Source organism: Bacillus sp. 3a (assembly GCF_017161885.1).
Classification (GTDB): Bacteria; Bacillota; Bacilli; order Bacillales; family Bacillaceae; genus Bacillus; species Bacillus safensis.
In genome coordinates, this window is the sequence record NZ_CP067376.1 from 344,014 (window position 1) to 459,356 (window position 115,343).

The 115,343-nt window shown below is 43.4% G+C and carries 93 protein-coding genes, 16 tRNA genes, 12 rRNA genes, 1 other RNA gene, 2 pseudogenes and 2 other annotated features (2 of these 126 only partly in view); of the genes and pseudogenes, 7 read left to right on the forward strand and 117 right to left on the reverse strand.

All coding sequences use genetic code 11. The annotated features are described in order from the left end of the window. From cysE to metG, 73 genes and pseudogenes are all read right to left on the reverse strand, one after another. A protein-coding gene (gene cysE, locus JJ692_RS01570) for a serine O-acetyltransferase (protein ID WP_024425585.1) crosses the window boundary here: on the reverse strand, positions 1–163 show its 5' end (the start). It extends 491 nt beyond the left edge of the window; the window shows 163 of its 654 coding nt (coding positions 1–163); its start codon is at positions 161–163; its stop codon lies off the left edge, out of view. Positions 164–245: 82 nt separating this feature from the next. After that, positions 246–476: a binding site (T-box leader), on the reverse strand. After that, positions 476–1,927 (reverse strand): glutamate--tRNA ligase, encoded by a 1,452-nt coding sequence (gene gltX / locus JJ692_RS01575; protein WP_034621521.1) that lies wholly within the window; start codon positions 1,925–1,927, stop codon positions 476–478. (Overlaps the previous feature by 1 nt.) A 94-nt stretch (positions 1,928–2,021) precedes the next feature. Further along, positions 2,022–2,498: a 2-C-methyl-D-erythritol 2,4-cyclodiphosphate synthase gene (gene ispF, locus JJ692_RS01580; protein ID WP_103132747.1), complete on the reverse strand. Its 477-nt coding sequence runs from the start codon at positions 2,496–2,498 to the stop codon at positions 2,022–2,024. A 3-nt stretch (positions 2,499–2,501) separates the two neighbouring features. Then, entirely contained in the window at positions 2,502–3,191 is a 690-nt protein-coding gene (gene ispD, locus JJ692_RS01585) for a 2-C-methyl-D-erythritol 4-phosphate cytidylyltransferase (RefSeq protein ID WP_206534147.1), read from the reverse strand. 13 nt (positions 3,192–3,204) lie between these two features. Beyond that, positions 3,205–4,305: a PIN/TRAM domain-containing protein gene (locus JJ692_RS01590; protein WP_206534148.1), complete on the reverse strand. Its 1,101-nt coding sequence runs from the start codon at positions 4,303–4,305 to the stop codon at positions 3,205–3,207. A 153-nt stretch (positions 4,306–4,458) separates the two neighbouring features. Then, the gene (gene disA / locus JJ692_RS01595; RefSeq protein ID WP_024425581.1) at positions 4,459–5,538 is read right to left on the reverse strand and encodes a DNA integrity scanning diadenylate cyclase DisA; all 1,080 of its coding nucleotides are present in this window, start codon (positions 5,536–5,538) and stop codon (positions 4,459–4,461) included. 2 nt (positions 5,539–5,540) lie between these two features. Beyond that, positions 5,541–6,920 (reverse strand): DNA repair protein RadA, encoded by a 1,380-nt coding sequence (gene radA, locus JJ692_RS01600; protein ID WP_025092231.1) that lies wholly within the window; start codon positions 6,918–6,920, stop codon positions 5,541–5,543. A gap of 93 nt (positions 6,921–7,013) precedes the next feature. Then, positions 7,014–9,449: an ATP-dependent protease ATP-binding subunit ClpC gene (gene clpC / locus JJ692_RS01605; RefSeq protein WP_007496263.1), complete on the reverse strand. Its 2,436-nt coding sequence runs from the start codon at positions 9,447–9,449 to the stop codon at positions 7,014–7,016. Further along, on the reverse strand, positions 9,446–10,537 hold the full coding sequence (gene mcsB, locus JJ692_RS01610; RefSeq protein ID WP_024425579.1) for a protein-arginine kinase McsB: 1,092 nt from the start codon (positions 10,535–10,537) through the stop codon (positions 9,446–9,448). Before mcsB ends, clpC begins: the two co-directional genes overlap by 4 nt. A gap of 4 nt (positions 10,538–10,541) precedes the next feature. After that, entirely contained in the window at positions 10,542–11,099 is a 558-nt protein-coding gene (gene mcsA, locus JJ692_RS01615; RefSeq protein WP_024425862.1) for a protein-arginine kinase activator protein McsA, read from the reverse strand. 14 nt (positions 11,100–11,113) lie between these two features. Beyond that, positions 11,114–11,578, reverse strand: a complete 465-nt coding sequence (locus JJ692_RS01620; RefSeq protein ID WP_003217184.1) for a CtsR family transcriptional regulator — start codon at positions 11,576–11,578, stop codon at positions 11,114–11,116. A 177-nt stretch (positions 11,579–11,755) separates the two neighbouring features. Further along, a 5S ribosomal RNA gene (gene rrf, locus JJ692_RS01625) occupies positions 11,756–11,871 on the reverse strand. A 61-nt stretch (positions 11,872–11,932) separates the two neighbouring features. After that, positions 11,933–14,863: ribosomal RNA gene (locus JJ692_RS01630) — 23S ribosomal RNA — on the reverse strand. 182 nt (positions 14,864–15,045) lie between these two features. Continuing rightward, positions 15,046–16,594: ribosomal RNA gene (locus JJ692_RS01635) — 16S ribosomal RNA — on the reverse strand. Positions 16,595–16,764: 170 nt separating this feature from the next. Then, positions 16,765–16,840, reverse strand: a tRNA-Ala gene (locus JJ692_RS01640). An 8-nt stretch (positions 16,841–16,848) separates the two neighbouring features. Then, positions 16,849–16,925: transfer RNA gene (locus tag JJ692_RS01645), tRNA-Pro, on the reverse strand. Positions 16,926–16,932: 7 nt separating this feature from the next. Continuing rightward, positions 16,933–17,009: transfer RNA gene (locus JJ692_RS01650), tRNA-Arg, on the reverse strand. A gap of 10 nt (positions 17,010–17,019) precedes the next feature. Further along, positions 17,020–17,105: transfer RNA gene (locus JJ692_RS01655), tRNA-Leu, on the reverse strand. A 12-nt stretch (positions 17,106–17,117) separates the two neighbouring features. Then, positions 17,118–17,189, reverse strand: a tRNA-Gly gene (locus tag JJ692_RS01660). A 30-nt stretch (positions 17,190–17,219) separates the two neighbouring features. Then, positions 17,220–17,302, reverse strand: a tRNA-Leu gene (locus JJ692_RS01665). A gap of 8 nt (positions 17,303–17,310) precedes the next feature. After that, positions 17,311–17,386 (reverse strand) — tRNA-Lys (locus JJ692_RS01670). A gap of 37 nt (positions 17,387–17,423) precedes the next feature. Further along, a tRNA-Thr gene (locus JJ692_RS01675) sits at positions 17,424–17,499 on the reverse strand. A gap of 33 nt (positions 17,500–17,532) precedes the next feature. After that, positions 17,533–17,608, reverse strand: a tRNA-Val gene (locus JJ692_RS01680). Positions 17,609–18,127: 519 nt separating this feature from the next. Beyond that, positions 18,128–18,243 (reverse strand): 5S ribosomal RNA (gene rrf / locus JJ692_RS01685). Between the two features lie 61 nt (positions 18,244–18,304). Further along, positions 18,305–21,235 (reverse strand): 23S ribosomal RNA (locus JJ692_RS01690). A gap of 182 nt (positions 21,236–21,417) precedes the next feature. Beyond that, a 16S ribosomal RNA gene (locus JJ692_RS01695) occupies positions 21,418–22,966 on the reverse strand. The 16S, 23S and 5S rRNA genes sit together here with 9 tRNA genes alongside, the layout of an rRNA operon. A gap of 342 nt (positions 22,967–23,308) precedes the next feature. Then, a complete protein-coding gene (lysS, locus tag JJ692_RS01700; RefSeq protein ID WP_024427180.1) occupies positions 23,309–24,808 on the reverse strand; it encodes a lysine--tRNA ligase in 1,500 nt (499 codons plus the stop codon). A 90-nt stretch (positions 24,809–24,898) separates the two neighbouring features. Then, positions 24,899–25,900 carry a tRNA dihydrouridine synthase DusB gene (gene dusB / locus JJ692_RS01705; RefSeq protein WP_024425662.1) on the reverse strand — a complete coding sequence of 334 codons (1,002 nt, stop codon included), beginning with the start codon at positions 25,898–25,900 and terminating at the stop codon, positions 24,899–24,901. Then, a complete protein-coding gene (locus tag JJ692_RS01710; protein WP_133744982.1) occupies positions 25,893–26,126 on the reverse strand; it encodes a helix-turn-helix domain-containing protein in 234 nt (77 codons plus the stop codon). Before JJ692_RS01710 ends, dusB begins: the two co-directional genes overlap by 8 nt. After that, positions 26,078–26,581: a 2-amino-4-hydroxy-6-hydroxymethyldihydropteridine diphosphokinase gene (gene folK, locus JJ692_RS01715; protein ID WP_024425660.1), complete on the reverse strand. Its 504-nt coding sequence runs from the start codon at positions 26,579–26,581 to the stop codon at positions 26,078–26,080. Before folK ends, JJ692_RS01710 begins: the two co-directional genes overlap by 49 nt. Beyond that, on the reverse strand, positions 26,578–26,940 hold the full coding sequence (gene folB / locus JJ692_RS01720) for a dihydroneopterin aldolase (protein ID WP_080780838.1): 363 nt from the start codon (positions 26,938–26,940) through the stop codon (positions 26,578–26,580). Before folB ends, folK begins: the two co-directional genes overlap by 4 nt. Then, positions 26,933–27,790 carry a dihydropteroate synthase gene (gene folP, locus JJ692_RS01725; protein WP_206534149.1) on the reverse strand — a complete coding sequence of 286 codons (858 nt, stop codon included), beginning with the start codon at positions 27,788–27,790 and terminating at the stop codon, positions 26,933–26,935. The genes folB and folP overlap by 8 nt, the downstream gene beginning before the upstream one ends. A gap of 9 nt (positions 27,791–27,799) precedes the next feature. Then, positions 27,800–28,648 carry an aminodeoxychorismate lyase gene (gene pabC / locus JJ692_RS01730; RefSeq protein WP_024425657.1) on the reverse strand — a complete coding sequence of 283 codons (849 nt, stop codon included), beginning with the start codon at positions 28,646–28,648 and terminating at the stop codon, positions 27,800–27,802. Next, positions 28,645–29,238: an aminodeoxychorismate/anthranilate synthase component II gene (gene pabA, locus JJ692_RS01735; protein ID WP_024425656.1), complete on the reverse strand. Its 594-nt coding sequence runs from the start codon at positions 29,236–29,238 to the stop codon at positions 28,645–28,647. The genes pabC and pabA overlap by 4 nt, the downstream gene beginning before the upstream one ends. Before the next feature lie 13 nt (positions 29,239–29,251). After that, entirely contained in the window at positions 29,252–30,670 is a 1,419-nt protein-coding gene (locus JJ692_RS01740; protein ID WP_133744984.1) for an anthranilate synthase component I family protein, read from the reverse strand. Between the two features lie 124 nt (positions 30,671–30,794). Next, positions 30,795–31,718, reverse strand: a complete 924-nt coding sequence (gene cysK, locus JJ692_RS01745) for a cysteine synthase A (RefSeq protein ID WP_024425655.1) — start codon at positions 31,716–31,718, stop codon at positions 30,795–30,797. Positions 31,719–31,795: 77 nt separating this feature from the next. After that, complete coding sequence (locus JJ692_RS01750) at positions 31,796–32,704, reverse strand: peptidyl-prolyl cis-trans isomerase (RefSeq protein WP_024425654.1); 909 nt, start codon at positions 32,702–32,704, stop codon at positions 31,796–31,798. A gap of 45 nt (positions 32,705–32,749) precedes the next feature. Beyond that, entirely contained in the window at positions 32,750–33,625 is an 876-nt protein-coding gene (hslO, locus tag JJ692_RS01755; RefSeq protein WP_133744985.1) for an Hsp33 family molecular chaperone HslO, read from the reverse strand. A gap of 14 nt (positions 33,626–33,639) precedes the next feature. After that, positions 33,640–34,416: a type III pantothenate kinase gene (locus JJ692_RS01760; protein ID WP_024427185.1), complete on the reverse strand. Its 777-nt coding sequence runs from the start codon at positions 34,414–34,416 to the stop codon at positions 33,640–33,642. 161 nt (positions 34,417–34,577) lie between these two features. Continuing rightward, positions 34,578–36,479, reverse strand: a complete 1,902-nt coding sequence (gene ftsH, locus JJ692_RS01765) for an ATP-dependent zinc metalloprotease FtsH (RefSeq protein ID WP_024427186.1) — start codon at positions 36,477–36,479, stop codon at positions 34,578–34,580. Positions 36,480–36,574: 95 nt separating this feature from the next. Then, positions 36,575–37,114, reverse strand: a complete 540-nt coding sequence (hpt, locus tag JJ692_RS01770; RefSeq protein WP_008357399.1) for a hypoxanthine phosphoribosyltransferase — start codon at positions 37,112–37,114, stop codon at positions 36,575–36,577. Further along, a pseudogene (tilS, locus tag JJ692_RS01775) lies at positions 37,111–38,533 on the reverse strand (tRNA lysidine(34) synthetase TilS). The gene hpt and the pseudogene tilS overlap by 4 nt, the downstream one beginning before the upstream one ends. A 96-nt stretch (positions 38,534–38,629) precedes the next feature. After that, positions 38,630–39,637, reverse strand: coding sequence for a protein kinase domain-containing protein (locus JJ692_RS01780; protein WP_206534150.1), 1,008 nt, complete (start codon positions 39,635–39,637; stop codon positions 38,630–38,632). Next, positions 39,621–40,358 carry a vWA domain-containing protein gene (locus tag JJ692_RS01785; RefSeq protein ID WP_024425649.1) on the reverse strand — a complete coding sequence of 246 codons (738 nt, stop codon included), beginning with the start codon at positions 40,356–40,358 and terminating at the stop codon, positions 39,621–39,623. Before JJ692_RS01785 ends, JJ692_RS01780 begins: the two co-directional genes overlap by 17 nt. 76 nt (positions 40,359–40,434) lie before the next feature. After that, complete coding sequence (gene spoIIE / locus JJ692_RS01790) at positions 40,435–42,918, reverse strand: stage II sporulation protein E (RefSeq protein ID WP_024425648.1); 2,484 nt, start codon at positions 42,916–42,918, stop codon at positions 40,435–40,437. Between the two features lie 203 nt (positions 42,919–43,121). Further along, positions 43,122–43,193, reverse strand: a tRNA-Glu gene (locus JJ692_RS01795). 25 nt (positions 43,194–43,218) lie between these two features. Next, positions 43,219–43,292, reverse strand: a tRNA-Met gene (locus JJ692_RS01800). 177 nt (positions 43,293–43,469) lie between these two features. Next, the gene (locus JJ692_RS01805; protein ID WP_008357409.1) at positions 43,470–43,865 is read right to left on the reverse strand and encodes a S1 domain-containing RNA-binding protein; all 396 of its coding nucleotides are present in this window, start codon (positions 43,863–43,865) and stop codon (positions 43,470–43,472) included. A gap of 82 nt (positions 43,866–43,947) precedes the next feature. Beyond that, entirely contained in the window at positions 43,948–44,322 is a 375-nt protein-coding gene (locus JJ692_RS01810) for an FtsB family cell division protein (RefSeq protein WP_024427190.1), read from the reverse strand. Between the two features lie 18 nt (positions 44,323–44,340). Then, positions 44,341–44,979: a spore cortex biosynthesis protein YabQ gene (gene yabQ, locus JJ692_RS01815; protein WP_034624421.1), complete on the reverse strand. Its 639-nt coding sequence runs from the start codon at positions 44,977–44,979 to the stop codon at positions 44,341–44,343. Further along, positions 44,976–45,284: a sporulation protein YabP gene (gene yabP / locus JJ692_RS01820; RefSeq protein ID WP_024425646.1), complete on the reverse strand. Its 309-nt coding sequence runs from the start codon at positions 45,282–45,284 to the stop codon at positions 44,976–44,978. Before yabP ends, yabQ begins: the two co-directional genes overlap by 4 nt. 73 nt (positions 45,285–45,357) lie before the next feature. After that, positions 45,358–45,618, reverse strand: a complete 261-nt coding sequence (locus JJ692_RS01825) for an RNA-binding S4 domain-containing protein (RefSeq protein ID WP_008341839.1) — start codon at positions 45,616–45,618, stop codon at positions 45,358–45,360. Beyond that, complete coding sequence (gene yabN / locus JJ692_RS01830; protein ID WP_206534151.1) at positions 45,615–47,099, reverse strand: bifunctional methyltransferase/pyrophosphohydrolase YabN; 1,485 nt, start codon at positions 47,097–47,099, stop codon at positions 45,615–45,617. The genes JJ692_RS01825 and yabN overlap by 4 nt, the downstream gene beginning before the upstream one ends. Then, a complete protein-coding gene (locus JJ692_RS01835; RefSeq protein WP_206534152.1) occupies positions 47,089–48,693 on the reverse strand; it encodes a putative polysaccharide biosynthesis protein in 1,605 nt (534 codons plus the stop codon). The genes yabN and JJ692_RS01835 overlap by 11 nt, the downstream gene beginning before the upstream one ends. Before the next feature lie 190 nt (positions 48,694–48,883). Then, positions 48,884–49,420 carry a stage V sporulation protein T gene (spoVT, locus tag JJ692_RS01840; RefSeq protein WP_003217990.1) on the reverse strand — a complete coding sequence of 179 codons (537 nt, stop codon included), beginning with the start codon at positions 49,418–49,420 and terminating at the stop codon, positions 48,884–48,886. 139 nt (positions 49,421–49,559) lie between these two features. Then, a complete protein-coding gene (mfd, locus tag JJ692_RS01845) occupies positions 49,560–53,093 on the reverse strand; it encodes a transcription-repair coupling factor (protein ID WP_135033210.1) in 3,534 nt (1,177 codons plus the stop codon). A 68-nt stretch (positions 53,094–53,161) separates the two neighbouring features. After that, positions 53,162–53,392, reverse strand: coding sequence for an anti-sigma-F factor Fin (gene fin, locus JJ692_RS01850; protein ID WP_003217967.1), 231 nt, complete (start codon positions 53,390–53,392; stop codon positions 53,162–53,164). Between the two features lie 55 nt (positions 53,393–53,447). Further along, the gene (gene pth, locus JJ692_RS01855) at positions 53,448–54,014 is read right to left on the reverse strand and encodes an aminoacyl-tRNA hydrolase (protein WP_024425643.1); all 567 of its coding nucleotides are present in this window, start codon (positions 54,012–54,014) and stop codon (positions 53,448–53,450) included. Between the two features lie 140 nt (positions 54,015–54,154). Next, a complete protein-coding gene (locus JJ692_RS01860; protein WP_024425642.1) occupies positions 54,155–54,781 on the reverse strand; it encodes a 50S ribosomal protein L25/general stress protein Ctc in 627 nt (208 codons plus the stop codon). Positions 54,782–54,919: 138 nt separating this feature from the next. Continuing rightward, positions 54,920–55,873 carry a ribose-phosphate diphosphokinase gene (locus tag JJ692_RS01865; RefSeq protein ID WP_024425641.1) on the reverse strand — a complete coding sequence of 318 codons (954 nt, stop codon included), beginning with the start codon at positions 55,871–55,873 and terminating at the stop codon, positions 54,920–54,922. Between the two features lie 27 nt (positions 55,874–55,900). Beyond that, on the reverse strand, positions 55,901–57,271 hold the full coding sequence (gene glmU / locus JJ692_RS01870) for a bifunctional UDP-N-acetylglucosamine diphosphorylase/glucosamine-1-phosphate N-acetyltransferase GlmU (RefSeq protein ID WP_024425640.1): 1,371 nt from the start codon (positions 57,269–57,271) through the stop codon (positions 55,901–55,903). Positions 57,272–57,469: 198 nt separating this feature from the next. Then, positions 57,470–57,766, reverse strand: a complete 297-nt coding sequence (spoVG, locus tag JJ692_RS01875) for a septation regulator SpoVG (RefSeq protein WP_008357439.1) — start codon at positions 57,764–57,766, stop codon at positions 57,470–57,472. Between the two features lie 224 nt (positions 57,767–57,990). Next, the gene (ridA, locus tag JJ692_RS01880) at positions 57,991–58,368 is read right to left on the reverse strand and encodes a 2-iminobutanoate/2-iminopropanoate deaminase (protein WP_024425639.1); all 378 of its coding nucleotides are present in this window, start codon (positions 58,366–58,368) and stop codon (positions 57,991–57,993) included. Between the two features lie 38 nt (positions 58,369–58,406). Then, positions 58,407–59,240: a pur operon repressor gene (gene purR, locus JJ692_RS01885; protein ID WP_024425638.1), complete on the reverse strand. Its 834-nt coding sequence runs from the start codon at positions 59,238–59,240 to the stop codon at positions 58,407–58,409. 55 nt (positions 59,241–59,295) lie between these two features. Further along, positions 59,296–60,165 carry a 4-(cytidine 5'-diphospho)-2-C-methyl-D-erythritol kinase gene (gene ispE / locus JJ692_RS01890; protein WP_019743558.1) on the reverse strand — a complete coding sequence of 290 codons (870 nt, stop codon included), beginning with the start codon at positions 60,163–60,165 and terminating at the stop codon, positions 59,296–59,298. A 146-nt stretch (positions 60,166–60,311) separates the two neighbouring features. Further along, positions 60,312–60,497 (reverse strand): small, acid-soluble spore protein, alpha/beta type, encoded by a 186-nt coding sequence (locus JJ692_RS01895; protein WP_017366434.1) that lies wholly within the window; start codon positions 60,495–60,497, stop codon positions 60,312–60,314. 163 nt (positions 60,498–60,660) lie between these two features. Continuing rightward, on the reverse strand, positions 60,661–60,918 hold the full coding sequence (gene veg, locus JJ692_RS01900) for a biofilm formation stimulator Veg (protein WP_024425637.1): 258 nt from the start codon (positions 60,916–60,918) through the stop codon (positions 60,661–60,663). A gap of 213 nt (positions 60,919–61,131) precedes the next feature. Beyond that, the gene (yabG, locus tag JJ692_RS01905) at positions 61,132–62,016 is read right to left on the reverse strand and encodes a sporulation peptidase YabG (RefSeq protein ID WP_024427198.1); all 885 of its coding nucleotides are present in this window, start codon (positions 62,014–62,016) and stop codon (positions 61,132–61,134) included. Positions 62,017–62,130: 114 nt separating this feature from the next. Beyond that, a complete protein-coding gene (gene rsmA / locus JJ692_RS01910) occupies positions 62,131–63,009 on the reverse strand; it encodes a 16S rRNA (adenine(1518)-N(6)/adenine(1519)-N(6))-dimethyltransferase RsmA (RefSeq protein ID WP_034284149.1) in 879 nt (292 codons plus the stop codon). Next, on the reverse strand, positions 63,002–63,562 hold the full coding sequence (gene rnmV, locus JJ692_RS01915; protein ID WP_017359323.1) for a ribonuclease M5: 561 nt from the start codon (positions 63,560–63,562) through the stop codon (positions 63,002–63,004). Before rnmV ends, rsmA begins: the two co-directional genes overlap by 8 nt. A gap of 161 nt (positions 63,563–63,723) precedes the next feature. Beyond that, positions 63,724–64,926, reverse strand: coding sequence for a G5 and 3D domain-containing protein (locus JJ692_RS01920; RefSeq protein ID WP_044334281.1), 1,203 nt, complete (start codon positions 64,924–64,926; stop codon positions 63,724–63,726). Positions 64,927–65,170: 244 nt separating this feature from the next. Next, the gene (locus JJ692_RS01925) at positions 65,171–65,938 is read right to left on the reverse strand and encodes a TatD family hydrolase (RefSeq protein ID WP_024425634.1); all 768 of its coding nucleotides are present in this window, start codon (positions 65,936–65,938) and stop codon (positions 65,171–65,173) included. Positions 65,939–66,019: 81 nt separating this feature from the next. Continuing rightward, positions 66,020–68,020: a methionine--tRNA ligase gene (gene metG / locus JJ692_RS01930; RefSeq protein WP_024427203.1), complete on the reverse strand. Its 2,001-nt coding sequence runs from the start codon at positions 68,018–68,020 to the stop codon at positions 66,020–66,022. A gap of 520 nt (positions 68,021–68,540) precedes the next feature. On the opposite strand from metG, the gene JJ692_RS01935 reads away from it, so the two are divergent. Then, positions 68,541–68,831: a transition state genes transcriptional regulator AbrB gene (locus JJ692_RS01935; RefSeq protein ID WP_087975202.1), complete on the forward strand. Its 291-nt coding sequence runs from the start codon at positions 68,541–68,543 to the stop codon at positions 68,829–68,831. A 45-nt stretch (positions 68,832–68,876) separates the two neighbouring features. Here JJ692_RS01935 and rsmI read toward each other — a convergent pair whose 3' ends face one another. The 25 genes from rsmI to tadA all read right to left on the reverse strand — a co-directional run bounded on the left by rsmI (position 68,877) and on the right by tadA (position 87,875). Continuing rightward, the gene (gene rsmI / locus JJ692_RS01940; RefSeq protein WP_024425632.1) at positions 68,877–69,758 is read right to left on the reverse strand and encodes a 16S rRNA (cytidine(1402)-2'-O)-methyltransferase; all 882 of its coding nucleotides are present in this window, start codon (positions 69,756–69,758) and stop codon (positions 68,877–68,879) included. Continuing rightward, a complete protein-coding gene (locus JJ692_RS01945) occupies positions 69,733–70,032 on the reverse strand; it encodes a GIY-YIG nuclease family protein (protein ID WP_024425631.1) in 300 nt (99 codons plus the stop codon). The genes rsmI and JJ692_RS01945 overlap by 26 nt, the downstream gene beginning before the upstream one ends. Next, the gene (locus tag JJ692_RS01950; protein WP_024427205.1) at positions 70,019–70,762 is read right to left on the reverse strand and encodes a tRNA1(Val) (adenine(37)-N6)-methyltransferase; all 744 of its coding nucleotides are present in this window, start codon (positions 70,760–70,762) and stop codon (positions 70,019–70,021) included. Before JJ692_RS01950 ends, JJ692_RS01945 begins: the two co-directional genes overlap by 14 nt. 55 nt (positions 70,763–70,817) lie before the next feature. Next, positions 70,818–71,171, reverse strand: coding sequence for a DNA replication initiation control protein YabA (gene yabA, locus JJ692_RS01955; RefSeq protein ID WP_024425629.1), 354 nt, complete (start codon positions 71,169–71,171; stop codon positions 70,818–70,820). A gap of 14 nt (positions 71,172–71,185) precedes the next feature. Next, positions 71,186–72,013, reverse strand: a complete 828-nt coding sequence (gene ricT, locus JJ692_RS01960; RefSeq protein WP_024425628.1) for a competence/sporulation regulator complex protein RicT — start codon at positions 72,011–72,013, stop codon at positions 71,186–71,188. Positions 72,014–72,015: 2 nt separating this feature from the next. Next, positions 72,016–73,005, reverse strand: coding sequence for a DNA polymerase III subunit delta' (gene holB, locus JJ692_RS01965; protein WP_024425627.1), 990 nt, complete (start codon positions 73,003–73,005; stop codon positions 72,016–72,018). 11 nt (positions 73,006–73,016) lie between these two features. Then, positions 73,017–73,457 (reverse strand): YaaR family protein, encoded by a 441-nt coding sequence (locus tag JJ692_RS01970; protein ID WP_024425626.1) that lies wholly within the window; start codon positions 73,455–73,457, stop codon positions 73,017–73,019. 12 nt (positions 73,458–73,469) lie between these two features. Then, positions 73,470–73,799, reverse strand: a complete 330-nt coding sequence (locus tag JJ692_RS01975; RefSeq protein WP_024425625.1) for a cyclic-di-AMP receptor — start codon at positions 73,797–73,799, stop codon at positions 73,470–73,472. A gap of 79 nt (positions 73,800–73,878) precedes the next feature. After that, entirely contained in the window at positions 73,879–74,517 is a 639-nt protein-coding gene (gene tmk, locus JJ692_RS01980; protein WP_024427207.1) for a dTMP kinase, read from the reverse strand. Beyond that, complete coding sequence (locus JJ692_RS01985) at positions 74,514–75,923, reverse strand: aminotransferase class I/II-fold pyridoxal phosphate-dependent enzyme (protein ID WP_206534153.1); 1,410 nt, start codon at positions 75,921–75,923, stop codon at positions 74,514–74,516. Before JJ692_RS01985 ends, tmk begins: the two co-directional genes overlap by 4 nt. A gap of 77 nt (positions 75,924–76,000) precedes the next feature. After that, positions 76,001–77,065, reverse strand: coding sequence for a toxic anion resistance protein (locus JJ692_RS01990; protein ID WP_206534154.1), 1,065 nt, complete (start codon positions 77,063–77,065; stop codon positions 76,001–76,003). An 18-nt stretch (positions 77,066–77,083) separates the two neighbouring features. Further along, positions 77,084–77,698, reverse strand: a complete 615-nt coding sequence (locus JJ692_RS01995; RefSeq protein ID WP_024425621.1) for a 5-bromo-4-chloroindolyl phosphate hydrolysis family protein — start codon at positions 77,696–77,698, stop codon at positions 77,084–77,086. 128 nt (positions 77,699–77,826) lie between these two features. After that, positions 77,827–78,018 (reverse strand): sigma factor G inhibitor Gin, encoded by a 192-nt coding sequence (locus tag JJ692_RS02000; RefSeq protein WP_024425620.1) that lies wholly within the window; start codon positions 78,016–78,018, stop codon positions 77,827–77,829. 171 nt (positions 78,019–78,189) lie between these two features. Continuing rightward, positions 78,190–78,305: ribosomal RNA gene (rrf, locus tag JJ692_RS02005) — 5S ribosomal RNA — on the reverse strand. A gap of 61 nt (positions 78,306–78,366) precedes the next feature. After that, a 23S ribosomal RNA gene (locus JJ692_RS02010) occupies positions 78,367–81,297 on the reverse strand. Between the two features lie 98 nt (positions 81,298–81,395). Continuing rightward, positions 81,396–81,471, reverse strand: a tRNA-Ala gene (locus tag JJ692_RS02015). Positions 81,472–81,485: 14 nt separating this feature from the next. Further along, positions 81,486–81,562: transfer RNA gene (locus JJ692_RS02020), tRNA-Ile, on the reverse strand. Positions 81,563–81,657: 95 nt separating this feature from the next. Next, a 16S ribosomal RNA gene (locus JJ692_RS02025) occupies positions 81,658–83,206 on the reverse strand. 273 nt (positions 83,207–83,479) lie between these two features. Then, complete coding sequence (locus JJ692_RS02030) at positions 83,480–83,743, reverse strand: pro-sigmaK processing inhibitor BofA family protein (protein WP_024425765.1); 264 nt, start codon at positions 83,741–83,743, stop codon at positions 83,480–83,482. Positions 83,744–83,809: 66 nt separating this feature from the next. Beyond that, positions 83,810–84,034: a YaaL family protein gene (locus tag JJ692_RS02035; RefSeq protein WP_024425764.1), complete on the reverse strand. Its 225-nt coding sequence runs from the start codon at positions 84,032–84,034 to the stop codon at positions 83,810–83,812. 18 nt (positions 84,035–84,052) lie between these two features. Beyond that, positions 84,053–84,649 (reverse strand): recombination protein RecR, encoded by a 597-nt coding sequence (gene recR / locus JJ692_RS02040; protein ID WP_003218094.1) that lies wholly within the window; start codon positions 84,647–84,649, stop codon positions 84,053–84,055. Positions 84,650–84,664: 15 nt separating this feature from the next. Then, complete coding sequence (locus JJ692_RS02045) at positions 84,665–84,988, reverse strand: YbaB/EbfC family nucleoid-associated protein (RefSeq protein ID WP_008342011.1); 324 nt, start codon at positions 84,986–84,988, stop codon at positions 84,665–84,667. A gap of 26 nt (positions 84,989–85,014) precedes the next feature. Then, on the reverse strand, positions 85,015–86,727 hold the full coding sequence (gene dnaX, locus JJ692_RS02050; RefSeq protein WP_024425763.1) for a DNA polymerase III subunit gamma/tau: 1,713 nt from the start codon (positions 86,725–86,727) through the stop codon (positions 85,015–85,017). A 330-nt stretch (positions 86,728–87,057) separates the two neighbouring features. After that, positions 87,058–87,322: signal recognition particle sRNA large type (gene ffs / locus JJ692_RS02055), an RNA gene on the reverse strand. Positions 87,323–87,398: 76 nt separating this feature from the next. Further along, positions 87,399–87,875: a tRNA adenosine(34) deaminase TadA gene (tadA, locus tag JJ692_RS02060; RefSeq protein ID WP_024425762.1), complete on the reverse strand. Its 477-nt coding sequence runs from the start codon at positions 87,873–87,875 to the stop codon at positions 87,399–87,401. 79 nt (positions 87,876–87,954) lie between these two features. Between tadA and JJ692_RS02065 the strand changes: the two genes are divergently transcribed. From JJ692_RS02065 to JJ692_RS02080, 4 genes are all read left to right on the forward strand, one after another. Further along, on the forward strand, positions 87,955–88,509 hold the full coding sequence (locus JJ692_RS02065) for a cysteine hydrolase family protein (RefSeq protein ID WP_024425761.1): 555 nt from the start codon (positions 87,955–87,957) through the stop codon (positions 88,507–88,509). 99 nt (positions 88,510–88,608) lie between these two features. Continuing rightward, on the forward strand, positions 88,609–89,856 hold the full coding sequence (locus tag JJ692_RS02070) for a glycoside hydrolase family 18 protein (RefSeq protein ID WP_238550053.1): 1,248 nt from the start codon (positions 88,609–88,611) through the stop codon (positions 89,854–89,856). An 85-nt stretch (positions 89,857–89,941) separates the two neighbouring features. Beyond that, positions 89,942–90,565 (forward strand): deoxynucleoside kinase, encoded by a 624-nt coding sequence (locus JJ692_RS02075; RefSeq protein ID WP_039175853.1) that lies wholly within the window; start codon positions 89,942–89,944, stop codon positions 90,563–90,565. After that, on the forward strand, positions 90,562–91,221 hold the full coding sequence (locus JJ692_RS02080; protein ID WP_003218104.1) for a deoxynucleoside kinase: 660 nt from the start codon (positions 90,562–90,564) through the stop codon (positions 91,219–91,221). Before JJ692_RS02075 ends, JJ692_RS02080 begins: the two co-directional genes overlap by 4 nt. 89 nt (positions 91,222–91,310) lie before the next feature. On the opposite strand, the gene JJ692_RS02085 is transcribed toward JJ692_RS02080, so the two are convergent. From JJ692_RS02085 to pdxS, 5 genes and pseudogenes are all read right to left on the reverse strand, one after another. Further along, a tRNA-Ser gene (locus tag JJ692_RS02085) sits at positions 91,311–91,403 on the reverse strand. Positions 91,404–91,729: 326 nt separating this feature from the next. Then, positions 91,730–92,065, reverse strand: a pseudogene (locus tag JJ692_RS19230) (methyl-accepting chemotaxis protein); the annotation flags it as partial. 596 nt (positions 92,066–92,661) lie between these two features. Continuing rightward, positions 92,662–93,936, reverse strand: a complete 1,275-nt coding sequence (gene serS / locus JJ692_RS02095) for a serine--tRNA ligase (protein ID WP_024426746.1) — start codon at positions 93,934–93,936, stop codon at positions 92,662–92,664. 49 nt (positions 93,937–93,985) lie between these two features. After that, positions 93,986–94,202 (reverse strand) — a binding site (T-box leader). Positions 94,203–94,255: 53 nt separating this feature from the next. After that, positions 94,256–94,846: a pyridoxal 5'-phosphate synthase glutaminase subunit PdxT gene (gene pdxT / locus JJ692_RS02100; protein WP_024426747.1), complete on the reverse strand. Its 591-nt coding sequence runs from the start codon at positions 94,844–94,846 to the stop codon at positions 94,256–94,258. 20 nt (positions 94,847–94,866) lie between these two features. Beyond that, positions 94,867–95,751 carry a pyridoxal 5'-phosphate synthase lyase subunit PdxS gene (gene pdxS / locus JJ692_RS02105; RefSeq protein ID WP_039175840.1) on the reverse strand — a complete coding sequence of 295 codons (885 nt, stop codon included), beginning with the start codon at positions 95,749–95,751 and terminating at the stop codon, positions 94,867–94,869. A 246-nt stretch (positions 95,752–95,997) separates the two neighbouring features. Between pdxS and pdxR the strand changes: the two genes are divergently transcribed. Next, complete coding sequence (gene pdxR, locus JJ692_RS02110) at positions 95,998–97,476, forward strand: MocR-like pyridoxine biosynthesis transcription factor PdxR (protein ID WP_103132794.1); 1,479 nt, start codon at positions 95,998–96,000, stop codon at positions 97,474–97,476. A gap of 43 nt (positions 97,477–97,519) precedes the next feature. Here pdxR and JJ692_RS02115 read toward each other — a convergent pair whose 3' ends face one another. Both JJ692_RS02115 and guaB read right to left on the reverse strand, forming a co-directional pair. Further along, positions 97,520–98,845 (reverse strand): D-alanyl-D-alanine carboxypeptidase family protein, encoded by a 1,326-nt coding sequence (locus JJ692_RS02115; RefSeq protein ID WP_025092698.1) that lies wholly within the window; start codon positions 98,843–98,845, stop codon positions 97,520–97,522. Between the two features lie 160 nt (positions 98,846–99,005). Continuing rightward, positions 99,006–100,472, reverse strand: a complete 1,467-nt coding sequence (gene guaB / locus JJ692_RS02120; RefSeq protein ID WP_024426749.1) for an IMP dehydrogenase — start codon at positions 100,470–100,472, stop codon at positions 99,006–99,008. 121 nt (positions 100,473–100,593) lie between these two features. On the opposite strand from guaB, the gene JJ692_RS02125 reads away from it, so the two are divergent. Beyond that, a complete protein-coding gene (locus tag JJ692_RS02125; protein ID WP_103132793.1) occupies positions 100,594–101,562 on the forward strand; it encodes a YaaC family protein in 969 nt (322 codons plus the stop codon). An 11-nt stretch (positions 101,563–101,573) separates the two neighbouring features. On the opposite strand, the gene rrf (JJ692_RS02130) is transcribed toward JJ692_RS02125, so the two are convergent. From rrf (JJ692_RS02130) to dnaA, 12 genes are all read right to left on the reverse strand, one after another. Beyond that, a 5S ribosomal RNA gene (gene rrf, locus JJ692_RS02130) occupies positions 101,574–101,689 on the reverse strand. Positions 101,690–101,750: 61 nt separating this feature from the next. Continuing rightward, positions 101,751–104,679, reverse strand: a 23S ribosomal RNA gene (locus JJ692_RS02135). 98 nt (positions 104,680–104,777) lie between these two features. Next, positions 104,778–104,853, reverse strand: a tRNA-Ala gene (locus JJ692_RS02140). A gap of 14 nt (positions 104,854–104,867) precedes the next feature. Further along, positions 104,868–104,944: transfer RNA gene (locus JJ692_RS02145), tRNA-Ile, on the reverse strand. 95 nt (positions 104,945–105,039) lie between these two features. Then, positions 105,040–106,587 (reverse strand): 16S ribosomal RNA (locus JJ692_RS02150). A gap of 359 nt (positions 106,588–106,946) precedes the next feature. Continuing rightward, on the reverse strand, positions 106,947–109,451 hold the full coding sequence (gene gyrA, locus JJ692_RS02155) for a DNA gyrase subunit A (RefSeq protein WP_024424078.1): 2,505 nt from the start codon (positions 109,449–109,451) through the stop codon (positions 106,947–106,949). 232 nt (positions 109,452–109,683) lie between these two features. Beyond that, positions 109,684–111,600: a DNA topoisomerase (ATP-hydrolyzing) subunit B gene (gyrB, locus tag JJ692_RS02160; protein ID WP_024424077.1), complete on the reverse strand. Its 1,917-nt coding sequence runs from the start codon at positions 111,598–111,600 to the stop codon at positions 109,684–109,686. Positions 111,601–111,657: 57 nt separating this feature from the next. Continuing rightward, positions 111,658–111,903, reverse strand: a complete 246-nt coding sequence (gene remB / locus JJ692_RS02165; RefSeq protein ID WP_024424076.1) for an extracellular matrix regulator RemB — start codon at positions 111,901–111,903, stop codon at positions 111,658–111,660. A gap of 17 nt (positions 111,904–111,920) precedes the next feature. Then, positions 111,921–113,033 (reverse strand): DNA replication/repair protein RecF, encoded by a 1,113-nt coding sequence (gene recF / locus JJ692_RS02170; RefSeq protein ID WP_044333186.1) that lies wholly within the window; start codon positions 113,031–113,033, stop codon positions 111,921–111,923. A 16-nt stretch (positions 113,034–113,049) separates the two neighbouring features. Then, the gene (yaaA, locus tag JJ692_RS02175; RefSeq protein WP_008360916.1) at positions 113,050–113,265 is read right to left on the reverse strand and encodes a S4 domain-containing protein YaaA; all 216 of its coding nucleotides are present in this window, start codon (positions 113,263–113,265) and stop codon (positions 113,050–113,052) included. A gap of 150 nt (positions 113,266–113,415) precedes the next feature. Beyond that, positions 113,416–114,552, reverse strand: coding sequence for a DNA polymerase III subunit beta (dnaN, locus tag JJ692_RS02180; protein ID WP_024424074.1), 1,137 nt, complete (start codon positions 114,550–114,552; stop codon positions 113,416–113,418). A gap of 196 nt (positions 114,553–114,748) precedes the next feature. After that, on the reverse strand, positions 114,749–115,343 hold the end of the coding sequence (dnaA, locus tag JJ692_RS02185) for a chromosomal replication initiator protein DnaA (RefSeq protein WP_024424073.1). 746 nt of this gene lie beyond the right edge of the window; 595 of the gene's 1,341 nt are visible here — the last part of the coding sequence; its start codon lies beyond the right edge, outside the window; it ends in the stop codon at positions 114,749–114,751.

Consider the following 115,343-nt stretch of genomic DNA (forward strand, 5'->3'; position numbering starts at 1 on the left):
GCGCAATAAAATACAGCTTCCGCTTATAAAATGCGTGCGCAATACGGTGAGCCCAAATCGCATGAAGCCCTGAATAGGTTAGCACTACTTCAATATAGCTTCTAGCAGCAGGATCTTGATCAAACACAGTATCAATATCTTCTTTCAGCATTTTGAAAAACACATGCTCCCCCCGTTCTTCCCCATGAATCTCTCTTAGGACTTGCTCTCTTTTTTTGGACAAATAAAAAACGCCTCTGCCAAATGACAGAGACGTTTTGAAAACGCGGTTCCACTCTGTTTAGAAAGCTACTTATCTTTCAGCCTTCTCAACTTAATCCCATAACGGAGGGTACCGCCCTTGCATACTAACGTACGTGTTCCTCAAGGGTCTTGAGGGTGCATTTCCAATGTCTGCCCATAAGTCTCTTTCAGCCGGTGGAGACTCTTTCTGTGATGGACGAGTACATTGTACTTCTCCCTCGCAACGATTTCCTTATATTTGTTTAATGCGGTTTAATACCGTTTCTTTACCTAGTAATTCAATACTTTGCGGAAGTTCTGGGCCATGCGTTTGTCCTGTGACAGCCACACGAATCGGCATGAATAGTTTCTTGCCTTTATGCCCTGTTTCTTTTTGTACCGCTTTAATGGCAGCCTTGATTTCATCAGGTGTGAAAGACTCAAGCTGTTCAAGCTGACCTGCAAAAGATGCCATCACTTCTGGTACTTGCTCCTCTGCTAGAACTTCCTTTGCCTCTTGATTATACTCAATTTGCTCCTTAAAGAACAACTCTGTTAACTCAACAATTTCCGCTCCGTAGCTTAATTGTTCGTGATACAGAGAAATAAGCTTGCGTACCCACGTGTTTTCTTCTTCAGTCAGCTGCTCACTTACCTTGCCTGCTTTTTGAAGATGCGGAAGTGTTAGTGCCACAACCTGATCAAGATCAAGTGCTTTCACGTATTGGTTGTTCACCCATTTTAGTTTATGCATATCGAATAGAGCTGGTGACTTAGAAAGTCGGTTTACATCGAAAATGTCGATGAATTGCTCTTTTGTAAACAGTTCTTCTTCGCCTACTGGAGACCATCCAAGTAATGCAATGAAGTTAAACAGGGCTTCAGGTAAATAGCCTAAATTCTTATATTGCTCGATGAATTGAATAATTGATTCATCACGTTTACTTAATTTCTTGCGGTTCTCGTTCACAATCAACGTCATATGTCCGAATAGCGGAACCTCCCAGCCAAATGCATGAAAAATCATGATTTGTTTAGGGGTATTTGAAATATGATCTTCTCCGCGAAGAACGTGAGTCATTTTCATCAAATGATCATCCACGGCTACGGCAAAGTTATAAGTTGGCGTGCCATCTTTTTTCACAATAACAAAGTCACCAATGCCGTCTGTTTCAAATGAAATTTCACCTTTGACCATGTCGTCAAATTTGATGATTTCTCCTTTTGGCACTCGGAAGCGGATGCTTGGCTCTCTTCCTTCAGCAATCAGTTTGTCCTCTTCTTCTTTTGATAAATGACTGCATTTACCAGAATATCGAGGCATTTCACTGCGGGCGATTTGTGCTTCACGCTCTGCCTCTAGCTCTTCAGCCGTACAATAGCACTTATACGCCAAGTCCTTCTCTAACAGTTCGTCATAATATTTTTTGTAAATATCATTACGCTCTGATTGTCTGTAAGGACCGTAACCGCCATCTTTATCAATGCTCTCATCCCAATCAATACCGAGCCATTGCAGGTGGCGAAGCTGGCTTTCCTCCCCGCCTTCTACATTACGCTTTTGGTCCGTATCCTCGATTCGAATAATAAATTTGCCGCCTTGGCTGCGTGCGAACAAATAGTTGAAAAGAGCCGTTCTAGCATTCCCAATATGTAAATGACCAGTTGGACTCGGTGCATAACGAACACGCACTTCATTTCCCATGAGTTTAACTTCCTTTCATCTGCATCATGTTGTCTGACACCAATTTTTTATAAACGTATTTTATCATCAAAACCTATTCTCATCAAAATGGATTTTACTTTTTCTGAAGAAGCACTGTTGCCTGAGAGGCAATTCCTTCTCCTCTTCCTGTAAATCCGAGTTTCTCTGTCGTTGTTGCTTTGACATTCACCTGTGTGACATCTGCCTCAAGCGCTTCTGCAATTTTCTCACACATTGGTTGTATGTAAGGTGCCATTTTTGGCTTTTGCGCCATGATGGTGCAGTCAATATTCACAAGAGTGTAGCCCTTTTCTTTCACAAGTGCCCACACATGCTGCAATAATTTAAAAGAATCTGCATCCTTAAACTCAGGATCTGTGTCTGGGAAATGTCTGCCGATATCTCCTTCAGCAATCGCACCCAGGCATGCATCTGCCACTGTGTGAAGCAGTACGTCAGCATCTGAATGCCCTAGCAGTCCCTTTTCATAAGGGATGGCGACCCCACCGATAATTAGAGGTCTTCCCTCTGTTAATTGATGTACATCAAAACCTTGTCCTATTCTCAACATGATCTAGTACCCTCTTTCCGCATCCATAATTGCCTTGGCAACCAATAAATCATCCGGTGTTGTCAGCTTAATATTGGTATAGTCTCCTTGGACAATATACACATTCTCACCTTGTAATTGTTCAACAAGACTGGCGTCGTCTGTTCCAAGGAAGCCTGTCCGCTCCGCATATTCATGCGCCTCTTTTAAAATAGAATGACGAAAAGCTTGTGGGGTCTGGACTGCCCACAAGCTCTGACGTTCAATGGTTTGTTCCACTTTGCCTTCTTGAACGCGTTTGATTGTGTCTTTCACTGGTACCGCTACAACCGCGGAGCCTTTTTCAATCGCCGCTTTAACGAGCAAGTCAATCTGTGTATGCTTAATAAAAGGCCTTGCCCCATCATGAACAAGCACGATGTCCGCATCTTTCACAGCCTTTAATCCTTCGTATACACTTTGCTGACGTTCTTCACCGCCAGTGACAAGTGAAACAGGCGTTTGAAAAGCGTGTACCCTGAGTAGCCTTTCAAAGTCTTGACGCTCCTCTTCATTGATCGCTAGGATCATTCGTTTGCATTGCGCATGAGCGTCAAACACCTTTAGTGTATGAATGATGACCGGCATTCTTTTCAGCTCAATAAAAAGCTTATTGCGGCCGGCCTTCATTCGTTTCCCCTGCCCCGCAGCCGGAATAACTACTTCATAATACATGTTCGTTCTCCCTTTAGAGCGCCTTCTCCAGAAGTTTTGGCTTCGCAAAAATCATTCTTCCAGCAGCAGTCTGCAGCACACTTGTGACGAGCACATCAATGTCTTTTCCAATGTAATTGCGTCCTTCCTCGACCACAATCATCGTCCCGTCATCTAAGTAAGCAACACCTTGGTTATGCTCTTTCCCATCTTTGATGACCTGTACCTTCATTTCTTCCCCAGGCAGTACAACCGGTTTAACGGCATTGGCTAGATCATTGATGTTTAACACTGCTACTTTTTGAAGTTCGCATACTTTATTTAAATTAAAATCATTGGTCACAACTACACCTGAAGTTAATTTCGCCAGCTTCACAAGCTTGCTATCAACCTCTTGAATGTCTTCGAAGTCACCTTCGTAAATTTCAACTTTGATATCCAATTCTTTTTGAATACGATTTAAAATATCAAGACCTCTTCGGCCTCTATTTCTCTTTAATACATCTGAAGAGTCTGCAATATGCTGTAATTCCTCGAGTACAAATTGAGGAATGACCATGACACCTTCTAAGAATCCAGTTTGGCAAATATCTGCGATTCTTCCATCAATGATAACACTTGTGTCTAAAATTTTCAGCTTTTTATCTTCTATTTCAGGTTCATCATCAGCTGCTCCTTTTTTCTTTGTGACCTTTGCAGATCGGGAGAACAGCCCTATCATTTCATCCTTCTTCTTAAAGCCTACCTGAAACCCAAGGTATCCTAAAAAGAAAGCCAGGAAAATCGGAATAATGGTACCAAAAATATGATATGGGATATTGTTTAGCGGGATCACGTTTACAATAAGATATGCTAGAATAAGTCCAAATACTAATCCGAAACTTCCAGATATAAGATCAGGAAGAGGCGCCTTCAATAGAGAATCCTCGACCCATTTCACCCAATTTACCACATAACCTGTGCACCATTTACCAATGATGAAGAACACAACGGCTCCTATTAGTGCTGAAGAGTAAGCATTTGTTATGAAAGGTATGTCCTTTACATTTAAAAGCAGAAATAACTCTGGAATGATAAAAATCCCCACAACTGCACCCAAAATGATAAAAAACGCCTGAACGATTCTTTTTAACATACCTTCACCTCCTTTATTTTTCATCTGTCAATCCACCTTCATCTGACATTGATATATGTTTAAGTTTCCTATCATGAGCAACAGAAAACAAAACCATCATTAATATACCCATATTCATCCATTTTTAACCGTAATAGAGAAAAATTTCTCTTCTTAAAGCTGACGGTCAATGTAATGTTTTTCTTGTAACCTTTTTAATCCTTTTTTTATCTTTTTCGCTCTTACTTCTCCAATTCCTTCTACTTCATCCAATTCTTGTACATCCGCTTCCATAATTCGATCTAGCACACCGAATGCTTCAACCACATTTTCGACGATTGGCATTGGCAGTCTAGGGATTTTATGGAGCAATCTGTATCCTCTTGTGTACACATATTCGTCAATATTTGTAGAAGCTGGATATCCAAGTAACTTGTACAGAATGGAATCATCTAAAAGCTCAAAGCTCGACATATCTTGAAGTTGTTTAAGCAGTACATACGGATCTTTGATCTTTTCTTTCACGTAATCTTTAATAAATAAAGCCGCTTCCTGCTCCATGTCTGTAATCAGTTCATTGACCTGCAGACGAATCAAGTGTCCCTCTGTTCCAAGCTCTTTGATATACATATTGATTTCATTTTTGATTCTGAGTACCATTTCGTAGCGGTGCAGCACGGATAATACATCCCCAAAGGTCACAAGTTCTTCGAATTCTAGGGCGCTTAATGCAGAAATGGCGTGATCTAAAATCGTTTTATATTTCTCAAGTGTTTGAATGGCTTGATTCGCCTTTGTTAAAATAAAGCCAATATCTTTCAGCGTATAACGACGATTCCCTTGGTATAAGGTAATGACGTTCCTCCGTTCAGAAATAGCAATGATTAAGCAGCCTGTCTGCTTTGCTACACGTTCAGCCGTCCGGTGCCTCATGCCAGTTTCCGATGAATGGATGGTTGCATCTGGCATCAGCTGTGTATTCGCATACAAGATTTTTTGACCAGAATCGCTAAGAATAATGGCCCCATCCATCTTCGCCAATTCATATAAATGTGCTGGGGAGAAGGCTGAATTAATGTGAAATCCTCCATCTACTACACTCTTTACTTTGTCATTATAACCAACAACAATGAGCCCGCCAGTATTGGCTCTCAGGACGTTTTCAATTCCTGCCCGCAGAGGTGTTCCTGGTGCCACAAACTGTACAATATCTAAGAGATCGAGTTCTCTCGCTCCTTTTTTCTCTTTTTCCATTTCTATGATCCCCCTAGTGAAATTCGAAGTGCCTCCGCTACATTTTCTACACCAACTAACTCAATCCCTCTCGGCTTTTTCCATCCGTCTATATTTGCCTGAGGAATAAACATTCGCTTAAATCCTAGTTTTGCAGCTTCCTGCACTCGCTGTTCAATTCTTGATACTCTTCTGACTTCTCCCGTCAGACCGACCTCTCCTATAAAGCAATCCGCTTGATGCGGCGCTGCATCTTTAAAGCTTGATGCAATACTCACGGCAATAGCTAAGTCAATCGCCGGTTCGTCAAGCTTCACACCACCTGCGACCTTTAAATACGCATCTTGGTTTTGCAGCAGCAGCCCCACGCGTTTTTCTAAAACTGCCATGAGCAGCGATACTCGATTATGATCAAGGCCAGTGGCCATTCTTCGCGGATTCCCAAAGCTTGTCGGGGAAATTAATGCCTGTATCTCGACAAGTACGGGTCTTGTTCCTTCCATTGAGGCAACAACACACGAACCAGATACACCTGCCGACCGCTCTTCTAAAAAGATTTCTGATGGGTTTAATACTTCCGTGAGCCCTTCTTCTCTCATTTCAAAAATTCCCAATTCATTCGTTGAACCAAATCGGTTTTTGACCGCCCGTAAAATACGAAACGTATGATGACGCTCGCCTTCAAAATAAAGAACTGTGTCCACCATATGCTCTAAAAGGCGTGGACCTGCGATCGAGCCTTCTTTGGTCACGTGACCAACGATAAAAATAGGAATACCATTTGTTTTGGCAATCTTCATCAGCTGCGCTGTACATTCCCTAACTTGAGATACAGAGCCGGGAGCTGACGTAATATCGCTTTGATAAACGGTTTGAATCGAATCCACCACAACAAAAGCAGGTTTCATCTCCTGTATAGCAGACGTTATATACTCCATATCGGTTTCAGCCAAAACATGTAAAGAGGCGCTTTCAATGCCAAGGCGGTCCGCTCTTAGCTTCGTTTGTTTAATGGACTCCTCACCAGATATGTATAACACATTCTGATTTTTGTCTGAGAGCTGTGCTGATACTTGTAATAACAATGTGGACTTCCCAATCCCAGGATCTCCGCCGATGAGAACAAGAGAACCTTTGACAATTCCACTTCCTAATACTCGGTTAAATTCTTCTAAATTTGTTTTAATTCGGGGTTCTTCGGATGTTTCAATTGCAGATATAGGTGAAGGTTTTTGAATGGTTTGAACAGAATGATTAAAAGCACTTCGACGGTTTGCCGGCTCTTTGCGAACGACCTCTTCTGTCATACTGTTCCACGTGCCGCAGCCTGGACATTTCCCCATCCATTTGGCTGACTCATAACCGCACGATTGGCATATAAATTTTGATTTTGTCTTAGCCATAGATTGAAGAATACAACTCCTTATACTGGTCAGAAAATAAGTAAAGGGAGGCATACACCTTACTGGTATGCCTCACACTTTTTTCTTACTATATTAGTTCGTAGCAGCCGTCGCTTTTACGACAATTTCTCCATCTTCCACATCTAATACGATATGTTGACCTTTTTCAATATTCCCCTTCAGAAGCTCCTCAGAAAGTCGATCTTCTACATGCTTTTGAATCGCTCTTCTTAACGGACGCGCACCGTACTCAAGATCTACTCCTTCGTCGGCAATTTTCGCTTTTGCTGCTTCCGTCAATTCAATTGATAGGTCTTGTTCTTTTAATCGTTTTGTCAATTGATCAGACATGAGAGACACGATCTCTTTGAGATGTTTCTTCTCAAGCGAGTGGAAGACAATGATTTCATCAATACGGTTGATAAACTCAGGTCTAAACGCACGTTTCAACTCGCCCATCACTTTGCCTTTCATATCCTTGTAATTTTGACTTTCATCCTGCACGTTAAAGCCAACATATTTATTGCGCTTCAGCTCACTAGCTCCAACGTTTGATGTCATGATCAAAATCGTATTTCTAAAGTCAACGGTACGCCCTTTAGAATCAGTCAGACGACCATCTTCTAACACTTGTAGTAAGATATTAAATACATCTGGATGCGCCTTTTCAATCTCGTCTAAAAGAACGACAGAATAAGGTTTTCTTCTCACTTTTTCAGTCAGCTGTCCACCTTCATCATAGCCCACATAGCCTGGAGGTGACCCAACAAGTCTGGATGTAGAGTGTTTCTCCATGTATTCAGACATATCAATACGGATCATTGCTTCTTCATCACCGAAAATAGACTCAGCGAGTGCTCTTGCAAGCTCCGTTTTACCAACCCCTGTTGGACCCAAGAAGATAAAGGAGCCGATTGGACGCTTCGGATCTTTCAGGCCAGCACGCGCACGTCTCACCGCTTTTGCTACAGCGACAACCGCTTCATCCTGTCCGATCACGCGAGAATGAAGCAATTGTTCCATGTTCAGAAGCTTATCTGTCTCCGTTTGAGCAATTTTCGAAACAGGCACTCCCGTCCAGCTGGAAACGACCATTGCGATATCATCTACAGATACCTCTGAATTCTCTTGTCCCTGCTTTTCTTTCCATGATTTCTTTGTCACTTCTACTTTTTCACGCAAACGCTGCTCTGTATCGCGAAGAGAAGCTGCTTTTTCAAATTCTTGACTTTGAACTGCCGCATCCTTTTCCTTGCGTACTTCATCCAGCTTTTGCTCTAACTCTTTTAGGTTAGGCGGTGTCGTGAACGAACGTAAACGGACTTTCGAACCTGCCTCATCAATTAAATCAATCGCCTTATCTGGAAGGAATCGGTCGGAAATATAACGGTCAGACAGCTTCACCGCCGCCTCAATCGCTTCATCTGTAATAGACACACGGTGATGTGCTTCATACCGGTCTCTAAGCCCTCTTAAGATTTGAATACTTTCATCAACAGACGGCTGATCTACTTGAATTGGCTGGAAACGTCGTTCAAGCGCAGCGTCCTTTTCAATGTATTTACGGTACTCATCTAACGTTGTCGCTCCAATACATTGAAGCTCACCACGTGCTAAGGATGGCTTCAAGATATTAGACGCATCAATCGCGCCCTCTGCTCCACCAGCACCAATGAGTGTATGAAGCTCGTCGATAAAGAGAATGATATTTCCTGCCTGGCGAATTTCGTCCATCACTTTTTTCAAACGATCCTCGAATTCACCACGATATTTCGTCCCAGCTACAACAGTTCCCATATCCAGTGTCATCACTCGTTTATCGCGCAGGATTTCAGGCACTTCGTTATGAATAATTTGCTGTGCAAGACCTTCTGCGATGGCTGTTTTACCAACACCAGGCTCACCAATCAGCACAGGGTTATTTTTTGTTCTTCTACTTAGAACCTCAATGACACGTTGGATTTCTTTGCTTCGGCCAATGACAGGGTCCAAGCTGTCCTCTTTTGCGATAGCTGTCAAATCTCTCGCCAAGCTATCTAGTGTTGGTGTATTTGCATTGCTATTAGAGCCGGCCGCAGATGCACCTGTTTCATTGCTTCCAAGCAGCTGCAGGACTTGCTGACGTGCTTTATTTAAGCTCACTCCGAGGTTATTTAAGACACGGGCAGCGACACCCTCTCCCTCACGAATAAGACCTAATAGAATATGTTCTGTCCCTACATAGGAATGACCTAGCTTTCTTGCTTCATCCATTGAAAGCTCAGTGACCTTCTTCGCCCTAGGCGTATAATGAGGAATAGCTTGAGACACCTCTTGCCCTCTTCCAATCAAGCTTTCGACTTCTTTTTGGATTTTATCTGAAACAAGGCCCAGTGCTTCTAACGCTTTGGCAGCGATGCCCTCACCTTCACGTACAAGGCCAAGTAAAATGTGCTCAGTACCTATGTTCTTATGGCCTAGGCGAATGGCTTCTTCTTGTGCAAGTGCTAATACCTTTTGAGCTCTTTCAGTGAATCTTCCAAACATCATATCGTTTCATCCTCCTGTCCATTCCTATGCATTTCTAAGCGCAGCCTTTCTCTAATAATCGCTGCTCGTTTTATATCTCGTTCATTTGGCTCCAAGGCTCCTCCTGAATATTGTTGAAGGAAGCCGGGCTGAGTCAAAATCATGAGTTCATTCAGTATATTACTTGAAAGCCCCTTAATGATACCTAAATCAATTCCAAGCCGCACATCTGACAAACACTTTGCTGTTTCCTTTGATTCAATCATACGACAATTGGCCAAAATCCCTAAGGAACGGTACACTCTGTCCTCAAGTTCAATTTTAGATGTTTGATATAAAGCTTTTCGTGCAGATCGCTCTTGTTCAATGAGCTGAGCGGTCACACTATTCAAGTCATCTACAATGTCTTCTTCTGATTGACCAAGTGTCATTTGATTTGATATTTGAAAGATGTTTCCTATTGCTTCGCTGCCCTCACCATAAATTCCTCTGACCACAAGACCTAATTGATTAATGGCCGGAATAATCCGATTCATTTGTCTTGTGAGCGCTAATGCTGGTAAATGCATCATGACCGAAGCCCTAATACCTGTACCTACATTGGTCGGACAGCTTGTTAAGTATCCTCGCTTTTCAGAAAACGCATAATCCACTTGCTCTTCAATCCAGTCATCTACCTGATTAGCCGCTTTTAATGCATTGGCTAGCTGAAAACCTGGGAATAAGCATTGGATTCGAATATGGTCTTCTTCATTCAGCATCACACTGATTTCTTCATTTTCAGAAAGCAAACAGCCGCCAAATCTTGATTCAGCTAAATTGGGGCTAATCAAATGCTTTTCAACAAGTACCCTCTTTGCTAAAGGCTGCGTTTCATTCATTCGAATCAGAACAAAGTTTCCAATGTCCTTCACTTCCTGGCTAGCAAACTTTTGTTCGAATTGCTGGAGAACAGCTTCAGCTTCAGCTTGAGAAAACTGAGTTGGGAAACGAACATGCTCTAGATTGCGAGCTAGCCGGATACGACTGCTTAGAACAATGTCACTTTCTGGTCCTTTTTGTTTCATCCACTGACTTAGAGCGTCTTGAATAAAATGCTGGAGCGACATGTCGTTAATCTCCCTCCCTCTGCTGAGATTGCTCATGCTCTAATGCACGAATTTGATCTCGAACTTCCGCTGCCTTTTCAAACTCTTCCTGTTCAATCAGCTGCTTCAGCTCTTGCTGCATTAACTCAAGTTTCCGGCGGACATGCAGGCTGCCGGCAATTCGTTTAGGGACTTTTCCATTATGGACTGTATTTCCACTATGGACTTTCCGTAAAACAGGGTTCAGATACTGATCAAATGTACGATAGCATTCTGCACAGCCAAATCGGCCTGTTTTTCTGAACTGCTGAAAGGTTAAGCCACACTTAGGACATTGATCCACTTCTTTCGCTTCTTGAAAAATAGACGAGCCCTTGTTAGCACTTGTGGTGAAGCTAGGATCAATATTCAATAAGCCTGATAATAAGTTGTGAATCGAGAAACCTTGGTTTCCACTCATAGCATATGAATCACTGTTTTCTTTTGCACATTGTTCACATATGTGCATTTCTTGTTTTTCTCCATTTATAACTTTCGTAAAGTGAAAAGTGGCTGGTCTCTCATTACATTCTTGACAAATCAATCTTTTCACCCGCTTTACTTTAATTTCAAAGCATTTAACATCGCTTTCATCATCCGAGCCCGCAGTTCATCTCGTTCAGGTAAATCAATATGCAATACAGAACGGTCCATGACACTTATCATCATCTTAGCTTCTCTTTCAGATAAAATGTTATTTTCAACAAGACGCATGATGATATGATCAGATGCAGCCTGTGATAAACGATGATATATTTGGGAAATAATATTGTTCAATAAGTCGACTTCATCATTCATTTTGACTTTAATGATGCGGATATAGCCACCGCCGCCACGCTTACTTTCAACGATATAGCCTCTCTCGCTCGTAAAGCGTGTATTGATAACATAGTTAATTTGTGAAGGTACGCATTGAAACTTATCTGCAATTTCATTGCGTTTAATTTCTAATATTTCTCGACCGTTCTGATCCAAGACTTCCTTCAAATACTGCTCGATGATATCAGAAATATTTTGTGCCACTCCGCCTCCTCCTCCATTGACTTTGACTATATTTGACTTTAATCTTACTATAAATTTTTTCGATCGATTTTTCAAGATAATCGCTCAACTAACAATATTATTTCCACATTTATATGGTGTCAAACCTCCCAAAAACACAAAAAAGACCAGTTCCGACTGGAACTGATCCTTATAGAAGCTTGGCGGCGTCCTACTCTCACAGGGGGAAACCCCCAACTACCATCGGCGCTGAAGAGCTTAACTTCCGTGTTCGGTATGGGAACGGGTGTGACCTCTTCGCTATCGCCACCAAACCTGATGGAGAGAATGTTCTCTCAAAACTAGATAACAATGTTCATGCTTCACAATAGAATATAGGTTAAGTCCTCGATCTATTAGTATCTGTCAGCTCCACGTGTCACCACGCTTCCACCTCAGACCTATCAACCTGATCATCTTTCAGGGATCTTACTTCCTTGCGGAATGGGAAATCTCATCTTGAGGGGGGCTTCATGCTTAGATGCTTTCAGCACTTATCCCGTCCGCACATAGCTACCCAGCGATGCCCTTGGCAGAACAACTGGTACACCAGCGGTGCGTCCATCCCGGTCCTCTCGTACTAAGGACAGCTCCTCTCAAATTTCCTGCGCCCGCGACGGATAGGGACCGAACTGTCTCACGACGTTCTGAACCCAGCTCGCGTACCGCTTTAATGGGCGAACAGCCCAACCCTTGGGACCGACTACAGCCCCAGGATGCGATGAGCCGACATCGAGGTGCCAAACCTCCCCGTCGATGTGGACTCTTGGGGGAGATAAGCCTGTTATCCCCGGGGTAGCTTTTATCCGTTGAGCGATGGCCCTTCCATGCGGAACCACCGGATCACTAAGCCCGACTTTCGTCCCTGCTCGACTTGTAGGTCTCGCAGTCAAGCTCCCTTGTGCCTTTACACTCTGCGAATGATTTCCAACCATTCTGAGGGAACCTTTGGGCGCCTCCGTTACATTTTAGGAGGCGACCGCCCCAGTCAAACTGCCCACCTGACACTGTCTCCCTGCCCGATAAGGGCAGCGGGTTAGAAGGTCAATACAGCCAGGGTAGTATCCCACCGATGCCTCCACCGAAGCTAGCGCTCCGGTTTCCAAGGCTCCTACCTATCCTGTACAAGCTGTACCAACATTCAATATCAGGCTGCAGTAAAGCTCCACGGGGTCTTTCCGTCCTGTCGCGGGTAACCTGCATCTTCACAGGTACTATAATTTCACCGAGTCTCTCGTTGAGACAGTGCCCAGATCGTTGCGCCTTTCGTGCGGGTCGGAACTTACCCGACAAGGAATTTCGCTACCTTAGGACCGTTATAGTTACGGCCGCCGTTTACTGGGGCTTCAATTCGCACCTTCGCTTACGCTAAGCGCTCCTCTTAACCTTCCAGCACCGGGCAGGCGTCAGCCCCTATACTTCGCCTTACGGCTTCGCAGAGACCTGTGTTTTTGCTAAACAGTCGCCTGGGCCTATTCACTGCGGCTTCTCGGGGCTTTAACACCCTAAGAAGCACCCCTTCTCCCGAAGTTACGGGGTCATTTTGCCGAGTTCCTTAACGAGAGTTCTCTCGATCACCTTAGGATTCTCTCCTCGCCTACCTGTGTCGGTTTGCGGTACGGGCACCTCTCACCTCGCTAGAGGCTTTTCTTGGCAGTGTGGAATCAGGAACTTCGCTACTAAATTTCGCTCGCCATCACAGCTCAGCCTTTACGGGAAACGGATTTGCCTATTTCCCAGCCTAACTGCTTGGACGCGGATATCCAATACCGCGCTTACCCTATCCTCCTGCGTCCCCCCATTGCTCAAATGGTGAGGAGGTGGTACAGGAATATCAACCTGTTGTCCATCGCCTACGCCTTTCGGCCTCGGCTTAGGTCCCGACTAACCCTGAGCGGACGAGCCTTCCTCAGGAAACCTTAGGCATTCGGTGGACGGGATTCTCACCCGTCTTTCGCTACTCATACCGGCATTCTCACTTCTAAGCGCTCCACCAGTCCTTCCGGTCTGGCTTCACAGCCCTTAGAACGCTCTCCTACCACTGTTCGTAAGAACAGTCCGCAGCTTCGGTGATACGTTTAGCCCCGGTACATTTTCGGCGCAGAGTCACTCGACCAGTGAGCTATTACGCACTCTTTAAATGGTGGCTGCTTCTAAGCCAACATCCTGGTTGTCTAAGCAACTCCACATCCTTTTCCACTTAACGTATACTTTGGGACCTTAGCTGGCGGTCTGGGCTGTTTCCCTTTCGACTACGGATCTTATCACTCGCAGTCTGACTCCCAAGGATAAGTCATCGGCATTCGGAGTTTGACTGAATTCGGTAACCCGGTAGGGGCCCCTAGTCCAATCAGTGCTCTACCTCCGAGACTCTTACCTTGAGGCTAGCCCTAAAGCTATTTCGGAGAGAACCAGCTATCTCCAGGTTCGATTGGCATTTCACCCCTACCCACACCTCATCCCCGCACTTTTCAACGTGCGTGGGTTCGGGCCTCCATTCAGTGTTACCTGAACTTCACCCTGGACATGGGTAGATCACCTGGTTTCGGGTCTACGACCACGTACTCATGCGCCCTATTCAGACTCGCTTTCGCTGCGGCTCCGCATCTTCTGCTTAACCTTGCACGGGATCGTAACTCGCCGGTTCATTCTACAAAAGGCACGCCATCACCCGTTAACGGGCTCTGACTACTTGTAGGCACACGGTTTCAGGATCTATTTCACTCCCCTTCCGGGGTGCTTTTCACCTTTCCCTCACGGTACTGGTTCACTATCGGTCACTAGGGAGTATTTAGCCTTGGGAGATGGTCCTCCCGGATTCCGACGGAATTTCACGTGTTCCGCCGTACTCAGGATCCACTCTGGAGAGAACAATATTTCAGTTACAGGGCTGTTACCTTCTTTGGCGGGCCTTTCCAGACCTCTTCGCTTATATCATTCCTTTGTAACTCCGTATAGAGTGTCCTACAACCCCAAGAGGCAAGCCTCTTGGTTTGGGCTGTTCCCGTTTCGCTCGCCGCTACTCAGGGAATCGCATTTGCTTTCTCTTCCTCCGGGTACTTAGATGTTTCAGTTCCCCGGGTATGCCTTCTCATACTCTATGTATTCAAGTATGGATACTACTCCATTACGAGCAGTGGGTTTCCCCATTCGGAAATCTCCGGATCAAAGCTTGCTTACAGCTCCCCGAAGCATATCGGTGTTCGTCCCGTCCTTCATCGGCTCCTAGTGCCAAGGCATCCACCGTGCGCCCTTTCTAACTTAACCATTTCTTACTTTAGAAAGAATCACTATGTGTGATGAACTTTGCATTGCATTCAATGTGAATGTATTACTTATTGTTATCTAGTTTTCAAAGAACAATCCTGTCTCGCTAGAGACATGTTTTGAAGGAATGATCCTTCAAAACTAAACAAGACGAAAACGCACGCTGCTCCATATATCCTTAGAAAGGAGGTGATCCAGCCGCACCTTCCGATACGGCTACCTTGTTACGACTTCACCCCAATCATCTGCCCCACCTTCGGCGGCTGGCTCCATAAAGGTTACCTCACCGACTTCGGGTGTTGCAAACTCTCGTGGTGTGACGGGCGGTGTGTACAAGGCCCGGGAACGTATTCACCGCGGCATGCTGATCCGCGATTACTAGCGATTCCAGCTTCACGCAGTCGAGTTGCAGACTGCGATCCGAACTGAGAACAGATTTATGGGATTGGCTAAACCTTGCGGTCTTGCAGCCCTTTGTTCTGTCCATTGTAGCACGTGTGTAGCCCAGGTCATAAGGGGCATGATGATTTGACGTCATCCCCACCTTCCTCCGGTTTGTCACCGGCAGTCACCTTAGAGTGCCCAACTGAATGCTGGCAACTAAGATCAAGGGTTGCGCTCGTTGCGGGACTTAACCCAACATCTCACGACACGAGCTGACGACAACCATGCACCACCTGTCACTCTGTCCCCGAAGGGAAAGCCCTATCTCTAGGGTTGTCAGAGGATGTCAAGACCTGGTAAGGTTCTTCGCGTTGCTTCGAATTAAACCACATGCTCCACCGCTTGTGCGGGCCCCCGTCAATTCCTTTGAGTTTCAGTCTTGCGACCGTACTCCCCAGGCGGAGTGCTTAATGCGTTAGCTGCAGCACTAAGGGGCGGAAACCCCCTAACACTTAGCACTCATCGTTTACGGCGTGGACTACCAGGGTATCTAATCCTGTTCGCTCCCCACGCTTTCGCTCCTCAGCGTCAGTTACAGACCAGAGAGTCGCCTTCGCCACTGGTGTTCCTCCACATCTCTACGCATTTCACCGCTACACGTGGAATTCCACTCTCCTCTTCTGCACTCAAGTTTCCCAGTTTCCAATGACCCTCCCCGGTTGAGCCGGGGGCTTTCACATCAGACTTAAGAAACCGCCTGCGAGCCCTTTACGCCCAATAATTCCGGACAACGCTTGCCACCTACGTATTACCGCGGCTGCTGGCACGTAGTTAGCCGTGGCTTTCTGGTTAGGTACCGTCAAGGTGCGAGCAGTTACTCTCGCACTTGTTCTTCCCTAACAACAGAGCTTTACGATCCGAAAACCTTCATCACTCACGCGGCGTTGCTCCGTCAGACTTTCGTCCATTGCGGAAGATTCCCTACTGCTGCCTCCCGTAGGAGTCTGGGCCGTGTCTCAGTCCCAGTGTGGCCGATCACCCTCTCAGGTCGGCTACGCATCGTCGCCTTGGTGAGCCATTACCCCACCAACTAGCTAATGCGCCGCGGGTCCATCTGTAAGTGACAGCCGAAACCGTCTTTCATCCTTGAACCATGCGGTTCAAGGAACTATCCGGTATTAGCTCCGGTTTCCCGGAGTTATCCCAGTCTTACAGGCAGGTTACCCACGTGTTACTCACCCGTCCGCCGCTAACATCCGGGAGCAAGCTCCCTTCTGTCCGCTCGACTTGCATGTATTAGGCACGCCGCCAGCGTTCGTCCTGAGCCAGGATCAAACTCTCCGAGGTATGCAGGATGCATATCACACATGCGTTGCTACACGATGTAGCGAACTTAGCATGTGATCATTTCCTGCCTCGCCAGTTTGACTGACTACCTATGAAGTTTCATAGGATTTTTTTATAAAAACTCGAATTAACAGGTACGTTTTGTCTTGTTTAGTTTTCAAAGATCATATTGGTGGAGCCTAGCGGGATCGAACCGCTGACCTCCTGCGTGCAAGGCAGGCGCTCTCCCAGCTGAGCTAAGGCCCCATAAAAGATGGTCGGGAAGACAGGATTCGAACCTGCGACCCCTTGGTCCCAAACCAAGTGCTCTACCAAGCTGAGCTACTTCCCGATCTTAATGGCGCGCCCGAGAGGAGTCGAACCCCTAACCTTTTGATCCGTAGTCAAACGCTCTATCCAATTGAGCTACGGGCGCTTATTTATAATGCCGAGGGCCGGACTTGAACCGGCACGGTAGTCACCTACCGCAGGATTTTAAGTCCTGTGTGTCTGCCAATTCCACCACCCCGGCGTGGATGGTATAAGCGGAAGACGGGATTCGAACCCGCGACCCCCACCTTGGCAAGGTGGTGTTCTACCACTGAACTACTTCCGCATTACAGGATTTCTTTATTTTATTTGGCAATGCGGGTGAAGGGACTTGAACCCCCACGTCATAAAGACACTAGATCCTAAGTCTAGCGCGTCTGCCAATTCCGCCACACCCGCATGAAACATGGTGAGCCATGAAGGACTCGAACCTTCGACCCTCTGATTAAAAGTCAGATGCTCTACCAACTGAGCTAATGGCTCGCTTTAAAAGCGACTTGTCTATCTTACCATATGAAAGTGGTGCCGGCAAGAGGACTTGAACCCCCAACCTACTGATTACAAGTCAGTTGCTCTACCAGTTGAGCTACACCGGCTTTATCTATCCTAACATTATGTAAGAATAAATATGGTGGAGGATGACGGGCTCGAACCGCCGACCCTCTGCTTGTAAGGCAGATGCTCTCCCAGCTGAGCTAATCCTCCACTATGTAGGAATCTCTCGATCCGACAAAGATTATTATATACAGGTTTTAATCATTTGTAAAGGCTATATTAAAAAAATTTTATTTCAATTTTCATTGCGTATTTCTTTTAACAAATGATCGTCATTTCACCTATTCAAACAGCTGCTGTTCCACGTTCAGCAGCTGAACTTCTCTCTTCTATATTCTCTTTTAAAACGTTCGATTCCTTCAGAAATATTAGCAGTCCCTCATTTTTATACTTTAATGATATATGTAATCTCTTTAGCCGTAAGCATTTATAAAAATCATATAGGCTTACACATCTTTAATTTCCCTATATAAGCTGATACTCTATCTCTCTATTGTTTTTTATAGATATGTTTTATGCGATAGGCTCATTTTCTCTTTATATCCAAGTATTTTACACGCTGCTTGTGGACATAAAATGAAGCCACGATCTTTTATCAAACAAGTGAATGTATGTACCCTCAACTTGCACAAAAAAGACCAGTTCCGACTGGAACTGATCCTTATAGAAGCTTGGCGGCGTCCTACTCTCACAGGGGGAAACCCCCAACTACCATCGGCGCTGAAGAGCTTAACTTCCGTGTTCGGTATGGGAACGGGTGTGACCTCTTCGCTATCGCCACCAAACCTGATGGAGAGAATGTTCTCTCAAAACTAGATAACAATGTTCATGCTTCACAATAGAATATAGGTTAAGTCCTCGATCTATTAGTATCTGTCAGCTCCACGTGTCACCACGCTTCCACCTCAGACCTATCAACCTGATCATCTTTCAGGGATCTTACTTCCTTGCGGAATGGGAAATCTCATCTTGAGGGGGGCTTCATGCTTAGATGCTTTCAGCACTTATCCCGTCCGCACATAGCTACCCAGCGATGCCCTTGGCAGAACAACTGGTACACCAGCGGTGCGTCCATCCCGGTCCTCTCGTACTAAGGACAGCTCCTCTCAAATTTCCTGCGCCCGCGACGGATAGGGACCGAACTGTCTCACGACGTTCTGAACCCAGCTCGCGTACCGCTTTAATGGGCGAACAGCCCAACCCTTGGGACCGACTACAGCCCCAGGATGCGATGAGCCGACATCGAGGTGCCAAACCTCCCCGTCGATGTGGACTCTTGGGGGAGATAAGCCTGTTATCCCCGGGGTAGCTTTTATCCGTTGAGCGATGGCCCTTCCATGCGGAACCACCGGATCACTAAGCCCGACTTTCGTCCCTGCTCGACTTGTAGGTCTCGCAGTCAAGCTCCCTTGTGCCTTTACACTCTGCGAATGATTTCCAACCATTCTGAGGGAACCTTTGGGCGCCTCCGTTACATTTTAGGAGGCGACCGCCCCAGTCAAACTGCCCACCTGACACTGTCTCCCTGCCCGATAAGGGCAGCGGGTTAGAAGGTCAATACAGCCAGGGTAGTATCCCACCGATGCCTCCACCGAAGCTAGCGCTCCGGTTTCCAAGGCTCCTACCTATCCTGTACAAGCTGTACCAACATTCAATATCAGGCTGCAGTAAAGCTCCACGGGGTCTTTCCGTCCTGTCGCGGGTAACCTGCATCTTCACAGGTACTATAATTTCACCGAGTCTCTCGTTGAGACAGTGCCCAGATCGTTGCGCCTTTCGTGCGGGTCGGAACTTACCCGACAAGGAATTTCGCTACCTTAGGACCGTTATAGTTACGGCCGCCGTTTACTGGGGCTTCAATTCGCACCTTCGCTTACGCTAAGCGCTCCTCTTAACCTTCCAGCACCGGGCAGGCGTCAGCCCCTATACTTCGCCTTACGGCTTCGCAGAGACCTGTGTTTTTGCTAAACAGTCGCCTGGGCCTATTCACTGCGGCTTCTCGGGGCTTTAACACCCTAAGAAGCACCCCTTCTCCCGAAGTTACGGGGTCATTTTGCCGAGTTCCTTAACGAGAGTTCTCTCGATCACCTTAGGATTCTCTCCTCGCCTACCTGTGTCGGTTTGCGGTACGGGCACCTCTCACCTCGCTAGAGGCTTTTCTTGGCAGTGTGGAATCAGGAACTTCGCTACTAAATTTCGCTCGCCATCACAGCTCAGCCTTTACGGGAAACGGATTTGCCTATTTCCCAGCCTAACTGCTTGGACGCGGATATCCAATACCGCGCTTACCCTATCCTCCTGCGTCCCCCCATTGCTCAAATGGTGAGGAGGTGGTACAGGAATATCAACCTGTTGTCCATCGCCTACGCCTTTCGGCCTCGGCTTAGGTCCCGACTAACCCTGAGCGGACGAGCCTTCCTCAGGAAACCTTAGGCATTCGGTGGACGGGATTCTCACCCGTCTTTCGCTACTCATACCGGCATTCTCACTTCTAAGCGCTCCACCAGTCCTTCCGGTCTGGCTTCACAGCCCTTAGAACGCTCTCCTACCACTGTTCGTAAGAACAGTCCGCAGCTTCGGTGATACGTTTAGCCCCGGTACATTTTCGGCGCAGAGTCACTCGACCAGTGAGCTATTACGCACTCTTTAAATGGTGGCTGCTTCTAAGCCAACATCCTGGTTGTCTAAGCAACTCCACATCCTTTTCCACTTAACGTATACTTTGGGACCTTAGCTGGCGGTCTGGGCTGTTTCCCTTTCGACTACGGATCTTATCACTCGCAGTCTGACTCCCAAGGATAAGTCATCGGCATTCGGAGTTTGACTGAATTCGGTAACCCGGTAGGGGCCCCTAGTCCAATCAGTGCTCTACCTCCGAGACTCTTACCTTGAGGCTAGCCCTAAAGCTATTTCGGAGAGAACCAGCTATCTCCAGGTTCGATTGGCATTTCACCCCTACCCACACCTCATCCCCGCACTTTTCAACGTGCGTGGGTTCGGGCCTCCATTCAGTGTTACCTGAACTTCACCCTGGACATGGGTAGATCACCTGGTTTCGGGTCTACGACCACGTACTCATGCGCCCTATTCAGACTCGCTTTCGCTGCGGCTCCGCATCTTCTGCTTAACCTTGCACGGGATCGTAACTCGCCGGTTCATTCTACAAAAGGCACGCCATCACCCGTTAACGGGCTCTGACTACTTGTAGGCACACGGTTTCAGGATCTATTTCACTCCCCTTCCGGGGTGCTTTTCACCTTTCCCTCACGGTACTGGTTCACTATCGGTCACTAGGGAGTATTTAGCCTTGGGAGATGGTCCTCCCGGATTCCGACGGAATTTCACGTGTTCCGCCGTACTCAGGATCCACTCTGGAGAGAACAATATTTCAGTTACAGGGCTGTTACCTTCTTTGGCGGGCCTTTCCAGACCTCTTCGCTTATATCATTCCTTTGTAACTCCGTATAGAGTGTCCTACAACCCCAAGAGGCAAGCCTCTTGGTTTGGGCTGTTCCCGTTTCGCTCGCCGCTACTCAGGGAATCGCATTTGCTTTCTCTTCCTCCGGGTACTTAGATGTTTCAGTTCCCCGGGTATGCCTTCTCATACTCTATGTATTCAAGTATGGATACTACTCCATTACGAGCAGTGGGTTTCCCCATTCGGAAATCTCCGGATCAAAGCTTGCTTACAGCTCCCCGAAGCATATCGGTGTTCGTCCCGTCCTTCATCGGCTCCTAGTGCCAAGGCATCCACCGTGCGCCCTTTCTAACTTAACCATTTCTTACTTTAGAAAGAATCACTATGTGTGATGAACTTTGCATTGCATTCAATGTGAATGTATTACTTATTGTTATCTAGTTTTCAAAGAACAATCCTGTCTCGCTAGAGACATGTTTTGAAGGAATGATCCTTCAAAACTAAACAAGACGAAAACGCACGCTGCTCCATATATCCTTAGAAAGGAGGTGATCCAGCCGCACCTTCCGATACGGCTACCTTGTTACGACTTCACCCCAATCATCTGCCCCACCTTCGGCGGCTGGCTCCATAAAGGTTACCTCACCGACTTCGGGTGTTGCAAACTCTCGTGGTGTGACGGGCGGTGTGTACAAGGCCCGGGAACGTATTCACCGCGGCATGCTGATCCGCGATTACTAGCGATTCCAGCTTCACGCAGTCGAGTTGCAGACTGCGATCCGAACTGAGAACAGATTTATGGGATTGGCTAAACCTTGCGGTCTTGCAGCCCTTTGTTCTGTCCATTGTAGCACGTGTGTAGCCCAGGTCATAAGGGGCATGATGATTTGACGTCATCCCCACCTTCCTCCGGTTTGTCACCGGCAGTCACCTTAGAGTGCCCAACTGAATGCTGGCAACTAAGATCAAGGGTTGCGCTCGTTGCGGGACTTAACCCAACATCTCACGACACGAGCTGACGACAACCATGCACCACCTGTCACTCTGTCCCCGAAGGGAAAGCCCTATCTCTAGGGTTGTCAGAGGATGTCAAGACCTGGTAAGGTTCTTCGCGTTGCTTCGAATTAAACCACATGCTCCACCGCTTGTGCGGGCCCCCGTCAATTCCTTTGAGTTTCAGTCTTGCGACCGTACTCCCCAGGCGGAGTGCTTAATGCGTTAGCTGCAGCACTAAGGGGCGGAAACCCCCTAACACTTAGCACTCATCGTTTACGGCGTGGACTACCAGGGTATCTAATCCTGTTCGCTCCCCACGCTTTCGCTCCTCAGCGTCAGTTACAGACCAGAGAGTCGCCTTCGCCACTGGTGTTCCTCCACATCTCTACGCATTTCACCGCTACACGTGGAATTCCACTCTCCTCTTCTGCACTCAAGTTTCCCAGTTTCCAATGACCCTCCCCGGTTGAGCCGGGGGCTTTCACATCAGACTTAAGAAACCGCCTGCGAGCCCTTTACGCCCAATAATTCCGGACAACGCTTGCCACCTACGTATTACCGCGGCTGCTGGCACGTAGTTAGCCGTGGCTTTCTGGTTAGGTACCGTCAAGGTGCGAGCAGTTACTCTCGCACTTGTTCTTCCCTAACAACAGAGCTTTACGATCCGAAAACCTTCATCACTCACGCGGCGTTGCTCCGTCAGACTTTCGTCCATTGCGGAAGATTCCCTACTGCTGCCTCCCGTAGGAGTCTGGGCCGTGTCTCAGTCCCAGTGTGGCCGATCACCCTCTCAGGTCGGCTACGCATCGTCGCCTTGGTGAGCCATTACCCCACCAACTAGCTAATGCGCCGCGGGTCCATCTGTAAGTGACAGCCGAAACCGTCTTTCATCCTTGAACCATGCGGTTCAAGGAACTATCCGGTATTAGCTCCGGTTTCCCGGAGTTATCCCAGTCTTACAGGCAGGTTACCCACGTGTTACTCACCCGTCCGCCGCTAACATCCGGGAGCAAGCTCCCTTCTGTCCGCTCGACTTGCATGTATTAGGCACGCCGCCAGCGTTCGTCCTGAGCCAGGATCAAACTCTCCGAAAAAGTACAAAACCGAAGTTTTGCTTTTCGCCAGTTTGACTGACTACCTATGAAGTTTCATAGGATTTTTTTATAAAAACTCGAATTAACAGGTACGTTTTGTCTTGTTTAGTTTTCAAAGATCATGTTCGTTATCGCTCGTAAGCGACTTTAATATCTTACCATTTTGCATCGGTTAAAGTCAAGAACTTTTTTCAATTTCTTTTTTTAACCTCGTTGCTGTTTTGCGGCAACGAATAATAATATACCACCTGGAATCTTTCCTTGCAATAGTTTTTTTAATAAAAGTTTCATTTTATGAAAAATAAAAAGCGCCATAGATAAAATGGCGCTTTGATTGATGTATTAGCGGTTTCTCATTTGCGGGAAAAGCAGTACATCTCTGATTGATGGAGAATTTGTTAAAAGCATGATTAATCGGTCGATCCCGATTCCTAAACCACCTGTTGGAGGCATGCCGTATTCTAATGCTTCAACAAAATCGTCATCCATTAGATGTGCTTCGTCATTTCCTTCTTCACGTTCTTTTAATTGAGCTTCAAAGCGTTCTCTTTGATCAATTGGATCGTTTAGCTCTGTGAATGCATTTGCATGCTCACGGCGCACGATAAACAGCTCAAAGCGATCTGTGAAGCGAGGATCTTCAGGATTTTTCTTAGCTAATGGAGAAATCTCCACTGGGTGTCCGTAAATGAATGTAGGCTGAACCAATGTTTCTTCTACTTTTTGCTCGAAGAACTCATTGATAATATGACCTACTGTCATATTTTTCGTGATTTCAACACCATGATCAGCAGCATGCTGTTTTGCTTCTTCTATAGACATCTCCTGCCAGAAGTCTACACCTGTTGCTTCTTTGACCGCTTCAACCATATGCAGTCTCTTCCATTCAGGTTTGAGATCAATTTCATCTTCTCCATATTGAATGGTTGTTGTTCCCAGCACCTCTTGGGCAATGTGGGCAATCAAGTTTTCAGTGAGATTCATGATGTCTTTGTAGTCTGCGTATGCTTCATACAGTTCGATCATAGTGAATTCTGGGTTATGACGAGTCGATACACCTTCATTACGGAATACGCGGCCAATCTCGTATACTTTCTCTAGACCACCGACAATTAGGCGTTTTAAGTGCAGCTCGATCGCAATACGCATATAAAGCGGCATATCAAGTGCATTGTGATGAGTAATGAAAGGACGCGCTGATGCACCACCAGGAATGCTGTGCATTGTTGGTGTTTCAACTTCTAAGTATCCTTTAGAATCTAAGTATCTTCTCATGGATTGAATGATTTTGCTTCGCATAATGAATGTCTGCTTACTTTCTGGATTTACAATGAGGTCAAGGTAGCGCTGACGATAGCGTTGTTCAACATCTTTTAATCCATGATATTTATCAGGAAGCGGGCGAAGTGCTTTTGTCAGAACCTCAAAGCTAGTCGCTTTAATAGAAAGTTCTCCTACATTTGTTTTAAAAACAGTTCCTGTTACACCGATGATATCGCCTAGGTCTGAGCTTTTAAATAATTCGTAAGCTTCTTCCCCTACACTATCTTTACGAACGTAGATTTGAATTTGTCCTTCTAAGTCTTGAATATGCGCAAAGCCAGCTTTACCTTTTCCGCGCTTTGTCATCATACGTCCAGCGATTGTTACTTGAGCCGCTTTTCCTTCTAAGTCTTCTTTAGAAAACTCGTCATATTCAGCGATAATTTGCGCAGATTGATGAGAACGGTCATATCGTTCACCGAATGGATCGATACCCTCTTCTCTCATTTTATTCATTTTGTCACGTCTGACCTGGAATTGGTCATTTAATTCTTCGTTATTAAGCCCTTCATTACTCATTTATATCACTCCAATAATGTATTTTGCAGAGAAAAGCAGAAAAACTGCCAGTACATGCACTAGCAGTGAGCTACAAAAAGAAAGATAATCTTATCCTACTTTTATACTTTGAAGCTCTTTTGCCTCGGCTTCGATCGTAAAGTCATCAAGAACTTGTACAAGCTCCGCTCTCGTTTCACTTTGATTGATTTGATTTCTTACGTCCGCATTGCCTCGGACACCTTTTAAGTACCATGCTGCGTGCTTTCTCATTTCTCTAACAGCCACATGCTCGCCTTTTAGATCGATGAGTCTGTCTAAGTGAAGCTTGCACACTGACATTTTCTCACGCACGTTTGGCTCTTCTTTCAGTTCACCCGTTTCTAAATAATGAACCGTTCGATAAATCATCCACGGGTTTCCTAGTGCAGCTCTTCCGATCATGACAGCGTCCACGCCTGTTTCATCAAGCATACGTTTTGCATCTTGAGGGGTTTTGACATCGCCATTGCCGATGACAGGAATTGAAACAGATTGTTTCACCTCTTTAATAATATCCCAATTCGCTGTTCCTTCGTACATTTGCACGCGTGTCCGTCCGTGAAGCGCAACCGCTTGTCCACCTGCTCGTTCAACAGCACGGGCATTGTCGATAGCAAATATATGGTCTTCGTCCCAGCCCATTCTCATTTTCACAGTAACTGGTTTGTCTACAGCTTCTACGACAGCAGAGACCATTTCATAAATCTTGTTTGGATCAAGGAGCCATTTCGCTCCTGCATCACATTTCGTAATCTTTGGTACAGGACAGCCCATGTTAATATCAATAATATCAGCTGTGGTATTCTGGTCTACGAACTTTGCCGCTTCGACGAGTGTGTCTTTTTCCCCTCCAAATATCTGAAGGCTCAAAGGCTTTTCCCGTTCATCAATGTATAGCATACCCATTGTTCTCGCGTTGTTGATCAGGATCGCTTTGTCACTGACCATTTCAGCGCAGACTAAGCCCGCTCCAAACTCTTTCACCGTCAGTCTGAAGGCAGAGTTGCACACACCCGCCATTGGTGCGAGCACTACTTTGTTTTTAATCTCGATATCTCCGATTTTAAACATTTTTCCCCCTCCTTTCTTCCTCAAGAATTGGCGAAAGTTCTTCCACCGTTATATTTAAAGCATCTGCTATTTGACCAACCAATTGGTTTTTTGGTAATCGATTGCCTCGCTCAATTTCTCCTAAGACAGAGACAGAGATGCCCAGTCTTTTCGCGAACCCTTCCTGAGTATACCCTTTTAGCTTTCGGTATGCACGAATTCTTCTACCCCACATGTCTTTTTCCATATGCTTACACCTTCTTGGTCTGTTACGGCATTTATTTGTACTTCGCCGATTTCTGGGCAAATCTCACTCATCGGGACAAGAACGAATAAACGTTCGTACATTCTAGGATGCGGTACTACAAGTTGTTCTGTTTCAATATTTTCACGATTATAAAGTAAAATGTCAAGGTCAGCCGTTCGTGGTCCCCATCTCACTTCTCTTGTTCTGCCTAACTCCTGCTCGATTTTCTGAGTAAGAGATAGTAGTTCCTCCGGACGAAGTGAAGTGGTAATTTTCACGGCCATGTTTAAAAAGTCATCTTGGTTTTCATATCCTACAGGTGCTGTTTCATATATCGATGAGATTAATTCCACTTGAACCTCTGGATGTTCATGCAGTTTTTTGACGGCTTCTTTTAAATAGGTTTCTTTTTTACCTATGTTTGAGCCTAATGCGATGTATGCTGTATTGTTCATGTGCGCGATCTCGTCATTTCAATTGCAACGGACTGATAGTGTCCTGGAATTGGCGGATCTGGTTTGATCACCTTCACTGTACATTCCTGAACTGTCGGAAAGTCCTTTAACACTTGGTTTGCAATTCTTTCTGTCAGTGTTTCAACGAGATTGACCGGCTTACCTTCTACAATGCTTTTGCAGATTTGGTAAAGCTCTGCATAGTTAATGGTCTCATTGAGGTCATCAGTTTGTCCGGCTTTACTTAAATCAAGTGAAGCTGTTAAGTCCACGCGGAATCGCTGCCCTAATTTATTTTCTTCTGCAAATACACCATGGTACCCGTAAAATTCCATTCCATTTACATATACTTTATCGATGATAAGCGCCTCCCTTATTCAGCATGGCATCCATCATTTTTGCCATTCTTGTTATTTCTTTTACATCATGTACACGGACCATCGCACTGCCCTTTTGAATCCCAAGGCAAACTGTCGCACCTGTTCCTTCAGTACGTTCTTCAGGGGGCAGGTCTAAGACAGCACCAATGAATCGTTTTCGTGATGTAGCTAGCAGCAGTGGATACCCAAGGTGACAAAAATGTTCAAGTTCATTCATGACCTTCAGGTTGTCCTCTTTATTTTTCGCAAATCCTACCCCTGGGTCTAATATGATCATGTCATCACGGACACCCGCTTGCTGGGCAATTTGGACACTTTCTTTCAAATCGGCGATCATATCTGAAATCAGATGTGTGTAGTTTCGTTCTGGCCGATTGTGCATTAAAATGATTGGGACATCGTGCTTCGCTGCCACATGTGCCATTTGGGGATCTGCCTTCGCTCCCCATACATCATTAATGATGGAGGCTCCAGCTTTCACCGCTTCATCTGCGACACGGGCTTTATACGTATCAATAGAGATAGGTACATCTAATTCTTTTGTGATCTTCTCAATGACAGGAATGACCCTCGAAAGCTCCTCTTCTTCCGAGACAAGTGCCGCTCCCGGGCGAGTCGATTCTCCGCCAATATCAATAATATGCGCCCCGTCTTCTATCAGCTGCGCTGCATGAGCCAGCGCTTTATCTACTTGATTAAACTTTCCTCCATCTGAAAAAGAGTCAGGAGTGACATTTAAAATGCCCATGACCAATGTCTTTTCTTCATAACTAAGGGTGTGATGCTTGGCCTGTATGATTTTAGGCTGTTTTATCAATTGTTGTGTCATTGTGTCCACCTACTCTTTATGGTCTTGACGTTCTTTTGTGTATTGCATTCTTAACTTTGTTGAGATGGTCCGGCTGTTTTTGGGCAAGTGGATGTCTCCTATACTCCCGAAAGGTACAACTCCCTGAACAGAATTAGTCATCCATACCTCATCAGCTGAGAGCAAATGTGAGACTGGGTATCGTCCTTCCTTTAGCGAGACCCCCATCGCGTGGAGCGTTTCTATACAATATCGACGAGTGACCCCATTTAAAATGCCTGTATCAAGTGACGGTGTATAGACCACATCATCTTTCCGCCAAAACACATTTGAGGTAATACCTTCTGCCACATCATCTTCTTTCGTTAAAAAGATGCCTTCTAACGCCGGGTCGTTCCCCACTTCTCTTTTCGCGAGCAGGTTGTTCATATAGTGATGAGACTTGAGACGCCTTGGCCCTTCTGGTGTATTTCTTCTTGTTTGAAGAATGACTCCCTTTTTCTCATCTAAAATAGATTCTGGACGGAATGGAGAGATCATGACAAAAACGACAGGCTCTTCATAAGGATCTGCAGAAAACCCATTGCCTCTGCCCGCAGAAACATTCAAGCGAATTCTCGCATGGCCGCCGGCTATTTGGTTTTTATTCAGTAAAGTATGAATGATGTCGAGTACAAATGGTTTCTCTATTGTGGATTCGATGCAAAGGTCACGTAATGATTGATTGAGCCTTTCAAGATGCCAATCTAACAGGAAGACTTGTCCTGCCAGGCTGGTAAATGTTTCGAATACACCGATGCCATATAGAAAACCATGATCAAAAGGAGAAAGAGTCGCGTCTTTCTCCTCTATATACTGACCGTTCAGATAAATGATCATGCGTTTACTTCATGCCCCTTTTTACGATAGGTTTCAATGAAATTTTTCAGCATTTCTTTTCCGAAGGATGTCATAATCGATTCAGGATGGAATTGCACACTTTCAATCGGCAGTTCTTTATGGCGAATCGCCATGAGCTCGCCTTCTTTTGTGCTGGCTGTTGCGTCAAAGCACTCTGGCAATGTCTCGTTTTTGACAATTAACGAATGATATCTCGTTGCAACGAGCGGATTTTGAAGTCCTGTGAAGACACCTTTTCCGTCATGTTTAATCTCTGACGTTTTACCGTGCATTAAGCGCTCTGCTCGAACGACATCCCCGCCAAAGACTTGTGCGATGGATTGGTGACCTAGACACACACCGAAGATCGGAATACTTCCTGCAAAGTGCTTGATCGCCTCCATACTAATCCCCGCTTCATCAGGACTGCATGGCCCTGGAGAAATCATGAGGAAATCCGGCTTGAGCTCTTCAATTTCTTGAATGGTTACTTGATCATTCCGTTTCACGATCAATTCTTCTCCAAGCTCACCTAAATACTGGACCAGGTTGTACGTAAATGAATCATAATTATCAATCATTAAAATCATACTCTGCTCACCTCTAACTCAAAATAGTCTCTTCTTTGCTCAGCTGTAATGCTTTTTTCACTGCATAGGCTTTTTTAATTGATTCTTTGTATTCGTGTTTTGGAACAGAATCAATGACGATCCCCGCACCTGACTGCATAAAGGCCTTTCCTTCTGTACAATACGCAGTACGAATGACGATATTAAAGTGCATATCGTGATTGAATCCAAACCAGCCTATAGATCCAGTATAAAGCCCACGTCTTGTTGGCTCAAGTTCTTCTATGATTTCCATCGTCCTTACTTTTGGAGCACCTGTAATCGTTCCACCTGGGAATACAGCTCTCATGACATCTACCGCGTCACATTCATCACGCAGCTCTCCTTGTACATTGGATACAATATGCATCACGTGCGAATATTTCTCAATCGCCATAAATTCGTTCACTTTTACGGATCCATAAGTGGATACGCGTCCAAGGTCATTCCGCTCAAGATCAACGAGCATCACATGCTCTGCGCGTTCTTTTTCATTTTCAATGAGCTCTTTTGCCAGCGCTTGATCCTCAGCGTCGTCTTTGCCTCGTGATCTTGTTCCGGCAATTGGTCTTGTTTCTAGCTGAGTTCCTTTTTTCTTAATAAGCAACTCTGGAGATCCACAAACAATTTGGAAGTCAGGCGTATGCAAGTAAGACATGTAAGGAGATGGATTTACCTGACGTAACGTTTTGTATAAATCATACGGATGAGTGTGAAGCTGTTCATCTTGTCTGATGGATAAGTTCACTTGGAACACATCACCGTTTGCGATATACTGCTTAATTTTCTCTACTGCTTCCCCAAAGGTTTCTTCAGTGAATGGTGCTGCTGGTACAAATTCTGTGGAAGGTTCACTGACAGGTGATTGTGCTGATTCTTCTGAAGAGCTTGTCCATTTTTGCTTCCATTCTTCAAGCCTTTGGTTCGCTTCACTCCCTGATTCCGCTTCCTCTATGTGCGTAATCAGCCACAGCGCGTGCTCTTTATGATCAAAAACTGCAACATCGTTAAATACGAGGAAATAAAGGTCTGGTGTTTGAAGATCATCAATTGACAGCATCTTAAAATGTTCGATGTATCTAGCATAATCGTAGCTTAAAAACCCAATGGCTCCGCCTTGAAAGTCGGGATATTCGTCGTTCGTTTCAGTTCGAAGGGTTTGAAACCAATCCGTAAATGCTCTGAATGGATCACCTTCTTTGAACAGCACCTCATCTTGATAATGGATAGTCGTCATTCCATCTTTCCCCTTCGCTTTTGCGATCGGGTGAATACCAGCGATGCTATAAGAACCGCCGCGCGCACTTTCAAGAAGCACATGATGTGTTTCACGAGCAGTTAATTGTTCGTATCTTTTCAAAAATGCATCTTTCGTAAAAGGAATTTTGATGCCCATCGGCCTGCGTTGTGTCATGTTATCATCCTTTTTCATTTTCATTAACCTTATTGTAATGCAATCCATTTTATTTAGAAAATAGTATTTGCTTTCCATCTTCAGAATTCATAAAAAAACCCCAGCAAATGCTGGGGTGATTGGTTTAATCGAATTGATAAAGAGGTGTACTGAGGTAACGCTCACCATTACTTGGGATGATGGCCAGAACCTTTTTCCCTTTACCAAGCTTCTTCGCTGTTTGAAGCGCTGCGTAAATAGCTGCTCCAGAAGAAATACCGCCAAGGATTCCTTCTTCTTTCGCTGCTTTTCTTGCAAGCTCAAATGCATCTTCGTTTTTCACTTGGATGATGCCGTCATATATTTCTGTGTTCAAGATTGAAGGAACAAAACCTGCTCCAATTCCTTGAATTTTATGCGGACCCGGCTTACCGCCTGACAATACAGGAGAATCTGTCGGCTCTACTGCATAAAGCTGGATGGATGGGATGGCTTCTTTTAGGACTTCACCAGCTCCTGTAATCGTACCGCCCGTACCAACACCTGCAATAAATGCATCAAGCTCGCCGTCAAACTGTTCAAGGATTTCTTTCCCAGTTGTACGACGGTGAATCTCTGCATTGGCTTCGTTGCTAAATTGCTGAGGCATGAAGTAACCATGCTCTTCTGCTAATTCTTCCGCTTTTTTGATGGCACCTTTCATTCCTTCTGCACCTGGTGTTAAGACAAGTTCCGCACCATAAGCGCGTAAAAGGTTGCGACGCTCCTGACTCATTGTGTCCGGCATAACCAAAATCGCATTGATTCCTTTAGCAGCCGCTACCATTGCAAGGCCGATTCCTGTATTTCCGCTTGTTGGTTCAATAAGCGTATCGCCGGCTTTTAATGTACCTTTTGCTTCAGCATCTTCGATCATCGCTAAAGCAATACGATCTTTGACACTGCTGCCCGGGTTCATATATTCAAGTTTCAAGTAGACATCCGCACTGTCTTCATCTACTAAACGGTTTAATTTAACGACTGGTGTATTTCCTATTAGTTCAAAAACTGAATTTGCAATACGAGCCATCACTAACACCTCTATCTCCGAGTAATTTTATTGTATTAATATTAAATTATCAATTTCAAAAAATTTTGTCAATGCTTTTAGTCCTGCTCTCCATCGTAAAACCATGTGACTTTTGCTTCTTTCCACAGGGTTTTGACATTCGCCTTTTCACCTAGATCTTCCATGGCGATCTGCCTTTTAATCTGGTCTTTGACTTCGTCATAGGAGAAAGAGCGGCCATTTAATTTTTCTTTTAACTGAATAATGGCATACCCGTTTTTGGTCTGAATCGGCTCTTTCGTCCATTCATCTGGCTGAAGCTTTTGAGCTTCTTGTATGTATAGGGCTGGGATACTTTCCTGCTCTTCTGTCACAAATCCAAGATCTCCGCCGTATGGTGAGGTGTAACGGTCGATTGAACGTTCAGCTGCCACGGCTTCGAAGCTAGACCCACCTTTTAAATCTTTTAATACATTTTCAGCCTCGCTCTTTGTCTTCACGACGATATGGCGAATGCGGTATGAATCATCATATTGATATAAGTCCTTGTTTTTTTCATAAAACGATTTCGCTTCTTTTTCAGAAACGACGGCATCTCTTGTTAAAAGCTGCTCTAATAAAATTTGATAACGAATCTGTTCTTTCCATTCCTTCTCACTTGTATGTCCATCTTCATAGAAATTATTAGACACCGCTTTGAGCATGAGCAATTCACGATTGATCTCTTTTGAAGACACTTCCAGCTTGTTTTGCTTGGCAAGCTGATTGACCACTTTCTGATTGATCATTTGCTCAAGAGTCGCCTTTCCGTAGCGGTCTTCCATTTTCTTTAGCCATTCTTGACGCGTCACCTTCTCTTTTCCAATCGACGCAATTTCTTCACCACTCTTCCCGTTAGAAGAAGCCTGTGACATTTGTGACTTTGTTAATACATATGCAATGACAACGGCATTAATCATGAGCAACACGAGAATAAATGTCCATACCACTCTTGCTTTTAGTCTCATCTTTCGTCTCCTTTCCATTCTAAAAAGAAAACCCGCTGCTTAGAGCTAGCGGGTTAATTCTTCACGTAGCTCTTCTAGCTCTTCTTTTGTAAAGACATACGTTTCGTTACAAAAATGGCATTGAGCTTCTGCTTGTCCGTCTTGTTCAATCATATCATCAATTTCGGCTTTCCCTAGGCTGATAATGCCATTTGCAAACCGTTCTTTTGAGCAGTTACAAGAAAATTCGACAGGTACAGTTTCTAAAATTTGAGGCTTTTCACCAAGTACTTCTTCTAATATTTCTTCTGGTGTCATCCCTTTTTCAATGAGTTTAGAGATTGGTTCAATGGTTGACAGGCGCTTTTCTAGTCTTTCAATGACAGCATCTTCTGTACCAGGCAGCAATTGAATGATGAAACCGCCTGCTGCGAGAATCGAATTATCTGGGTTGACAAGGACGCCTACGCCTACAGAGGAAGGCACTTGCTCAGAAGAAACAAGATAATAAGTGAAGTCATCTCCAATTTCACCTGAGACAATTTCTGTTTGTCCTGTAAAGTGGTCCTTCAGCCCGATATCTTTGACAACACTTAATGTTCCATATGTTCCGACTGCACGTCTAACATCCAGCTTGCCATGTTCATTTAAGTCAAAGTGAACTTGTGGGTTTGAGACATATCCTCGTACCTGGCCTTTTGCATTTCCATCAGCAATAATGGCGCCGATTGGGCCACCGCCTTCTATTTTGACAGTTAGCTTATTCTCACCTTTCAGCATAGCACCCATCATGACTGTTGCTGTCATCGTTCTGCCGATGGCTGCTGATGCAGTCGGCCACGTATGATGTCTTCTTTGTGCTTCGTTGATTGTATCTGTTGTGTTTGCAGCATATGCGCGGACTTTTCCGTCATATGCTAACGCTTTAACTAAATAATCCATTTGATTTAAACCTCCTATAATACACCGACACGATTACGTTCATAAATGAGCTGCAGTCCTTTTAATGTGAGGAACGGATCGACAATATCAATACAGTCTGATTCATTTCCAATCAATGTAGACAAACCGCCTGTTGCAATGACTTTCGGTGTTTGTTTGGCTTGCTGCTTCATCCGTTTCACTATTCCCTCGACTTGGCCAACATATCCATAAAGGATGCCGGATTGCATCGCACTGATGGTGTTTTTTCCAACAATGTGATCAGGACGGACAATTTCAATTCTCGGCAGCTTCGCCGCTCTTGTATATAAAGCCTCAGTTGAGATGGTTATACCCGGTGCAATCGCTCCACCCATGTATTGTTTTTGTTCATTGATATAACAGTAGGTTGTTGCTGTTCCAAAGTCTACCACAATTAGAGGCGCCCCATATAGATGAATTGCTGCTACTGCATTGACAATTCGATCTGCCCCGACTTCCTTTGGATTGTCACACATAATGTTTAATCCAGTCTTCATTCCAGGCCCTACAATTTGGGGTGTTATGTGAAAATACTTTTCGCACATTCTTTCAAGTGCGAACATCATTGGCGGGACAACAGAGGAGATGATAATTCCTTCTATTTGGTCAAACATCAGCCCCACATAATCGAATAAAGCCCTGATGGACATACCAAATTCATCTTCTGTTTTATGACGGCTTGTTTCAATTCGCCAATGGTAGTTTAGATCGCCATTATGATAAACACCTAAAACGGTATTTGTGTTTCCTACATCTATCACGAGTAACAACTTCATCACCACTTTGAATAGTTTCTCAAAAAGAGCATTTTTCGACTTTCTATCATACCATACACGAATTGAGTTCCATTTGTAAACAATTCGAAACCGATCCATTCATGAATCGAAATAAAAAAGCTGCCGGTGATCCCGACAGCTTTCACAGAAGGAGATTAGATCTCCTCATCTTCTTTTTTCTTGATGTTTACTTTCACATCATCGTTTTTCTCTTCGTCATCTGCGTATACACGCTCTGGAAGCTTTCCAGTTTCGTAAAGAGATTTAATTTGCTCAGCATCTAATGTTTCAACTTCTAGAAGGGCTTGTGCGATGATTTCTAGCTTATCTTTATTCTCAGTGAGAATTTGTTTCGCACGTTCGTAGCTCTCCTTAATGAAACGCTGAACTTCTTGGTCAATTTCGTAAGCGATCGCTTCACTGTAATTCGGCTCATTGTTGAAATCACGTCCAAGGAAGACTTGACCTCCTTGTGATTGACCGAATTGAAGCGGACCAAGTTTATCAGACATACCGAACTCTGTGACCATTCTTCTTGCAATGCCTGTTGCACGCTGGAAGTCGTTGTGAGCGCCTGTACTTACTTCACCAAACGTAATTTCCTCTGCAACACGACCGCCGAGCAAGCCGACAATCTTATCAAGAAGCTCTGGCTTCGTTTGGAAATAACGGTCTTCTCTTGGAAGCATGACCGCATATCCGCCTGCCTGACCACGAGGAACGATCGTTACTTTATGCACCATGTCCGCTTCGTCTAGGATAAGACCAATGACGGTATGACCTGCTTCATGGTAAGCCACAATATTACGTTCTTTCTTCGAAATGACACGGCTTTTCTTCGCCGGCCCAGCGATGACACGGTCAGTCGCTTCGTCAATATCACGCATATCGATTTTCTTTTTGTTATGACGGGCAGCAACAAGTGCTGCTTCGTTTAGTAAGTTCTCAAGATCTGCTCCAGAGAACCCTGGTGTTCTGCTTGCAATGGCTTTTAAGTTAACTGACTCGTCAAGCGGTTTGTTTTTCGCATGAACTTTCAGTACTTCTTCACGGCCAATAACATCTGGGCGGTCAACCGTAATTTGACGGTCAAAACGTCCCGGACGCAGCAATGCAGGGTCTAGAATATCTGCACGGTTTGTCGCAGCAATGATAATAATACCTTCGTTGGCACTAAAACCATCCATTTCAACAAGAAGCTGGTTAAGCGTTTGTTCACGCTCGTCATGACCACCGCCAAGACCGGCTCCACGCTGACGACCCACTGCATCAATCTCATCAATAAAGATTAAGCAAGGTGCATTCTTTTTCGCATTTTCGAATAAATCACGTACACGTGATGCACCGACACCGACGAACATCTCGACGAAGTCAGAACCACTGATGCTGAAGAAAGGAACGCCTGCTTCTCCTGCAGATGCTCTCGCAAGCAATGTTTTACCTGTACCTGGAGGTCCTACTAGTAAAACCCCTTTAGGGATTCTTGCGCCAAGCTCCGCAAATTTACGTGGGTCCTTCAGGAATTCAACCACTTCTACAAGCTCTTGCTTTTCTTCATCTGCACCGGCAACATCTTTAAATTTCACACGTTTCTTCTCTTCTGTGTAAAGCTTTGCCTTACTCTTACCAAAGTTCATGACTCGGCTTCCGCCGCCCTGAGCTTGGTTCAATAAGAAGAAGAACAAGATAAAGATGATGATAAACGGAATGATGGTTGTCAGAACTTGCAGCCATCCATTTGTTTCAGGTGCTGGTTCTACTTTTACATCTGTATTCTTCAGTGCACTGTAAATTTGGTCAACACCTTGACCATCTGGAACATGGGTAATGAAGTATTGATCTTTCTTCGCGCCATCTAATTGACCACGAATTTCATAAACCCCTCTTACAGGCTGAATGGAGATACTCTCCACTTTTCCCGCACTTAGATTTTGCGAAAATTTGCTGTAAGACATGTTCTCAGGCTTTTGATTTGGGGATCCTAACCAACTGACGACCCCTATCACAAGTAATAAAATAAGTATATAAAAAATCGTATTACGAAAAACCCGATTCATTCCTTACCTCCTCCCACAGTAAGCACAACTATGTTCAATAGTATCATAGAAAATCATTCCAACACAACCAATAACCTCATGTATACGTATGCTGATCAGCCTTCGTAAACAGATGGTTTTAACACTCCGATATACGGGAGGTTTCGGTAACGTTCAGCGAAATCCAATCCATAGCCGACAACAAATGCATCTGGCACTTCAAAACCAACATAATCTGCTTTGATGTCTGCTTTGCGGCCGCTTGGTTTATCAAGCAATGTCACAATTTTAATGGAATTTGCTTTACGGTATCGGAAAAGCTCTACCAGATAGCTCAAAGTTAACCCACTGTCGATGATATCTTCCATAATCAAAATATCTCTTCCTTCAACAGAAGTATCTAAATCCTTAATGATCTTTACTTCTCCAGAAGATACGGTAGACTTTCCGTAGCTAGATACATCCATAAAATCAAGTTCTAAATATGTATCAATGTGTTTGATCAGGTCTGCCATGAATGGAAGAGCCCCTTTCAAAACACCAATAGCCAGGGGAAATTTACCATCATAATCACTGGTTAATGTTGCACCCAGTTCCTTCACTTTTTGCTGGATCTCTTCTTCTGAGATCAAAATCTTTTCAATATCTTGTTTCATGCTTTTGCTTGCCCCCTACAAATTTTCGTGCTGTCTATATTGTAATACAATGAGATCGCTGTTTGTCATATCAATTTCTTCAAAAACGGATTTTTTCAGACCTGGGATCCAGATGATTTGATGATCCGAGTCAGTGACGATCGGCCAGCTGTCTCTTTCTGCAAGAGGCACTTTTTTATCAATAAATATATCCTTCACCTTTTTTGACCCATTCATCCCTTTAAGTTTGATTCGATCACCATTTTTTCGTGAGCGAATGATCAAAGGGAGACGAACATGATCTTTTTGAAGCAAGAAAAAATGGTTTCCGTTCCGTGCATCCTTCGGAACATGATTTGATACGGCGATAGACTGTCCATTTGGGAGAAAAAGCTCTTCTCCGAGCTCAGCCTTTAAGTGAAGAGCATAAGACTGGTCTAATACATGCGATCGCTCAAAGGTAAACATACAGTGATCATAAGACTTGACAGCTTGTAAACCTTTTGGCAAATCTAATGATCCAGACGGTTGATCGGTATGAGATAACCAGTCTAAAGTCCCTAGAATATGCTGGTTTGAAAACGCTGATTGAGTGTTTTCATAAAGATAGTTTAATATTAGTTGAATGCCTCTTCTTTGTAAAGGCAAAGGCAGGTCAAGCAAAGGCTTCGTTTTAATCTCAATTTGCTTAGGCGATTGACTCGTTATCACTTGGTTCATTTGTTCCTTTGTTAAAGCCTGCAAGTATTGCTCATCCTCAGTCAGCATGTCACTTACAAACTGAAAGCTTTCATGTACATGAGGTGCCTCTTCTTTTAACACGGGAAGAATGTGTCTTCTTACCCGGTTTCTCAAGTAGTCATCTGTATGATTGCTTTGATCAATGACATAGGGTACATGTTCTTTTTCACAAGCTTTTAGCACGTCGTCCTTAGAGTATCCAATGAGCGGACGAATCAGCCACCCATTTTGAAAAGGACGTTTTGCTTGGATACCTGCGAGTCCTATACCAACAGTCCCTCTCGCAAGTCTCATCAACATTGTTTCTACTTGGTCGTCTCCATGATGTGCAAGCGCTATAAATTGAGCGTTGTATTGCTCCATCAATTGACGAAAGAAAGCATATCTACACTCCCTTGCAGCTGCCTGTTTGTTTAAGCGGTTTTCTTTTGCATATTGGGTGACCTGTATGCGGGACGATTCAAAAGGGATCTCGTGCTCCTGACAGTAAGCCTCAACAAATGCCAAATCAGCAAAGGACTCTTCTCCTCTGAACATGTGATCTACATGGGCTGCAATCAGCTGATAGGAACCTTTGCGGCGCTTGTTAAGTTCATGCAGTAAGAGCATGGAATCCGGTCCGCCGGAAACCCCGACAATGACTGTCGTATTTTCAAGGTAAACATCATGTTTTTCCAAAAAAGATTCAATTCTATTCACAACTTCCTCCTCACAAAGAGCAGGTAATTTAAAGATATACATATCCTATCACTTTCAGTAGCTCCAAGCAAAGAAGAAGCCTGCTTTTTTACAGCTCTACAACAGGAACAAAACCACATATGCACAGTAAAGAGCGAGTACACTGCACACGATAAGAATGGTTTCAAAAAGCCCGCCTGATTTTTTACGTGCTGACGTTCTTTTTGCTGCTGCAGCACGCGATCGTGTAGTCACTTGTTGATTTTGATTAACAGCGGGTTTTGGCGCGGGTTTTGGTTGCTGCTTCTTTTGACGCGTTTTTCTTGATGCAATCAGCTGTCCTTCTTTCAGCATCGCACTTTTCATGTCTGCTGCTGATTGATATTTACCTTGTAGAGCAGCCTTTAACACCCTTTCATATCGCTTTAATAAAGGATGTCCTTCAATGGCTCGATAAAGCTGTTTATCTGGTTCTGCTCCTTTTTTGAATTCTTTCTTATACGCACAGTTGACCATCACCATGGTCAGGGCAAATAAATCATAGGTTGGTTCAGCTTTTCGTGTACCGAATCCCCAATAGCCTCGATCAAAAAACTCGGTATACTCTTTAATTGCCCTGCCCGCTTTCGTCGTTCCTCCCACATCAATGCACCGGATTGTGGCAGGGGGACCAGAAACAATGAGATTATCCGGCTTCAAGTCACCAAAAATCCATCCTTCCTGATGTAAATGAGCCAGGCTAGATAAAAGCTGAATCATCAAAACAACGATCCACTCATCACCCTTTTGTTTCACAAATTCAAGCAATAATGGACCTCTGACATATTCCATCACATAAAAAGAGCGTTTTTGAGGCATACCGGGATAAATTGCATCATCCATATCATAAAAAGAAGGCCCCATGGTTTTCACAGGAGCCTTTGAAAAGGATTTTAATACATTGACTTCAGACGCAATGAGCATACTGTCATCACTCACTTTAAGGGCCGCTTGCCCATGTGGCGATTCGGTCAGATAGACAACACCGTTCGCCCCTTTTCCAAGCTCTTTTACAATACGGTAATGATGGTGGTGCCATTTCCCTTGAATCACCGTGCCTAACGGGATGTTAGAAGCCGAATTCATCATTATGCTCTTCCTTTGCTTCAAGCAGCCCTTTGCGTGAACGAACTGATTTGAAATGCTGAAGTGCTTCCCGAAGCGCTGGTCCCGTTGGGGTGATGCCTCCAGTGGTCAGTTTTGGGAAAATAGATGATAATGAATCGAATCGAGGCGTCCAATTCAACACAATTTCAGCATCTGAGTTTTTCCCGGGAAATACACACATCCCAAACTGATTTTCTCCAATTCTTGAATTTAAACTGATGGAAAGGTCGATAAGTGCCTCTTTGACGGTTGGCAGCTTCGGTTTCATACTTGCACTTGTATCAACAAGCACGAGTACTTGAAGGTGAACCGTTTCTCCTAACTCATCGACAACCTCCATTACTTCCCCGCGCTTATCAGGTGGAAGCTCTTCAATTTCAGTGTCTTTGCCGAGTATTTGCTGCAATTCTTTATTCACAACACCTTGCAGGGTTTGTGTCATTGCTTTTTTCGTGACCATTTGTACTGTTTGAGATAACTGCTGGACGTAGACAACTTGATGGATGCCTCCGCCTGCGAGAGCAATCCCCTCTACTTCCTTCATTGCTTCATGATCGTGTCTGTTTTCTTCCATAATGCCAATGACATTGACTGTAATCCCTTGTTCCTTTGCCAATGAGGCAATCGCAAGCGGATCCTCCCCGTGATTTGAGCAGCCATCTGTAATCAATAAGATTTGGTTGACGTGACCTTTTCGCATCTTCATTCCTCCTGGGATTGTAACTGAATGCTTATATCCCCATCATCGCCAGAAGAAATTCATATTATACGATATTTTAAGAAATCTCTTGTTTCTCAAGATAGAATGTACCGGTCGGAATGGAAGCCCATTTTGGTGTGTTGTGGTCGAGCCTGATGACAACAACTGTCATATCGTCGTCAATTTGGCCTGCTCTTGTTCGAATAACCTCTTCCATTAATAAATCAGCAATTTCTTGGGGATCTTCTGTTTTAAAGCTTTTCATTTTCCGTTTCACCCACAGATCATGATTTTCAATATGCTTTGGCCCCTCAAAAATACCGTCACTCATCATAATCAATAGGTCTCCTGCTTTCATCTGTTCGCTCACAACCTCGACTTCGAATTCATCAATAATACCGATTGGCAAGTTGCTTGCTTGTACCTTCATCACCTGATCACCCCGTTTAATAAAGCTGGGTGTTGAACCAATCTTGAGGAACTTACAGCTCGCATCCTGTAAATCAATGATCGATAAATCCAATGTTGAATAGATCTCGTCCGTCGTTCGTAAAGATAAAATACTATTAATGGTTTTAATCGCCACTTTTTCATTGATACCTGACGCCAATATTTTTTCTAACAGCTTAATCGTTTCATTGCTTTCAAAATGAGCACGTGCTCCGTTGCCCATTCCATCACTAATAGCTGCGGCATACTTGCCTGCTCCAAGCTCCATCATGCTGTAGCTGTCTCCAGATACCAGTCCTCCGCCTTTTGCTGCATGTGCCACGCCTGTAGCCACTCGGTATGATTTAGCAGAGCCAAATACAACGTGGCAATAGCCTGTTGGATGCTCTGCACACTGTTCTGCTTTGACTAAAATCTGTTCTTCTAAAATATCCGAAAGCATTGGCGCAATGATTTTTTCACATTCCCCATGCCCTTGGCAATATGGGATTCTCATTTCAATATCCACATTTCCCTGCTCCAAGCTATAGATTTCTACTTGCTGAATTTCAATGCCAAAGTGCTGAAGTGCTTCTATCATCTGCTCTTCCTGAATAAAATGCTGCTCTCTTTCTCGTTTTATTTCCCGGGAAAAATCCTCCATCACTTGTGAGACCCCCATCAGCTGTTCAGCCACAAGACGCCTGCTGTCTTGGACTTTTTTCTTCAGTGTCTGGTTGGCTTTATAGTATGCGATCTCCTCTTCGATCAATTCCTCAACATGTTTTGATTTTGAGCAGTGCTGACTAAATTTCTTTTTCAATTTTCGGTTATGCTCATACGTTTTTTCATCAGATTCATGCATAACTTGTTTCATTAGTTCATAGGTTGTATCAAAGTTCTGCACCCAGCATTTATTTTTCTTATAGCACGTTTGACAGGATCGTTCTGTGATCGTACTTAAAAAAAGATCTACATCCTCTTCCTGCTTCTTCTCTTCAGGAATGGATTCGTAAAATGTCGCAAAACTCTCAGACAGCGCATGAAATACATGAGAGAATTGATCTACCTTTTTTGCTGTCACGTCTCGTACCTTCCGAGCATATTGCTGCTGCTCTTGTACATGCTCTACCGTACCAGGAATGTATTTCGCTACCTTGGAAGTAACTGATTGCGGCGTGAGTAAAAAGAGCGCAACCGCTATAAGTGACTCATACAGTGTGGTCATGAGACCTGCTGACCCTTCCCCGTACAGTGAAATGAGTAAGGAACCCACAATTAAGCCGATGGCTGCCCCTGCTTTCTTCCCTTCTTTCAGCAATCCGCCTAATAAGCCTGAAAAGGCAAGAAGACTCATCTGATAAAGGTTTCCGATGTTAGCGAGACCAAGAATTAATCCTGTCACAACACCGACCGTACAACCAATACTGGCTCCGCCAATAAAGGCAAATGTCAGCACTACATAACGTGACAAAATATGCTCTGCCTGCATTCCTTGAAATGTGATCCCAGCAAGACCAGTTAAAACTGAGGCAATTAAAATCATAAAACAAATAATTTCTTCGACCTTTAAAGAGTGTTTAATTTTCCTGACTGTAAAAATCGGCAGGCTTTGAAGAAAAATCAGAGTCAAAATGAAGGCAAGTCCTGCTTCGACACCCGCCATGACGTAATCATAACTTTGCACAGCACCTTGCTCTAGGTAAACAAACGCTCCCCGGGTGATCAGCATTGAGAGAACAATGACAACCGGTAATGTTTTCACTGGGTCTTTGATGATGAAAGAAACCACCTTTGACATAAGGAGAAACATGAGCAGCGACGCAAACACAAACAATGCATTTTGAGGTGATATCGTCATCGCCCCAGCGAGTAATGCTAGACAAGCAAGCATCGCCTTATCTCTTTTAATAAGCAGCATGGAGCCAAAGAAAGGCAGAGCAAACGGCATAATTTCAGATAATATAAAGGCTCGTCCTAATAAAAAGCCTAGAACAACATAAATAAACCCTTTATAGAAAAAAAGAGAATGCGTGTGATGAAGAAACAGGTTTTTCATCTTTTTTAGCCCCGCACTGATTCTTTCAAACCCCGCTCCTGTTAAATCAGTTCTTCTTTCTAGTTTTTCCATCTTCTCATCCCCCACCTGATATTCGTTGCTTGTCATTATAGCGAAGGTGAAAAAGAAATTTTGTCAAAAGAAGTTGTCGTTTCCATAAAACGTTCGACGCTTTATTCGTCAAAGAGGCATACTTTCATGAAAGTCGATGTCTTTCATCAGAATTTTACGAAGGCACAAAAAAACAGCTTTCTTATAGAAAGCTGTTTCAAATATGACCCGTACGGGATTCGAACCCGTGTTACCGCCGTGAAAGGGCGGTGTCTTAACCGCTTGACCAACGGGCCTTGCTTTATGTTCTAGTTAAAAGGATAGCGGCGGAGGGGATCGAACCCCCGACCTCACGGGTATGAACCGTACGCTCTAGCCAGCTGAGCTACACCGCCATAATGAAAATGCGCTAAGAAGCACAAGAACTATAATACAAAGGATTCGCTTGTCCGTCAATAGAAAGTTTTAAATTAAATGACGAAATCTCCAAAAATGTCGGATGGATCATGAAAAAAAGCACCTGCTGAACAGCAGATGCTTTGTTGTGAAAATATATAGAAAGCAGCAACAAGTTAACCTCTTCTTGCTCCGCGCCCCCCACGTTTTGATTCCGTGTTACGTTTTAAAGATGTTAAGCGATCTTCGCTATCTTTTAAGAATTTGTTCATTTTTTGTTCAAACGATTCCTTCGGACGGAAATCATTTCTGCTTGGTCTTGATTGTTGTTGAGGACGATCTTTTGCTTTTTTAATGGACAAGCCGATTTTACCGTCTTTTTCAACGTTAATCACTTTCACTTCAACTTGTTCACCGACTTTTAAATGCTCATTAATATCTTTTACATAGTTATCGGCTACCTCACTGATATGAACGAGACCAGTTGAACCGCCTGGCAACTCCACAAAAGCTCCAAAATTTGTAATGCCCGTAACTTTCCCTTGTAACTTGCTGCCAACTTCAATCGACATAAAAAAAGTGCTCCTCCTTAGACTTATAAAAAAATCTCATTTGTTCAATTATACATAAACTGAATTTTAAGTGTCAACAAGGCTAATCGCTCTTATTGCCCACATCAAAGATTTTTTCGCCTTTTTTGGACATATAATAGTCCCGTCGTGCCAGTTCGAGTACGTATTCCTTGCTTTTCAGCTTCTTAATTTCATCAGAAATATCTTCCTGCTTTGTTTTTAATTGCTTCAACTCTTTTTCGAGCGCAACCTTCTTCTCTTCTTTTTCCTTTAGTGAAGACGATTGCGACCAGAGGGCACTTGTCACCAAGACAGCAAACATGAGCACGATTACACCAAACACGGTAAGCCTTCTAAGGAGTCCGCGACGTTTGCGTTTTAAGCGCTGCGCTTGCTGTTCCATTTGTTTTTGATAATCATTTTGAATTTGTGCGATATTTCGTTTTCTCTTGTTCAAGATTGAAGGCCTCCTCTCTTACTTTGTCCAGAATTGTTTCCATTTCGTTTTGATGGTACCAGATAATTTCTTGGCCCCTTGTAAAATTCCTGCTCCTTTTGAGAAAAACAATCTCATTGATGTTCGCCATTTTTCGGGAATCCGATGAATAATGGTCACATTGAGTAACCAGATGAGCGGATAACAAACAATCGACAGCACCTTCCACACGAGCCGAAACGTAAAACGAACTAGACGTAAGAGCGAGTGGAGCAAGAACAGAAAAGCACTTATGACCAATGTGATCATCCAGCGTATCGGCTGGAAGACAACCGACATGACCAGCCTTTTTAGGAAGAGAACGGTTTGATATACACACATCATGATAAACTTGAGAATCTTGAGATACAAATGTTTCATCAATGCCTGATACATCGAGAAACCTAGAGCAACGGCTAGAAAAATATAAAGCCTGAATTCTCCCTCATTTGTCAGCAGCAGGACGTAAAAGAATAAGAGACCCTGTACCATCCAAAAAAGGAGATCGTGGATAACCAAAAGCCATTTTGCTGTTTTTTCCCGGTTCACAAACAGCTTGTACGTATCAAGCGATGCGCCCAGCCAGATGCCCATCGCCGCCATGGAAAGCATCGTATAAAACTGGACTGTCAGCGTCATTTAAACAGCTTGCTAAAAAATCCTTTAGCTTTCTCCCCGTGCTGCTCATCAACATAGATTAAATCAAAGACACGCCCTTTGATCGACACAACGCCCTTTTCGACGTCTAGGTTTTTCATTTGCAGATTTTCTCCGCGGATGGCGAGAATCCCCATGACCGTCTCCAGCAGAAATTCCTCACTATCAAAGCTTTCCACTTGTTTGACACCAGTAATATCTAAATGCTTTCTGTTTCGCATTGTGACATTGTGCTCCGCGTCTGATGACAGCTTCGTACCTTGAGGTTGATTATAATATTGATTCATCTATACATCCCCCATATCTCATACTTGCATGTTACTGCATTGTATGTGATAAGAGGGTCTTTTAGAACAAGCCCTATTCTGCTGTTTTTTCTTCTTTTAGCACAGTATACATGCCAGCCGCTTCTTCTTTTTTCGTCGTGTCCTTTAACTCGTTGACTTGAACAGTCACTAGTTTTTGACCAAAACGGATTTGCAGCTCATCTCCTTCTTTCACGTCAGAGCTTGCTTTCGCCTGTGTTCCGTTAATAGATATCCTGCCTTGATCAGCTACTTCTTTTGCCAATGTTCTTCTTTTAATTAAACGGGACACTTTTAAAAATTTATCTAGTCTCATGTGTGTTCACCTCTTTCTATGCGTTTCGCATCGTTCCATAGATCGTCCATTTCCTCTAGCGTTAAGTCATCTAATGAACGGCCCATGTCCTTTGCTTTTTGTTCGATATGCTGAAAGCGCCGTATGAATTTTGTGTTGGCAGAAGCGAGTGCCGTTTCAGGCTCTAGGTGATAGAACCTGCCAATATTGACGAGAACAAACAAAAGATCTCCAAATTCATCTTTCATCTGCTTCGTTGCACCTTCGTCCGTCTTCTCTGCCACTTCAACGAGAAATTCCTGCTTTTCTTCTTCGTATTTGTTCCAAATATCTTGAACATCTGTCCAATCAAAGCCTACTTTGGCAGCTTTCTTTTGGAGCTTATATGCCTTTGTTAGTGCCGGAAGTGTCGCCGGAATCGATTGCAAAATAGAACCGGTCCGCTCTGGCTTCTCCTGCTGTTTGATTTTTTCCCAGTTGGCCACCACATCTGCTGCTTCAGAAACATTCGTGTCACCAAACACATGGGGGTGGCGCCGAATCATTTTTTCTGTGACATGCTGAATGACGTCATCAATTGAGAAATAACCGTCATCTTCGCCAATTTGAGCGTGAAGTAACACCTGCAGCAGCACATCGCCAAGCTCTTCCACCATATGATCTGGGTCATCTTCATCTATCGCTTCAAGCAGTTCATAGCATTCTTCAATTAAATATGGTTTGAGTGATTCATTGGTTTGTTTTTGATCCCATGGACAGCCACCCGGACCTCTTAATGTACGTATGACGTCACGGAAGGTGTCAAATTGTTGATAAAGCAGCTGTTCATCTTGAATTGGAGGAACATAAACACTCGTTAAGTTATTTATCGACACATCTCGATCAAGTTCAAATAAAGGAACGGCAGTAATCTGTTCCTGACTGCTTCCAGCTGCAGTCACAATATAAACTTCATAATCGTCGGGGAGCTTTTCCATCAGCGTGAGTTTCACATTCGAAGCTGTCATCTGATCATATACCTGACAAATCAGGACGTGCTGGGTTAATTTCAGATCATCCGCTCTCATATCCCCTGCATCAACGAATTGTAATCCCTCGATGGGGTCAATTTGCAAGGAGTTGAATGTCGCATCTAGAAAGCTTTGTCCACCAGCGACAGACACCTCAATCCCGCGCTCTTTCTGCCCGGCGACGAGCAGCTGTACGGTCTTTTCTGCCACAAATGGATGACCAGGTACAGCATACACAATGTCTTTTTCCGCTGCCTCTGCAAATAATATTTCGGTAATTTCCTGATACACCTGATCAAACTGATCATGCTTTTCATAAATTTCATCAAAAAAGGTGAGAGATGGGACCTCCTGCATTAACTCTGCGGTAAGCGGATGATCCTGCGTTCTCATAAATACTTCTTTCGCCTGCTTCAGCTGCTTATATACACCGAGCGTCAGCTGATCCATGTCGCCTGCCCCGAGACCGACGACGGTAATCTTACCTGCCATTTTGATTCCCTCTCATCTGTTTAAAATATAAAATCTTTTCTCCTAATGGAATGAGTCTCCATTCCTCGTCCGTAAATACTTCTAGCTTAAGAATACTATATAAAAAGGCGAAACCACCAATAAAAACTGATGTCAGGCTCTCTAAAACGGAAAACGGACGTTTTTCAAAGGGAATCACCCATGAAAACAGAGCCTGATATCCTATTAAGACCACAGCCATGAAGGCGGCTGATAAAAGAATTTTCACCGGGAACAGCTCTCTCAACAAAATCCATCCTTTATGCTTCAAATAAACGGCATTGAGCACGGCTGCTGTGAGAAAACCACATACAGTTGACCACGCGGCACCGTGGATGCCAAATAACGGTACAAGCTCAATTGTTAGAATCCATTTCACCAGCACGCTGAGAACCACCACAACAGCAGGATATACAGTATGCCCGAGCCCTTGCAGTAAAGCCGCCTGCGTAATGGCAATCGACGTAAAGACGATCGATATACAGAATATTTGCAAGGCATCGGTGCCTAAGTCATTACGAAAAAGCATTGTATTGACTGGTGCTAAAATACAAATCAGTCCAACCGCTGACCCTATCCCTAATACTGACGTGGTCTTAACCGATGAGCGAACTTTTTGCCGTATCGTTTCATGCTCTCCATTCCTCATGGCTGCCGATAAAAATGGTACAAGAGAGGTTCCGATGCTGATGGCAAACACCGTTCCGAGCTGTAAGAAAGGCTGGCCTCGGTCATATACACCTTTCGCCGCCTTTGCCGCCGCTTCACTGAGACCCTCGCTGCGCAGCAACGCATACAGATGAAAAGCATCAATCATTTGCATCCATAAAATGAGCAAACCGCTGACACAAATCGTCAATGTATACAGCACCAAACTCTTCATAACATCTTTTTTTCGAAGTGTCGCCTGTTTGCCTGACATACTTGTAGCAGACTGCTTTCGATAGGTCAGCCAAAGGAAAAGAAGCAAAATGAGCGAGGCCGCACTTCCTGCGATAGAAGAGAACACCGCACCCGCCCCTGTTTCATAAAGCGAATAGCCGTGCCTCACGAAATAGAAGGATAAAACAAGCAGGACACCTACCCTGATGAGCTGCTCAACCAATTGAGAAACAGCTGTTGGAAGCATCAGACCGTCACTCTGAAAAACTCCCCTCAGCATCACAGTGAGCGGCAGAAATAGAAACACAAAAGCACTCATCTGGATGAGCAGAATTAATTGACTATCTGCCATAAGACTCGCAATTGTGCCTGCTCCTATGTAAAGACAAAGAAATAAGACCAGGCTCAGTAAAGTGATATAGACCAAGGATACCCTTGTAATGATCCGTCGATTCTCTTCCCCATGATCACTCAAAAGCTTGGACACCATGACAGGAAAACCTGTTGTACCAAGCATGATGGCAATGCCAAGGAAAGGATATACCTGCTGATAAATATAAAACCCTGTGTCCCCTACGATGTTTTGAAACGGAACACGGTAAACGGCACTTAATATCTTTGATAACAAGCCTGCGATGGTCAAAATCACCGCACCCTGGAAAAGCCAATGCGGCTGATTCACAGCATTTTTCATGGATGACTCCTTTAAAATAAATCTACAGTTAAACGCACTCATTATAACATACGTGAATGAAAAGACGTTTCTTTCTAAGGAGTAGACGGCACATGTCTCGTTTTGTTTCATCCCATATAAAAAACCGACAAAATCAAATGATTTCATCGGCATTCTTTCGTTTTATCAAAATGATATAGAGTTATTAGACCTAATGTTCCATTTGACGGGCTAAGAAGCCAGCTGCCGTTTCTGCCGCTTTATGCTCCACTTCTCCCATTGAACGCTCTTTAGAAAATAAGACGACGGCGCCAATTGGATCTCCGTTTGCAACAATAGGTGCAATGGTATAAGCAGATACGTCATCATCAATACCATCGACAAGTTGAATTTCTTTTTTGCTTTCTTCTAACACAGAATTACGCTGATCCATTGTTCGTTCAAGTAAATCACTGATCGATTTGTTTAAATACTCTTTTTTCGAACTGCCGGATACAGCAATATACGTATCTCGATCACAGATCAGGATGGAATGACCCAGACTGTCGAATAATGCATCAGCATATTCCTTCGCAAAGTCTCCTAGCTCACTAATCGGCGAATACTTCTTCAAAATCACTTCTCCATCGCGGTCGACGAAAATCTCAAGCGGATCTCCTTCCCGGATGCGCAATGTTCTGCGAATCTCCTTCGGAATAACCACTCTACCTAGATCATCGATGCGGCGTACAATTCCAGTTGCTTTCATTCACTGCTGCCTCTCTTTCGTTTGATGATGTGTTGGGTGAATGGAACAAAAGCGTCCACTTTATGCAACATTCACCACTTGACCCTGAGTTTAGTATCCGTCACATCAAACGTAATATACACGAGAGACAAACAAAATTTTATGAAGATGGAATGGTTTCTTTTTTCACATCTTGAAGGCCTCGAAGCATGTTAAGAACAACCTCAAGCCATTCCTCCGTCTTCTTGCCTTTCGTTTGGACAGAAATAATCAGCTTGCTGCCTTCCATTCCTAACCCGATTTCACGTCCATATTTACTGCCGAGCTCAAATAATTTTTGACCGTCGATTTCACTGCTTGCTTTCTCATCAAGAGTCATTCTAACAATGCCTTTCTCCATCTTGATCAGCTCGACACGTTCCTGGACAGCGTACACCTTCATTGTCGCAATCGTAAACAAGTCAGCCACTTCTTGCGGATATTCACCAAATCGGTCGATCATTTCATCCTGAAGCTCTTTTCTCTCTTCAATCGATCCAATTGCTCTGAACTGTTTATACATTTCAATCTTTTGCTTGCCGTCCGAAATATAAGTGTCTGGGATGTAAGCATCAATTTGCAGATCAATTTCTGGCTCGAATTTATCTTGAGCCGTTGTATCGCCTCTTCTTTCCTCAATGGCTTCTTTCAGCATTTGAGAATAGAGGTCGAATCCAACTGAATCAATGAAGCCATGCTGCTGAGCACCAAGTAAGTTTCCTGCTCCTCGAATTGTTAAATCACGCATCGCAATTTTAAACCCAGATCCGAGCTCTGTGAATTCTTTAATAGCTTGAAGTCTTTTCTCCGCAACTTCAGAAAGAACTTTATCTTTTCGATACGTGAAATAAGCATAAGCAACACGGTTCGAACGCCCGACTCGTCCTCTTAGCTGGTACAGCTGAGAAAGCCCCATTTTATCGGCATCGTGGACGATGAGCGTGTTTACATTTGGAATATCGACTCCCGTTTCAATGATGGTGGTACTAACCAATACATCTGATTCACCTTCAAGAAAATTAATCATCACTGATTCCAGCTCGTTCTCACTCATTTTCCCGTGCGCATAACTGACTTTTGCGTCTGGGACTAGCATGGAGATTTCATCTGCTTTTCGTTCAATATCCTCAACACGGTTGTAAAGGAAGTACACTTGACCGCCGCGTGCTAATTCTCGCTCAATCGCTTCTCTGACTAAAGCACCATTGTACTCGACCACATAGGTTTGAACAGGGAATCGGTTTTCAGGCGGTGTTTCAATAACCGATAAATCCCGCACGCCAAGCATGGACATATGAAGCGTACGCGGAATTGGCGTAGCCGTTAATGTCAGTACGTCGATATTGGCTTTCATCTGTTTAATTTTCTCTTTATGCGTCACACCAAAACGCTGTTCCTCATCTATGATTAACAGTCCTAAATCCTTGTAGACGATGTCTTTTGAAAGAAGACGGTGTGTGCCGATGACCATATCAATCGTTCCGTTTTTCAGCCCTTTTAACGTTTCAGTTGTTTCTTTTCTTGTACGGAAACGGCTCAGCTGCGCAATTTTGACAGGGTAGTCTTGGAATCGGTCCATGATTGTGTCAAAATGCTGCTGTGCTAAGATGGTTGTCGGAACAAGCAGGGCTACCTGCTTCCCGTCAGCAATCGCTTTAAAGGCCGCACGAATAGCCACCTCCGTTTTTCCGTAACCCACATCTCCACAAAGCAGACGGTCCATTGGACGTTCCCGCTCCATATCCTGTTTAATTTCGTGAATCGAACGGATTTGATCATCTGTTTCCTGATAAGGGAACGCAGATTCAAACTGGCGCTGCATCTCATGATCAGGCGAGAAAGCATATCCTTTGCTTGCCTCGCGTTCTGCGTACAGTTTAATCAGATCATCTGCGATGTCCTGTACAGATGTTTCAACTTTTTTCTTCACGCGTTTCCAATCGCTGCCGCCCAGTTTGTACAGCTTTGGTTCTTTACCTTCTGATCCTACATATTTCTGCACCTGATCAATTTGTTCAACCGGTACATAAAGCTTGTCGCTTCCTTGATAATGAATATTTAAATAATCTTTATGAATGCCGCCGATTTCAAGCGTTTCTATTCCTAAATATTTACCGATCCCGTGGTTAATGTGCACCACATAATCGCCGACTTGAAGCTCTGAATAGCTCTTGATTCGCTCTGCATTGGTCAGCTTTTGCTTACGCGCCTGTTTTTTCACACGTTTCTTGAAGAGTTCACCTTCTGTGATTACAGCAATTTTTGATAACGGCAGTTCAAAGCCTGTTTGCAGCTCACCTTGTAAAATATACACCTGTCCGCTCACAAGCTCAGCGTCCGGTTTAGCAAGAGCGGCTTCAATGTCATAATCATGCAGAACAGACGACAGCTTTTCTGTCCGCTCTTCATCAGCACCTAAGAAGACAACCGTGTATTGCTGTTTTTTATAGCGTTCAATTTCACTCGCCAGCACATTCATCTGTCCGTGGAAATTCTGCATTTGCTTACTAGATACATTGACGATATTTTGCGGATTTGTCTGCTGGACATGTCTCAGGAACAAAGAGTAGTACAGAATGGATCTCGATTGATGATTGATCAGTTCTTGGAACGGGAAAGATAGAGATAAATCATGAAGAATATTGCCTTCTTCAAGCAGACTAATTGTCCAATCGGCTTCTTCCTGTTCAAGCTGTTCTTCCATCTCCTGAATTCTGCTGATTTCATCTAAAATAATAATCGTATCCTGCGATGTGTAATCTAGCAAACTAGCAGGCTTTTCATAGAAATAGGACAGGTACTTCGTCATTTCCTGTGTCACGATGCCTTCTAGCAGCTTCTCGCGATCAGCAGATATATTTTGATGAAGCAGTTCTTTTTGCTGATCTGAGTTGAATTTCTTTAAGCTCTTCGCCAGCCCTTGATCAAGCTGTTCAATGGCTCTCACTCGTTCCGGACCTCTCACAATTAACTCTTTTGCAGGACCTATTTTGATTTCTTGAAGGGTTTCTAATGAACGCTGTGTATCTGAATGAAACGTTCGAATTGAGTCTATTTCTGTATCAAACAGTTCAATACGGATTGGATGATCTTCCGTTAACGCATAGATGTCGATAATTCCTCCGCGCACACTAAAATCTCCGGGCGCTGCAACCATCGACGTCCGGTCATAACCAATTTGTACGAGCTGTTTTGAAAACGCCTCCAAATCAATTTCTTCACCGATCTTTAAATGGATCTGACTCTCCTTCCAGAGCTCAACTGGCGGAAGCATCCTGCGAACCGCAGCAGCGGGAGTGACGATAATGGGGTTTTCTCCATTCGCAAGTCGATTCAAGACATCCAAACGCTGTGCTCTCAGCTCAGGACTGGCCACTGCAATTTCTGAAGCGATGAGTTCATTGACAGGATAAAGAAGAACCGAGCGATCTGGCATCACACTTGCTAGATCATCTGTAACCTTCTGCGCCTGATATAAATTGTGAGTCACAATAAACATTGGCCGCTTCAGTTCGTCTGATATCGCGGCTGTAAATAAAGATCTGACGGAGCCTGATAGTCCGGCAAGCAGCTGTTCTTTTAACCCTTCCTTTAGCCCATTAAAAATGGACTGAAAATCATCACTTTGTTTGATAAATGATTGTATGTTTTTCATTTGGCTCCTCCTCCCTGTTTGTTTAAAACAGAAAAACGCTTTGGTCTAATTTCTACACCAAAGCTTTTTTATTGAATAAAAGTATGATACTGATGGTAATCAGGATTTCTTTCGAGCGCCTCTTGGCAATCCTCACAAATGGTTTGTACATGTAAATCACCATTTTCCCTATAAGAAATCATATCGTTTCTTTCCTCATTTGTTAAGTGATGAAATCCAAGTGCTTCACTTTGGACAGCGGATTCATCTAGACTGCCAACCTTTACACCACAGTGGCGGCAGTAATAATGCAAAGCCATACGTGATCCTCCCATGCTGAGATTTTATGATCAGTATGTGCTTCGCTTATCATTCTTATACCTTCTTGTTAAAATCATTCATCACTTCTAAAAATGGCTTTTTTAAAGCCGCTTCACAAGCCTCGACAGACGATTGAATGGCTGATGCGATGTCAGGCTGTTCTTCTTCTGAGAAACGTCCTAGTACGTAATCAACGACCTTCATGCCGTTTTGAGGACGTCCAATGCCGATACGGAATCGGTCAAATTCAGGTGAACCTAAATGCTGAATCAATGATTTGATTCCATTATGCCCGCCTGCACTTCCTTTTGTACGTAGGCGAATCCGGCCAGTTGGCAAATCAAGATCATCATAGATCACTTTCAAATGTTCGAGGGGAATATCGTAATAGTCCATCAGCGGACGCACACATTCTCCTGATAAGTTCATATATGTAAGCGGCTTTACAAGTAGAACCTTTTGCCCCGAAACAAACCCAGTTCCAAATTGTCCATGGAATTTTGATTGATTTAAAGGTATGTCCCATTTTTTCGATAATTCATCTATTGTCATAAACCCGACATTATGTCTTGTTTTTTCATATTCTTTTCCTGGATTGCCTAATCCAACGAATGCAATCATGAAACCAATAACCTCCTTTGTCACACAGCACACGCCTAAAAAATGAGCCAATCAGATTGCCTCATGTAAAAACGTATGAATTCTTTTCATTCTAGCACAAAAGACGCAACCGCGGGAGGGTTACGTCTTTAAATGACCAGTTATTCTCCATCGTCATCCTTTTCTTTAATGGCCTCAGGCTCTTGCGGCTCTTCTTCGCTATCTGGCTCAGGAACCTCTGATTGCTGAGGCGGCAGAATGGAGGCAACGACTTCTTCTGGATCGTTATTGATTTGATAAGATGACTGAACAGGCAGATCAGCAACTGTTAAGACATCATTGACTTCTAAGTTTGTAATATCAGCTTCAATATTCTGCGGGATATCTTTTGGTTTCGCTGTAACAGATAGTTCAAATAGTGGCTGCTGAAGCACACCGCCATCTTTTACCCCTTTAGACTCGCCAATCAGCTGTATTGGTACATCTGCCTCAATTTCACGCTGTAAGTCCACGACTTGGAAATCAGCATGGACAAGCTCGTTTTTCAACGGATCTGTTTGTAATTCTGTCACCATCACAGATTTCGTTTCACCACCCACATCTAAGGTGATAATTGTATTCTTCCCTTCATCACGTAAGGTCTTTAATAAATCGATGCTGTCTAATGAAACAGCCAGGCTGTCTGTATTTTTTCCGTATATGACACCAGGAACGTGTCCTGAATGACGGATTTTTTGCAGTGTGGAACGTTTGAAATCAGTTCTTTTATTTGCTTTTAAAGTTGCCATATTCAGCACCATCCTATTTCTTTTTTGTCACTACTCTCATAATTACCCATAACCGAATCATTTTAAACCTATTTGCCGTGAATGATGATAGCAAAAAGACCCCAAGCTTGATGCCTAGGGCCTTTTTTAATCAGAAAATTAGCTGAAAAGGTAGCTCACAGATTCTTCTTCATGTACACGGATGATGGCTTCTGCAAGCAAAGGCCCAACCGAAAGCGGAATGAATTTTCCAACTTTCTTGTCATCAGTTAATTGAATACTGTTTGTCACAACCAATTCTTTAATTTTAGAGTTTGTGATGCGTTCTACTGCTGGTCCAGACAATACTGGGTGCGTACAGCAAGCATATACTTCAGCTGCTCCATTTTCGACTAGCGCATTTGCTGCAAGTGTAATAGTACCAGCTGTATCAATGATATCATCGATCAGAATCGCCGTTTTGCCTTCAATGTTACCAATAATGTTCATGACTTCAGCAACGTTTGGCTTTGGACGGCGTTTGTCGATAATTGCGATTGGCGCTTTCAGGCGGTCTGCCATTTTACGCGCACGTGTCACACCACCGTGGTCAGGAGACACAACAACGATATCATTCAAGTTCTTCTGTTCGAAATAGTTTGTTAAGATTGGCACAGCCATTAAGTTATCGATTGGAATATCGAAGAAACCTTGGATTTGCGGTGCATGAAGATCAAGTGCAATCACACGTGTAGCACCTGCTGTTTCAAGCAAGTTTGCAAAAAGCTTCGCAGTGATTGGCTCACGAGGTTTTGCCTTACGATCTTGACGTGCATATCCGTAATAAGGGATGACAATATTGACAGTTTTCGCAGAAGCTCGTTTTAGCGCATCCACCATAATGAGCAGTTCCATAATATGCTCATTGACTGGCGCACTTGTTGATTGAATGACATAACAATCACAGCCGCGGATACTTTCTTCAATATTGATTTGGACTTCACCGTCACTAAAACGTTTAACAGAGCTCTTTCCTACATCAACTCCGATACGATCGGCAATTTCTTTGGCAAGTTCAGGGTTTGAATTCAAAGAGAATATCTTTAAATTCGCATCAGCATAACGATTAGACATGGTATGGTAAACCTCCGGGTATTTGGATTATTTTTTATGAATATTTTTCACATAATCTTCTTTATTGACTTGTCTTGCTCTAGCAATAGACAATGCATCCTGCGGTACATCTTCTGTAACCGTTGAACCGGCTGCAACATATGCCCCTTTTCCGACAGTGACTGGTGCAACTAGATTTGAATTACAGCCAATAAATGCGCCGTCTTCAATCTTCGTTAAGAATTTGTTTTTCCCATCATAGTTGACTGTAATGGAACCACAGCCAAGGTTTACATCAGTTCCGACCTCTGCGTCTCCAATGTAGCTTAGATGAGATGCTTTGCTGCGGTCTCCGAAAACTGTTTTCTTGATTTCGACAAAATTTCCGATTTTTACTTCATCGCCAATTTTCGACAACGGGCGAATATGAGCAAACGGTCCAATTGTCACATCAACTCCAACCTCACTATCGCAGACGACAGATTGCTTAATGACTGTTCGATCTCCGATGATGCTGTCAACAATTTCAGTGTTTGGCCCAATAGTGGCGTCTGCACCGATTTTCACATTCCCTTTGATGACCGTCCCAGGATAAATAACTGTATCTTCACCGATGACAGCATCTGGCGAAATATACGTGTTCTCAGGATCAATCAAGGTCACACCATTCTTCATATGCTGATGATTAATACGTCGCTTCATGAATTGCTCTGCTTGTGATAGAGCGATACGATCGTTAACTCCAAGTGTTTCTTCAAAATGCGGTGTTTGATAAGCTGCAACTGTTTGCCCTTCATTTTTTAGAATTTCAATAACGTCTGGCAAGTAGTATTCACCCTGTGCATTTTCATTCGACACTTGCTCAATCACACGGAAGAGATCTTCATTTGAAAAACAATAAGTCCCTGTATTAATTTCATTCACTTGACGCTCTGCATCGTTCGCATCTTTATGCTCCACAATTTTCACGACAGCACCTGTTTCGTCACGAATAATACGGCCATAGCCTGTCGGATCATCCGCATGTGCTGTTAAAATAGTGACTTTCGCTTGATGTTTTTGATGCTCGCTTAACATGGCTTCCATTGTTTCCGCTGTCAATAATGGCGTATCACCACAAATGACAATGGTTGTTCCCTTTTCCTGCGCGAGGAACGACTTTGCTTGTTTGACGGCATGGGCTGTTCCCAGCTGTTCTTCTTGAAGTGCATACTCACTTCTGTCTCCAAGCTGCTCTTTCACGTCCTCTGCACCATGACCGACAATCGTCACCAGCTTGGCTAAAGAAAGCTTTAACGCTTCATCTGCCACATGCTCGACCATTGGCTTTCCGCAAACTGGATGAAGTACTTTATATAGCTTTGACTTCATTCTCGTTCCTTTTCCCGCTGCTAAAATCACTGCGAACCGCTTATCCATTGATTGGCCTCCAATATCCCTATTATCCATAGAAAAATATATCCTAAATAAAGACTGATTTCAAGGATACATAAGGAAGTACAATAATTTTCTAACAGATGAAAGACTTAAGAAACAAGAGAAAGAACGCAAAAAAGACAGCATTTAAAAGAAAACATTCATTTTCTCTTAAAGCCGTCTTTTTAGGTTCACGTATGATTAAGAAGCTCCAGCTTCTTCATATTCAATTGTTTCTTCCTCTTCGCCTAAGCGATGATATTCATTTAATACAGCATCTTGGATTTTACCCCGAGTGCTTGAATTAATTGGATGTGCAATATCGCGAAACTCTCCATCAGGCGTGCGTTTGCTAGGCATTGCTACAAACAACCCATTGTTTCCATCAATCACACGAATATCATGAACAACAAATTCGTGGTCCAGCGTGATGGATGCAATCGCCCTCATGCGACCATCGGTATTCACGCGGCGTAATCTTACGTCAGTAACTTCCACAGTAGTTCACCACCTTTTCCCAATATAAAAGCATTACTTAGGTATTCAACGATCGTGGTGATTCTCCTGCTCTTTTTTTAAACTTTTTTTGAAATATCGGGATATTTATACATTATTTGTCATATTCGTGACGACGCTTACATTCTCAGCATAAAAAAAGACATCATGATGATGTCTTTCCCTGCATATGATGAAACCAAACGGCTTTCATTGAGAGTGCCTGTTTATTTAACTAATGCAACTACTTCTATTTCTACAAGCGCATCCTTTGGAAGTCTTGCCACTTCCACGCATGAACGAGCTGGCTTATGTGTATGGAAATACTCACCGTACACTTCATTCACTTCAGCGAATTGTTCCATATCTTTAATGAAAACAGTTGCTTTCACGACTGTTTCAAAGGAAGCACCTGCTGCTTCAAGTACAGCCTCAAGATTACGGAATACTTGATGTGTTTGTTCTTTAATATCTCCATTTACAAAATCTCCAGCTGGGGTTAATGGAATTTGCCCTGAGCTGTAAAACATGTTATTGACAATAATTCCTTGAGAGTAAGGTCCAATGGCTGCTGGTGCATGTTTGGTTTGAACAACTTTTGTCATATTAATCTCTCCCATTCAAATACATGTTTAATCAAAGCTTACGCTTTCGAATGAAAAAACTCGTGGAAATTGCCTTCATTGATCTCAATGATTTTTTGCTTCATATCAATGGTAGAAAGCTTTAACAACGAGACATATTCATCGACAAGACGTTCATCTACGCCTTCATCTTCTAAAAGAACACCGATCCCTGCAACATTTGCATTAAATTCCTCAAGCAAATTCATCATGCCGTTAATGGTTCCGCCCGCTTTCATAAAGTCATCAATGATCAACACATTGGAGCCTTTATCTAAGCTTCGCTTTGCAAGGGACATGGTTTGAATTCGGTTAGAAGAACCTGACGCATAATTAATACTGACAGTTGATCCTTCGGTTACCTTATTATCTTTTCTAACGATCACAACAGGCACATTTAAATAACCCGCAACAGAATAGGCAATCGGAATACCTTTTGTCGCAACGGTCATGACGACATCAATCGCACGGTCAGCAAAGATGGTCGCAAACAGCTTACCGATTTTCGCAAGAATCGATGGATTGCCTAAAACATCGGTTAAATATAAATAACCGCCAGGAAGTACACGTTCAGGAGTTGATAATGCCTCTCCGATATCGTTTACTACGTCATCTGCTTCTTTTAGGTGTATTTTTGGAATATATTTCACTCCGCCAGCAGCGCCAGGTACAGTGAGCAATGTGCCTATTCCCTGCTGTTCGAAGGTCTGTTTGATAATCGTTAAGTCTTCACTAATGGAGGACTTTGCAGATTGATAACGTTCTGCAAAAAAAGTTAAAGGTACTAGTACGTGCGGGTGGGCTAACAAATAATTTGTTAAGTCCACCAATCTGCCGCTTCGACGAAACTTCATGAACTTACCCCCAGAACCCGAATAATTTATGAATAATATAACTTAATATACGGATTTAATCAAGGGCATTTTGTTCGCCGATCATGCGGACAGCGTATACTTGATCACAAAATCCTCTCAGTCCGTTATATATTCTTTGTACCTTCGATTCATATTGAATCAAGCCAAATACCGTTGGGCCGCTTCCACTCATTAATACAGCATCAGCACCGAAACGCTTCATCTGTCTTTTGATCATATCTACTTCCGGATACATCTTTAATGTCACAGACTCCAGAACGTTACCGAGTGAGCCGCACATCTCTTTATAATCTTTCGCTTCAATGGCTTCAATCATACGCTGTACATTTGGGTGTTCTACTTTGCTTGCGTCATATTGTCTATAAACTTCAGCTGTAGATACCCCAATCACCGGCTTCGCTAAAATCACCCAGCAATGCGGCGGTGTCGCGATATGCTTCAGTTTTTCTCCACGTCCTGTCGCTAGTGCTGTGCCTCCGTGTACACAAAAAGACACATCTGAGCCGATCTCCGCTCCAAGCTCAGCCAGTTCATCTAACGTGAGATTTAACTTCCACAAACGGTTTAAACCGCGAAGCGCTGCTGCAGCATCACTGCTGCCTCCAGCTAAACCTGCTGCAACAGGAATTGCTTTTGTGATGACAATCGATACTCCTTTTTGAATACCGAACCTTGTTTTGAGTAATTTAGCCGCCTGATAAGCCAAGTTACGCTGATCATCTGGCACAAATCGATTATGAGATGATACACGGATTTCGTCTTTATCCAGCTCCGTCAGCTCAAGTCGATCTGCAAGGTCTATTGTTGTCATCACCATCTCTACTTCGTGATATCCATCCGGTCTTTTTCCATGGACATCAAGAGAGAGATTAATTTTTGCCGGTGCTTTTTCTAAAATACGCAAACATTTCACCTACTTCTCCATCTAAACATAAGTATCAATATTGTATCACATTTGATGGATCTGATGAATATTGGCTTTTACGCCCAGCACACTGACTTTTCCAACAAAAAAAGCCAGAGACACCTGAGGTATCCCTGACCATTTTTCTATCGTTGATTCTCTTCCTGAGCCATGTGCTGCTGAGCTAATTCGATGGCACGTTTGACCATATTACCTGCGTCACGCGCACGAATTTCTCCCCAGCCTCCATTTTTGACGGTATCATAAAATCCAAGATCCTTCGCCAGCTCGTATTTGAACTCATCTGACATAATGCCTCGGCGTCTACCCAAACGAAACAGCCCCTTTAGTCGAGAATTCGAATCAGTGCCACTGCTTTTGTGGCTTTCTTATTTTGTATCGAATCCTTTCTTTTACCCCTTTCAAAAAATGGACAGACTCCCATTCAGAAAAAAAGGCAAAACAAAAAGCAGTAAACAAGAAGTTCACTGCCCATTAATAGGCGACTGAGCTAGCGGCATCATCGAACGTTAATTCGACCGTCTCAGTCAGTATATCTGCATAACTGTAAGAAACTCTTTCAAACGAATTCTCATCTTGATCTAATTGAATCACAAATACAGAAGGGTACGTTTCAGCTAAAATGCCCGAACGCTCAATTGTTTTACGGCGGCCTCCGTTAGCCTTTAACGTCAAACGTTTACCTAAGTTACCATCAAGCGATCTTTTGATGTCGGACAAAGTCTTCGCCATTGCATCCACCTCACTGAGATAATTATACAACAACGGCCCATTTTTGTCAAATAAAAATTAAATTATATCAACCAACACGAGCCATTGTCAACAAAATAATTTTGACAAACTTCTACCTTTTCTCCTCCCTATTTTTCTCAAATTCCGGTGAATTATGTATCCGTTTGAAATTTCTTTTTACACATAAAAAAAACCAGACTGAAATCAGTCGGGTTATGTCGATTCATGGTCTTTTTTATATGGCATACCTACCCTTAAAACACCCTTCGTCTCGATGCCTCCAAGGCCTTTTTCTCTTGTTAATGTATTACGAAGCACATCCCACACGTTGATTCGATCTACAAATGGAGTGAAGCTGATCTTCGCAACGATATAGACGGGATCGAGCGCATGGATGTTCACACGTGAAGGTGAGCTTGCAAAATTGGCACCTGCTTGGATCAATGATTCGAAATGAGATTGACAGGCGCCTGCAAAGATCACAAGCTGATCTAAATGAGGAATTTTCTTTCTTGCTTTTTGAACCGTCTCAACGAAATGACGAGAATGGCGATAGGCACCGATATCATTTACGCCGCCCTTTTGCTTGGAATACGCATCATGCCCTGTAATGACCAAAATATCAGGCCGATATTGATCAAGTAACGAATCGATCACGCTTGGCATTTTCTTCTCATGACAATGCACTCCATATACAGGCACACCAATTCGTTCATATACATCTAAGCATTTCTTTAAGTATGAAGCATCTCCATCTAAATGAAGGACCTTTCCAGGCATGTGAAAATACTGCTCCTGATGCTGATATTGTCCAGAAGTATAATACTCTTGTTTTTCACGCAGCAGCTGATAATCCTGTCTTAGTAAGTCGAGCGATTCGTTAATTTTCCGTTCGTCGTCCTTCTCCCTTGTCAGCTGCTCCTCTTTTTGAATTAAGACGAGATCCGACATCTTAGCATCAGCAATCAGCCTTACTTCATTCCCATGCAATATGGCAGTGGCTTCGTGCTGATCTGTCTCATCAATTCGAATGATTCGAAACATAATATCCATTTGATAGGATGCCCTCGTCACCATATCTCCTATTTGAAATTGCATGCTGTTCACTCCACAATCAGGCTCATATCCTGTTGGTATCGTCTTTCATATGTGCTGTTCTTTCTAGCCTATGCCCGAACAGTTGAAGTGGTGAAAAACAAAAGAAAAAAGCCCTTACGAAAGGGCTTTTTGTAAAACATTCGACAAACGGGCAAATTCCTCAATAGATAATGATTCTCCGCGGCGCTTTCCATCAATATCTGCTGTTTGAAGTGCTTCTTCAATGATGGCTTTATGTTTTTTTCCATCAGGTAGATTATTCATCAAATTATTCATCAAGGTTTTCCGGCGCTGGCCAAAGCTCGCTCGGATCAATTGAAAGAAAAACGCATCATTTTCTACTGAGACAGCAGGCGTTTCACGAACAGTCAGCTTAATCACAGCCGAATCGACATTTGGCTGAGGAACAAAAACCGTTTTAGGCACAACCATCACCGTTTTTGCTTCCGTATAAAATTGAACTGCAATAGACAGTGAATTATATTCCTTTGATGAAGGGGCAGCTGCCATACGATCTGCTACTTCTTTTTGCAGCATGACCACAATCCCTTTCAATGGAAGGTTTTCTTCAAGCAATTTCATAATAATCGGTGTTGTCACGTAATATGGAAGGTTGGCTACGACCATCACTTCTTTACAGTCAGCAAAATTTTCCTCGATGACCTTTCTCACATCCGCCTTTAATACATCTTGATGAATGATCGTGACATTATCATATGGAGAAAGCGTATCGTTTAAAATAGGCAATAAACGCTGATCGATTTCAAAAGCGGTGACTTTCTTTGCACGTTTAGCGAGCTGCTCTGTCAATGCGCCGATACCAGGCCCAATTTCAATGACGCCGGTCTCATCTGTAACCTCCGCGTGATCGACAATGCGATCTAAAATATTTGTATCAATTAAGAAGTTCTGCCCTAAGCTCTTTTTAAAAGAGAAACCGTACTTCTTCAGTATTTCCTTCGTTCTGACGGGTGTCGCAATATCTTTATTCATCGGCTTCCTCCTGCATGACGGTCTTTAAGGCCGCAATAAAATCATGTTTGGTTATTTGGAACATGTGAAGGCGCTTTTGCAGCTGCTTCGCATTGGTATATCCTATATTTAAAAGCACTCCTAGTCGTTCGCGGCGGCGTTTCGATGCTTCGCCACCGATAAGGCCTGCGTCAAATAAGTCGTCTAATGTAATGTCACTTTCCGATTCTTCCATTTCTTCATGGACATGGGCAAGACATTCCCGAATACTGTCCAAGGAAGCATGCTCGACACCAATTCCTTTATCCCGCTTCGCCTTCGCAAGATGTTTAGGCAAAAAAGCGTGCTTACAGCCAGGAACTGCCTCTGCGATGGTTTTACGGATCTTCTCACCAGGAAAATCAGGATCTGTTAAAATAATGACCCCTCTCGTCTCCTGCGCAAGACGCACTTGTTGAATGACTGTATCGCCAATGGCGGATCCGTTTGTTTCGATCGTATCTGCATCAACCGCCATCTTCACTCTGGCAGTGTCATCACGACCCTCCACCACAATGATTTCTTTGATTTTCATGTATTCCTCCGCTTGCAAAAACAATCTACATTTTTTGGTTTAAAAAACGAAACCTTTCATGCTGCTTTTGCGTCTAATTAATTAGAAAACAGTGCTTCTATTATAACCAAAAAAACAGAGGGTGCGCAAAGCCCTCTGTTCATATAAATGATTTGATGTGTTTATTTGAGTACTCTAATTTTCACTCGTTTATTTCCCCATTGATAAGCTGCCGACTTACTTGGGACGAACACATCAATTTTATTCCCTTTTATAGCAGATCCAGTGTCTGATGCAACGGCATATCCATAGCCTTCCACATACACTTTTGAGCCCAGCGGAATGACACTCGGATCAACTGCTATGACCTTTGCACCCGGATTTGCTTTTAAATTAAAGCCTGTAGACGTTCTGCCCGTACATCCAGCACAGCTCGCTGTATAGGCTGTTGACGCCACATAAAATTCTTTTCCTGACGATTCATTGCTTCGTGAAACCGCAGGGGACGCTGTAGGTTCCTTTTTGGCCACTTGTGTACCAATAGCCACTAATCGGTCCTTACTATCTTTTTCGGTCACTTCTTTAATCAATTCTTTAGACACCACTTTGCCGTTTTCTTTCACAATGGCATAGTGCTTCTTCAATTTACCTTCTTCACCTTTTTTAAGTACCTTCTCTTTCCCTTTTTCAAGAGAATGATCCTTTTTATGTTTGGTATCAAAAGCAATTTTCTCTTCCACTACATCGGTGACTTTTTCCACCCGAGTGATCTTTATATCTGCGCTCTTTTTAGAAAGGTTACTATGTAACGCAGGCTTGATCTTATCGTGCTTCTTGAGCTTTAGCTCTTGTTGCTTTAAAAAGTCAGCGACCGTAGTCGAAGTGGTCCACACTTTTTTATCTTTTCCTCCATCATTTAAGCTGACCTGAAAGGCCTGCTGAACCACAAGATTCATATCCTTTGTTAACTTGTCATTCTTTCCTGGAGTTACTTGATCGTGCTTCCCAATATCTATCTTCTCATTCTTCAATAATGCTCCAACCGTCTGATCTGTTGTCCATATCGTTTTCTCTTTCCCGTCTAGGGTCAGATGAACCGGTATAGCCGCATCATACACAATGTTCATGTTGTCTTGAATCTTTGTATTTAGACTTGGAGAGATATGATCCTCCGCCTTGGTCCTTATGCCAAGGTCTGAAAGCAGCTGAGCTACTGTCTCTTCATGTGTACGAATTGTCTTCTCTTTACCATTGATTGAAATGGTAATGGACTGCTTAGTGAGCTCATGCGCACCGTAAGCCGTTCCAGTTCCAGCTAAAAGCAAGCAAACAACTAGCAATAAAACCTTGCCTTTTCCTAGCTTCACAGAAAACAGATTTTTCATTTTTTGTACGATGAAAAACGCCTCCTTCTCCTCGGAGAGATTATATAGAGTATCTCAAAACCTGTCAACCCTTCCACCCACTGTACAAAAATGCTCGATTGTAAACCTATTATGGGAGATTTATGGAAGGAAGGGAAGAAAGACTTATCGACAACTTATCCTATGAGGAGGCGCAAACGTGTAGAACTTTTTCGTTATGTTTCACAATTGGACAAGCTTAAACAAGGATTGACATCATATACTGTCAGTTTATACGGAAAACTTTTTTTGCATTTTTTGTTGTCAATTCAGCAAGCTCTTCAAAGCTGATTTCTCTCAGCTCCGCAATCTGTTCTGCGATATATTTGACATAACTTGGTTCATTACGTTTCCCTCTAAATGGCACTGGCGTTAAGTATGGGCAGTCTGTTTCAATCAAAAGTTTGTCACTCGGTATCTCCTTTACAACTTCCTTTGGCTTTTTGGCATTTTTAAATGTCACGGGTCCACCGAATGAAATATAAAAGTTCATCTCCATACATGCTTTTGCAGTTTCCAGACTGCCAGTAAAGCAGTGCATAATACCTCCAACTTCAGCTGCTCCCTCTTCCTTTAAAATCGTCACGACATCTTCCGTTGCGTCACGATTATGAATAACGATTGGAAGCTTCACTTCCTTCGCAAGAGCAATTTGGCGTCTAAAGACTTCCTTTTGCACATCTTTTGGCGACTTGTCCCAATAGTAATCCAGACCCATTTCTCCAATCGCAACCACTTTTTCGTGTTGAGATAAATCTTTGATCCAAGCCAAATCCTCATCTGTCATATCAATAGCATCGACTGGATGCCAGCCGATAGCTGCATATATGAAATCATACTCTTCAATTAATTCCATCGCTCTCGTAATAGTCGGGCGGTCAAACCCTACCACCACGATTTTCTCAACTTTTTCGCTTTTCGCTCTTTCGATTACCTGCTCTAAGTCTTCATTGTATTGTTCTGCATTCAAGTGGGCATGTGTATCAAATAACATGGTTGATTGCTCCTTTCGACAATTCTGCTAAAAAACAAAAGGTGTTCGACGAAATGTTACACGTGGAACACCTTTGTTGATTTATAAAATTTTTGTTCCATTTGCTAGAGTTTGATCTACTTCAAGAACCTGCAATTTCCCGCCTGTTTCTCCAGTTAAAATCATTCCCTGGGAAATTTCCCCTCTGAGTTTAACTGGGGTAAGATTTGCTACGCAAACGAGCTTTTTCCCTACTAATTCTTCTGGTTGATAGTGCTTGGCAATCCCAGAGACTATTTGTCTTTTTTCAAATCCAAAATCAAGCTGAAGCTTTAAAAGACGATCCGCTTTTTTCACTGGGGCTGCTTCCAATACCTGTGCAACTCGAAGATCAACTTTTGAGAAATCATCAAATGCAATTTCTGCTCCCAGCTCAGGTAATTCCGTTTCTTCGATTTCCACTTTCTCTTCTTCTACCTTAGGTGCACTTCCCTGCATTTTTTCTTTAATGTAGGCTACTTCTTCTTCAACCTCTAAACGCGGGAACAAAGGCTCTCCCTTTTGTACCGTTGCTTGTTGAATCGCACCAAATGATAGGATACTATCCCAGCTTTTGAGCTTCTCTTCTTCAATTCCAAGCTGGAAGAAGATTTTCTCAGGTGTTTTCGTTAGGAACGGCGTTAAGAGTACTGCAGTGATTCGAAGTGATTCTGCTAAATGATACATAACAGAATGCAATTCTTTTCGTTTTGTTTCATCCTTTGCCAGCACCCATGGAGCTGTTTGATCAATATATTTATTGGTTCTGCTGATTAATGTCCAAACATTTGAAAGAGCCACAGAGAATTCAAGATTTTCCATCGCTTCTTCATAGGCTTTGACTGTTTGTTCAGCTACTGCTTTCAGCTCTTCATCAAACTCATTAACAGGGCCCTTATAGCTGCTTAATGTGCCGTCAAAATATTTTTGGACCATCGCAACTGTACGATTAAGCAAGTTACCTAAATCATTGGCAAGATCATAGTTTACACGTTCCACGAATCCTTCTGGTGTAAACACACCATCTGCACCAAATGGTACTTCGCGAAGCAGGTAATAACGAAGGGCATCGAGACCATAACGATCAATTAATGTGACTGGATCTACCACATTCCCTTTTGATTTAGACATTTTGCCATCTTTCATGAGCAGCCAGCCGTGTGCGAAAATTTGTTTCGGCAGAGGCAGATCTAATGCCATCAGCATAATCGGCCAATAAATCGTATGGAAGCGTACAATTTCTTTTCCTACGAGATGTACGTTGGCAGGCCAATATTTTTTATATTTTTCATCTTGATCTGTTCCATAGCCAATCGCAGTTAAATAGTTGAATAACGCATCAATCCATACATAAATGACGTGTTTTGGATTGTTAGGAACTTTAATTCCCCAATCAAAGGTTGTTCTTGATACTGCTAAATCCTCTAAACCTGGTTTAATGAAGTTATTAATCATTTCATTCTTTCTTGATTCAGGCTGAATAAACGATGGATTTTTTTCGTAATAATCGAGCAAACGGTCCGCATACTTACTCATACGGAAGAAATATGATTCCTCTTTAATTAATTCAACAGGGTGGCCGCTGTCAGGGCTTTTCCCGCCAATGACTTCCCCTTTCTCATTACGCTCAACATCAACAAGCTGTGTTTCCGTATAGAATGTCTCATCAGGAATACTGTACCAGCCCTCATATTGATCTAAATAAATATCGCCTTGATCAAGCAACTTTTGGAAGACTTGCTCAATGATTTTCGTATGTCTTTTTTCTGTTGTACGGATGAAGTCATCATTCGAAATGTCGAGTTTCTTCCATAATGATTTAATGTCTTCAACGACTGGATCTAAATACTCGATCGGTGTGATATTTTGTTCTTCAGCTTTTTGCTGAATTTTTTGTCCGTGCTCATCTGTACCTGTTAAATACATCACATCATAGCCTTGAAGACGTTTATAACGAGCCATAGCATCTCCTGCTACTGTCGTATAAGCATGTCCAATATGTAATTTTCCGCTCGGATAGTAAATAGGTGTTGTCAGATAAAACGTTTTTTTCTTTTCCGGCATGTCGGAACCTCCTGCGTGTGTGTAAATGTCAAAAACTCCCGCCCAATGGACGAGAGCGGTTATCATCATTACATGAAAATGTGTCAGATCAATTCATTCAATTTTGCACTTGTGCTTTCTCTATGATACCATCTTAGCCTTTAAGATCAAGCATATATACATAGAACAAGCTGAAATGATCGAAAAAGATGAGTTTTTCGAAAAAAACGACAAACCCGTCGACATTTTGTCGAATATTGTCGTATGAAATCTATTTCCAGATTTACATTTGGCTAAATTAGGGCAAAAGTCTTGTTAATCTGATCTCGTCATTTCTTATATTTTCATAGGAAAAGCCTACAAAATCCTTATACACCAGTAGTTTCAAGGTCTTTTGACTTTAAGAGTCATATTTTACAAACAATAGTAAACAAAATGATTGACGATTTATGGAAACCTTGTTATGCTAGGAATGTAAGGAATTTGTCGAATAATGACGAAGATAATATTATTTTAAGAATAAGAACTTTTTGGGAGGAGAATGAAGATGAAATCTACAGGTATTGTACGTAAAGTTGACGAATTAGGACGCGTGGTGATTCCAATCGAACTTCGCCGTACGCTAGGAATCGCTGAAAAAGACGCTTTGGAAATTTATGTTGATGATGAAAAAATTATCTTAAAAAAATATAAACCAAACATGACTTGCCAAGTAACAGGTGAAGTATCAGACGATAACCTTAAACTTGCTAATGGTAAATTAGTTCTTAGCCGTGAAGGTGCAGAGCAAATCATTAACGAAATCCAAAACCAACTTCAATCACAAAAATAAGGTTCATATAAAAAAGGTTCTTGCACCGTTTGCAAGAACCTTTCTTTATTGTTCAATATGATAAGCATCGTATATCGTGCGCTTTGGTACACCACGTTCGACAGCTGTACGTTTAATGGCTTCCTTCGACGTTAATCCTTCCTCTATGTAATGGATCACATGTTCTTTTTCAGATAAGGACGTCCACCAAGCTTCTTCATTCAGCTCTTCTTCAGCTTGATCATTTCCTTGTACCACAAGACAGAACTCACCTCGAATTTGATTCTCCGCAGCCCATGTCAACACAGATTCTAAATCCCCACGAATAAACTCTTCGAATTTTTTCGTCAGTTCTCTCGTAATTGCGATGTTCCGATTCCCCCACACTTCCTTCATTAAAGTCAGCGTTTCTTTTAACCGATGGGGCGCTTCATAGAAAATGATCGTTTCTTGACGTTTCTTCAAGGCTTCAAGCTGCTTTTTCTTTTCTTTTTTCTGACGGTCGAGAAAACCATAAAAGAAAAATGGCTGAGGCGCGATTCCTGATGCAATGAGTGCTGTTAGTGCAGCATTTGCGCCAGGTAACGGAATGACATAGCCTCCGATGCTAGTAAAATCTCGAACCACTTCAGCCCCTGGATCTGAAATCGTTGGTAAACCAGCATCACTCACAAGTGCGATACTTTTCCCTTCTTTTAGCCATTCGATTAACTTGTGGCCGCTGCTGTCTTTATTATGTTCATGATAACTGGTTAAGGGTGTATCAATTTCGTATACATGACAAAGCTTTTTCGTTTGCCTTGTATCTTCTGCGGCAATATAGTCTACATCTTTTAATGTTTGTATCGCTCGGAATGTCATATCTTCTAGATTTCCGATCGGGGTTGGGACAAGATAAAGAATACCCATGCCAGATTGACCATCAAAGCTTTTCTGTGTCTTTTTCATGTGCCGCCTCCTTTTCCATTCGCATTTCTTCTATATAAATATCTTTCTTTTTCCGCGTCCACGTTTTGAAACGATATTCTTGCTGCATGGCTTCTCTTTTGGTTGCAAAACATTCATGATAAAAAAGCTCAACCGGCCGTCTCGCTCTTGTATACTTTGCTCCCTTTCCACTATTATGGGTTATCAGTCTTTTTTGTAAATCATTTGTATAACCCGCATACAGGCTGCCATCTGCACATTTTAATACATAGAAATAATGATTATGCTTCTCCATACAGTATCGTCCTGATTTCATCTGTATACTCCTGATCTTCCCCATAAACAAAAAGAGGCGGAAGAATTTTCAGATCTGGTTTTCCATCTTTTATGCCCTCTACCAAGATGGTATTGGCTTCTTTCCCTTGTTTGGGATAAACAAATTGAATTCGTTTCGGCTCAATTCGGTATTTTTTCATTAATTCAACAATCTCAAGCAGCCTTCCTGGTCGATGAACCATCGCCAGTTTCCCCCCTTGCTTTAGCAGCGTGGAAGAAACACGAATAACATCCTCTAATGTACAATGAATTTCATGCCGTGCAATCGCCAAATATTCATTTTCATTGATTTCATCCTTAGAGGGTGTTTTAAAATATGGCGGGTTACATGTAATCACATCAACTTTATGGTTGCCGTAGCGTTCCGGCATATCATTCAAATCACCATGAATCAATTCGATCTGGTGCGCAAGTTGATTATACTCCACACTTCTTTTTGCCATATCAAACAGCCGTTCTTGAATTTCAACACCCGTAATCGAGGCCTTAGAACGAGTTGAAAGCAGCAATGGCACGATGCCATTTCCGGTACAAAGATCAATGATCTCTCCTTTTTGGATTGGCACATACGCAAATTTAGCTAATAACACCGCGTCCAATGAAAAGGCAAACACAGTTTTACTTTGAATAATCTTCATATCTTCGGCGAGCAGGTAATCTAAACGTTCATCTTCTCTTAACGAAACCATGATGTATCCTTTCTTTTCCTGTGAAAAAGGCTCCCGATTCAGCGGAAGCCTTTTCTCATTTTTTATTTAAAAATGACAGACAGAACAAACAGTCTCCCTCTTTACGAATGCTCCCATAATGTACATTACAAATATGGAAGCCCTCCTGATATAACCGGGCCAGGTTATCATGACCTTCTCCTATATCAGAATGACTTGGCTTCTGGGCAGAATCATTCTCTGCCTCAGATGATTTGTCTCGATCGGACTGATCCAGACGTTCACGCAAGTGCTGATTCTCCATTTGCAGCTGATGATTTTCTTCAATCACTTCACCGATATGATTTTTCAAATCACCTAACTGGCGATAAAGAGAACCGATTTGTTCTTCTAAATTAATCACCGTATCAAATAGTTCCTTTTTATCCAAGGTGGCACACCTCGTTACTCAGTTGTTTGTGCAGATACAACGCCTTCTTGTAATAATTCTTCCCATGTATATTCTATCACTTTTTCTTGCCCGGTTAATTCAACTTGCAAAATTCGTTCTAAAATATTGAGCCCTACTACCTTTGCAGAGCCATTAGATGTCTGAATCGTTTCGCCGATATCCGGTAATTGTTCTTTCGCTGTTTCATACTCATCATTCTCATATTTCAAGCAGCACATCAAACGTCCGCATAGGCCTGAAATTTTTGTCGGATTTAACGACAAGTTTTGATCCTTTGCCATCTTAATCGACACTGGTTCAAAGTCTCCTAAGAATGTCGAACAGCAAAGCATTCGCCCGCAAGGACCAATGCCGCCAAGCATTTTTGCCTCGTCTCTTACACCAATCTGGCGAAGTTCAATTCTCGTTTTGAAGATTGATGCAAGATCCTTCACTAGCTCACGGAAATCAACTCTGCCATCTGCTGTGAAGTAGAAGATGACCTTGTTTCGGTCAAATGTAAATTCAACATCAACCAATTTCATTTCCAGCCCATGTTCACTTACTTTCTGAAGACATGTATCAAAGGCTGTCATCGCTGCTTCTTTGTTTTCCTCAACGATGAGCCGGTCTCGTTCGTCTGCTACACGAATGACTTTACGCAGAGGGAGAACCACATCGTGTTCATCTACTTTTTTGTTGGCGATGACCACTTGTCCGTACTCAACCCCTCTAACCGTTTCTACAATGACACAACTATCATTTTCTATATGAAATCCATTAGGATCGAAATAATAGATTTTGCCCGCTTTTTTAAAGCGAACACCAATTACGTTGTACAAGCTTATCCCTCCTGCAACATCAACACCAATTGCTCCATCAGCCCTTGGGCATTCACGTTGGATTGAAGTCTCTTTTTCGCTTCTAATACAGCAAGGATCTGGCTGGTCACCATCTGCTGTGTGGAATGCAGCGCATGCTGCTTCATTGTCTGGAATAAGTCTTGATAAATGACTTTATCTTCATTTCCTATTTGAATCGACAATACATCACGATATATAAATAAAAGCATATCCAGACCTGTTTCTTGAAGGTCTTTCTCTTTGAAAAAAGGCATCCATTGATCCTGTATATAAAAAAATGCATGTTCTTTTCGCTGGTGTAAGACTTCATACAATTTTATCACTTTCGCTCTAGACTCTGCAAACTGATCATTTCGACTTAATTCGAGTGCTTCTGCTAAATTATTGGTTAAATTCGACAAAAGCCTTGCGAGATGCTGAGATACGCCTTCTTGTAAAAGCTGCTGCTCTAAGGATTGTGGCTGCAGCGGCTGAAAGCTGAGCATCTGACATCTTGAAATAATCGTATCCAGCATTTTATGCGATTGCTCAGTGATTAAAACCGCCATCGTTTCCCGATTAGGCTCCTCTAGGAACTTCAATAAACTGTTCGCGGCATTGACCGTCATTTTGTCCGCATGAAGAATAATATACATTTTCCGGTGAGATTCTACACCTGCTTTTGTAAATTCCTCTTGCAATGCCTGCACTTGCGCCTTTTTAATTGATTGGCCATCGGGCTGCACAAGATGTAAATCGGGATGGTTTCCTGATGCAATCCTTTTGCAGTTTTGACAGGATTCACATGGTTTCACTCCTGATTCCAAACAAAAAAAGCTCTTAGCCAAAAGCATCGCTGCATCCAGTTTTCCGGTTCCTTTTTTTCCTTCAAATAAGTAGGCGTGCGCAAGTCGGTCTTTATCAATACTATTAAAAATCAGCCGCATGACGCGCGGCTGCAAATCATTCATGTCATCCCAGCTAATTGCCATGTTATCACTCTCTATGTGTAAAGGTTAATCAATAAACCTTTTATTTCTCCAATACGTTCAAGCAAATCAATAGATGGTTTCTCTTGATCCATCATTTCCTCGGTTAATTCAATCAGCTTTTCATCTAAGGCTTTGACCAAAGCAAGTGTACGTGTGTTGCCATAAATGTCAAAGCTCCTTGATGTTTCTATATTTAGTCCATTATCGACTGTCTCTTTCACAAAGCGCTTCACCAGTCCTTTAAACCTAGCCAAATCCTTTAGGTTTCGTGACTTTGCGAGCTTTTTTCCGAACACTTCGATATCACTCAGCATGACCGTCAGCTGTTCTAAGCGCAGTTTGCCGCTTTGCGTTTCCATCGAAGCTTTAAAGGAGGCAGATGTCTGGCTTCCTTTCATCGCTTGAAGTTCACGCTTTTCTAAACGCAGCCGCATATCTTGATTAATTTTCACAGCAACCCATCCTTAAAATTGATGAAATTGTTCAACTGGCAGAATAAAAACAGTAGCTCCGCCAACTTCAACCTCAACAGGGTATGGTACGTATGAATCTGCATTTCCGCCCATTGGGGAGACAGGCGCGATCATTTGATCACGTTTACGGCAATTTTCTTTTATAAGCTGTAATGCTTTATCCACCCGGACATCATCACAACCAATAATAAAAGTCGTATTCCCAGACTTTAAAAACCCACCAGTTGAAGCTAATTTTGTCACGCCGAAATGATGTTCAGTCAATATTTTCAACAATTTGCTGCTATCTTGGTCCTGTACAACGGCAACAATTAATTTCATTTGATTGGCCTCCTTTATTTTAGGCACAGATGACATGCCGATGTCTTCCTCTATATTATAACAACGATTGGGAATTAGGTCATATTTGATTTTGCTTTAATGTGTCCTGAATCAATTGAAGGACTTCTTCATAGACAGCCTGCATCGGCTGAGACGCATCCACTACACGGAATCGTTCTGGCGATTGTGCAATAAGCAGTTCATAGCCTTCTCTGACAAGCTGGTGGAAATTCAGCGTCTCCATGTCTAATCGATTCTTTTCTCTTCCCTGGTTGGCATCAATTCGCTTTAGCCCTTCCTCAGGTGTAATTGAAAAATAAATGGTCATTTGCGGCATCGTGCCATTGATAGCAAAGTCGTTAATTGACTTTACTTCTTCAATCCCAAGCCCTCTCGCATAGCCTTGATAAGCAAGGGAGCTATCGACAAAACGATCACATAAAACCGTCTGCCCGCGCTGTAATGCCGGTTCTACCTTCTCAGCCAAATGCTGCCTTCTTGCGGCTGCATACAGCAAAGCTTCTGTTTTCGCATCCATTTTTGTGTTTTTTTCATTTAAAATGACTTCACGAATCTGCTCTGCAATGTCAATGCCGCCAGGCTCACGTGTCGCCATCACTGCATATCCTTGGCGTTCCATTTCTTCATACACTTTTCGAATCACTGTCGTTTTTCCAGCACCCTCTGGCCCTTCAAACGTAATAAACATACCGCTCATAGTGTCTCCTCTTCTATATAAACATATAATTTTCTCTGATGAATCACCTGACTGGCTTGAACATGAACCTGATGTCCAAGCAAACGGCTTAAAGCCGCAATCTGATCGATTTCAATACGCTCTCCCTTAACGATCAAAGGAATACCCGGTGGATATGGAATAACCGATTCTGCACTAACCCGTCCTGCTGCATGTTCAAATGGGACGGCTTCTATATCCTGTCTATGCTCCTCGTTGTCATCAGCCAGCGCCTCTCTTAGGAAATGATCTTTTCCTTTGAGCAATGAATTGCTTTGATTAAGGACCTGCTTTATCCGTTTAAAAGGGATATCCTTCTTCTGTTCTAAACCAAAGACAAGTAAAACCTGATGTTCGTCGGCAAGCTCTGGGTGAACCTCCACTGATTCAAGTACTCGTTTTAGTTCATAACCAGTCAGCCCTTTTGTTGATCGAATCACACATTTTAATGGATCGTTAGAAAGCAATTCAGACTCGACCACTTCAAGCTGAGGTATACGATTGAACTCATTTTTCAGCTCTGCCAGCCCTTTCATGATTCCATCCAAAATCCCTTTTTTCTTGATCTCCTCGACATAGGCCCTTGCCACATCTAATGAGGCCATAATTGGATAGGATGGAGAACTGCTTTGAAGCATCGTGAGGAATGTTTTCAAACGTTTGGCATCCATTCGCCCTCCCTGTAGATGAAGGTAGGATCCCATCGTCATGGCCGGAAGGGTTTTATGTGCTGATTGTACCACCACGTCAGCTCCATAGGAAAGAGCAGATGGAGGAAAAGCGCCGCCTAATACAAAATGTGCACCATGTGCCTCATCAACCAAAACGATCATGCCTGCTTCGTGGCACATGTGTATCAGTTTTGATAAATCAGCTGCATGACCATAGTAGTTCGGATAAGTCAAAACGATCGCCCGGCAATTAGGATGTTTGGCAATGGCTTTTTTGACTGTTTCATCCGTCACATGTGTTGGAACATGCAGGTGTTGATCTATCTCAGCTTCTACCATAATAGGCGTTGCTCCTGCAAGCTCAATCGCATGGTAAACAGACTTATGACAATTTCGCTGGACGAAAATCTCATCTCCCGCACGACAGGCTGCCATCACCATCGCTAAATTTCCGACAGTTGTCCCATTCACAAGAAAAAAGCTTTGATCTGATCCATATAGCTTTGCCAATAAATGTTCAGCCTCTTGAATCACACCAGTTGGATGATGGAGATCATCTAATCCTTCAAGTTCTGTTACATCCAGCTGAAGAATTGAGTCATAATAAGTCCGTGCCTCATCAAAAAAGACATCTCCATTGTGATGTCCTGGAACGTGGAAAGAATAAGGCTTCTTTTCCGCATGTTGTGCTAATGCTGTATATAAAGGTATTTTCAAACAAATCGACCCTTTTCACTTTAACGATATCTTATGTCTATTATAACGTTCATACAAGGGAACCGAAAGATGGATTCTCATTCCTTTATTGGCTGGTGATTCGCCAGCTGCTGTTCTGCCTCATACATGCTGTTTTTCAATTGGGCTCGCTCTTGGCTTCCATGCTCTTTCACCTGTAACGTTTCCTGTAAGGTTTCAGCTAATTGGCGTTGAACCTTTTTCAACGTATCTATAGGTGCAAAAGCTGCCTCTTCAAGAAGCTCCCCCTGCTGCTTTGATACCTTTTCATATGTTTTTTGGATTCGATTCTCAAGAGCTGAATTGGCACGCTGTTGAATATGCGTTAATGCAATCGACATTTGGTTGATCCATAGAGGAATAGATGCAGAAACTGTTGATTGAATGTGATTGGCCAATGTATGATTCGTATGCTGGATCATTCGAATTTGGGCATTACATTGCAACGCAATTTGCCGGCTTAGCAGCAAATCATATTTCCGTTCTTTCAACCTCTCCATATATTCTTCTGCATTGACTTCCTGACTCATCAATTGCTCCTCTATAGTCCGATTACCAATCTGCTCCGGTTCTGATATGATCTGCTTCTCTAAAGTGGTCATTTTCGCTTCAACTGCTGCAACCTGCAGCGTCATTTCTTGGAAAAAAGTTTGATTTTCTTCAAATAAACGCTCTAATAACATATGATCCGAAATTAATCCGCCTTTTGCGTAACGAAGCCTTGCTGATAATCTCTCGATCTGTGATTTTGCATGTTGAAAACGCGATATGATTTCCTGAGTAGAACGCTTCTCCCGCCGAAATAACTTCGAAAAAAAGCCCTGCTTCTTTGGCAGTAAGTCCTCCGGTTCTACTACATGCAGCTGGTGCAAAAAGGCCTCAAGCACGTCTCCTATTTGATCGATATCTTTTTTCTCAACATATTTCATCATTTGTTGTGATTGTTCCAATAATCGTTCCTGAACACGTGTACCATAGAAAAGCAGCTTTTGCGGATTGTCAGAGATCTGCTCAGCACGCTGTATGGCTTCTTGTTTCTCCTCATCAGATAAGGTATCAAACACCTGAAACTGAAGATCTGTAGTGGAAGCAGATGCTGTTGGGATGTGATCTTCTGGTTTCATTACGTTTGACTCCTTTCATTATTTCTTTATCATTTTATCTGCCACTTCAAGCTCAATATGAAGGGCTTCTATGTCTCTTCCTAATACTTGCTGCAAATCATTCGTCAATTGCTTTTGCAGTTCTGTCAGCGTCACTCGAGTTTGGCTTAGTGTCATTTCCAGCTCATGACTGCGATCAGGCTGGTTATACAATAGTGCATATTTTTCAGTTAGTTCAACGACAGAATCCAAGCTTTCAAAATAAAAACGTTGTGCATCATAAAACCGGGTCGGCTCTTTTTTTGTAATCGTATAGATTCGTCGTGCAAGTCGGAGAATTTCATAATTATGTTTGATCGTCTGTACGTTCTTCACAGCAAATAAAGCCTTCTTTAAACGTACAAGCTTTTGTCCTGCTTCTTTTAAATGCTGTTTGATATATACATAATCACTACGAGACAGTCCGTGTTTCTTTAAAAACAACTGGAAAGCAACCCATCTGCTCCCTGCAAACATCACGCCCCACCCCATCATCGCATACAGTATCGATAATCCAACATGATGATGGAAAACCCCAATACTGACGGTTAAAATCACAAGCGAAAAAAAAGTAGAGAGGATGGCCCATATAAATGTATAAAAGATTGATTTCATGTTCATCGACTCCTATGAATAATCAGGCTCTCTGTTTATCTTATTATTAATTACGGATGATGTCCAAACTAAGTTCCAAAAAACAGGCCCAATCCTCCATAGCTCATAAAAAAAGACCATCTAATGGTCTATGAATACAAAGGCGGCGTATGAAGATTTTTTAGCTTTCTAACATAATCGGCATAGCTAGGATCCGAGGTCGATGTAGAAATTAACTTTCTCTCACATTCTCGGCACAAAAACTGATGATATAAATAAATTCCCTTTGTTTTTTTCTCTTCACAAATCAAACAAATCGCTTCTCGCTCTTTTTTGCTCATTGTGACACCTCCACTTATAGCTTCAGTATGCCCTAGCGCTTTCAATTGTATACAAAATTAAGAATGTTTTAGATGGTAGTTTAGTATATGTATCCATGTCAGATCGAGTGTTTGTTCCTTTTCTTAAAAAACAAAAAAGACCAGTTCCGACTGGAACTGATCCTTATAGAAGCTTGGCGGCGTCCTACTCTCACAGGGGGAAACCCCCAACTACCATCGGCGCTGAAGAGCTTAACTTCCGTGTTCGGTATGGGAACGGGTGTGACCTCTTCGCTATCGCCACCAAACCTGATGGAGAGAATGTTCTCTCAAAACTAGATAACAATGTTCATGCTTCACAATAGAATATAGGTTAAGTCCTCGATCTATTAGTATCTGTCAGCTCCACGTGTCACCACGCTTCCACCTCAGACCTATCAACCTGATCATCTTTCAGGGATCTTACTTCCTTGCGGAATGGGAAATCTCATCTTGAGGGGGGCTTCATGCTTAGATGCTTTCAGCACTTATCCCGTCCGCACATAGCTACCCAGCGATGCCCTTGGCAGAACAACTGGTACACCAGCGGTGCGTCCATCCCGGTCCTCTCGTACTAAGGACAGCTCCTCTCAAATTTCCTGCGCCCGCGACGGATAGGGACCGAACTGTCTCACGACGTTCTGAACCCAGCTCGCGTACCGCTTTAATGGGCGAACAGCCCAACCCTTGGGACCGACTACAGCCCCAGGATGCGATGAGCCGACATCGAGGTGCCAAACCTCCCCGTCGATGTGGACTCTTGGGGGAGATAAGCCTGTTATCCCCGGGGTAGCTTTTATCCGTTGAGCGATGGCCCTTCCATGCGGAACCACCGGATCACTAAGCCCGACTTTCGTCCCTGCTCGACTTGTAGGTCTCGCAGTCAAGCTCCCTTGTGCCTTTACACTCTGCGAATGATTTCCAACCATTCTGAGGGAACCTTTGGGCGCCTCCGTTACATTTTAGGAGGCGACCGCCCCAGTCAAACTGCCCACCTGACACTGTCTCCCTGCCCGATAAGGGCAGCGGGTTAGAAGGTCAATACAGCCAGGGTAGTATCCCACCGATGCCTCCACCGAAGCTAGCGCTCCGGTTTCCAAGGCTCCTACCTATCCTGTACAAGCTGTACCAACATTCAATATCAGGCTGCAGTAAAGCTCCACGGGGTCTTTCCGTCCTGTCGCGGGTAACCTGCATCTTCACAGGTACTATAATTTCACCGAGTCTCTCGTTGAGACAGTGCCCAGATCGTTGCGCCTTTCGTGCGGGTCGGAACTTACCCGACAAGGAATTTCGCTACCTTAGGACCGTTATAGTTACGGCCGCCGTTTACTGGGGCTTCAATTCGCACCTTCGCTTACGCTAAGCGCTCCTCTTAACCTTCCAGCACCGGGCAGGCGTCAGCCCCTATACTTCGCCTTACGGCTTCGCAGAGACCTGTGTTTTTGCTAAACAGTCGCCTGGGCCTATTCACTGCGGCTTCTCGGGGCTTTAACACCCTAAGAAGCACCCCTTCTCCCGAAGTTACGGGGTCATTTTGCCGAGTTCCTTAACGAGAGTTCTCTCGATCACCTTAGGATTCTCTCCTCGCCTACCTGTGTCGGTTTGCGGTACGGGCACCTCTCACCTCGCTAGAGGCTTTTCTTGGCAGTGTGGAATCAGGAACTTCGCTACTAAATTTCGCTCGCCATCACAGCTCAGCCTTTACGGGAAACGGATTTGCCTATTTCCCAGCCTAACTGCTTGGACGCGGATATCCAATACCGCGCTTACCCTATCCTCCTGCGTCCCCCCATTGCTCAAATGGTGAGGAGGTGGTACAGGAATATCAACCTGTTGTCCATCGCCTACGCCTTTCGGCCTCGGCTTAGGTCCCGACTAACCCTGAGCGGACGAGCCTTCCTCAGGAAACCTTAGGCATTCGGTGGACGGGATTCTCACCCGTCTTTCGCTACTCATACCGGCATTCTCACTTCTAAGCGCTCCACCAGTCCTTCCGGTCTGGCTTCACAGCCCTTAGAACGCTCTCCTACCACTGTTCGTAAGAACAGTCCGCAGCTTCGGTGATACGTTTAGCCCCGGTACATTTTCGGCGCAGAGTCACTCGACCAGTGAGCTATTACGCACTCTTTAAATGGTGGCTGCTTCTAAGCCAACATCCTGGTTGTCTAAGCAACTCCACATCCTTTTCCACTTAACGTATACTTTGGGACCTTAGCTGGCGGTCTGGGCTGTTTCCCTTTCGACTACGGATCTTATCACTCGCAGTCTGACTCCCAAGGATAAGTCATCGGCATTCGGAGTTTGACTGAATTCGGTAACCCGGTAGGGGCCCCTAGTCCAATCAGTGCTCTACCTCCGAGACTCTTACCTTGAGGCTAGCCCTAAAGCTATTTCGGAGAGAACCAGCTATCTCCAGGTTCGATTGGCATTTCACCCCTACCCACACCTCATCCCCGCACTTTTCAACGTGCGTGGGTTCGGGCCTCCATTCAGTGTTACCTGAACTTCACCCTGGACATGGGTAGATCACCTGGTTTCGGGTCTACGACCACGTACTCATGCGCCCTATTCAGACTCGCTTTCGCTGCGGCTCCGCATCTTCTGCTTAACCTTGCACGGGATCGTAACTCGCCGGTTCATTCTACAAAAGGCACGCCATCACCCGTTAACGGGCTCTGACTACTTGTAGGCACACGGTTTCAGGATCTATTTCACTCCCCTTCCGGGGTGCTTTTCACCTTTCCCTCACGGTACTGGTTCACTATCGGTCACTAGGGAGTATTTAGCCTTGGGAGATGGTCCTCCCGGATTCCGACGGAATTTCACGTGTTCCGCCGTACTCAGGATCCACTCTGGAGAGAATGACATTTCAGTTACAGGGCTGTTACCTTCTTTGGCGGGCCTTTCCAGACCTCTTCGCTTATATCATTCCTTTGTAACTCCGTATAGAGTGTCCTACAACCCCAAGAGGCAAGCCTCTTGGTTTGGGCTGTTCCCGTTTCGCTCGCCGCTACTCAGGGAATCGCATTTGCTTTCTCTTCCTCCGGGTACTTAGATGTTTCAGTTCCCCGGGTATGCCTTCTCATACTCTATGTATTCAAGTATGGATACTACTCCATTACGAGCAGTGGGTTTCCCCATTCGGAAATCTCCGGATCAAAGCTTGCTTACAGCTCCCCGAAGCATATCGGTGTTCGTCCCGTCCTTCATCGGCTCCTAGTGCCAAGGCATCCACCGTGCGCCCTTTCTAACTTAACCATTTCTTACTTTAGAAAGAATCACTATGTGTGATGAACTTTGCATTGCATTCAATGTGAATGTATTACTTATTGTTATCTAGTTTTCAAAGAACACGTTGGTGGAGCCTAGCGGGATCGAACCGCTGACCTCCTGCGTGCAAGGCAGGCGCTCTCCCAGCTGAGCTAAGGCCCCAATTTAATAGAAGATGGTGGGCCTGAGTGGACTCGAACCACCGACCTCACGCTTATCAGGCGTGCGCTCTAACCAGCTGAGCTACAGGCCCATCTTTCATATCGAAGATATGATGTTGTAGGATCTTTTGCAAGTTCCTTCAAAACTAAACAAGACGAAAACGTACGCTGCTCCATATATCCTTAGAAAGGAGGTGATCCAGCCGCACCTTCCGATACGGCTACCTTGTTACGACTTCACCCCAATCATCTGCCCCACCTTCGGCGGCTGGCTCCATAAAGGTTACCTCACCGACTTCGGGTGTTGCAAACTCTCGTGGTGTGACGGGCGGTGTGTACAAGGCCCGGGAACGTATTCACCGCGGCATGCTGATCCGCGATTACTAGCGATTCCAGCTTCACGCAGTCGAGTTGCAGACTGCGATCCGAACTGAGAACAGATTTATGGGATTGGCTAAACCTTGCGGTCTTGCAGCCCTTTGTTCTGTCCATTGTAGCACGTGTGTAGCCCAGGTCATAAGGGGCATGATGATTTGACGTCATCCCCACCTTCCTCCGGTTTGTCACCGGCAGTCACCTTAGAGTGCCCAACTGAATGCTGGCAACTAAGATCAAGGGTTGCGCTCGTTGCGGGACTTAACCCAACATCTCACGACACGAGCTGACGACAACCATGCACCACCTGTCACTCTGTCCCCGAAGGGAAAGCCCTATCTCTAGGGTTGTCAGAGGATGTCAAGACCTGGTAAGGTTCTTCGCGTTGCTTCGAATTAAACCACATGCTCCACCGCTTGTGCGGGCCCCCGTCAATTCCTTTGAGTTTCAGTCTTGCGACCGTACTCCCCAGGCGGAGTGCTTAATGCGTTAGCTGCAGCACTAAGGGGCGGAAACCCCCTAACACTTAGCACTCATCGTTTACGGCGTGGACTACCAGGGTATCTAATCCTGTTCGCTCCCCACGCTTTCGCTCCTCAGCGTCAGTTACAGACCAGAGAGTCGCCTTCGCCACTGGTGTTCCTCCACATCTCTACGCATTTCACCGCTACACGTGGAATTCCACTCTCCTCTTCTGCACTCAAGTTTCCCAGTTTCCAATGACCCTCCCCGGTTGAGCCGGGGGCTTTCACATCAGACTTAAGAAACCGCCTGCGAGCCCTTTACGCCCAATAATTCCGGACAACGCTTGCCACCTACGTATTACCGCGGCTGCTGGCACGTAGTTAGCCGTGGCTTTCTGGTTAGGTACCGTCAAGGTGCGAGCAGTTACTCTCGCACTTGTTCTTCCCTAACAACAGAGCTTTACGATCCGAAAACCTTCATCACTCACGCGGCGTTGCTCCGTCAGACTTTCGTCCATTGCGGAAGATTCCCTACTGCTGCCTCCCGTAGGAGTCTGGGCCGTGTCTCAGTCCCAGTGTGGCCGATCACCCTCTCAGGTCGGCTACGCATCGTCGCCTTGGTGAGCCATTACCCCACCAACTAGCTAATGCGCCGCGGGTCCATCTGTAAGTGACAGCCGAAACCGTCTTTCATCCTTGAACCATGCGGTTCAAGGAACTATCCGGTATTAGCTCCGGTTTCCCGGAGTTATCCCAGTCTTACAGGCAGGTTACCCACGTGTTACTCACCCGTCCGCCGCTAACATCCGGGAGCAAGCTCCCTTCTGTCCGCTCGACTTGCATGTATTAGGCACGCCGCCAGCGTTCGTCCTGAGCCAGGATCAAACTCTCCGAAAAAGTACAAAACCGAAGTTTTGCTTTTCGCCAGTTTGACTGACTACCTATGAAGTATCATAGGATTTTTTATAAAAACTCGAATTAACAGGTACGTTTTGTCTTGTTTAGTTTTCAAAGAACTTGTTTACCGCTTCAGAAGCGACTAGAACATCTTATCACATCCAAGTTGTTAGTGTCAACAACTTTTTTGTTATTATGTTTTTTCGTTTCTTCGTCATCAGCGACGTATATTAATTTACCACCCTATCGAATCAAAGTCAATAATATTTTTCATTAAATAATAAACTTTTCAATAACGATTAAAGCTGCTACGCCCGGAATACCCAATAAACCACTAATTCCACTCGTTACAGGGTTAATAGAGACATGTAATCCTAGACTCTCGCCAAATAGGTTGAGGCAAAATAAAAAAAGAGCGCCTGCTATAAACTTCACTCCGATAAGCCCTAACCATTTGAATGGATTCGCCTGCACACCTGACATAAACAACAATAGCACAGCTAGCAAAATTGACCCGATCACAATAACAGGTTCCATAATCCTCTCATCTCCTCTTCATATGAATAGTACAAGCATATGAGAGGACTATGTATAATAGACCTGCTATTTCCAGTTGTTTAAACGTAAATTCCTCTTTTTCGCTTCTCTCAGATAGAAAAAGTACTTCGCTTGAGCAAGCTTTAATTCGAATAGAATGTCCGGTGAAGGCTCAACGCTATTTGCGACAAGCTTTTTTTGTCTGTTCCATTCTTCCTTTTGCTTAAAAAGCTGTTGAATTAATTTCTCATCGAATTCTTTTCGAATTGATTTTCTGCGAAGAAAACCCATGTACCGTACTTCTCCTTCCTACATCTCACGTCTGCCTTCTAGAGCCTTAGACAGTGTAACTTCATCCGCATACTCTAAATCCCCGCCTACTGGAAGTCCGTGAGCAATGCGAGAGAGTTTAATTCCTGATGGTTTTAACAATCTGGAGATATACATGGCTGTTGCTTCTCCTTCAATGTTTGGATTGGTTGCAAGGATCACCTCTGTCACTTGATCGTCTTGCAATCTTTTTAATAGGTCAGGAATTTTAATATCCTCTGGTCCAATTCCGTCCATTGGCGAAATGGCACCATGAAGCACATGATATAAGCCGTTGTATTCTTTCATTTTTTCCATTGCGATTACATCTTTTGGATCCTGCACTACACAGATAACAGATTGATCTCTTCTTGTATCTTCACAAATATAGCAAGGATCTTGGTCTGTGATATGACCGCATACCGAACAATAAGTTAAATTACGCTTTGCATTTACAAGCGCCTTCGCAAAATCTAGTACGACATCTTCCTGCATACTAAGAACAAAAAAAGCCAGACGGACCGCAGTTTTCGGTCCGATTCCTGGCAATTTCATAAAGCTGTCAATCAGCTTTGATATTGGTTCAGGATATTGCATCTTCAGTTATTCCTCCTAGAATAAACCTGGCATGTTCATTCCTTTTGTGAATTGACCCATCGTTTCATTCGTTAGCTCATCGACTTTTTTCAATGCATCGTTTGTCGCAGCAAGTACAAGATCTTGAAGCATATCAATATCTTCTGGATCAACAACTTCTTCATTAATTGCTACATCAACGACTTCTTTTTGTCCATTTACTTTGACAGTGACCATACCGCCACCAGCTGTACCTTCAAGAACTTTTTCTGCAAGCTCTTCTTGAGCCTTCGCCATATCCTTTTGCATTTTTTGCATTTGTTTCATCATTTTTTGCATGTTTCCCATTCCACCGCGCATATGAACACCACTCTCTTTCATTTTTATTAATCTTTAATTTCAATTAAATCAGTTCCTACTAATTTTTTTGCTTCCGCAATCAATGGATCCTCTTCAGTAGAAGTTCCCTGACCATCCGCTTGTTCATCCGGCTGATGATCTCTTAAAAATTCTTCTCTTATTTTACCCCATTGAGCGTCAGGAACGCCAACTAATTCCACTCTTTTTCCTAACATAGACTCTAGCAGTTGTTCAAGATTGGTCCGAACACCGCTTTTATCTTCAGCAACCATTTTACAATGTATTTCAAATTTGAATTTTAAAACAAAGGCATGCGAAGCAGCCGCAACTGGCTCACTGTCCGTTAATAACGCAGCGTGAGACACCTTATTCTGCTGTTTCAACTGGGCAAGGAGCTCTCCCCATTTGCCTTTAATTTTTTCTAACTCAGGCCGTTTCGCTTCTTTTAGAATCTCATGAATTCGGCCGACAGGAGCACGATAGCCATTTTTGTTACTCGTTTGTGGTCGAGGCGCTTCCTTTTTTTCTTGAGGGCTATGAGATGGAGACATTGGTACACCTTCGGCTCTTAGCCTTGATAGTTCCTGTTCCAGCCTGTTTATTTTATCTGTTAGCGCCGTTAAATCAGCGTCAGCATGGCCTTGTGTCAATCCTGCTGTTGACTGACACAGCTTTACAACAGCTACCTCAAAGAAAATCCTTGGATGATTTGTCCATTTCATTTCTTGGTGGCTTTTATTCAGGACTTCAATGGTTTCATACAGAAACTGAGGTGTCACACGATCTGACAGCGCCACGAAACTTTCGTCGACCTTTACCTTTTCAAGGACCCCCTCGAGATCTGGTGCCGTTTTATAAAGCAGCATATCTCTAAAGTAAAAAATCATATCCTCTATTAATTTAGCAGCATCTTTCCCCTGCTGGAGCAATTCATTTAATGTATCTAACGCTGCGGCAATATTTTGATCAAAAATTGCTTCAGCAAGCTGACTAATGAAATGCTGAGATACAGCACCTGTAATGAGCAGCGCATCATCAATTGTCAATTGTTCACCACTAAATGAGATCGCTTGATCCAAGAGACTTAGTGCATCACGCATACCGCCATCAGCTGCACTAGCAATAATCTCGAGCGAACCCTCCTGTACGTCAAGGCCTTCTGCATCTACAATTTTCTCCATTCTTCCAACAATATCTTTGGTCGTGATTCGTTTAAAATCAAATCGCTGACAACGAGATATGATGGTAAGAGGAATCTTATGGGGCTCTGTGGTAGCCAAAATAAAGATACAATGAGCAGGCGGTTCTTCCAGCGTTTTAAGGAGAGCATTAAATGCACCGATAGAGAGCATATGTACTTCATCTATAATATAAACCTTATATGTAACCGCCGAAGGAGCAAATTTCACTTTATCACGTATATCCCGGATTTCATCTACCCCGTTATTCGAGGCAGCATCTATTTCAATCACGTCTGAAATTGAACCGTTTGTAATCCCTTTACAGGCATCACATTCATTACACGGCTCGCTAACAGGTGACTTTTCACAGTTCACTGCCTTAGCAAAGATTTTGGCAGCACTTGTTTTACCTGTTCCTCTAGGACCTGAAAATAAGTAAGCATGAGAAAACTTTTTCTGCAAAAGGGCATTTTGCAACGTTTTTGTGATGTGTTCTTGTCCAACAACATCCTCAAAAACTTGAGGTCTGAACACTCGATATAAAGCTTGATAACTCACAAATACGCCCTCCTCCATTTATCATCCTTTTCATTATACATGATGCACCGATCAATTCAAAAGCACACCTTTATTTTCTAATATGCCAAAAAGATGATTTCTACTAAAGATTTTCTACTTTCCATGTATTAAAAACGTATTTTCTAGCTTTGTAAAAAGATCTGAAACCCCAAACGGAACACCAGTTCTTTTTGCGATTTATGAAAAAAACAAATGGCTCCAAAAAGACTTTTTATCTATTTGTATAACCAAAGCAGTTAAGCTATTCTTTGAACAGCAACAAAAAACTCACCTAGTTAAACTAGATGAGTTACATTTAATATTGATTTACCGTGCACCTTCTGTCGATTCGCTACCCCAAGCGTTACTTAAACAGTTAGCTCGGCCCAGGCAACCCTGCGGCACATGAGAGGTTTCACTTAATGCTGCTTCCTTCCGGACCTGACATGGTTCATGAATTCCCATTGCGCAGGACCCAGACGTCAACACCACTTATTTAAGGCAGACCTTGAAGTAAACGAACCTCGAGAAGGGATTCGGCCTCGCTAGAGCGGATTGCGAGTACAGGGCACCGCTACCTCCCCGCTTAGCACGGCAAAATGAATATTAAATTGTTAGTGATGCAGACATAAGTATACCTTCTTATAGCTCAAATTGCAAACGACATCCATTCATTTACTTTTGGCTTGTTTCTTTCGCTGACGGAGATTTCGGAAGAACTGACTTAACAGCTCACCACACTGATTTTCAAGTACACCACCGATGACCTCAGACTGATGATTGAACCGTTCATCATCCAGTAAATTCATTAAAGTACCTGCGCATCCACCTTTTGGATCGTATGCACCAAAAACGACCTTTTTCACTCTAGAAAGAACAATAGCACCCGCACACATTGGGCATGGCTCAAGCGTAACATAAAGCACAGCATCTTCTAAACGCCAGCTCCCTGTCGCTTTACATGCTTCATCAATAGCAAGTAATTCTGCATGTGCAATCGAACGCTGCTCACTTTCCCTTAAATTATGAGCCCGGCTCACGATTTGATCATCAACAACAATGATCGCACCAATCGGCACTTCCCCTATTTGTTCTGCTTTTAAGGCTTCAGTAATGGCTTCTTGCATAAACTGTTCATCTTTCGTCATGGCACGGCTCTCTTTTCATGTTTTTTAAAAGGAAATTGAGGTTAACATATTATCACAATCTTTTAAAGGGGGTCTTATTTTGTCAAAGCAAAAAAAGGCGCTGCTTATTATCGACATGATTAATGATTTTGATTTTGAAATGGGACATGTGCTTGCAGAAAAAACAGAGCAAATGACCAATAAAATTTTAGCTCTTAAACAACATGCTTTCAAGGAAAATTGGCCAATCATTTATATCAACGATCACTACGGACTTTGGAAGGCTGATATCCAAGCTGTTTTGGAAACATGCAAAAACGAAAGAAGCGCTCCTATTTTAGAGAAAATGACACCATCTAAAGATAATTACTTCTTAATTAAACCTAAGCATTCTGCCTTCTATGGTACTGCACTAGAGACACTCTTAAATGAATTAGGTGTTGAGGACATTATTCTAACTGGAATTGCCGGAAACATTTGCGTTTTGTTCACTGCAAATGACGCATACATGCGAGAATACAATCTAATTGTACCTAAAGATTGTATCGCTTCAAACGACGACAGAGATAACGACTACGCTTTAACGATGATGGAGAACGTTCTTCTAGCCAAAATCACTACCGCTAAGGAAATCACGAATGAAAATCAAACATGATTTAGCTATAACCCTCATAAATTGTTAGCAATAACAAAGGGGGCGTTGACTATTCAAATTTATGTTGTCAAAAGAGGAGATACTTTAAACGACATTGCTATGCGTTTTAAAACGACAGTCAATGAAATCATCCGTACTAACGAAATCGAAACACCAAATCAACTCGTCATTGGACAAACAATTGTCATTCCAATTAGAGGTCAATTTTATGAGGTCAAACGAAATGACACACTATATCAAATTGGTAGACGGTTTAAAATTTCAGTAGAAGAATTGGCACGCGTGAACAGAATTCGGCCTGAAGCGATACTGCCTATTCGTTTCTTGCTCTATATTCCACAAAGACCGAAAAGGAACATTAATTCCAATGCTTATATTGAACCACGGGGAAATCAAGTCAGTGAAAACTTAAAGCAGGCAGCTAGAGAGGCCTCCCCATACTTAACCCATTTAGACGTCTTTAGTTTTCAAGCACAAAGAGATGGTACACTGCGAGAACCACCGTTAGACCAACTACCCCAGATTGCCGCTCAGAACAGAACTGTATTAACCATGGTGGTGACAAATCTAGAGAATGAAAAATTCAGTGATGAACTTGGGCGTATTCTTTTAACTAACCAATCTGTCAAAACGGCATTTTTAAATGAAATTGTTCGAGTTGCTAAAAAGTACCAATTCAAGGAAATCCATTTTGATTTTGAATATTTACGCCCTGCTGATAAAGATGCTTATATTCAATTTTTAAGAGAAGCAACAGCCCGTTTCCATCAAGAAGGATGGACAATATCTGTTGCACTTGCACCAAAAACAAGTAGTCAGCAAAAGGGCAAATGGTATGAAGCCCATGACTATGAAGCGATCGGTAAGATCGTCGATCACGTTGTGTTGATGACCTATGAATGGGGATACAGCGGCGGCCCTCCACAAGCTGTCTCTCCAATTGGACCTGTCCGCCAAGTCATTGAATATGCATTAACTGTCATACCGGCCAATAAAATTGTAATGGGGCAGAATTTATACGGCTATGATTGGACACTTCCTTTCGTCCAGGGCGGTCCCATAGCCAAAGCCGTCAGTCCTCAACAAGCAATTGCACTTGCTAGAGAGCACAATGTCTCTATCTTATACGACGAAACAGCACAAGCACCCCATTTTCGTTATACAGATGCCAACAACAAAGAGCATGAGGTCTGGTTCGAAGACGCTAGATCAATTCAAGCAAAGTTCAACCTCATCAAAGAGCTAAATTTGAACGGCATTGCTTATTGGAAATTAGGTCTATCTTTCCCACAAAATTGGCTCTTATTATCAGATCAATTTAATATTGAAAAAAGAACGACATCGTAATCCATTCACTCTATCTATTAGAAGGGGTATGGTACAATATACATTGGTTTGACAACTTTAACTTTATAGATAGAGGAGAACGCCTATGTATCCTGCCCCTTTTATTGCAGTGGAAGGCCCGATTGGAGCCGGAAAAACAACTTTGGCTACAATGCTTGCGAAGGAATTTCAATTTCCTTTAGTAAAAGAGATTGTAGAAGAAAATCCATTCTTAGATAAATTTTATGAAGATATGGAACAATGGAGCTTTCAGCTTGAGATGTTCTTTTTATGCAATCGGTTCAAACAGTTAGAATTAATTGAAGAAAACTATGTGAATAAACAGCAGCCAGTTGTCACTGATTATCACGTCTATAAAAATATGATATTTGCAGAAAGAACATTATCAAAAAAGCACATGGATAAATACAGAAAGATCTATCACCTGCTAACAGATGATCTTCCTAAACCAAATGCCATGATCTATATAAAAGCCAGCCTTCCCACCTTACTTGAAAGAATACAGATGAGAGGACGCTCTTTTGAAGAAGACATCGACCCAGCTTATTTAAAAACACTCATTGAAGATTACGAGCTGGCTATTGAACATTTAAAACAGACTGAGCCAGGGCTTCCTATCATTACAATTGAAGGAGATCATACAGACTTCGTTTCCTCACAGCAAGATTACCAGCAAATTGTACAGAACATAAAGGAGCAAGTACTATGAACAATATCGAAATACCAAAGGACGCAGTCATCACAATTGCCGGGACTGTTGGTGTCGGCAAATCAACTATGACCAAAACAATAGCGGACAAGCTAGGGTTTCAAACCTCTCTTGAAAAAGTAGATGATAACCCATATTTAGAGCCTTTTTATTCAGATTTCCAAAGATGGAGCTTCCACTTACAGGTCTATTTCTTAGCTGAGCGTTTTAAGGAGCAAAAGCGGATCTTTGAATCTGGCGGAGGATATGTACAAGATCGTTCCATTTATGAGGATACTGGCATTTTTGCAAAAATGCATGCGGACAAAGGTACGATGTCTGAGGTCGATTATGAAACGTATACAAGCCTATTTGAGGCGATGGTGATGACACCTTACTTCCCTCACCCTGATGTCCTCATCTATCTACACGGGGATTTAGATCATATTTTACATCGTATTGAGGAACGCGGCAGAGAGATGGAAACTCAAACTGACCGAGCTTATTGGGAAGAAATGTACACTCGATACACGGAATGGATCGAACAATTTGATTTATGCCCTGTGATTAAAATTAATATTGAAGATTACGACTTACTTCATGATGAAAGCTCACTTGATCCCATTCTTCATGAAATAGCTTCTGTTATTCAAAAAAATCGCTCTAAAACAAAATAAAAAAAACCGCTGCATTCGCGAAATGCAGCGGTTTGACAATTTCCAATTTTTATGCTTGCGTTCAATTCAACTAAGGTAAAAAATCAATATGGCGGAGGAAGAGGGATTCGAACCCCCGCGGGCTTTGACACCCCTGTCGGTTTTCAAGACCGATCCCTTCAGCCGGACTTGGGTATTCCTCCGTATCGACAAGAATTAATATACCATATCATTTTATTTGAAGTCAACATCTTTTCGAAAAAAATTTCAATATATGATTTCGGCATGATATTTGCCTATAAAAAAGCAGCCATTGATGGCTGCTCCAGATTGTTGACAAAGGGCTAAAATGATTTTGATTTTAGCCCTTTGTCTTCTTTTCAGCGTGATAGAAAACCTTTGCAGCCCTAGGAAGGGCGAGCACCGGAGCGGAGCGAATTTGACATTCGTGAGCACCGAAGCGCAGACCTGACAACGAATGCGAGGGTTTGTCTACACGCTGAAGCAGCCATTGACGGCTGCTCTTGATCTATTTCGTATCCTGTCTAATTTCTTCAATAAACTGATTCATCTCTACTTTAAACTCATTTAATGACTCGATAATCTTCGTAAAGTCTGTCACTTGTTTGGCTTGTTCATTTGTTGAACTGCTGATTTGTGAGATGTTTTCAGACAGAGTGCCAATGCTGTCTTGGATTTCTTTTAAAAATGTATTAATGGTTTCAGCCGCTTCCTTCGAGCCATCTGATAATTTGCGAACTTCATCAGCAACGACAGCAAACCCTTTTCCGTTCTCGCCTGCTCTTGCGGCTTCAATTGCAGCGTTTAAACCGAGCAGATTTGTTTGTCTAGCGATCCCGCCAATGGTTTTGACGACTTCTTCAATATTCGCAGATTTCTCTTCCGCTCTTCCTGCCTGTTCGCTTATTTCTAAACTTGTGGCAGCCAGCTCTTGAGAATGTGCAGCAATTTGCTCAATTCCACCTTGGAGTTCTTTCGCTACTTTATTGATTTGCTCCATATAACCGCTTAATTTCTTTTCACGATGATGTGAAAATGCCACTAAAAAAGAGCCAATTACTTTTTTATCTTCATCAAAAATCGGGTAACCTTTTACAGCAATTTCATAACCATATAAATGCTCTGGTAAATGACCGTCATATTCTTGTCCTCTTAATGTCGTCGCCACATTTTGGTCTTCTGGGTTCAATGGGTCTCCAACTTTCATACCAAAATCTATTGTGTTAGACGGGTAATAACAAAGTATCTTCTCTGTATCTGTGATGCCGAAAAGAATACTTTCATCTAGTACCTTTCTAAGTAAATGAGCCATTTCAACATAATAGTCAAGCCTATTCAAGGTTATTCCTTCTTTCCTAGAAGCTTTTAATTTTTTTATCGGCTAAATTTAGGAAAACTGTAGGACTTTTGGTAAAAAGAAAAAGATGCCTTGACGGCATCTTATTTCATCACTTCTTTATTTCCCATATAAGGACGCAGTACTTCAGGAATGATCACTGTGCCGTCCTCTTGTTGATAGTTTTCTAAAATAGCCGCTACAGTTCTTCCTACCGCTAATCCAGATCCATTTAATGTGTGGACATGTTCTGGCTTCGCTTTAGGTTCTGGACGGAAACGAATGTTTGCACGTCTTGCCTGGAATGCTTCGAAGTTACTGCAAGAAGAAATTTCACGGTACGTATTCTGGCTCGGAATCCACACTTCGATATCGTATTTCTTCGCAGCTGTGAATCCTAAATCTCCCGTGCACATGCTCATGACACGGTATGGCAGGTTCAATAGCTGAAGAACTTTTTCTGCTTGATTTGTTAGTTTCTCTAATTCTTCATAAGAATCTTCTGGTCTGACAAATTTCACAAGTTCTACCTTGTTAAATTGATGCTGACGGATGAGTCCACGTGTATCTCTTCCAGCAGATCCAGCTTCTGATCTAAAGCAAGCACTGAATGCTGCATAGTTGATTGGCAGCTGTTCACCTTCGAGAATTTCGTCACGATGCATGTTCGTAATTGGCACTTCAGCTGTTGGAATGAGGAAGTAATCTTCTTCACGTATTTTAAAGGCATCCTCTTCGAACTTTGGAAGCTGACCAGTTCCTGTCATACTCGCTCTGTTGACCATATAAGGTGGAAGCACTTCAGTAAAACCAAACTCATCCACATGTAAATCAAGCATAAAGTTATACAATGCGCGCTCTAAGCGTGCGCCAAGCCCTTTATAAAAAACGAAACGGCTTCCTGTCACTTTTCCTGCACGTTCAAAATCAAGGATTTTTAGCTCATCAGCTACGTCCCAATGTGGTTTTGGCTCAAATGAGAAGGCTGGTTGTTCGCCCCATTTTCTCACTTCCACGTTGTCGTCTTCTGTTTCACCAACTGGTACAGAGTCATGAGGGATATTTGGAATTGAGAACAGGATGTGCTGCAAGCTTTCTTCTACTGTTCTTAGCTCATCATCCAGCTTCTTGATCTCATCTCCTACCTCACGCATTTCTTGAATAATGTGATCGGCGTCTTTCTTTTCTCTTTTTAGAACGGCCACTTGCTGTGATACTTCATTTCTTCGGCTCTTTAATTCTTCTGTTTTCCCGATTAATTCTCTTCTTTTTTGATCTAGCTCACCAAACTTATCAAAATCCGCTAAATCTTCGCCTCGGTGTGCTAATTTTTCTTTGATTTGATCAAAGTCCGTGCGCAGTTGTTTAATATCAAGCATGTGTAACACTCCTTTTTTTATCGAAAAATAAAAAGAGCCCTCATCCCATGAAAGGGACGAGAGCTCTCGCGTTGCCACCCTGATTGAAAACATGCAGAAGCATGCTTTCCTCTTTCCTCTGTAACGGTATCACCGTAAATGCTTACTTCTCGTGTTTCAGCATTTCGCTCAAGGATGGATTCAGAATGCATCTTTCACCGATTTTCACCAACCATCGGCTCTCTGAGAAAGAGGGGCTTCTTACTATTTCCCGTCAACGCTTTTTCGATCTTTGATTGTGATTTTAATGTACTATAAGTTTTATCTCTTTTCAACCGTTTTATACAGCAAGCTTCGTTTTGTAAGACTTCACCATGTCTACAAACAGCTGTGTTAACCGGTGATCGTCTGTCAGCTCTGGATGAAAAGAGCAGCCTAAGATATTGTTTTCTTTCGCCATCACAATCCTGCCATCATATTCAGCCATGATTTCTACGTCATTATCTGCGCTGATGATATGAGGCGCACGGATGAATACCCCTGTAAACGGCGCATCCAGTCCTTTTACTTTTAAATCTGCTTCAAAACTGTCTACCTGTCTGCCAAAAGAGTTCCGTGCAACAGATACATTTAACAGGCCAAGATGAGCATCTTCTCGATCTTCGATATGCTTAGCCAGCATAATCAAACCGGCACATGTCCCGAAAATCGGTTTCCCTTGAGCAGCGAACGCTTTGATCGGTTCAATGAATTGGTACGTATCCATAAGTCTCCTCATCGTCGTACTTTCTCCACCAGGGATAATCAAACCGTCAACGGATTCTAGCTCTTCTACACGTTTGATGATCTTTCCTTCTGCGCCGCAGGCTTCAATCGATTGAATATGCTCTCTCACCGCTCCTTGAAGCCCTAGTACACCAATTGTCAGCATGTTCGTTTGCGCTCCCTTAATTACCAGCCACGCTCTTGCATACGTTCTTCTGGCAGTAGATTTGAAATTTCAATTCCTTTCATAGCTGTTCCAAGCTCTTTTGAAAGTTCTGCAATGAGACGGTAATCAGTGTAATGAGTCGTTGCTTCAACAATCGCTTTTGCAAATTTAGCTGGATTGTCTGATTTGAAAATACCAGATCCGACAAATACACCGTCTGCGCCAAGCTGCATCATTAATGCAGCATCTGCTGGTGTCGCAACGCCTCCTGCTGCAAAGTTCACAACTGGCAGCTTGCCGTCTCTTTTGATTTGCAGCAATAATTCATAAGGCGCGCCAAGATTCTTGGCTTCTGTCATCAGTTCATCTTCACTCATAGCCGATACTTTACGAATCTGAGCATTGACCTTTCTCATATGACGCACAGCTTCTACGATGTTGCCTGTCCCAGGTTCTCCTTTTGTACGAAGCATAGAAGCGCCTTCTGCGATACGGCGGGTTGCCTCACCTAAATCGCGGCATCCACAGACAAAAGGTACTGTGTATTCATTTTTATTTAAATGGAATTCCTCATCTGCGGGCGTCAGCACTTCACTCTCATCGATATAATCAACACCAAGTGCTTCAAGAACACGAGCCTCGACGATGTGGCCGATACGTGCTTTTGCCATGACTGGAATCGTTACTGCATTTTGTACTTCCTCTACGATTCTTGGGTCTGCCATACGGGCAACACCGCCTGCTGCACGGATATCAGCTGGTACTCGTTCTAGTGCCATGACTGCCACCGCACCTGCTTCTTCTGCAATTTTTGCCTGCTCCGCATTGACAACATCCATAATGACGCCGCCCTTTTGCATTTCTGCCATTCCACGTTTCACTCGTTCAGTTCCCTTATTGCTCACAATAGTTTCCTCCCATTTGTCTATTCGATTGATTCAACATCTTTATCATACAAGCGAGGAAGTATAACAATAAAGAGAATAGTATAACAATTAAACCAACCGGGAAATAAGGATAAACCCTTGTAAACAAAGGATTTACAGCTAAAAAAATGTCGTTTTCTCTTTTAAGTGTGATTTACATGCTATAATACAACTATAACAATTAAAAATCATGTATAACAATTTTGCATTCTACGGAGGGGTTTCATGCATATTGATATCCATCGACACTCTGATACATCTCTTTCAAATCAAATTTACTTTTCAATCATCGATCACATTCAATCGGGTTTGCTTCAGCAAGGAGAAAAGCTGCCAACTGTCCGTGATTTAGCTAAGCAGCTGAATGTCAGTCTTGTCACGGCAGCTAAGGCATATACTCGATTAAAGGACGATGGTTATTTAACGACAGTGCAAGGTAAAGGAACTTTTGTGGATGAGCAGCAAGAGCAGGCAGAGACCCCGGTTCCATCATCTACTTCTTTCGATTGGCAGTTGTCGATTCCAGATTATTTACCACGGTCTCAATTCGCCCAGTATCACTATGTCGAAGAAGCCATTAACCTTTCTTCCTCTATGATCGATCCAGGTCTTTTGCCAAACCGGTATTTAGAAAAAGAAATGCAGCATGTGCTAGCCAGACATCCTCAAATCATGTCGAAGTATGGTGAAATACAAGGTGATCTTCAGCTGCGACAAGTCATTCAGTCCTTTTTAGAAAAGTTGGATGTGCCGTCTACCCCTGAAAATATCCTTGTAACAAGTGGTTCTCAGCAAGGGCTTGATTTGGTGGCACGTACGTTTATTGGGCCGGATGATGTGGTTGTCATGGAAGCACCGACCTATCCCGGGGCCATTGATGTCTTTATGGGCAGAGGAGCAAGAATCATTACCGTCCCTGTCGATCATGAAGGAATGAACATGAAGCAGCTTCAAAGCATTTGTGATAAATATAAACCGAAGCTCATCTATACGGTTCCTACTTTCCACAGTCCGACAGGGGCCAGTATGTCGATGAAACGCAGAAAACAGCTTCTCTTATTGGCTCAAAGCATAGATTGTCTCATTGTAGAAGATGACCCATATCGTGAGCTTTATTTTGAAAAGAAGCCGCCAGCACCTATTAAAAGCTTGGATCATGATGGACACGTCATTTATTTACGAGGATTAAGTAAAACACTGGCTCCAGGATGCAGAATAGGGATTATCACCGCGTCAGGCTCGATATTTAACCGTTTATTAGCTGCAAAGGCTAATAATGACTTAGGCAGCCCTCTCCTCACACAAAAGGCCATATTGCCGTTTCTGACATCGAAGAAAATGATTGATCATACGAAGAAGCTAAGAACCGCCTTGAAGGTGAGACGCGATTTGATGATGGATGTGTTAACGAAGCACGCACCGAAAGATGTAACGTGGCAAATTCCACAGGGCGGGCTCAATTTATGGCTCAGTTTTCCTTCCTGGGTCGATACACGAGCACTTTTACATGAAGCACGTAAGCAGCAAATTACTTTTCTGCCTGGCTCTGTCTGCTATCCTGGAGAGCCGAAACAGAATTATATCCGCCTCAGCTTTTCCTATGTGAATGAAAAAGCACTGACCGAGGGCGTGGAAAAGTTATGTGGTATTTTTCAGCAAGCCTTGTCCACTCCTCAAAATCAGAAGCAATCGCTCTTCTTTTAACAATAAAAAAAACTGCTCTCTATACATGAGAGCAGTTTTTTTATTAGAACCAGCCTTTTACTGTGTCAACGATTCCGCCCCAAATGCCAGCGAAGAATCCACCTACACCGCGCATTGCAAGGATGAACCAGTTTGCTTTTTCATCGCTTGTTTTCGTCACAAGCTCAACACCTGATTGGTCTTTATTTAAATAGCCGTAGTCCTTCTCATCACCAGAATAAGAAGTCGTCAGCATGCCAACCTTCGTTCCTTTTTTAATAGGAGCTTCTAGGTTCTTTTTCTCGATATTTACTTTTGCTTTATAGCTCTTTTCGTCACCATTTTTTACTGGCACAGAAAATGCTTCTTTCGTCACAACAGGTACTTCTTTATCTTTGCCTTTATCCACTTCGATGTTTTCATGACCTTTAATTTGTTGACCTTTTTTGTACATTTCTTTCATCGTGAAGTTTTTAAACGCATAGTCGAACAGTTTTTTTGCCACGTCGAAACGTGCTGTATGAAGATTACCTTTTGCATTCAAGATAACTGCGATGACACGCATGTCACCTTGTTTTGCTGTACCTGTGAAGCTAGAACCGGCTGAATCTGTAGATCCTGTTTTCAGACCGTCAACACCTTTATATTCCTTCACAAGTCCTTTAAGCATGAAGTTCCAGTTAGGCATGTCCATTTCATCGTCCGTGCCTTCTCTGAACTTTGTTTTCGCAATACTTGCTGTTTCAAGAATTTCTGGATGGTCTTTGATGAGATGCTGTGCAAGCAAAGCCATATCTTTTGCAGATACTTCACTTTCTTCATCAGGACCTGTACCTTTTGGCTGTTGGCCATGTAAGTCTTTATTTTCCAGACCAGTTGCATTCACGAATTTGTAGTTTGTTAAACCAAGTTCTTTTGCTTTTGCGTTCATTTTTTCAACAAACTTCGATTCTGATCCAGCGATCACTTCTGCTAAACCAATCGCTGCTGCATTTGCCGAATAAATAGCCGTTGCTTGATAAAGTTCTTTTACTGTATACGAACCATCTTTTCTCAAAGGAACGTTGGATAAGCTGCGGTCCTGAGAAATTTCGTATACATAATCATCTGGCGTATACTTTTGATCCCATTTCACTTTTCCTTCAGCAATTGCCTCTAGTAATAGATACTCTGTCATCATTTTTGCCATACTTGCAATAGGCAGTCTTTGATCTGCGTTTTTACTATAAAGAATTTTACCTGTAGAAGCTTCAATAAGGATCGCTGCTTTCGCATTCACACTGAATGGATCTTCAGCAGCTTTTGCTTTGGACATTGGTGTAAATGCTGTAACAATCAATGCCAATGCAAGGATAGAGACCATAAGCTGTTTCAACATCTTGCTGTTCAATCGTCATACCTCCGTATTCATCTTTTTTCGACGTTTTTCATATATATGTAATCCACAAGGGCTTATCTCAACACAACAGTATAAATTTTATCACAATAAAGACAAAAAAAATAGACAGAGTCTTAGACCCTGTCAAATGTAATTTGATTGTCACAATTTATCAAGAAATTGTGTAGTTTGGTGATTCTTTTGTAATTTGTACATCATGTGGATGACTCTCACGAAGTCCTGCACCCGTCATACGAATGAACTGTGCTTCTTCTCTAAGAGTGCGTAAATCCTGTGTTCCACAATAACCCATACCAGAACGAATACCGCCAACTAGTTGATACACTGTATCAACGACCGGTCCTTTGTATGGTGTACGGCCTTCAATACCTTCAGGAACGAATTTTTTATTATCTTCTTGGAAGTAACGATCTTTACTTCCTTTTTCCATTGCTGCGACAGAACCCATACCACGATAAACTTTGAATCGTCTACCTTGGAAAATTTCTGTTTCTCCTGGGCTTTCAGATGTACCAGCTAGAAGGCTTCCCAGCATAACAGCATGTCCGCCAGATGCTAATGCTTTCACGATATCACCTGAATATTTAATTCCACCATCTGCAATAATAGCTTTACCATGTTTTCTTGCTTCTGTTGCACAGTCATAGATCGCTGTGATTTGTGGTACACCGACACCTGCAACAACACGTGTTGTACAAATAGATCCTGGTCCGATACCGACTTTCACAATATCTGCTCCTGCTTCAAACAATGCTTTTGTTGCTTCAGCTGTTGCAACATTACCAGCAATGATGTTAAGAGAAGGATACGTTTCACGGATTTTCGATACAGTGTTTAGAACACCTTGAGAATGACCGTGTGCTGTATCAATAACAATGACATCTACATTGGCTTCGACTAATTTTTTCACACGTGTCATTGTATCGCCAGTGACACCAACAGCGGCACCAACAATTAAACGGCCATGTGCATCTTTAGAGGAGTTAGGGAATTCAATCACTTTTTCAATATCTTTGATTGTGATAAGACCTTTTAACGTTCCTTCGTCATCTAAAAGAGGTAATTTTTCAATCTTGTACTGCTGTAGGATTTTTTCAGCTTCTTCTAATGTTGTACCAACAGAAGCTGTCACAAGTTCCTCTTTTGTCATCACGTCGCTAATCTTCATTGAATAATCCGAAATAAAACGAAGGTCACGGTTCGTAATAATACCAACAAGCTTTTGGTCTTGTTCGTTGTTGACAATCGGCACACCTGAAATACGGTATTTACCCATCAAATGCTCTGCATCAAATACTTGATGCTCTGGTGTTAAGAAGAATGGATTTGTAATAACGCCGCGCTCTGAACGTTTTACTTTATCCACCTGTTCTGCTTGCTGTTCAATGGACATGTTCTTATGAATAATACCAAGACCACCTTGACGTGCCATTGCAATCGCCATTTGTGATTCCGTCACTGTGTCCATTCCCGCACTGATAATTGGAATGTTTAGCTTTAATGTGCTTGTTAGCTCCACTGATAAATCGACATCACGCGGAAGTACTTCAGACTTTGCTGGAACAAGCAAAACATCGTCAAACGTCAAACCTTCTTTTGAAAATTTACTTTCCCACATTAGTAAATCCCCCTCTTTTCGGCAAAATATTATATGTAGATTATCAACTAGCAAACAGCATGTCAAGGAAGCAACAAACAGTTGCAATTTTTAGAAAATATAAAGAGAGTTGAGGAAGAAGATGAAAAGTTCAGGATGGAAGGATTTAAAACGTTTTTACTCGCTCGAAACCTCCCAAAAGTTTCTATTTCAACAATATGAGAAACGGAACATTCAAGATGCAAACCAGCAAGCCTATAAAAACTGTGAACGATTTATTTACTTTCTAAAACATGGCCACACGTTTTATGAACAGGCTGCGATCGCGCCTCTAGAACTTAAACCCATTTTATTGTTTTATGGAATGGCACAGCTGCTAAAAGCATGTTTGTTGACAGTGGACCCCCATTATCCTTCTCAAACCTCTGTTTTAGCTCATGGCGTAACATCGAGAAAGAGGAAGAAACAGCATTACCGTTTTAGTGAAGATGAGGTGAAAATCCAAAGAAATGGGCTGTGTATGCATGTGTTAAAGCATCTATTTCAATTAAATGGTCTTGAAGATGAGCGTTTTACGATGATCCATCTCCTGTCTAAAATACCTGAAATGAGTCATATTCTGGAGTTTCAGAAGCAGCCCTCGACTTTAGTTAAAGTAGAAAAGGCTAATGGATTGATAATTCAAGATCATATTCCATTACTTTATAACATGTCTGCTGAACGCTTTATTGAATACTTTGAGTTTCATACAAGCTGGAAACTCAAACAGAGAGAGGCTAAAAAACTGACGTTTGATGTATTTCTTGAAGAAAACCCAGCACTTGCTACTCATCTTCATTATGATTTAGAAATGGATCAATGGTTTATCCCGTCAACACGAGATGCTTTTCTAGGGATTCCTGAGATCATCAGCCATTACTTATTGATGTATAACCTTAGTATGATTGCCCGCTACGAAACAGAATGGTGGTACGAGCTGCTGTCTCAATACATTAGCGATGATTACGTCATGATTGAACGCTACATGGAGATTGCAGAAGAGAAGTTCCCAGCTTACATCATGATGCTGTTAGAAGAAAAAACAAAAAAGACCAGTTCCGACTGGAACTGATCCTTATAGAAGCTTGGCGGCGTCCTACTCTCACAGGGGGAAACCCCCAACTACCATCGGCGCTGAAGAGCTTAACTTCCGTGTTCGGTATGGGAACGGGTGTGACCTCTTCGCTATCGCCACCAAACCTGATGGAGAGAATGTTCTCTCAAAACTAGATAACAATGTTCATGCTTCACAATAGAATATAGGTTAAGTCCTCGATCTATTAGTATCTGTCAGCTCCACGTGTCACCACGCTTCCACCTCAGACCTATCAACCTGATCATCTTTCAGGGATCTTACTTCCTTGCGGAATGGGAAATCTCATCTTGAGGGGGGCTTCATGCTTAGATGCTTTCAGCACTTATCCCGTCCGCACATAGCTACCCAGCGATGCCCTTGGCAGAACAACTGGTACACCAGCGGTGCGTCCATCCCGGTCCTCTCGTACTAAGGACAGCTCCTCTCAAATTTCCTGCGCCCGCGACGGATAGGGACCGAACTGTCTCACGACGTTCTGAACCCAGCTCGCGTACCGCTTTAATGGGCGAACAGCCCAACCCTTGGGACCGACTACAGCCCCAGGATGCGATGAGCCGACATCGAGGTGCCAAACCTCCCCGTCGATGTGGACTCTGGGGGAGATAAGCCTGTTATCCCCGGGGTAGCTTTTATCCGTTGAGCGATGGCCCTTCCATGCGGAACCACCGGATCACTAAGCCCGACTTTCGTCCCTGCTCGACTTGTAGGTCTCGCAGTCAAGCTCCCTTGTGCCTTTACACTCTGCGAATGATTTCCAACCATTCTGAGGGAACCTTTGGGCGCCTCCGTTACATTTTAGGAGGCGACCGCCCCAGTCAAACTGCCCACCTGACACTGTCTCCCTGCCCGATAAGGGCAGCGGGTTAGAAGGTCAATACAGCCAGGGTAGTATCCCACCGATGCCTCCACCGAAGCTAGCGCTCCGGTTTCCAAGGCTCCTACCTATCCTGTACAAGCTGTACCAACATTCAATATCAGGCTGCAGTAAAGCTCCACGGGGTCTTTCCGTCCTGTCGCGGGTAACCTGCATCTTCACAGGTACTATAATTTCACCGAGTCTCTCGTTGAGACAGTGCCCAGATCGTTGCGCCTTTCGTGCGGGTCGGAACTTACCCGACAAGGAATTTCGCTACCTTAGGACCGTTATAGTTACGGCCGCCGTTTACTGGGGCTTCAATTCGCACCTTCGCTTACGCTAAGCGCTCCTCTTAACCTTCCAGCACCGGGCAGGCGTCAGCCCCTATACTTCGCCTTACGGCTTCGCAGAGACCTGTGTTTTTGCTAAACAGTCGCCTGGGCCTATTCACTGCGGCTTCTCGGGGCTTTAACACCCTAAGAAGCACCCCTTCTCCCGAAGTTACGGGGTCATTTTGCCGAGTTCCTTAACGAGAGTTCTCTCGATCACCTTAGGATTCTCTCCTCGCCTACCTGTGTCGGTTTGCGGTACGGGCACCTCTCACCTCGCTAGAGGCTTTTCTTGGCAGTGTGGAATCAGGAACTTCGCTACTAAATTTCGCTCGCCATCACAGCTCAGCCTTTACGGGAAACGGATTTGCCTATTTCCCAGCCTAACTGCTTGGACGCGGATATCCAATACCGCGCTTACCCTATCCTCCTGCGTCCCCCATTGCTCAAATGGTGAGGAGGTGGTACAGGAATATCAACCTGTTGTCCATCGCCTACGCCTTTCGGCCTCGGCTTAGGTCCCGACTAACCCTGAGCGGACGAGCCTTCCTCAGGAAACCTTAGGCATTCGGTGGACGGGATTCTCACCCGTCTTTCGCTACTCATACCGGCATTCTCACTTCTAAGCGCTCCACCAGTCCTTCCGGTCTGGCTTCACAGCCCTTAGAACGCTCTCCTACCACTGTTCGTAAGAACAGTCCGCAGCTTCGGTGATACGTTTAGCCCCGGTACATTTTCGGCGCAGAGTCACTCGACCAGTGAGCTATTACGCACTCTTTAAATGGTGGCTGCTTCTAAGCCAACATCCTGGTTGTCTAAGCAACTCCACATCCTTTTCCACTTAACGTATACTTTGGGACCTTAGCTGGCGGTCTGGGCTGTTTCCCTTTCGACTACGGATCTTATCACTCGCAGTCTGACTCCCAAGGATAAGTCATCGGCATTCGGAGTTTGACTGAATTCGGTAACCCGGTAGGGGCCCCTAGTCCAATCAGTGCTCTACCTCCGAGACTCTTACCTTGAGGCTAGCCCTAAAGCTATTTCGGAGAGAACCAGCTATCTCCAGGTTCGATTGGCATTTCACCCCTACCCACACCTCATCCCCGCACTTTTCAACGTGCGTGGGTTCGGGCCTCCATTCAGTGTTACCTGAACTTCACCCTGGACATGGGTAGATCACCTGGTTTCGGGTCTACGACCACGTACTCATGCGCCCTATTCAGACTCGCTTTCGCTGCGGCTCCGCATCTTCTGCTTAACCTTGCACGGGATCGTAACTCGCCGGTTCATTCTACAAAAGGCACGCCATCACCCGTTAACGGGCTCTGACTACTTGTAGGCACACGGTTTCAGGATCTATTTCACTCCCCTTCCGGGGTGCTTTTCACCTTTCCCTCACGGTACTGGTTCACTATCGGTCACTAGGGAGTATTTAGCCTTGGGAGATGGTCCTCCCGGATTCCGACGGAATTTCACGTGTTCCGCCGTACTCAGGATCCACTCTGGAGAGAATGACATTTCAGTTACAGGGCTGTTACCTTCTTTGGCGGGCCTTTCCAGACCTCTTCGCTTATATCATTCCTTTGTAACTCCGTATAGAGTGTCCTACAACCCCAAGAGGCAAGCCTCTTGGTTTGGGCTGTTCCCGTTTCGCTCGCCGCTACTCAGGGAATCGCATTTGCTTTCTCTTCCTCCGGGTACTTAGATGTTTCAGTTCCCCGGGTATGCCTTCTCATACTCTATGTATTCAAGTATGGATACTACTCCATTACGAGCAGTGGGTTTCCCCATTCGGAAATCTCCGGATCAAAGCTTGCTTACAGCTCCCCGAAGCATATCGGTGTTCGTCCCGTCCTTCATCGGCTCCTAGTGCCAAGGCATCCACCGTGCGCCCTTTCTAACTTAACCATTTCTTACTTTAGAAAGAATCACTATGTGTGATGAACTTTGCATTGCATTCAATGTGAATGTATTACTTATTGTTATCTAGTTTTCAAAGAACACGTTGGTGGAGCCTAGCGGGATCGAACCGCTGACCTCCTGCGTGCAAGGCAGGCGCTCTCCCAGCTGAGCTAAGGCCCCAATTTAATAGAAGATGGTGGGCCTGAGTGGACTCGAACCACCGACCTCACGCTTATCAGGCGTGCGCTCTAACCAGCTGAGCTACAGGCCCATCTTTCATATCGAAGATATGATGTTGTAGGATCTTTTGCAAGTTCCTTCAAAACTAAACAAGACGAAAACGTACGCTGCTCCATATATCCTTAGAAAGGAGGTGATCCAGCCGCACCTTCCGATACGGCTACCTTGTTACGACTTCACCCCAATCATCTGCCCCACCTTCGGCGGCTGGCTCCATAAAGGTTACCTCACCGACTTCGGGTGTTGCAAACTCTCGTGGTGTGACGGGCGGTGTGTACAAGGCCCGGGAACGTATTCACCGCGGCATGCTGATCCGCGATTACTAGCGATTCCAGCTTCACGCAGTCGAGTTGCAGACTGCGATCCGAACTGAGAACAGATTTATGGGATTGGCTAAACCTTGCGGTCTTGCAGCCCTTTGTTCTGTCCATTGTAGCACGTGTGTAGCCCAGGTCATAAGGGGCATGATGATTTGACGTCATCCCCACCTTCCTCCGGTTTGTCACCGGCAGTCACCTTAGAGTGCCCAACTAAATGCTGGCAACTAAGATCAAGGGTTGCGCTCGTTGCGGGACTTAACCCAACATCTCACGACACGAGCTGACGACAACCATGCACCACCTGTCACTCTGTCCCCGAAGGGAAAGCCCTATCTCTAGGGTTGTCAGAGGATGTCAAGACCTGGTAAGGTTCTTCGCGTTGCTTCGAATTAAACCACATGCTCCACCGCTTGTGCGGGCCCCCGTCAATTCCTTTGAGTTTCAGTCTTGCGACCGTACTCCCCAGGCGGAGTGCTTAATGCGTTAGCTGCAGCACTAAGGGGCGGAAACCCCTAACACTTAGCACTCATCGTTTACGGCGTGGACTACCAGGGTATCTAATCCTGTTCGCTCCCCACGCTTTCGCTCCTCAGCGTCAGTTACAGACCAGAGAGTCGCCTTCGCCACTGGTGTTCCTCCACATCTCTACGCATTTCACCGCTACACGTGGAATTCCACTCTCCTCTTCTGCACTCAAGTTTCCCAGTTTCCAATGACCCTCCCCGGTTGAGCCGGGGGCTTTCACATCAGACTTAAGAAACCGCCTGCGAGCCCTTTACGCCCAATAATTCCGGACAACGCTTGCCACCTACGTATTACCGCGGCTGCTGGCACGTAGTTAGCCGTGGCTTTCTGGTTAGGTACCGTCAAGGTGCGAGCAGTTACTCTCGCACTTGTTCTTCCCTAACAACAGAGCTTTACGATCCGAAAACCTTCATCACTCACGCGGCGTTGCTCCGTCAGACTTTCGTCCATTGCGGAAGATTCCCTACTGCTGCCTCCCGTAGGAGTCTGGGCCGTGTCTCAGTCCCAGTGTGGCCGATCACCCTCTCAGGTCGGCTACGCATCGTCGCCTTGGTGAGCCATTACCCCACCAACTAGCTAATGCGCCGCGGGTCCATCTGTAAGTGACAGCCGAAACCGTCTTTCATCCTTGAACCATGCGGTTCAAGGAACTATCCGGTATTAGCTCCGGTTTCCCGGAGTTATCCCAGTCTTACAGGCAGGTTACCCACGTGTTACTCACCCGTCCGCCGCTAACATCCGGGAGCAAGCTCCCTTCTGTCCGCTCGACTTGCATGTATTAGGCACGCCGCCAGCGTTCGTCCTGAGCCAGGATCAAACTCTCCGAAAAAGTACAAAACCGAAGTTTTGCTTTTCGCCAGTTTGACTGACTACCTATGAAGTATCATAGGATTTTTTATAAAAACTCGAATTAACAGGTACGTTTTGTCTTGTTTAGTTTTCAAAGAACTTGTGTGTCACTCTCTCAAAGCGACCACTTAAATATATCATATATCTCTATCAACAGTCAACATTTTTCTTGAAAAACATTTTATTTTTTTAAGAAGTTTCCACTGTAAAAGAGATAAAAAATAGAGCCTCTTTTTGCTCCTTTGAAAGATTAACACATATCTATGAAAAAAGCATTATAAATTTCAAAAAAACTCATGTTTTAGAAAAATAAAGCCGGTAAAGAACCGGCTTTTATTTTTACTCAGATTGCTCTTGATCTGACTCTATAGTTTCTACGTTTTCTTCACTATTCTCTTCATCATCTTCTTGTGATTGTTCAACTAATGCCACTGTAGCGACATGTTCATCATCACCTAGACGAATCAGGCGGACACCTTGAGTGACTCGACCTGTTGTTGAAATATCTGAAACGGCCATACGAATGATCACGCCGCTTCCTGTAATAATCATCAAGTCCTCTTCAGCTTCAGCATTCGTCGCCTTCACTGCGACAAGCGGACCATTGTTATCAGTGATTTTACATGTTTTAAGACCTTTACCGCCCCGACTTTGAACACGATATTCTTTTTCAGGTGTTAACTTACCATACCCTTTTTCGGTGACGATCAATACGTTTGCATCTGGCTCAAGGATTTCCATCCCAACGACGATGTCATCTTCAGAAAGCGTAATTCCTTTCACGCCAGCTGCCGTACGCCCCATTTCACGAACATCTGTCTCGTCGAAACGAATCAGCATACCTTTTTTCGTTCCAATGATGATTTGTTTTTCTCCATTGGTTAAACGGACAGCCATCAGTTCATCTTCGTCACGAAGACTTAATGCGATAAGTCCATTGTTTCGAATGTTGGCAAACTGAGACAATGAGGTTCGTTTTGATACACCGTGTCTTGTTGTAAAGAAGAGATACGAATCTTCATCAAATTCGCTTACCGGAATAATGGCATTAATCCACTCTCCCTTTTCTACTTCAAGCAGGTTAATAATCGGAATCCCTTTCGCTGTCCGTCCGAATTCAGGAATCTCATATCCCTTCGCACGATAAACCTTCCCTTTATTAGAGAAGAAGAGGATCGTATCATGGGTAGATGTTGAAATCAGCTGTTCTACGAAATCATCCTCATTGGTTCCCATCCCTTGAACACCTTTACCGCCTCTTTTTTGACTGCGGTATGTTGATGCAGGCAGACGCTTGATATAACCATTATGAGTCAGCGTAATCACGATGTTTTCAACAGGAATCAAATCTTCGTCTTCAATTGTTTCAATACCTGCTGTCACAATTTCAGTACGGCGCGTATCATTGAAACGTTCTTTGATTTCTGTTAATTCTTCTCTAATGATTTCAAGAACTTTTTCATTGTCTGCTAAAATGGCTTTCAACTCAGCAATCAAATCAACAAGTCCTTTGTATTCTTCTTCTATCTTTTCTCTTTCCAAACCAGTTAAGCGCTGAAGACGCATATCAAGAATGGCCTGTGCTTGTTTTTCGGACAAGCTATAGTTCTCCATTAAGCCATTTCTCGCGATTTCAGCAGTTTGAGAGCTTCTAATTAATGCAATGACTTCATCTAAGTGGTCAAGAGCGATTCTTAAACCTTCTAGAATATGAGCTCTTGCTTCAGCTTTACGAAGTTCATATGCTGTTCTTCTGCGAATAATCACTTTTTGATGCTCTAAATAATATTCAAGACATTGTTTGAGGGACAAGACTTTCGGCTGTCCATCAACTAGTGCCAATAAGTTGATCCCAAATGACGTTTGAAGTGTCGTTTGTTTATAAAGATTGTTTAATAGAACGTGGGCGTTCGCGTCTCTTCGCAGTTCAATCACGATCCGCATTCCATTACGATCAGACTCGTCACGGAGATCTGTAATGCCATCGATCTTTTTATCGCGCACAAGATCAGCGATTTTTTCGATCAAACGTGCTTTATTGACCTGATATGGAATTTCATTAATGACAATCCGCTGCTTACCGCTGGATGTTTCTTCAATAATAGACTTTGCACGTAATGTAATAGAACCCCGGCCTGTTTCATATGCTTTGCGGATTCCGCTTCGGCCAATGATTTGTCCCGCAGTTGGGAAGTCTGGTCCTGGAATGATCTCCATTAGTTCCTGTGTTGTCATTTCTGGGTTTTGACTTATCGCCAGTACCCCATCAATCACTTCACCTAGCTGGTGAGGCGGAATGTTGGTTGCCATCCCTACAGCGATACCTGTTGCCCCGTTGACTAATAAGTTCGGGAAACGAGCAGGCATGACGATTGGTTCTCTTTCACTGCCATCGTAGTTATCTTGATAATCAATCGTATCTTTAGTGATATCACGCAGGATTTCCATTGAAATTTTAGATAGACGCGCCTCAGTATAACGCATTGCCGCTGCACCGTCTCCATCGACAGAACCAAAGTTCCCGTGGCCTTCAACCAGCATATTTCGATAGTTGAAGTCTTGCGCCATCCGAACCATCGCTTCGTATACAGCGCTGTCACCGTGAGGGTGGTACTTACCGATAACTTCCCCAACGATACGTGCAGATTTCTTAAATGGTTTATCACTTGTCATACCTAGGTCATTCATCGCATACAAAATTCTTCGATGCACGGGCTTCAAGCCATCTCGCACATCTGGTAATGCACGCGAAACAATAACACTCATTGCATAATCTAAAAAGGACGTACGCATTTCTTGACTAATATTTACTTCGCGTACATTTGGTGTATGTTGTTCACTCACTATAAGAACCTCCCTTTACGTATCACATGAAATAAATTATGTGGGAGTAAAATATGTATTTATCTTCACAAGACTATTCTCCATTATATCAATAATCTCGGCTTTATACACATTTATTTACTAGAAAATCAACGAAAACACGGAAAACCAGGACATTCGTTACACGCCCCTATTTCTTGAAAAACAACCTTATTCCAAACAAGAAATAAGGTTGTTCTCAGGAGGGATCTATCTAAATATCAAGGTTTTTCACGTATTGCGCATTTTCTTCGATAAAGTTTCGTCTCGGTTCTACTTTATCTCCCATCAGCATTTCAAATGTCTCATCAGCATCGATCGCATCCTCAAGTGTGACTTGAAGAAGTGTTCTCGCATCAGGGTCCATTGTTGTTTCCCAAAGCTGAGCAGCATTCATTTCTCCAAGACCTTTATAACGCTGAAGTCCAGGCTTTGGTGTTTGAGGAAGTGATTTTAACAGCTCATCCAGCTGTTTATCGTTATACACGTACTCCACACGTTTTCCTTGCTGCACTTTATATAAAGGCGGCTGCGCAATATACACATAACCGTTTTCAATGATTTCACGCATGTAGCGATAGAAGAATGTTAAGAGCAGCGTTCGAATGTGTGCTCCATCCACATCGGCATCTGTCATGATCACAATTTTGTGATAGCGTGCTTTCTCTAAAGTAAAGTCTTCTCCGATTCCAGTTCCTAACGCTGTAATCATTGAACGAACCTCGTTGTTCGATAAAATTTTATCTAAACGAGCTTTTTCTACGTTTAGGATCTTCCCTCTTAACGGTAAGATCGCTTGGAAGTGACGATCACGGCCTTGTTTAGCAGATCCGCCCGCAGAATCTCCCTCTACAATATAGAGTTCAGAAATGGAAGGATCTTTAGAAGAACAGTCCGCCAGTTTCCCAGGTAAGCTGGAGACTTCCAGTGCACTTTTACGTCTTGTCAGCTCACGAGCCTTTTTGGCAGCCATTCTTGCACGAGCTGCCATCAGTCCTTTTTCCACAATTTTTTTCGCAGAATCAGGATTTTCAAGCAAGAATTTCTCAAGTGCTTCAGAGAAAAGGGAGTCTGTGATGGTTCTCGCTTCTGAGTTCCCAAGCTTTGTCTTCGTTTGTCCTTCGAATTGAGGGTCTGGATGTTTGATGGAGATAATGGCTGTTAAGCCTTCTCGCACATCTTCACCACTTAAATTCGCATCCCCATCCTTGAATACGCCATTTTTACGAGCATAGTCATTGATGACACGCGTTAGACCGGTTTTAAAACCAGCTTCGTGTGTTCCGCCTTCATACGTGTTGATGTTGTTGGCGAAGGAATAGATATTGCTTGTATAGGAATCGTTATATTGTAATGCTACTTCAACCGTGATTCCGTCTTTCTCACCTTCGATGTACACAGGCTCTTCATGAACGACTTCTTTTGAGCGGTTTAAATGTTCTACATAGCTCTTAATACCGCCTTCGTAGCAGTATTCATTTCTCCGCTCTTTGCCTTCACGCAAGTCTTCTATGATGATGTTTACACCTTTTGTTAAGAAGGCTAACTCACGAACACGGTTAGCAAGTGTATCGTAATCAAATTCAATGGTTTCCGTGAAAATTTCTGGATCTGGCACAAAGTGAGTGGTTGTCCCGGTTACATCTGTTTCACCAATAACCTCTAAATCTCCCACTGGAACGCCGCGTTTGAACTGCTGATAATGGATTTTCCCGTCACGGTATACAGTCACGTCTAAGGTAGTAGATAATGCATTTACAACAGATGCCCCTACACCATGCAGACCGCCTGATACTTTATAACCGCTGCCGTCAAATTTACCGCCAGCGTGAAGAACAGTCATAATGACCTCTACGGCAGGACGCCCCATTTTCTCATGAATTCCAACAGGAATCCCGCGGCCATTATCTTTTACTGTAATGCTGTTATCTTTTTCAATTTGCACTGTAATGTCTGTACAATAACCAGCTAATGCCTCATCAATACTGTTGTCGACAATTTCCCATACAAGATGGTGAAGCCCTTTTGCATTGGTTGACCCAATGTACATTCCTGGACGTTTTCTAACAGCTTCTAATCCTTCAAGCACCTGTATCTGATTTTCATCATAACTATTATGTTGCTGTTCCATTGCCACGTACATTCACCTACACTTTTCTTAAACGATATATTTATATGAATTGAGTTTTTAGACTTCAATTTCAACCACAAACGAAGCACGTTTTTTGAGCGTGCTTGAGGAAAGAGGAGAGTAATAAACAGATTCAGTTGTGACGACAATGGATTTGGGTGTCCCTTGTGATAACGAAATGATATGTTCCTCTTGTTTTTGTAGAAATTCTTCTACAACAGAAGACGACCTCATTTTGTAATCAACAATTGCGACAATCTCTCGTGTAGAAACAACACAATCATCACCTAAATGAATATACAAGACTCACACCTCATTTATCAGTCAATTACTTTTCCACTGGCTACTCTGAAAATTTCCGCTTCTTTCAGGGTGGCGTGATCGATGCCTTCAACACTTGTTGTGGTGACGAAGGTCTGTACACGTCCCTGAATGGTATGGAGCAAATGAGACTGTCTGTAATCATCAAGTTCAGATAACACATCATCAAGTAGAAGAATGGGATATTCTCCGATTTCTTCATGTATCAGATCAATTTCTGCCAGCTTTAGTGAAAGAGCTGTTGTCCTTTGCTGCCCTTGAGAGCCATATGTCTGAACATCCCGACCATTCACAAAGAAAAGCAGGTCATCTCTGTGAGGTCCCCACAGGGTCACCCCTCGGTCTATTTCTCTGTCTCTTAGTTTCTGAAACGATTCTTCATAGCTATTCTTTATTTTCGACAAGTCTGACGCTTCTGATACCTCTATTGCCGTCTGGTATTGGAGCGTAAGTGTTTCTAGCTCTCTAGAAATCCCAAAATGCAGCGGCTGCGCCCATTTTTCGAGCTGTTTCGTAAAAGTCAGTCGTCTTTTGACCACTTTCGCTGCCGCATCAATCAACTGCTCTGTTAAAATCTCCAGCATCGCTTGATCCGTTTGCTTTCTTGTCTGCAATTGTTTCAAGTAATGATTCCGCTGAGAAAGGATTTTTTGATAGAGCGATAAATCATGCAAGTAGACAGCAGAAACTTGTCCAATCTCCATGTCGAGGAATCTTCTGCGGATTTGCGGGCTGCCCTTCACAAGACTTAAGTCCTCTGGCGCAAACATGATGGTGTTTAACGCACCAACATAATGACTGAGCTTCTGTTGTTCAATGTGATTGACCTTGCCCTTTTTCCCTTTTTTTGAGATCACGAGCTGCATTGGGAGTGGACCATTTTTTTTAATGACTCTACCTTCTATTTTAGCATAGTCTTGGTCCCATCGGATAAGTTCTTTATCATTTGACGTACGATGAGACTTTGCCATCGACAATACATAGATCGCTTCCATCAAGTTCGTTTTACCTTGGGCATTCTCACCGATCATGACATTCACCTTATTGTCGAATTGAAGCTCAGTGTGTTCATAGTTTCGGTATGAAGTTAACGCCAGACTTTGAATGTACATGTATTGTCACCCGTTTCTAATTCACAACTTGAAATGTGCCGTAACCTTCAATCTCGACAACATCTCCTGGGTATAGTTTGCGTCCCCGTCTATTATCTGGCTCTTGATTAATGAACACCTCATGTTCACTTAAAAACCATTTCGCCATTCCGCCAGATTGGATGACTTCGGCTAATTTCAAAAACTGCCCTAATGTAATCATTTCTGTTTCAATGGTTATAAGATTAGGCATTGTATCGACCTCTTTCAATATCACTAATATCTAATTGTACTAAAAAACAAGACAAGAAGGAAAGGGGGAAAGCGAACTGGGATGAAAGAAAGCATGGAAAACGAGAAGAAAAGCTGCTGTGCACTCACACAGCAGCCATTTTAGATTGAATTAATACGTTCTTACCGGAAGAATCAATTGCAAGATAGAATCATCATTCGGCGTACGCAGCAGGAACGGTCTCATTGCACCAGTGAAGCTTACATGAATATCTGTTCCCTCTAATACTTTTAACGCATCCAGCATATATTTTGGACTGAAGGAGATTTTAAGATCTTCCCCTTTAATGTCATCTGCTTGAACCGTCTCCACCACTTTACCGATCTCAGGTGAATTAGAAGAGATTTCAAGGCTTTGTTCAGGATCAGCTGACAGTTTCACGACATTATTACGTCCTTCTCTTGCCAAAAGTGATGCCCGATCAATGGCTTGAAGGAACTCTTTCGTGTTGACCACGACATCCGTTTTACTTTCTTGCGGGATCAGACGGGCTGTATCTGGATAATTTCCATCCAGCAACCTTGAGAAGAACAGCACGTTTTGTGCTTTAAAAAGAACTTGGGTTTCTGTAATGACGATGCTCACAAGATCTTGTCCATCATCAAGAATTTTACTTAGCTCAGTTAAACTCTTCCCTGGAATCACGACATTATACGAACTTTCCTCGTTAATATCTAACTTCGCTTTTCTTAATGCAAGACGGTGGCTATCCGTTGCTGTGCATATTAATTCACCTTTTTCCACCTTCCAGTTTACACCTGTCAAGATAGGTCGTGTTTCTGAGGTGGACACTGCAAAAACAGTTTGACGAATTAAGTTTTTAAGCAGATCTGTCGGAATTTGAAATGCATGATGCTCTTCAATTTGTGGAAGATGCGGATATTCTTCAGCATCTAAGCCGTTTAAGTTAAATTCCGCTGAACCAGAGCGGATGATCGTCAGGTGATTTTGTTCTACTTCAATTTCGACAGTAGACATAGGCAGTTTCTTTACAATTTCACTAAAGAAGCGGGCTTGAAGCACAATACTTCCCGGACGATCAATGGTGATAACCTCTAAATCTCCATCTCTTTGAGGAATGAAAGATTCAATTGAGATATCAGAATCGCTTCCTGTTAGAGAAACCCCTTCATCAGACGCAACAATTTTAATCCCTGTCAAAATAGGAATCGTTGTTCTAGAGGATACGGCCTTTAATACATCTTGGACACTTTGGACAAGACGATCTTTTTGAATCGTGAATTTCATAGTGGTCCTCCTAAATTTTCTTAATGACATGTATATATATTTTATTAATAAAAATCGTAGAAGTAATAGTAGGGCTTGTGAATATGTGGATAAGTCGAGAAAAAGAAAGGAAAGACAGCCTATCCACATGTGGACAGACTGTGTATGACTATGCTCTAGTTATTCACATTTTCCCGTACTCATTATATCAGCTTGGTTATTTTAATTGTTCTTTGATCTCTTTGACATGCTGCTGAAGCTGTTCATCTTCAACAATTAATTTCGAAATCTTCTCATGAGCATGAATGACAGTCGTATGATCACGACCGCCAAATTCTTCTCCGATTTTAGGCAGAGAGGAATCGGTCATTTCTCTAGAGAGGTACATGGCAATTTGTCTTGGATAAGCAACTGACTTTGTACGTTTCTTTGCTTTGAAATCCTCTAATCGAATATTAAATTGCTGCCCTACAATTCTTTGAATATCTTTAATTGTAATGACCTTAGGCTTTGATGAAGGAATGATGTCTTTTAGCGCCTCAGCTGCTAGATCTGCATTAATGTCTTTATTAATTAAAGATGAGTATGCAACGACACGAATCAAAGCACCCTCCAGCTCACGAATGTTGCTGTCGATTTGATTGGCAATGTACAGCATGACTTCATTCGGAATGTCTAAGCCTTCTGCTTTTGCTTTTTTTCGCAGGATCGCGATACGCGTTTCTAGATCTGGCGGGGTAATGTCTGTAATTAAGCCCCATTCAAATCGAGAGCGTAATCTGTCTTCAAGTGTCGGAATTTCCTTCGGAGGC

Excerpts from the sequence above, each read along its gene's own strand:
- gltX (WP_034621521.1), bottom strand. The coding sequence starts at position 1,927 with ATGGGAAATGAAGTGCGTGTTCGTTATGCACCGAGTCCAACTGGTCAT.
- ispF (WP_103132747.1), bottom strand. The coding sequence starts at position 2,498 with ATGTTGAGAATAGGACAAGGTTTTGATGTACATCAATTAACAGAGGGA.
- ispD (WP_206534147.1), bottom strand. The coding sequence starts at position 3,191 with ATGTATTATGAAGTAGTTATTCCGGCTGCGGGGCAGGGGAAACGAATG.
- JJ692_RS01590 (WP_206534148.1), bottom strand. The coding sequence starts at position 4,305 with ATGTTAAAAAGAATCGTTCAGGCGTTTTTTATCATTTTGGGTGCAGTT.
- disA (WP_024425581.1), bottom strand. The coding sequence starts at position 5,538 with ATGGAAAAAGAGAAAAAAGGAGCGAGAGAACTCGATCTCTTAGATATT.
- radA (WP_025092231.1), bottom strand. The coding sequence starts at position 6,920 with ATGGCTAAGACAAAATCAAAATTTATATGCCAATCGTGCGGTTATGAG.
- clpC (WP_007496263.1), bottom strand. The coding sequence starts at position 9,449 with ATGATGTTTGGAAGATTCACTGAAAGAGCTCAAAAGGTATTAGCACTT.
- mcsB (WP_024425579.1), bottom strand. The coding sequence starts at position 10,537 with ATGTCGCTCCAGCATTTTATTCAAGACGCTCTAAGTCAGTGGATGAAA.
- lysS (WP_024427180.1), bottom strand. The coding sequence starts at position 24,808 with ATGAGTAATGAAGGGCTTAATAACGAAGAATTAAATGACCAATTCCAG.
- dusB (WP_024425662.1), bottom strand. The coding sequence starts at position 25,900 with ATGTTTAAAATCGGAGATATCGAGATTAAAAACAAAGTAGTGCTCGCA.
- JJ692_RS01710 (WP_133744982.1), bottom strand. The coding sequence starts at position 26,126 with ATGGAAAAAGACATGTGGGGTAGAAGAATTCGTGCATACCGAAAGCTA.
- folK (WP_024425660.1), bottom strand. The coding sequence starts at position 26,581 with ATGAACAATACAGCATACATCGCATTAGGCTCAAACATAGGTAAAAAA.
- folP (WP_206534149.1), bottom strand. The coding sequence starts at position 27,790 with ATGACACAACAATTGATAAAACAGCCTAAAATCATACAGGCCAAGCAT.
- pabC (WP_024425657.1), bottom strand. The coding sequence starts at position 28,648 with ATGATCATTTATCTGAACGGTCAGTATATAGAGGAGAAAGACGCGACT.
- pabA (WP_024425656.1), bottom strand. The coding sequence starts at position 29,238 with ATGATTTTAATGATTGATAATTATGATTCATTTACGTACAACCTGGTC.
- JJ692_RS01740 (WP_133744984.1), bottom strand. The coding sequence starts at position 30,670 with ATGACACAACGCAGGCCGATGGGCATCAAAATTCCTTTTACGAAAGAT.
- cysK (WP_024425655.1), bottom strand. The coding sequence starts at position 31,718 with ATGGCTCGTATTGCAAATTCAGTTTTTGAACTAATAGGAAATACACCA.
- JJ692_RS01750 (WP_024425654.1), bottom strand. The coding sequence starts at position 32,704 with ATGAGACTAAAAGCAAGAGTGGTATGGACATTTATTCTCGTGTTGCTC.
- hslO (WP_133744985.1), bottom strand. The coding sequence starts at position 33,625 with ATGGATTATTTAGTTAAAGCGTTAGCATATGACGGAAAAGTCCGCGCA.
- ftsH (WP_024427186.1), bottom strand. The coding sequence starts at position 36,479 with ATGAATCGGGTTTTTCGTAATACGATTTTTTATATACTTATTTTATTA.
- hpt (WP_008357399.1), bottom strand. The coding sequence starts at position 37,114 with ATGAAACAAGATATTGAAAAGATTTTGATCTCAGAAGAAGAGATCCAG.
- JJ692_RS01780 (WP_206534150.1), bottom strand. The coding sequence starts at position 39,637 with ATGAATTCGGCTTCTAACATCCCGTTAGGCACGGTGATTCAAGGGAAA.
- JJ692_RS01785 (WP_024425649.1), bottom strand. The coding sequence starts at position 40,358 with ATGCGAAAAGGTCACGTCAACCAAATCTTATTGATTACAGATGGCTGC.
- spoIIE (WP_024425648.1), bottom strand. The coding sequence starts at position 42,918 with ATGGAAAAACTAGAAAGAAGAACTGATTTAACAGGAGCGGGGTTTGAA.
- JJ692_RS01805 (WP_008357409.1), bottom strand. The coding sequence starts at position 43,865 with ATGTCGATTGAAGTTGGCAGCAAGTTACAAGGGAAAGTTACGGGCATT.
- yabQ (WP_034624421.1), bottom strand. The coding sequence starts at position 44,979 with ATGACGCTGACAGTCCAGTTTTATACGATGCTTTCCATGGCGGCGATG.
- yabP (WP_024425646.1), bottom strand. The coding sequence starts at position 45,284 with ATGAATCAATATTATAATCAACCTCAAGGTACGAAGCTGTCATCAGAC.
- JJ692_RS01825 (WP_008341839.1), bottom strand. The coding sequence starts at position 45,618 with ATGAGACTAGATAAATTTTTAAAAGTGTCCCGTTTAATTAAAAGAAGA.
- yabN (WP_206534151.1), bottom strand. The coding sequence starts at position 47,099 with ATGGCAGGTAAGATTACCGTCGTCGGTCTCGGGGCAGGCGACATGGAT.
- JJ692_RS01835 (WP_206534152.1), bottom strand. The coding sequence starts at position 48,693 with ATGAAAAATGCTGTGAATCAGCCGCATTGGCTTTTCCAGGGTGCGGTG.
- spoVT (WP_003217990.1), bottom strand. The coding sequence starts at position 49,420 with ATGAAAGCAACTGGAATTGTACGCCGCATCGATGATCTAGGTAGAGTG.
- mfd (WP_135033210.1), bottom strand. The coding sequence starts at position 53,093 with ATGAAAAACATACAATCATTTATCAAACAAAGTGATGATTTTCAGTCC.
- fin (WP_003217967.1), bottom strand. The coding sequence starts at position 53,392 with ATGGCTTTGCATTATTACTGCCGCCACTGTGGTGTAAAGGTTGGCAGT.
- pth (WP_024425643.1), bottom strand. The coding sequence starts at position 54,014 with ATGATTGCATTCGTTGGATTAGGCAATCCAGGAAAAGAATATGAAAAA.
- JJ692_RS01860 (WP_024425642.1), bottom strand. The coding sequence starts at position 54,781 with ATGGCAACTTTAAAAGCAAATAAAAGAACTGATTTCAAACGTTCCACA.
- JJ692_RS01865 (WP_024425641.1), bottom strand. The coding sequence starts at position 55,873 with ATGTCTAATCGTTATGCTGATGCGAATTTAAAGATATTCTCTTTGAAT.
- glmU (WP_024425640.1), bottom strand. The coding sequence starts at position 57,271 with ATGGATAAGCGGTTCGCAGTGATTTTAGCAGCGGGAAAAGGAACGAGA.
- ridA (WP_024425639.1), bottom strand. The coding sequence starts at position 58,368 with ATGACAAAAGTTGTTCAAACCAAACATGCACCAGCAGCCATTGGACCT.
- purR (WP_024425638.1), bottom strand. The coding sequence starts at position 59,240 with ATGAAGTTTCGTCGAAGCGGCAGATTGGTGGACTTAACAAATTATTTG.
- veg (WP_024425637.1), bottom strand. The coding sequence starts at position 60,918 with ATGGCGAAGACTTTGTCCGACATCAAAAGATCGCTTGATGGTAACTTA.
- yabG (WP_024427198.1), bottom strand. The coding sequence starts at position 62,016 with ATGCAATTTCAAATAGGAGATATGGTGACGAGGGCATCCTATCAAATG.
- rsmA (WP_034284149.1), bottom strand. The coding sequence starts at position 63,009 with ATGAATAAAGATATTGCGACACCCGTCAGAACGAAGGAAATACTGAAG.
- rnmV (WP_017359323.1), bottom strand. The coding sequence starts at position 63,562 with ATGAAAATCAAAGAAATCATTGTGGTGGAGGGTCGTGATGACACTGCC.
- JJ692_RS01920 (WP_044334281.1), bottom strand. The coding sequence starts at position 64,926 with ATGAAAAATCTGTTTTCTGTGAAGCTAGGAAAAGGCAAGGTTTTATTG.
- JJ692_RS01925 (WP_024425634.1), bottom strand. The coding sequence starts at position 65,938 with ATGTTATTTGATACACATGCCCACTTGAATGCAGAACAATACAATGAA.
- metG (WP_024427203.1), bottom strand. The coding sequence starts at position 68,020 with ATGCCGGAAAAGAAAAAAACGTTTTATCTGACAACACCTATTTACTAT.
- JJ692_RS01935 (WP_087975202.1), top strand. The coding sequence starts at position 68,541 with ATGAAGATGAAATCTACAGGTATTGTACGTAAAGTTGACGAATTAGGA.
- rsmI (WP_024425632.1), bottom strand. The coding sequence starts at position 69,758 with ATGAAAAAGACACAGAAAAGCTTTGATGGTCAATCTGGCATGGGTATT.
- JJ692_RS01945 (WP_024425631.1), bottom strand. The coding sequence starts at position 70,032 with ATGGAGAAGCATAATCATTATTTCTATGTATTAAAATGTGCAGATGGC.
- JJ692_RS01950 (WP_024427205.1), bottom strand. The coding sequence starts at position 70,762 with ATGGTTTCGTTAAGAGAAGATGAACGTTTAGATTACCTGCTCGCCGAA.
- holB (WP_024425627.1), bottom strand. The coding sequence starts at position 73,005 with ATGGCAATTAGCTGGGATGACATGAATGATTTGCAGCCGCGCGTCATG.
- JJ692_RS01975 (WP_024425625.1), bottom strand. The coding sequence starts at position 73,799 with ATGAAATTAATTGTTGCCGTTGTACAGGACCAAGATAGCAGCAAATTG.
- tmk (WP_024427207.1), bottom strand. The coding sequence starts at position 74,517 with ATGAGCGGTATGTTTATTACGTTTGAAGGGCCAGAGGGTGCTGGAAAA.
- JJ692_RS01990 (WP_206534154.1), bottom strand. The coding sequence starts at position 77,065 with ATGAAACCAGAAGATCACATCCCAACAGCATCTGCTTCCACTACAGAT.
- JJ692_RS01995 (WP_024425621.1), bottom strand. The coding sequence starts at position 77,698 with ATGAAATCAATCTTTTATACATTTATATGGGCCATCCTCTCTACTTTT.
- JJ692_RS02000 (WP_024425620.1), bottom strand. The coding sequence starts at position 78,018 with ATGAGCAAAAAAGAGCGAGAAGCGATTTGTTTGATTTGTGAAGAGAAA.
- JJ692_RS02030 (WP_024425765.1), bottom strand. The coding sequence starts at position 83,743 with ATGGAACCTGTTATTGTGATCGGGTCAATTTTGCTAGCTGTGCTATTG.
- JJ692_RS02035 (WP_024425764.1), bottom strand. The coding sequence starts at position 84,034 with ATGGGTTTTCTTCGCAGAAAATCAATTCGAAAAGAATTCGATGAGAAA.
- recR (WP_003218094.1), bottom strand. The coding sequence starts at position 84,649 with ATGCAATATCCTGAACCAATATCAAAGCTGATTGACAGCTTTATGAAA.
- JJ692_RS02045 (WP_008342011.1), bottom strand. The coding sequence starts at position 84,988 with ATGCGCGGTGGAATGGGAAACATGCAAAAAATGATGAAACAAATGCAA.
- tadA (WP_024425762.1), bottom strand. The coding sequence starts at position 87,875 with ATGACGAAAGATGAACAGTTTATGCAAGAAGCCATTACTGAAGCCTTA.
- JJ692_RS02070 (WP_238550053.1), top strand. The coding sequence starts at position 88,609 with ATGCGTTTTAAAACGACAGTCAATGAAATCATCCGTACTAACGAAATC.
- JJ692_RS02075 (WP_039175853.1), top strand. The coding sequence starts at position 89,942 with ATGTATCCTGCCCCTTTTATTGCAGTGGAAGGCCCGATTGGAGCCGGA.
- JJ692_RS02080 (WP_003218104.1), top strand. The coding sequence starts at position 90,562 with ATGAACAATATCGAAATACCAAAGGACGCAGTCATCACAATTGCCGGG.
- serS (WP_024426746.1), bottom strand. The coding sequence starts at position 93,936 with ATGCTTGATATTAAACAACTGCGCACGGACTTTGATCAAATCAAAGAA.
- pdxT (WP_024426747.1), bottom strand. The coding sequence starts at position 94,846 with ATGCTGACAATTGGTGTACTAGGGCTTCAAGGAGCGGTGAGAGAGCAT.
- pdxR (WP_103132794.1), top strand. The coding sequence starts at position 95,998 with ATGCATATTGATATCCATCGACACTCTGATACATCTCTTTCAAATCAA.
- guaB (WP_024426749.1), bottom strand. The coding sequence starts at position 100,472 with ATGTGGGAAAGTAAATTTTCAAAAGAAGGTTTGACGTTTGACGATGTT.
- JJ692_RS02125 (WP_103132793.1), top strand. The coding sequence starts at position 100,594 with ATGAAAAGTTCAGGATGGAAGGATTTAAAACGTTTTTACTCGCTCGAA.
- gyrB (WP_024424077.1), bottom strand. The coding sequence starts at position 111,600 with ATGGAACAGCAACATAATAGTTATGATGAAAATCAGATACAGGTGCTT.
- recF (WP_044333186.1), bottom strand. The coding sequence starts at position 113,033 with ATGTACATTCAAAGTCTGGCGTTAACTTCATACCGAAACTATGAACAC.
- yaaA (WP_008360916.1), bottom strand. The coding sequence starts at position 113,265 with ATGCCTAATCTTATAACCATTGAAACAGAAATGATTACATTAGGGCAG.
- dnaN (WP_024424074.1), bottom strand. The coding sequence starts at position 114,552 with ATGAAATTCACGATTCAAAAAGATCGTCTTGTCCAAAGTGTCCAAGAT.